This window comes from Escherichia sp. WS547 (assembly GCF_046486065.1).
Classification (GTDB): Bacteria; Pseudomonadota; Gammaproteobacteria; order Enterobacterales; family Enterobacteriaceae; genus Escherichia; species Escherichia coli.
On sequence record NZ_JBJQMA010000008.1, the window covers coordinates 1 to 114854 of the forward strand.

The 114854-nt window shown below is 50.6% G+C and carries 116 protein-coding genes and 1 tRNA gene (1 of these 117 running past the window's edge); 70 read left to right on the forward strand and 47 right to left on the reverse strand.

Annotated elements, in window-relative coordinates:
• Positions 1-151, forward strand: a 151-nt coding sequence (locus tag ACJHWK_RS09040; protein WP_032198582.1) for an IS3 family transposase, incomplete at its 5' end; no start/stop codon positions are given.
• A 97-nt stretch (positions 152-248) separates the two neighbouring features.
• Here ACJHWK_RS09040 and cbpM read toward each other — a convergent pair.
• Positions 249-554, reverse strand: a complete 306-nt coding sequence (gene cbpM / locus ACJHWK_RS09045; RefSeq protein ID WP_000024560.1) for a chaperone modulator CbpM — start codon at positions 552-554, stop codon at positions 249-251.
• Positions 554-1474 (reverse strand): curved DNA-binding protein, encoded by a 921-nt coding sequence (gene cbpA / locus ACJHWK_RS09050; protein ID WP_000420641.1) that lies wholly within the window; start codon positions 1472-1474, stop codon positions 554-556. The genes cbpM and cbpA overlap by 1 nt, the downstream gene beginning before the upstream one ends.
• 259 nt (positions 1475-1733) lie before the next feature.
• Between cbpA and ACJHWK_RS09055 the strand changes: the two genes are divergently transcribed.
• Positions 1734-2990 carry a YccE family protein gene (locus ACJHWK_RS09055; protein ID WP_001522824.1) on the forward strand — a complete coding sequence of 419 codons (1257 nt, stop codon included), beginning with the start codon at positions 1734-1736 and terminating at the stop codon, positions 2988-2990.
• Between the two features lie 292 nt (positions 2991-3282).
• The gene (agp, locus tag ACJHWK_RS09060; protein WP_001522825.1) at positions 3283-4524 is read left to right on the forward strand and encodes a bifunctional glucose-1-phosphatase/inositol phosphatase; all 1242 of its coding nucleotides are present in this window, start codon (positions 3283-3285) and stop codon (positions 4522-4524) included.
• Between the two features lie 37 nt (positions 4525-4561).
• On the opposite strand, the gene ACJHWK_RS09065 is transcribed toward agp, so the two are convergent.
• Positions 4562-4789, reverse strand: a complete 228-nt coding sequence (locus tag ACJHWK_RS09065; protein WP_001143120.1) for a YccJ family protein — start codon at positions 4787-4789, stop codon at positions 4562-4564.
• 20 nt (positions 4790-4809) lie between these two features.
• Complete coding sequence (gene wrbA / locus ACJHWK_RS09070; RefSeq protein ID WP_410234823.1) at positions 4810-5406, reverse strand: NAD(P)H:quinone oxidoreductase; 597 nt, start codon at positions 5404-5406, stop codon at positions 4810-4812.
• 372 nt (positions 5407-5778) lie between these two features.
• Between wrbA and ACJHWK_RS09075 the strand changes: the two genes are divergently transcribed.
• Entirely contained in the window at positions 5779-5952 is a 174-nt protein-coding gene (locus tag ACJHWK_RS09075; protein ID WP_001273658.1) for a general stress protein, read from the forward strand.
• Positions 5953-6034: 82 nt separating this feature from the next.
• Here ACJHWK_RS09075 and rutG read toward each other — a convergent pair whose 3' ends face one another.
• Genes rutG through rutA form a run of 7 tightly spaced genes read right to left on the reverse strand, consistent with a single transcriptional unit; the run spans position 6035 to position 11477 of the window.
• Positions 6035-7363, reverse strand: coding sequence for a pyrimidine utilization transport protein G (gene rutG, locus ACJHWK_RS09080; RefSeq protein WP_021523061.1), 1329 nt, complete (start codon positions 7361-7363; stop codon positions 6035-6037).
• 20 nt (positions 7364-7383) lie between these two features.
• The gene (gene rutF, locus ACJHWK_RS09085; protein ID WP_001028095.1) at positions 7384-7878 is read right to left on the reverse strand and encodes an NADH-dependent FMN reductase RutF; all 495 of its coding nucleotides are present in this window, start codon (positions 7876-7878) and stop codon (positions 7384-7386) included.
• 10 nt (positions 7879-7888) lie between these two features.
• Complete coding sequence (locus ACJHWK_RS09090; protein ID WP_001001172.1) at positions 7889-8479, reverse strand: malonic semialdehyde reductase; 591 nt, start codon at positions 8477-8479, stop codon at positions 7889-7891.
• Positions 8476-9288, reverse strand: a complete 813-nt coding sequence (gene rutD / locus ACJHWK_RS09095; protein WP_001522827.1) for a pyrimidine utilization protein D — start codon at positions 9286-9288, stop codon at positions 8476-8478. The genes ACJHWK_RS09090 and rutD overlap by 4 nt, the downstream gene beginning before the upstream one ends.
• Before the next feature lie 7 nt (positions 9289-9295).
• A complete protein-coding gene (gene rutC / locus ACJHWK_RS09100) occupies positions 9296-9682 on the reverse strand; it encodes a 3-aminoacrylate deaminase (RefSeq protein ID WP_001126780.1) in 387 nt (128 codons plus the stop codon).
• Between the two features lie 11 nt (positions 9683-9693).
• Positions 9694-10386, reverse strand: a complete 693-nt coding sequence (gene rutB / locus ACJHWK_RS09105; protein WP_001445752.1) for a peroxyureidoacrylate/ureidoacrylate amidohydrolase RutB — start codon at positions 10384-10386, stop codon at positions 9694-9696.
• A complete protein-coding gene (rutA, locus tag ACJHWK_RS09110; protein WP_001522828.1) occupies positions 10386-11477 on the reverse strand; it encodes a pyrimidine utilization protein A in 1092 nt (363 codons plus the stop codon). Before rutA ends, rutB begins: the two co-directional genes overlap by 1 nt.
• 287 nt (positions 11478-11764) lie before the next feature.
• Between rutA and rutR the strand changes: the two genes are divergently transcribed.
• Complete coding sequence (rutR, locus tag ACJHWK_RS09115) at positions 11765-12403, forward strand: HTH-type transcriptional regulator RutR (protein ID WP_410234824.1); 639 nt, start codon at positions 11765-11767, stop codon at positions 12401-12403.
• Positions 12404-12442: 39 nt separating this feature from the next.
• Here the strand turns inward: rutR and putA are convergent, their stop codons facing one another.
• On the reverse strand, positions 12443-16405 hold the full coding sequence (putA, locus tag ACJHWK_RS09120; protein ID WP_001522830.1) for a trifunctional transcriptional regulator/proline dehydrogenase/L-glutamate gamma-semialdehyde dehydrogenase: 3963 nt from the start codon (positions 16403-16405) through the stop codon (positions 12443-12445).
• A 54-nt stretch (positions 16406-16459) separates the two neighbouring features.
• Here putA and ACJHWK_RS09125 point away from each other — a divergent pair, with 54 nt between their 5' ends.
• The 6 genes from ACJHWK_RS09125 to phoH all read left to right on the forward strand — a co-directional run bounded on the left by ACJHWK_RS09125 (position 16460) and on the right by phoH (position 23690).
• The gene (locus tag ACJHWK_RS09125; protein WP_000979516.1) at positions 16460-16669 is read left to right on the forward strand and encodes a hypothetical protein; all 210 of its coding nucleotides are present in this window, start codon (positions 16460-16462) and stop codon (positions 16667-16669) included.
• Between the two features lie 158 nt (positions 16670-16827).
• Positions 16828-18336: a sodium/proline symporter PutP gene (gene putP / locus ACJHWK_RS09130; RefSeq protein WP_001522832.1), complete on the forward strand. Its 1509-nt coding sequence runs from the start codon at positions 16828-16830 to the stop codon at positions 18334-18336.
• A gap of 653 nt (positions 18337-18989) precedes the next feature.
• Positions 18990-19820: an iron uptake transporter permease EfeU gene (efeU, locus tag ACJHWK_RS09135; protein ID WP_000497942.1), complete on the forward strand. Its 831-nt coding sequence runs from the start codon at positions 18990-18992 to the stop codon at positions 19818-19820.
• A 57-nt stretch (positions 19821-19877) separates the two neighbouring features.
• A complete protein-coding gene (efeO, locus tag ACJHWK_RS09140; RefSeq protein WP_000154395.1) occupies positions 19878-21005 on the forward strand; it encodes an iron uptake system protein EfeO in 1128 nt (375 codons plus the stop codon).
• Positions 21006-21010: 5 nt separating this feature from the next.
• Complete coding sequence (gene efeB / locus ACJHWK_RS09145) at positions 21011-22282, forward strand: iron uptake transporter deferrochelatase/peroxidase subunit (RefSeq protein WP_170886297.1); 1272 nt, start codon at positions 21011-21013, stop codon at positions 22280-22282.
• Positions 22283-22901: 619 nt separating this feature from the next.
• On the forward strand, positions 22902-23690 hold the full coding sequence (gene phoH, locus ACJHWK_RS09150; protein WP_170886296.1) for a phosphate starvation-inducible protein PhoH: 789 nt from the start codon (positions 22902-22904) through the stop codon (positions 23688-23690).
• A 49-nt stretch (positions 23691-23739) separates the two neighbouring features.
• Here phoH and pgaD read toward each other — a convergent pair whose 3' ends face one another.
• Genes pgaD through pgaA form a run of 4 tightly spaced genes read right to left on the reverse strand, consistent with a single transcriptional unit; the run spans position 23740 to position 29923 of the window.
• The gene (gene pgaD / locus ACJHWK_RS09155) at positions 23740-24153 is read right to left on the reverse strand and encodes a poly-beta-1,6-N-acetyl-D-glucosamine biosynthesis protein PgaD (RefSeq protein ID WP_001061098.1); all 414 of its coding nucleotides are present in this window, start codon (positions 24151-24153) and stop codon (positions 23740-23742) included.
• Position 24154: 1 nt separating this feature from the next.
• A complete protein-coding gene (pgaC, locus tag ACJHWK_RS09160; protein ID WP_000610446.1) occupies positions 24155-25480 on the reverse strand; it encodes a poly-beta-1,6-N-acetyl-D-glucosamine synthase in 1326 nt (441 codons plus the stop codon).
• Positions 25473-27491 (reverse strand): poly-beta-1,6-N-acetyl-D-glucosamine N-deacetylase PgaB, encoded by a 2019-nt coding sequence (pgaB, locus tag ACJHWK_RS09165; protein ID WP_001522835.1) that lies wholly within the window; start codon positions 27489-27491, stop codon positions 25473-25475. The genes pgaC and pgaB overlap by 8 nt, the downstream gene beginning before the upstream one ends.
• 8 nt (positions 27492-27499) lie before the next feature.
• Positions 27500-29923, reverse strand: a complete 2424-nt coding sequence (gene pgaA, locus ACJHWK_RS09170) for a poly-beta-1,6 N-acetyl-D-glucosamine export porin PgaA (RefSeq protein WP_001522836.1) — start codon at positions 29921-29923, stop codon at positions 27500-27502.
• A gap of 591 nt (positions 29924-30514) precedes the next feature.
• On the opposite strand from pgaA, the gene ACJHWK_RS09175 reads away from it, so the two are divergent.
• Positions 30515-31882: a GGDEF domain-containing protein gene (locus ACJHWK_RS09175; protein ID WP_410234825.1), complete on the forward strand. Its 1368-nt coding sequence runs from the start codon at positions 30515-30517 to the stop codon at positions 31880-31882.
• Positions 31883-31986: 104 nt separating this feature from the next.
• Here the strand turns inward: ACJHWK_RS09175 and ACJHWK_RS09180 are convergent.
• Positions 31987-32074 (reverse strand) — tRNA-Ser (locus ACJHWK_RS09180).
• A 233-nt stretch (positions 32075-32307) separates the two neighbouring features.
• Here ACJHWK_RS09180 and ghrA point away from each other — a divergent pair.
• The 4 genes from ghrA to ACJHWK_RS09200 all read left to right on the forward strand — a co-directional run bounded on the left by ghrA (position 32308) and on the right by ACJHWK_RS09200 (position 35209).
• Positions 32308-33246: a glyoxylate/hydroxypyruvate reductase GhrA gene (gene ghrA, locus ACJHWK_RS09185; protein ID WP_001522839.1), complete on the forward strand. Its 939-nt coding sequence runs from the start codon at positions 32308-32310 to the stop codon at positions 33244-33246.
• Positions 33247-33300: 54 nt separating this feature from the next.
• Positions 33301-34038: a zinc-binding phosphatase gene (gene ycdX / locus ACJHWK_RS09190; RefSeq protein WP_000283664.1), complete on the forward strand. Its 738-nt coding sequence runs from the start codon at positions 33301-33303 to the stop codon at positions 34036-34038.
• A 23-nt stretch (positions 34039-34061) separates the two neighbouring features.
• Entirely contained in the window at positions 34062-34616 is a 555-nt protein-coding gene (ycdY, locus tag ACJHWK_RS09195; protein WP_001001921.1) for a molecular chaperone YcdY, read from the forward strand.
• 101 nt (positions 34617-34717) lie between these two features.
• On the forward strand, positions 34718-35209 hold the full coding sequence (locus ACJHWK_RS09200) for a DUF1097 domain-containing protein (protein WP_001308552.1): 492 nt from the start codon (positions 34718-34720) through the stop codon (positions 35207-35209).
• A 63-nt stretch (positions 35210-35272) separates the two neighbouring features.
• Here the strand turns inward: ACJHWK_RS09200 and csgG are convergent, their stop codons facing one another.
• From csgG to csgD, 4 genes are read right to left on the reverse strand one after another with little or no spacing between them, the layout of a single operon-like run.
• Complete coding sequence (gene csgG / locus ACJHWK_RS09205) at positions 35273-36106, reverse strand: curli production assembly/transport protein CsgG (protein WP_001189321.1); 834 nt, start codon at positions 36104-36106, stop codon at positions 35273-35275.
• Between the two features lie 26 nt (positions 36107-36132).
• A complete protein-coding gene (gene csgF, locus ACJHWK_RS09210; RefSeq protein WP_001264096.1) occupies positions 36133-36549 on the reverse strand; it encodes a curli production assembly/transport protein CsgF in 417 nt (138 codons plus the stop codon).
• 24 nt (positions 36550-36573) lie between these two features.
• Entirely contained in the window at positions 36574-36963 is a 390-nt protein-coding gene (gene csgE / locus ACJHWK_RS09215; protein ID WP_000833288.1) for a curli production assembly/transport protein CsgE, read from the reverse strand.
• A gap of 4 nt (positions 36964-36967) precedes the next feature.
• Positions 36968-37618, reverse strand: coding sequence for a biofilm master transcriptional regulator CsgD (csgD, locus tag ACJHWK_RS09220; RefSeq protein WP_000481500.1), 651 nt, complete (start codon positions 37616-37618; stop codon positions 36968-36970).
• 753 nt (positions 37619-38371) lie between these two features.
• Here csgD and csgB point away from each other — a divergent pair.
• The 6 genes from csgB to clsC all read left to right on the forward strand — a co-directional run bounded on the left by csgB (position 38372) and on the right by clsC (position 42197).
• A complete protein-coding gene (csgB, locus tag ACJHWK_RS09225) occupies positions 38372-38827 on the forward strand; it encodes a curli minor subunit CsgB (RefSeq protein ID WP_001360656.1) in 456 nt (151 codons plus the stop codon).
• Positions 38828-38867: 40 nt separating this feature from the next.
• Positions 38868-39323 carry a curli major subunit CsgA gene (gene csgA, locus ACJHWK_RS09230; protein WP_000771435.1) on the forward strand — a complete coding sequence of 152 codons (456 nt, stop codon included), beginning with the start codon at positions 38868-38870 and terminating at the stop codon, positions 39321-39323.
• A 58-nt stretch (positions 39324-39381) separates the two neighbouring features.
• Positions 39382-39714 carry a curli assembly chaperone CsgC gene (gene csgC, locus ACJHWK_RS09235; protein WP_000992818.1) on the forward strand — a complete coding sequence of 111 codons (333 nt, stop codon included), beginning with the start codon at positions 39382-39384 and terminating at the stop codon, positions 39712-39714.
• A gap of 120 nt (positions 39715-39834) precedes the next feature.
• Positions 39835-40146 (forward strand): type 1 fimbrial protein, encoded by a 312-nt coding sequence (locus ACJHWK_RS09240; protein WP_000489569.1) that lies wholly within the window; start codon positions 39835-39837, stop codon positions 40144-40146.
• A 94-nt stretch (positions 40147-40240) separates the two neighbouring features.
• A complete protein-coding gene (ymdB, locus tag ACJHWK_RS09245; protein WP_000857405.1) occupies positions 40241-40774 on the forward strand; it encodes an O-acetyl-ADP-ribose deacetylase in 534 nt (177 codons plus the stop codon).
• Positions 40716-42197 carry a cardiolipin synthase ClsC gene (clsC, locus tag ACJHWK_RS09250; RefSeq protein WP_001590029.1) on the forward strand — a complete coding sequence of 494 codons (1482 nt, stop codon included), beginning with the start codon at positions 40716-40718 and terminating at the stop codon, positions 42195-42197. The genes ymdB and clsC overlap by 59 nt, the downstream gene beginning before the upstream one ends.
• A gap of 7 nt (positions 42198-42204) precedes the next feature.
• On the opposite strand, the gene mdoC is transcribed toward clsC, so the two are convergent.
• A complete protein-coding gene (mdoC, locus tag ACJHWK_RS09255) occupies positions 42205-43362 on the reverse strand; it encodes a glucans biosynthesis protein MdoC (RefSeq protein ID WP_001522842.1) in 1158 nt (385 codons plus the stop codon).
• A 393-nt stretch (positions 43363-43755) separates the two neighbouring features.
• Between mdoC and mdoG the strand changes: the two genes are divergently transcribed.
• The 3 genes from mdoG to ACJHWK_RS09270 all read left to right on the forward strand — a co-directional run bounded on the left by mdoG (position 43756) and on the right by ACJHWK_RS09270 (position 48227).
• Positions 43756-45291, forward strand: a complete 1536-nt coding sequence (mdoG, locus tag ACJHWK_RS09260) for a glucans biosynthesis protein MdoG (protein WP_001300662.1) — start codon at positions 43756-43758, stop codon at positions 45289-45291.
• Positions 45284-47827 carry a glucans biosynthesis glucosyltransferase MdoH gene (gene mdoH, locus ACJHWK_RS09265; protein ID WP_001309403.1) on the forward strand — a complete coding sequence of 848 codons (2544 nt, stop codon included), beginning with the start codon at positions 45284-45286 and terminating at the stop codon, positions 47825-47827. Before mdoG ends, mdoH begins: the two co-directional genes overlap by 8 nt.
• Before the next feature lie 172 nt (positions 47828-47999).
• A complete protein-coding gene (locus ACJHWK_RS09270) occupies positions 48000-48227 on the forward strand; it encodes a YceK/YidQ family lipoprotein (protein ID WP_001237205.1) in 228 nt (75 codons plus the stop codon).
• On the opposite strand, the gene ACJHWK_RS09275 is transcribed toward ACJHWK_RS09270, so the two are convergent.
• The 3 genes from ACJHWK_RS09275 to lpxL all read right to left on the reverse strand — a co-directional run bounded on the left by ACJHWK_RS09275 (position 48228) and on the right by lpxL (position 51003).
• A complete protein-coding gene (locus ACJHWK_RS09275) occupies positions 48228-48602 on the reverse strand; it encodes a MysB family protein (protein ID WP_000180063.1) in 375 nt (124 codons plus the stop codon). It abuts the gene before it with no gap.
• 82 nt (positions 48603-48684) lie between these two features.
• Positions 48685-49911, reverse strand: a complete 1227-nt coding sequence (gene mdtG, locus ACJHWK_RS09280) for a multidrug efflux MFS transporter MdtG (RefSeq protein WP_000074172.1) — start codon at positions 49909-49911, stop codon at positions 48685-48687.
• Positions 49912-50082: 171 nt separating this feature from the next.
• Positions 50083-51003: a kdo(2)-lipid IV(A) lauroyltransferase gene (gene lpxL / locus ACJHWK_RS09285; RefSeq protein ID WP_000183364.1), complete on the reverse strand. Its 921-nt coding sequence runs from the start codon at positions 51001-51003 to the stop codon at positions 50083-50085.
• A gap of 224 nt (positions 51004-51227) precedes the next feature.
• Between lpxL and ACJHWK_RS09290 the strand changes: the two genes are divergently transcribed.
• Positions 51228-52280 (forward strand): rhodanese-related sulfurtransferase, encoded by a 1053-nt coding sequence (locus ACJHWK_RS09290; RefSeq protein WP_021523063.1) that lies wholly within the window; start codon positions 51228-51230, stop codon positions 52278-52280.
• 41 nt (positions 52281-52321) lie between these two features.
• Here the strand turns inward: ACJHWK_RS09290 and ACJHWK_RS09295 are convergent, their stop codons facing one another.
• The 10 genes from ACJHWK_RS09295 to mdtH all read right to left on the reverse strand — a co-directional run bounded on the left by ACJHWK_RS09295 (position 52322) and on the right by mdtH (position 59750).
• The gene (locus tag ACJHWK_RS09295; protein WP_000749258.1) at positions 52322-52897 is read right to left on the reverse strand and encodes a YceI family protein; all 576 of its coding nucleotides are present in this window, start codon (positions 52895-52897) and stop codon (positions 52322-52324) included.
• Between the two features lie 3 nt (positions 52898-52900).
• The gene (locus ACJHWK_RS09300; protein ID WP_000011118.1) at positions 52901-53467 is read right to left on the reverse strand and encodes a cytochrome b; all 567 of its coding nucleotides are present in this window, start codon (positions 53465-53467) and stop codon (positions 52901-52903) included.
• Between the two features lie 260 nt (positions 53468-53727).
• Positions 53728-53841: a YceO family protein gene (locus tag ACJHWK_RS09305; protein WP_001253418.1), complete on the reverse strand. Its 114-nt coding sequence runs from the start codon at positions 53839-53841 to the stop codon at positions 53728-53730.
• A 47-nt stretch (positions 53842-53888) separates the two neighbouring features.
• Positions 53889-55007, reverse strand: a complete 1119-nt coding sequence (solA, locus tag ACJHWK_RS09310; RefSeq protein ID WP_410234826.1) for an N-methyl-L-tryptophan oxidase — start codon at positions 55005-55007, stop codon at positions 53889-53891.
• 114 nt (positions 55008-55121) lie between these two features.
• Positions 55122-55376: a biofilm formation regulator BssS gene (bssS, locus tag ACJHWK_RS09315; RefSeq protein WP_000414437.1), complete on the reverse strand. Its 255-nt coding sequence runs from the start codon at positions 55374-55376 to the stop codon at positions 55122-55124.
• 289 nt (positions 55377-55665) lie between these two features.
• Positions 55666-55911, reverse strand: a complete 246-nt coding sequence (gene dinI / locus ACJHWK_RS09320; protein WP_001217754.1) for a DNA damage-inducible protein I — start codon at positions 55909-55911, stop codon at positions 55666-55668.
• A gap of 73 nt (positions 55912-55984) precedes the next feature.
• Positions 55985-57031: a dihydroorotase gene (gene pyrC / locus ACJHWK_RS09325; protein WP_001522849.1), complete on the reverse strand. Its 1047-nt coding sequence runs from the start codon at positions 57029-57031 to the stop codon at positions 55985-55987.
• Positions 57032-57136: 105 nt separating this feature from the next.
• Complete coding sequence (locus tag ACJHWK_RS09330) at positions 57137-57697, reverse strand: lipoprotein (protein ID WP_001295443.1); 561 nt, start codon at positions 57695-57697, stop codon at positions 57137-57139.
• A 133-nt stretch (positions 57698-57830) separates the two neighbouring features.
• Positions 57831-58478 carry a glutaredoxin 2 gene (gene grxB / locus ACJHWK_RS09335; protein WP_000780912.1) on the reverse strand — a complete coding sequence of 216 codons (648 nt, stop codon included), beginning with the start codon at positions 58476-58478 and terminating at the stop codon, positions 57831-57833.
• Positions 58479-58541: 63 nt separating this feature from the next.
• A complete protein-coding gene (mdtH, locus tag ACJHWK_RS09340; protein ID WP_000092206.1) occupies positions 58542-59750 on the reverse strand; it encodes a multidrug efflux MFS transporter MdtH in 1209 nt (402 codons plus the stop codon).
• 235 nt (positions 59751-59985) lie between these two features.
• Between mdtH and rimJ the strand changes: the two genes are divergently transcribed.
• From rimJ to murJ, 4 genes are all read left to right on the forward strand, one after another.
• A complete protein-coding gene (gene rimJ, locus ACJHWK_RS09345) occupies positions 59986-60570 on the forward strand; it encodes a ribosomal protein S5-alanine N-acetyltransferase (RefSeq protein ID WP_000468186.1) in 585 nt (194 codons plus the stop codon).
• 10 nt (positions 60571-60580) lie between these two features.
• A complete protein-coding gene (locus ACJHWK_RS09350) occupies positions 60581-61228 on the forward strand; it encodes a YceH family protein (RefSeq protein WP_000877119.1) in 648 nt (215 codons plus the stop codon).
• A gap of 1 nt (position 61229) precedes the next feature.
• Complete coding sequence (locus tag ACJHWK_RS09355) at positions 61230-62153, forward strand: Gfo/Idh/MocA family protein (protein ID WP_020233634.1); 924 nt, start codon at positions 61230-61232, stop codon at positions 62151-62153.
• A 109-nt stretch (positions 62154-62262) separates the two neighbouring features.
• Complete coding sequence (gene murJ / locus ACJHWK_RS09360) at positions 62263-63798, forward strand: murein biosynthesis integral membrane protein MurJ (protein ID WP_001050683.1); 1536 nt, start codon at positions 62263-62265, stop codon at positions 63796-63798.
• A gap of 39 nt (positions 63799-63837) precedes the next feature.
• On the opposite strand, the gene flgN is transcribed toward murJ, so the two are convergent.
• The 3 genes from flgN to flgA form a co-directional block, all read right to left on the reverse strand.
• Positions 63838-64254: a flagella biosynthesis chaperone FlgN gene (gene flgN, locus ACJHWK_RS09365; RefSeq protein WP_000197344.1), complete on the reverse strand. Its 417-nt coding sequence runs from the start codon at positions 64252-64254 to the stop codon at positions 63838-63840.
• Positions 64255-64258: 4 nt separating this feature from the next.
• Positions 64259-64552, reverse strand: coding sequence for a flagellar biosynthesis anti-sigma factor FlgM (gene flgM, locus ACJHWK_RS09370; RefSeq protein WP_000020884.1), 294 nt, complete (start codon positions 64550-64552; stop codon positions 64259-64261).
• Between the two features lie 75 nt (positions 64553-64627).
• Positions 64628-65287: a flagellar basal body P-ring formation chaperone FlgA gene (gene flgA / locus ACJHWK_RS09375; protein ID WP_000879689.1), complete on the reverse strand. Its 660-nt coding sequence runs from the start codon at positions 65285-65287 to the stop codon at positions 64628-64630.
• 154 nt (positions 65288-65441) lie between these two features.
• Here flgA and flgB point away from each other — a divergent pair, with 154 nt between their 5' ends.
• The 11 genes from flgB to flgL all read left to right on the forward strand — a co-directional run bounded on the left by flgB (position 65442) and on the right by flgL (position 75372).
• A complete protein-coding gene (gene flgB / locus ACJHWK_RS09380) occupies positions 65442-65858 on the forward strand; it encodes a flagellar basal body rod protein FlgB (protein ID WP_000884702.1) in 417 nt (138 codons plus the stop codon).
• A gap of 3 nt (positions 65859-65861) precedes the next feature.
• Entirely contained in the window at positions 65862-66266 is a 405-nt protein-coding gene (gene flgC / locus ACJHWK_RS09385; protein ID WP_001196460.1) for a flagellar basal body rod protein FlgC, read from the forward strand.
• 11 nt (positions 66267-66277) lie between these two features.
• Positions 66278-66973 (forward strand): flagellar hook assembly protein FlgD, encoded by a 696-nt coding sequence (gene flgD, locus ACJHWK_RS09390; RefSeq protein WP_000020484.1) that lies wholly within the window; start codon positions 66278-66280, stop codon positions 66971-66973.
• Positions 66974-66997: 24 nt separating this feature from the next.
• The gene (flgE, locus tag ACJHWK_RS09395; protein ID WP_001522858.1) at positions 66998-68203 is read left to right on the forward strand and encodes a flagellar hook protein FlgE; all 1206 of its coding nucleotides are present in this window, start codon (positions 66998-67000) and stop codon (positions 68201-68203) included.
• Positions 68204-68222: 19 nt separating this feature from the next.
• On the forward strand, positions 68223-68978 hold the full coding sequence (gene flgF / locus ACJHWK_RS09400; RefSeq protein ID WP_001558959.1) for a flagellar basal-body rod protein FlgF: 756 nt from the start codon (positions 68223-68225) through the stop codon (positions 68976-68978).
• Between the two features lie 136 nt (positions 68979-69114).
• Complete coding sequence (flgG, locus tag ACJHWK_RS09405; protein ID WP_170886413.1) at positions 69115-69897, forward strand: flagellar basal-body rod protein FlgG; 783 nt, start codon at positions 69115-69117, stop codon at positions 69895-69897.
• Between the two features lie 52 nt (positions 69898-69949).
• On the forward strand, positions 69950-70648 hold the full coding sequence (flgH, locus tag ACJHWK_RS09410; RefSeq protein ID WP_001295442.1) for a flagellar basal body L-ring protein FlgH: 699 nt from the start codon (positions 69950-69952) through the stop codon (positions 70646-70648).
• Positions 70649-70659: 11 nt separating this feature from the next.
• Positions 70660-71757: a flagellar basal body P-ring protein FlgI gene (gene flgI, locus ACJHWK_RS09415; protein ID WP_000589326.1), complete on the forward strand. Its 1098-nt coding sequence runs from the start codon at positions 70660-70662 to the stop codon at positions 71755-71757.
• Complete coding sequence (gene flgJ / locus ACJHWK_RS09420) at positions 71757-72698, forward strand: flagellar assembly peptidoglycan hydrolase FlgJ (protein ID WP_001522863.1); 942 nt, start codon at positions 71757-71759, stop codon at positions 72696-72698. Before flgI ends, flgJ begins: the two co-directional genes overlap by 1 nt.
• Before the next feature lie 65 nt (positions 72699-72763).
• The gene (gene flgK / locus ACJHWK_RS09425) at positions 72764-74407 is read left to right on the forward strand and encodes a flagellar hook-associated protein FlgK (RefSeq protein WP_170886414.1); all 1644 of its coding nucleotides are present in this window, start codon (positions 72764-72766) and stop codon (positions 74405-74407) included.
• 11 nt (positions 74408-74418) lie between these two features.
• Entirely contained in the window at positions 74419-75372 is a 954-nt protein-coding gene (gene flgL, locus ACJHWK_RS09430; protein ID WP_001212768.1) for a flagellar hook-associated protein FlgL, read from the forward strand.
• A gap of 94 nt (positions 75373-75466) precedes the next feature.
• Here flgL and ACJHWK_RS09435 read toward each other — a convergent pair whose 3' ends face one another.
• The 3 genes from ACJHWK_RS09435 to rne all read right to left on the reverse strand — a co-directional run bounded on the left by ACJHWK_RS09435 (position 75467) and on the right by rne (position 79569).
• Complete coding sequence (locus ACJHWK_RS09435; protein ID WP_000613626.1) at positions 75467-75961, reverse strand: GNAT family N-acetyltransferase; 495 nt, start codon at positions 75959-75961, stop codon at positions 75467-75469.
• Complete coding sequence (locus ACJHWK_RS09440; protein WP_001110447.1) at positions 75958-76251, reverse strand: DUF1778 domain-containing protein; 294 nt, start codon at positions 76249-76251, stop codon at positions 75958-75960. Before ACJHWK_RS09440 ends, ACJHWK_RS09435 begins: the two co-directional genes overlap by 4 nt.
• Positions 76252-76383: 132 nt before the next feature.
• The gene (rne, locus tag ACJHWK_RS09445) at positions 76384-79569 is read right to left on the reverse strand and encodes a ribonuclease E (RefSeq protein WP_001522867.1); all 3186 of its coding nucleotides are present in this window, start codon (positions 79567-79569) and stop codon (positions 76384-76386) included.
• Positions 79570-80141: 572 nt separating this feature from the next.
• Here rne and rluC point away from each other — a divergent pair.
• Positions 80142-81101, forward strand: a complete 960-nt coding sequence (gene rluC / locus ACJHWK_RS09450) for a 23S rRNA pseudouridine(955/2504/2580) synthase RluC (RefSeq protein ID WP_000846343.1) — start codon at positions 80142-80144, stop codon at positions 81099-81101.
• 111 nt (positions 81102-81212) lie between these two features.
• Here the strand turns inward: rluC and yceF are convergent, their stop codons facing one another.
• A complete protein-coding gene (gene yceF / locus ACJHWK_RS09455; protein WP_001125202.1) occupies positions 81213-81797 on the reverse strand; it encodes a 7-methyl-GTP pyrophosphatase in 585 nt (194 codons plus the stop codon).
• 198 nt (positions 81798-81995) lie between these two features.
• Between yceF and yceD the strand changes: the two genes are divergently transcribed.
• The 14 genes from yceD to ptsG all read left to right on the forward strand — a co-directional run bounded on the left by yceD (position 81996) and on the right by ptsG (position 94504).
• A complete protein-coding gene (gene yceD / locus ACJHWK_RS09460) occupies positions 81996-82517 on the forward strand; it encodes a 23S rRNA accumulation protein YceD (RefSeq protein WP_001174481.1) in 522 nt (173 codons plus the stop codon).
• A 51-nt stretch (positions 82518-82568) separates the two neighbouring features.
• Positions 82569-82742, forward strand: a complete 174-nt coding sequence (rpmF, locus tag ACJHWK_RS09465) for a 50S ribosomal protein L32 (protein ID WP_000290727.1) — start codon at positions 82569-82571, stop codon at positions 82740-82742.
• An 80-nt stretch (positions 82743-82822) separates the two neighbouring features.
• Entirely contained in the window at positions 82823-83893 is a 1071-nt protein-coding gene (gene plsX / locus ACJHWK_RS09470; protein WP_000197578.1) for a phosphate acyltransferase PlsX, read from the forward strand.
• A gap of 67 nt (positions 83894-83960) precedes the next feature.
• Positions 83961-84914, forward strand: a complete 954-nt coding sequence (fabH, locus tag ACJHWK_RS09475) for a beta-ketoacyl-ACP synthase III (protein ID WP_000288138.1) — start codon at positions 83961-83963, stop codon at positions 84912-84914.
• A gap of 15 nt (positions 84915-84929) precedes the next feature.
• Positions 84930-85859, forward strand: coding sequence for an ACP S-malonyltransferase (gene fabD, locus ACJHWK_RS09480; protein WP_000191358.1), 930 nt, complete (start codon positions 84930-84932; stop codon positions 85857-85859).
• 12 nt (positions 85860-85871) lie between these two features.
• A complete protein-coding gene (gene fabG / locus ACJHWK_RS09485) occupies positions 85872-86606 on the forward strand; it encodes a 3-oxoacyl-ACP reductase FabG (RefSeq protein ID WP_000007233.1) in 735 nt (244 codons plus the stop codon).
• 210 nt (positions 86607-86816) lie between these two features.
• Entirely contained in the window at positions 86817-87053 is a 237-nt protein-coding gene (acpP, locus tag ACJHWK_RS09490) for an acyl carrier protein (RefSeq protein WP_000103754.1), read from the forward strand.
• Between the two features lie 87 nt (positions 87054-87140).
• Positions 87141-88382: a beta-ketoacyl-ACP synthase II gene (gene fabF, locus ACJHWK_RS09495; RefSeq protein WP_000044679.1), complete on the forward strand. Its 1242-nt coding sequence runs from the start codon at positions 87141-87143 to the stop codon at positions 88380-88382.
• Between the two features lie 119 nt (positions 88383-88501).
• Positions 88502-89311, forward strand: a complete 810-nt coding sequence (pabC, locus tag ACJHWK_RS09500; protein WP_000478678.1) for an aminodeoxychorismate lyase — start codon at positions 88502-88504, stop codon at positions 89309-89311.
• A 2-nt stretch (positions 89312-89313) separates the two neighbouring features.
• Complete coding sequence (gene yceG, locus ACJHWK_RS09505; RefSeq protein WP_000756838.1) at positions 89314-90336, forward strand: cell division protein YceG; 1023 nt, start codon at positions 89314-89316, stop codon at positions 90334-90336.
• Positions 90326-90967, forward strand: coding sequence for a dTMP kinase (gene tmk, locus ACJHWK_RS09510; RefSeq protein ID WP_001257007.1), 642 nt, complete (start codon positions 90326-90328; stop codon positions 90965-90967). Before yceG ends, tmk begins: the two co-directional genes overlap by 11 nt.
• Positions 90964-91968 carry a DNA polymerase III subunit delta' gene (gene holB / locus ACJHWK_RS09515; RefSeq protein WP_001267945.1) on the forward strand — a complete coding sequence of 335 codons (1005 nt, stop codon included), beginning with the start codon at positions 90964-90966 and terminating at the stop codon, positions 91966-91968. Before tmk ends, holB begins: the two co-directional genes overlap by 4 nt.
• Positions 91969-91978: 10 nt before the next feature.
• Positions 91979-92776 (forward strand): metal-dependent hydrolase, encoded by a 798-nt coding sequence (locus ACJHWK_RS09520; RefSeq protein WP_000480245.1) that lies wholly within the window; start codon positions 91979-91981, stop codon positions 92774-92776.
• A 294-nt stretch (positions 92777-93070) separates the two neighbouring features.
• A complete protein-coding gene (ptsG, locus tag ACJHWK_RS09525) occupies positions 93071-94504 on the forward strand; it encodes a PTS glucose transporter subunit IIBC (RefSeq protein ID WP_000475719.1) in 1434 nt (477 codons plus the stop codon).
• Between the two features lie 59 nt (positions 94505-94563).
• On the opposite strand, the gene fhuE is transcribed toward ptsG, so the two are convergent.
• Positions 94564-96753, reverse strand: a complete 2190-nt coding sequence (gene fhuE / locus ACJHWK_RS09530; protein WP_115202130.1) for a ferric-rhodotorulic acid/ferric-coprogen receptor FhuE — start codon at positions 96751-96753, stop codon at positions 94564-94566.
• 333 nt (positions 96754-97086) lie between these two features.
• Here fhuE and hinT point away from each other — a divergent pair, with 333 nt between their 5' ends.
• The 8 genes from hinT (at position 97087) to ACJHWK_RS09570 (ending at position 103357) form a co-directional block, all read left to right on the forward strand.
• On the forward strand, positions 97087-97446 hold the full coding sequence (gene hinT / locus ACJHWK_RS09535) for a purine nucleoside phosphoramidase (protein WP_000807125.1): 360 nt from the start codon (positions 97087-97089) through the stop codon (positions 97444-97446).
• Positions 97447-97448: 2 nt separating this feature from the next.
• Positions 97449-97826 carry a YcfL family protein gene (locus ACJHWK_RS09540; protein ID WP_001225291.1) on the forward strand — a complete coding sequence of 126 codons (378 nt, stop codon included), beginning with the start codon at positions 97449-97451 and terminating at the stop codon, positions 97824-97826.
• Positions 97827-97839: 13 nt separating this feature from the next.
• Entirely contained in the window at positions 97840-98481 is a 642-nt protein-coding gene (gene lpoB, locus ACJHWK_RS09545; protein WP_000164439.1) for a penicillin-binding protein activator LpoB, read from the forward strand.
• A complete protein-coding gene (thiK, locus tag ACJHWK_RS09550; protein WP_001116587.1) occupies positions 98462-99286 on the forward strand; it encodes a thiamine kinase in 825 nt (274 codons plus the stop codon). Before lpoB ends, thiK begins: the two co-directional genes overlap by 20 nt.
• Positions 99287-99296: 10 nt before the next feature.
• The gene (nagZ, locus tag ACJHWK_RS09555) at positions 99297-100322 is read left to right on the forward strand and encodes a beta-N-acetylhexosaminidase (RefSeq protein WP_000529285.1); all 1026 of its coding nucleotides are present in this window, start codon (positions 99297-99299) and stop codon (positions 100320-100322) included.
• Positions 100323-100344: 22 nt separating this feature from the next.
• Entirely contained in the window at positions 100345-100887 is a 543-nt protein-coding gene (gene ycfP / locus ACJHWK_RS09560; RefSeq protein ID WP_000587933.1) for an alpha/beta hydrolase YcfP, read from the forward strand.
• A 399-nt stretch (positions 100888-101286) separates the two neighbouring features.
• Positions 101287-102591 carry an NADH-quinone dehydrogenase gene (gene ndh, locus ACJHWK_RS09565; RefSeq protein ID WP_000211045.1) on the forward strand — a complete coding sequence of 435 codons (1305 nt, stop codon included), beginning with the start codon at positions 101287-101289 and terminating at the stop codon, positions 102589-102591.
• Between the two features lie 226 nt (positions 102592-102817).
• Complete coding sequence (locus tag ACJHWK_RS09570; protein ID WP_001469340.1) at positions 102818-103357, forward strand: glycine zipper 2TM domain-containing protein; 540 nt, start codon at positions 102818-102820, stop codon at positions 103355-103357.
• Positions 103358-103418: 61 nt separating this feature from the next.
• On the opposite strand, the gene comR is transcribed toward ACJHWK_RS09570, so the two are convergent.
• Positions 103419-104051, reverse strand: a complete 633-nt coding sequence (comR, locus tag ACJHWK_RS09575; RefSeq protein WP_001522873.1) for a TetR family copper-responsive transcriptional repressor ComR — start codon at positions 104049-104051, stop codon at positions 103419-103421.
• Positions 104052-104291: 240 nt separating this feature from the next.
• Between comR and bhsA the strand changes: the two genes are divergently transcribed.
• Complete coding sequence (gene bhsA / locus ACJHWK_RS09580) at positions 104292-104549, forward strand: multiple stress resistance protein BhsA (RefSeq protein WP_000800153.1); 258 nt, start codon at positions 104292-104294, stop codon at positions 104547-104549.
• A gap of 82 nt (positions 104550-104631) precedes the next feature.
• On the opposite strand, the gene ldtC is transcribed toward bhsA, so the two are convergent.
• From ldtC to ACJHWK_RS09595, 3 genes are all read right to left on the reverse strand, one after another.
• Positions 104632-105594, reverse strand: a complete 963-nt coding sequence (ldtC, locus tag ACJHWK_RS09585; protein ID WP_167772755.1) for a L,D-transpeptidase LdtC — start codon at positions 105592-105594, stop codon at positions 104632-104634.
• A gap of 143 nt (positions 105595-105737) precedes the next feature.
• Entirely contained in the window at positions 105738-109184 is a 3447-nt protein-coding gene (gene mfd / locus ACJHWK_RS09590) for a transcription-repair coupling factor (protein ID WP_024166502.1), read from the reverse strand.
• Between the two features lie 127 nt (positions 109185-109311).
• Entirely contained in the window at positions 109312-110385 is a 1074-nt protein-coding gene (locus ACJHWK_RS09595) for an acyltransferase family protein (RefSeq protein ID WP_001522877.1), read from the reverse strand.
• A 260-nt stretch (positions 110386-110645) separates the two neighbouring features.
• On the opposite strand from ACJHWK_RS09595, the gene lolC reads away from it, so the two are divergent.
• The 5 genes in view from lolC to cobB are tightly spaced (at most 28 nt apart) and all read left to right on the forward strand, a layout consistent with a single transcriptional unit that may run on beyond the window.
• Positions 110646-111845: a lipoprotein-releasing ABC transporter permease subunit LolC gene (lolC, locus tag ACJHWK_RS09600; RefSeq protein WP_000284714.1), complete on the forward strand. Its 1200-nt coding sequence runs from the start codon at positions 110646-110648 to the stop codon at positions 111843-111845.
• Positions 111838-112539, forward strand: a complete 702-nt coding sequence (gene lolD, locus ACJHWK_RS09605; RefSeq protein ID WP_001033689.1) for a lipoprotein-releasing ABC transporter ATP-binding protein LolD — start codon at positions 111838-111840, stop codon at positions 112537-112539. Before lolC ends, lolD begins: the two co-directional genes overlap by 8 nt.
• The gene (gene lolE, locus ACJHWK_RS09610; RefSeq protein ID WP_001251363.1) at positions 112539-113783 is read left to right on the forward strand and encodes a lipoprotein-releasing ABC transporter permease subunit LolE; all 1245 of its coding nucleotides are present in this window, start codon (positions 112539-112541) and stop codon (positions 113781-113783) included. The genes lolD and lolE overlap by 1 nt, the downstream gene beginning before the upstream one ends.
• A gap of 28 nt (positions 113784-113811) precedes the next feature.
• Entirely contained in the window at positions 113812-114723 is a 912-nt protein-coding gene (gene nagK, locus ACJHWK_RS09615) for an N-acetylglucosamine kinase (RefSeq protein WP_000291248.1), read from the forward strand.
• A 15-nt stretch (positions 114724-114738) separates the two neighbouring features.
• Positions 114739-114854: the 5' portion of a Sir2 family NAD+-dependent deacetylase gene (gene cobB, locus ACJHWK_RS09620; RefSeq protein ID WP_000952736.1), read on the forward strand. 706 nt of this gene lie beyond the right edge of the window; only the first 116 of its 822 coding nucleotides appear in the window; its start codon is at positions 114739-114741; its stop codon lies beyond the right edge, outside the window.

Here is a 114854-nt window from a genome sequence, read left to right on the forward strand (position 1 = left end):
AATGTACTATCGCCGGGACTACAGAAGTGTAGAAGAGCTGGAAAATGCCGTTAACGAATACATAACTTACTGGAATCAAAAAAGAATAAAACTCAGTCTTGGGGGACTCAGCCCGGTAGAATACCGGACTGAGTATCAAAAAGCCGGTTAACTGAAACTGTCCAGGTTTTGGGGTTCAGTTCATTTAGCGTCGCATCAGGCATCAGGGCGCAGTTGCCGGATGCGTCATCACATCCGGCAAACACACATCACGGATGAGCTACAAACCGGGAAAGCCGCTGGCGTAGCAGGCGGTTTTCCTGCTTCAGGTGCGCAATATCATCCATTAACGTCAGCGCCACCGCGATCCCCGGCCAGTCCAGAGCCAGTTCATGACGCAGGCGTACTGCGCGTTGCACCACAATGGCGGCATGGTCGTCAAATACCCAGGTTGTTTCCTGGATCTCACGCGGTTCAACCACTCCCAAACCGACAATTTCATTCAACTCCTCTTCAGAGATGCCGGTATGCAGGCAAAATTCGGTAATAGTAAAAGTCACCGTAACATTAGCCATCATGCTTTCCCCCAATCTTTACGTGGATCAAAAGACGACTGGGCGTCTGCCAGTTGTTGCCACAGCGCGGCAGTGTTTTCATCCGGTTTCGGCGGCATCACGATTTTCAGTACCGCATACAGATCGCCGGTCTGTTTTTTGCTCACCAGACCTTTGCCTTTAACGCGCAATCGTTGCCCGGCCTGACTGCCAGGTGGGATAGTCAGCAAAATGCTTTCTTTCAGTGTTGGAACGGTGACTTTAGCACCCAGCGCCGCTTCCCACGGGCTAACCGGCACCACAATTTCCAGATCCTGGCCGACAATATCGAACAGCGGATGTGGCGCAATATGAATCACCAGCCACAAATCGCCATTTGGACCGCCGTTTTCGCCCGGCGTCCCCTGGCCTTTCAGGCGGATGCGTTGACCATTGCCGACGCCCGCCGGGATCTTCACATTCAGCGTTTTCGGGATTTCCTGTTCGATCATGCCAAAGGCGTTATAAACCGGCAGGTTATAGCTGATGGTACGCTTATGCTCAGTAAGCGTTTCTTCGAGGAATACCGCCACTTCGATTTCAATATCGTGGCCGCGTGTGGCGGGGCGTTGACGGCTCTGGCGGGCATGCTGACCGAAAATTGACGAGAAGATATCGTCAAAATCTTCGGCGTTAAAACTCTGACCGTCTCCATGCTGGAACTGACGGCTAAATTGCGGATCGTTGCGATGTTGCCACATCTGATCATACTCAGCGCGACGTTGTTCATCACTTAACACTTCCCAGGCTTCAGCGACCTCTTTGAAGCGGGCTTCGGCATCCGGTTCTTTGCTGACATCAGGATGGTATTTGCGGGCCAGTCGACGATAGGCGGTCTTGATTGTCTTGAGATCGTCCGTCGGTTTTACGCCCATGATGGCGTAATAATCCTTTAATTCCATAGCGTTATCTCGCGTAAATCAACACAAATTGAAGGAACCCCTGTAAGGTAACTCCTATAAGTGTAGGGTAATCCTCAAAATTTCATATGCCAACACAGAATATGTTATTGAAATCATCGCGGAGAGGAGGTCGCCTCAAGGTGGGGTGCTGAACATATTTTAAACAGGTGAAAAAGGGTGAGCGATTTTTGATAGTTGAACCAGGCACTTTAAGTTTTACTAGTGCGTCATTATTTATTAAATTTTATAGGCGCTATATATGGGTAGTAATATACATGGAATTAGTTGCACTGCAAATAATTATTTGAAACAAGCCTGGCACAATATAAAAAAAGAGCACGAAAAAAATCAAACATATTCAATCACGCTTTTTGAAAACACACTGGTGTGTTTTATGCGGTTGTATAAAGAAATCAGACGTCAAAAAGCTGAAGACTACATTCCATGCCTGGAATGCGAATCACTAGAAAAAGAATTTGAGGAAATGCAGAATGATAATGATTTATCATTATTTTTGAGAACATTGCGTACTAATGATACAAAAATTTATTCAGGGGTTTCAGGAGGTATGACATATACTATACAATATATTCAAGATATTGATGTTGTTAGAGTGTCCTTGCCGGGCAGAGCTTCAGAGTCTATCACAGATTTTAAAGGTTATTATTGGTATGGCTTTATGGAATATATTGAAAACATTAATGCGTGTGATGATGTTTTTTCTGAGTATTGTTTAGAAGATGAAAATATAAGTGTCCAGCCAGAACAGATAAATACGCCGGGAATATCTGATTTAGATACTGGTATTGATTTGTCTGGTATATCTTTTATTCAGAGTGAAATTAATAAAACTTATGAATTAAAATACGCTCCAGTAGATGGCGATGGATATTGTCTGTTAAGAGCCATACTGGTTTTAAAACAACATGATTATTCATGGGCGCTGGGCAGTCATAAGACGCAAAAGGAAGTATACGAAGAGTTTATTAAAATTGTTGATAAACCAACAATCGAGGCTCTTGTTGATGCTGCATTTTGTGATCTCAGGGAAGATGTTAAGACATTATTTGGCGTTGATCTGCAATCTGACAACAAAATTCAGGGTGTGGGTAGTCTTATGTCATGGAGCTTTCTGTTTTTTAAAAAAGAATTCATTGATAGTTGCTTGAATAACGAAAAATGTATCCTGCATTTACCCGAGTTTATATTTAATGATAACAAGAATTTGCTTGCTTTAGATACCGACACGTCGGATAGGATTAAAGCGGTGAAGAATTTTCTTGCTGTTCTTTCAGATAGCATTTGCTCATTATTTATTGTTAATAGTAATGTGGCATCAATCTCCTTGGGAAATGAATCCTTTTCAACAGATGAAGATCTTGAGTATGGTTATTTAATAAATACCGGCAATCATTATGACGTTTACCTCCCTCCTGAACTTTTTGCTCAGGCTTACAAGTTAAACAATAAGGAAATGAATGCGCAACTTGACTATTTAAATCGTTATGCAATTTAATGGCAAAGGCATATGCTAAAAACCATTGTTATTAGTCTCACACTTTTTTATTGTTAAATATTGTCTCTGTATTGGTAACGCCGCAGATATTCTGTTTAGCCACGGGTGCAATTATCAGCGGCGTACGCGAGGCAGGGGCTAATCAGGCATAGTTTGCGTCAAACCTTGCCTGTTTTTGAAGATGTATATAGAAAAACAGGTTTTCAACAAGCCATTTTGCGAACCTGTTCCCGGAAAAAAGTCATATTTCTGTCACACTCTTTAGTGATTGATAACAAAAGAGGTGCCAGGAATGAACAAAACGCTAATCGCCGCAGCTGTGGCAGGGATATTTTTACTCGCTTCAAATGCTCAGGCACAAACCGTACCGGAAGGCTATCAGCTGCAGCAAGTGCTCATGATGAGCCGCCATAACTTACGAGCGCCGCTGGCCAATAATGGCAGCGTGCTGGAGCAGTCAACGCCGAATAAATGGCCAGAATGGGACGTCCCCGGTGGGCAACTCACCACCAAAGGTGGCGTGCTCGAAGTGTATATGGGCCATTACATGCGTGAATGGCTGGCAGAACAGGGGATGGTGAAATCGGGGGAATGCCCGCCGCCGGACACCGTTTATGCCTATGCCAATAGTCTGCAACGTACCGTTGCGACTGCACAGTTCTTTATTACCGGCGCATTCCCCGGGTGTGATATTCCTGTGCATCACCAGGAAAAAATGGGCACTATGGACCCAACCTTTAACCCAGTGATCACCGATGATTCCGCCGCATTCAGTGAACAGGCGGTGGCGGCAATGGAGAAAGAGCTCAGCAAACTCCAGCTTACCGACAGCTACCAGCTACTGGAAAAAATCGTTAACTATAAAGATTCCCCTGCCTGTAAAGAGAAACAACAATGTTCGCTGGTGGATGGCAAAAATACCTTTAGCGCGAAGTATCAACAAGAACCAGGTGTTTCCGGGCCGCTGAAAGTCGGCAACTCGCTGGTAGATGCGTTTACTTTGCAATACTACGAAGGTTTTCCGATGGATCAGGTGGCCTGGGGAGAAATCAAATCTGACCAGCAGTGGAAGGTGTTGTCGAAGCTGAAAAACGGTTACCAGGACAGCCTGTTTACCTCACCGGAGGTGGCGCGCAATGTTGCGAAACCGCTGGTCAGTTATATCGATAAAGCCCTGGTCACCGATCGCACCAGCGCTCCAAAAATCACGGTGTTAGTTGGGCATGACTCCAACATTGCCTCTCTGTTAACGGCGCTGGATTTCAAACCGTATCAGTTGCATGACCAGAACGAACGCACGCCGATTGGCGGCAAAATCGTTTTCCAGCGTTGGCATGACAGCAAAGCCAATCGCGATTTGATGAAAATTGAATATGTTTATCAGAGTGCGGAACAGTTACGTAATGCCGATGCGTTAACCCTTCAGGCACCTGCGCAGCGCGTGACGCTGGAATTAAGCAGTTGCCCGATAGATGCCAACGGTTTCTGTCCGATGGATAAGTTTGATAGCGTGTTGAATGAAGCGGTGAAATAACAGAAAACTCCCCCGTTCGCTACGGGGGAGTCGCTGGTTAAACGTTTTTACGTTCGATGGTCTGTTCGCCCCAAAAAAGCGAATCTTTATCGGTCTTAGCAAAGGCTTTGACTAACACTTCATCGCTACCTTCTTCCCAAATCTTTTCTGCCATTTTTTCGTCGTACCCGGCGACTTCGAAAATGGCCTCGGCTATTTCCGGCGACGTATTGCGCAGAGATGCCCATTCACCGACGTGATGAGCTTTCGCTTCTTGAGTTGGCATGCGTATCCTCCTGTTGAAGATTAGCCGTTAAGTTTAACTACCAGACCTGCGACATATTCCCCTTGATAACGAGCAATAGACAGTTCTTCCTGGCTGGGCTGGCGTGAACCGTCACCGCCTGCGATGGTGGTTGCGCCGTACGGCGTACCGCCGCGAACCTGTGAAACGTCAAATAATTCCTGCGCTGCGTAGCCAATGGGGACAATCACCATGCCGTGATGCGCAAGGGTCGTCCAGGTTGAAGTAATAGTTTGTTCCTGACCGCCGCCAGTACCGGTGGAACTAAAGACGCTCGCCAGTTTTCCGTATAGTGCGCCGGAAGCCCACAGGCCGCCCGTCTGGTCGAGGAAGGTACGCATTTGACCGGACATGTTGCCAAAGCGGGTAGGTGTACCAAAAATAATGGCGTCGTAATCGGCCAGTTCTTGCGGGGTTGCAACCGGTGCAGTTTGCGTTTTACCGCCTGCTTTTTCAAATAATTGCGGCGGCATGGTTTCCGGTACACGCTTAACGACAACTTCTGCGCCATCCACTTTGCTTGCACCCTCAGCAACTGCGCGTGCCATCGTTTCAATATGTCCGTACATGGAATAATAAAGCACCAGAACTTTAGCCATTTCTAACCACTCCTCGTGTTATCTCTATTCCGTAGCGATTCGCTACCACTTATTTAAAGATAAGACGTCCTTTTCAGAGTGCAAATTTCACAACCACTTATTTGATTTATAACAACTTTCACAAGCACGTAATTTTGTCGCAAAATGACACATTTTTATCTCATTGCGTTTTTTTAATCATAAGAGCGGCTTATGGATAATTATTGGAAATGATATCTATTCTCGCTAAGAAGCTGTTGCAGGATATTACTAAATGCGGGTCTGCCCGCGTCAGTTCACTAAGCTTAGTCCCACGTAGCGAAAATATGGCAGCCGCCATACGCCGCGTTAATTCTATGCAATATGATGTCTATACCCAGACGGAGGTCAGTAATGGCAAACCATCGAGGCGGTTCCGGCAATTTTGCAGAAGACCGCGAAAGAGCATCAGAAGCAGGTAAAAAAGGTGGACAGCACAGCGGGGGTAATTTCAAAAATGACCCGCAGCGCGCATCTGAAGCAGGTAAAAAAGGTGGCAAGAGCAGTCACGGCAAAAGCGACAACTAGCCGGGCTAATCAATGACGCATGCATTTTTGTCTGAAGCTCGTCAAAAAGTCATCACCGCCGGTTACCCCGGCGGTTTTCTATTTATGGCTCCTGATGAACAACTTCTGGCGGTGGAACGTCAACCAACCTTCTGCTTAACAACGCATTGAGTAAAATCGCGCCAAAGGTTGCTGTACCGATCCCTCCCAACGTAAAACCGCCCAGCGTGAGAGCAAAATCACCCGCGCCCAGCACTAAGGTTACTGCGACCATAATCAAATTACCGTTCTGGCTTAAATCGACACGGTTTTGTACCCAGATCCTTGCGCCTGCGACGGCAATCAGCCCGAACACAACAATTGATGCACCACCAATCACCGGTGCTGGAATGGTATGAATCAGCGCGCCAAATTTCGGCGAAAAGCCCAACAGCATGGCGATGACGGCAGCAGCAACAAACACCAGCGTCGAGTAGACTTTTGTCACGTCCATCACACCGATATTTTCAGCATAGGTGGTCACGCCGCTACCGCCGACAGAGCCGGAAAGCATCGTTGCCAGCCCATCGCCCACGAATGCCCGCCCCATATATGGATCCATATTGCGTCCGGTCATCCCGGCGACCGCCTTGAGATGACCTAAGTTTTCTGCCACCAGAATCACCGCCACGGGCGCAATCAGCATCATTGCCTGACCATTAAAAGCAGGAGTGGAAAAATGTGGCAAACCGAACCAGGCAGCATGGCTGACGAGAGTAAAATCGACGGCTTTTCCCAGCCCTAAAACGTTGGTCATCACGCCATACAGCAGACAGGCGACAATTAATCCTACGAGAATCAATAATCGCTGGATCATGCCACGGGTAAACACCGCCACCAGCCCAATACACAGCACTGTCATTACCGCCATCCAGCTATCAAAGGCCGAAGCCGATACACTTTTCACTGCGATAGGCGCTAAGTTCAGGCCAATCGCCATCACCACCGCACCCGTCACCACTGGCGGCATCAGTCGTTCAATCCAGCGCGTACCGATTTTCATCACCACCAGGCCAATGACGGTATAAACCAGCCCACAGGCGATAATCCCGCCCAGCGCAATGCTGATATTCGGGTTAATGCCCTGACCGTTAAAGCCCGTCGCGGCGATCACCACGCCGACAAAAGCCGCGCTGGAGCCGAGATAACTGGGGACGCGCCCGCCGGTAATAAAGAAAAACAGTAACGTGCCGATCCCCGACATCAAAATGGAAAGATTGGGATCCAGCCCCATCAGAATAGGCATTAACACCGTCGCGCCAAACATCGCCACCGCGTGTTGAACGCCCATTACTGCCGTCTGAGCAAACGGCAATCGTTCATCCGGCGCGACCACGCCGCTCTCTGTAGAGGTCGATTTTAACTGCCAGTGAGAAAAACCGAACATTGCCATCAGCTGTCTCCTTAAGGAGGTTAACAAGCAGGACGCATCAACGCGTGATAACTGCGATCGAACCACACCAGCCCGTAGGGGGTGGCGTGACGATGAATCGCTTCTATGGCACAAAACAGAATGTCGTGGGTGCCGACGCTCACCACCTGGCTGATACGGCAGTCAAACGAAACCAGTGCCTCTTCCAGTTGCGGGCATCCGGTCACACCAGTCTGCCAGCGGGCGGCGGCAAAGCGGTGTTCCATGGGCGTTTTGCCGCCAAAAAGGTTTGAAAGCGGCTCCTGTCCGGCGCTAAGTGTATTTACACACAGCGTTCGATTTTCATTGAATACCGGCCAGACGGATGCCCCACGATTCAGACACACCAGTAATGTGGGCGGCGTGTCGGTCACGCTGCAGACGGCGCTGGCGGTGAACCCGGCGCGCCCGGCTGGACCGTCCGTGGTGATGATATTGACCGCCGCGCCCATGCAGGACATCGCATCGCGAAAAGTTTGTTGATCGACAATGTTCATAGTTTGCTCCTTACAACAGCCCGCAGGCTTCCTCAAAGGACAGACGTGGCAGGCGCGCATAAAGCTTGCTGCTATCGCCATAGCCGATATTAATCAGCAGATTGCTCTTCAGCGTGCTGCCCGTAAAAAAGGCGTCGTCCACGTGTTGACGGTCAAAGCCGGACATCGGGCCGGTATCCAGCCCCAGCGCCCGGCAGGCGACGATCAGATAGGCCGCCTGCATGGAACTGTTGCGAAACGCTGTTTCTTCGGCAAGTTGTGGGCTGGAGGTAAACCAACTGCGGGCATCGCCGTGAGGAAACAGCTGTGGTAACCGTTCATAAAATTCACTGTCCCAGGCGACGATCGCGGTGACGGGCGCGGTCAGGGTTTTTTGCAGATTGCCGCTGGAAAGCGCCGGGCGCAGACGTTCTTTTCCTTCTGCAGTGCGGATAAACACGATCCGTGCCGGAGAACAGTTAGCTGATGTCGGCCCCCATTTCATCAGAGCATAAATCTCCCGTAACGTCTCATCGCTGACGGGTGTCTCCCGCCAGCCGTTGTGAGTGCGGGCATCGGTGAATAGGGTGCTAAGCGCACCAGGGCTAACGGCTTCGTTCATAGCAATTCCTTACAGGCGGCTTCACGGTGATGTAACAGGCTGGCAAGCCCGTTGAGTAACAGAGCATTAAACGTTTCGGGATCGGTCACGTTGCAGGCGTGTCCGCCATAGCGCATCACCATTTTCTGGCTATCGGGCAGGGCGGCATGAAGTTCACTGGAACATGCTGATGGCACCAGCAGATCATCACTGGCGCAGATGATTTGCACCGGGCAGCGGATGCGATCCGCATGGCGACTAAAGTCAGCGCGTTTGAGGGCGTTAAGTCGACGCAGTAAATTATTTTTGCCCTGAAAATGCGCCAGTGCCAGCGCGTCTTCAGCTTCCAGGCGAGGTGCGCGGGCCGCCATCCAGTCGGCGGGATAGAGGAACAATGGCTGAGCTTCCACCCATGCCTGCGCGCCGCCGCTATGTAGTAACTTCTCGCGAACCTGAAAACAGCGGCGCGTATGGGCGTTTATTCGTAGCCAGCCGTTAACGCTGACCAGCATAGTTACCGACGCGGGATAATCCAGCGCCAGCTGCATTCCCACCAGCGCACCGAGCGCATGGCCGACCACCGCGTAACGCTCAATCCCTGCGGCTACCAGCGCCTGATGCAGTTCCGCTGCCATCTGGGCGATACTGTAATCTTCTGCCAGCGTGTCGGGATTATTGCCGGTGCCGCGCTGGTCGTAACAGACTATCTGATACTCCTGCTCCAGCACCGCCAGTTGCGGTAACCAGTAACTGCCGCTACCGCCAAGACCCGAAATCAACACCACTACGGGCGCATCAGCATAAGGGGGAGGTGAGAGTGAAAGTTTCATCGCGGCCTCACTTGGCGATATGCGCAATTGTGGCGATTTCCACCAGCGCATCAGGTTTTACCAGTCCGCACTGAATGCAGAATCGCGCCGGTTTGTCACCCGGGAAAAACTCGGCGTAGATTTCGTTAATCGCGGCGTAATTTTTCCAGTCGGTAATAAAGATGCTGTTGAAGGTCACATCCGCCATCGTGCCACCCGCCGTCTCGATCACCTTGCGGATGGTTTCCAGAACGTGGCGGGTTTGCGCCTTTGGGTCATCGGCAAACAGCACGTTATTATGTTGATCAAAAGCCAGCGTACCGGAGACATACACCACGCCATCAGCCAACGTGCCGGGAACGAAGGGGGCCAGCGGTGCGCTGCTGCCAGCGGGAATAATTACGGATTTTGGCATCGTTAAACTCCTTAAGCGATACGAGCAAAGGACGTGGGAGAAAGCGCGTCGCAGAACGTTTCGACGTCGCTGACCCAGCCAAAAAAGGTTTCGATATTGAATAACGCGGCTTTCTGTGCAAATTCCGGCCCCGCCTGGTGTGTTGCGTCTTCCAGCACCACGCCGAAATACTCCAGAAAAAAGCCATCGCGTAGCGTCGATTCGACGCAGACGTTGGTAGCGATACCGGTGAAAACCAGATGGCGTATTCCACGGCTGCGCAAAATGCTGTCCAGCGGCGTATTGAAGAAACCGCTGTAGCGCGGCTTCGGCAGCACAATATCGCCAGGCTGCGGCACCAGTTCATCCACCAGTTGATAATCCCAGGAGCCTTTCGCCAGCAATTTCCCTTGTAGCTGCGGCTGCTTACGCATGGTTTTCAGGGCGTTCGATTTATGAAAATTTGGTGAGCCGGGGCCGCCAGCCTCGACATACTGTGCATCCCAGCCATTTTGAAACCAGATAATCAACATCCCTGCCGCTCGCGCTGCGGTCACGGCGGTTTGAATGTTGGCAATGACCGGGCGAGTGGTTGAGACATCAAACCCGGCGAGATCTAAGTAGCCGCCTGGCGTGGCATAAGCGTTTTGCATATCCACCACGATCAGCGCACTTTGCTGCGGATCGAAGGTAATGGCTTCCGGTCGAGCGGTTAAGATTGTCATCATGCCACCTCCTGAGTCAGCGCAGGGAGATGGGCGCGGCACTGCATCAGTGGTTGAATGCGCTCGCCGAAGGTTTCGATTCCCGACAGAAAATCATCGAAGGTCAACAGCACGCCTTCGGCACTAGGCACGCTTGCGACTTCATCTAACATGCGCGCGACACTGGCGTAAGAACCGACTAACGTCCCCATGTTGATGTTTACCGCCGAAGTGGGATCGGCCATCTGACGGACGTTGGTGTCAGTACCGGAGCGGGTATCTTTCTGACTTTGTTCGGTTAGCCAGCTTAACGCCTCTTCATCCGCGCCCGCTTTGTAGTGTTCCCATTTGGTGCGAGCGGCATCGTCGGTTTCGTCGGCAATCACCATAAACAACACATAAGAGCCAACGTCGCGCCCGGTTTGCTCTGCGGCCTGTTTCATCCGCGCAGCGGTCGGGGCGAAAGCCGTGGGTGTATTTACGCCTTTGCCGAAACAGAAGTTGAAATCGGCATACTGAGCGGAGAACGCCATGCCAGCGTCGCTTTGCCCGGCGCAGATCACTTTCATGGGTACGCTCGGTTGCGGACTGACGCGACAATCATTCATGGTGAAAAAATCGCCTTTAAAATTGCTTTTGCCCGTGCCCCACAGGTCGCGCAGCACCTGAACATATTCGGTGAGATAGTCGTAACGACGGGAGAAATAGTCATCGCCAGGCCAGATACCCATCTGCTCATACTCAGGCTTTTGCCAGCCAGTCACGAGGTTGACGCCAAAACGCCCGCCAGAGATGGAGTCAATGGTTGCGGCCATACGGGCGACGATTGCCGGAGGTAACGTTAAGGTGGCGGCAGTGGCGTAAATCTGAATGCGCGAGGTGACGGCCGCCAGCCCCGCCATCAAGGTGAACGACTCAAGGTTGTGATCCCAGAACTCAGTTTTGCCGCCAAAGCCACGCAGTTTGATCATCGACAGGGCGAAGTCGAAATGGTAGTGCTCCGCTTTTTGCACAATGGCTTTATTCAGTTCAAAGGTCGGCATGTACTGCGGCGCGTGGGTCGAAATGAGCCAGCCGTTGTTGCCAATAGGTACGAATACGCCAATTTTCATCATCAACCTCTCTTCGTCTCGTAAAGTGAAAGTCAGACGGGGCGCTGCATCCTGCATATCCTTTTCAGCCGCGTAATGGTTTGTTTGCAAAGCGGATGCCAGTTTTTAAAAAGTGAATGTTATTAATATGTTAATGTTAAGTTGTCTAAAATATCTGGAAAAAAGTGGACTAAACGGTCAAAACAGTTGCACATAAAACATGCATCCGTGCGCGATGAAAGTGCAGAAGGTCGAGGCCGGGCAGGGGTTTTGCTATCCTGTTGCCAATCTACAAGAGGGGAGAGCGCATGACGCAAGGCGCAGTGAAAACAACGGGTAAACGTTCGCGCGCAGTGAGCGCGAAGAAAAAAGCGATTCTTAGCGCAGCACTGGACACTTTTTCACAATTCGGTTTTCACGGCACAAGGCTGGAGCAGATCGCAGAGTTGGCAGGCGTTTCAAAAACCAATTTGCTGTATTACTTCCCGTCAAAAGAGGCGCTGTATATAGCCGTACTGCGGCAGATTCTCGATATCTGGCTGGCACCGTTAAAAGCGTTTCGTGAAGATTTCGCCCCGCTGGCGGCGATCAAAGAGTACATCCGTCTGAAGCTGGAAGTCTCACGCGATTATCCGCAGGCTTCACGTCTGTTTTGTATGGAGATGCTGGCAGGCGCACCGCTGTTAATGGATGAACTGACGGGTGATTTGAAAGCATTAATTGATGAGAAATCGGCGCTGATTGCCGGTTGGGTCAAAAGCGGCAAACTCGCGCCGATTGATCCGCAGCATTTGATTTTTATGATTTGGGCTTCCACTCAACATTACGCCGATTTCGCCCCTCAGGTGGAGGCGGTGACAGGCGCGACGTTGCGCGATGAGGTATTTTTCAATCAAACGGTTGAAAACATGCAGCGGATTATTATTGAGGGGATTCGACCACGTTAAAGATGCCGGAGGAGGTTGTAACATCCTCCGGCTTCCTGCTTAACCGATCGTCATTAAACTGGCGTTACCGCCAGCGGCAGCGGTATTCACACTCAGCGAACGCTCGATATACAGCCGTTCCAGCAGGATATTGCTTTCGCCACGGGCAAAACCCTGCACCGAAACAATTGCGCCATCCCGCGCGGCAACTGCTTCACACAATGCGCGAAGCTGATCCGAATCACCGTGGAAGATCACCGCATCAAACGGTTGAGCGGTTATATTTTCCGCTTTCGCCAGTTGAATACGTTCGCTGACTGCCGATGGCAATGCCTTCACTAACTGACGATGCAGCGCGTCATCCGGCCACAGCACCTGGCTGCCCACCGCCAGCACGGCGGCGAGCTGAGTCAGCGCATCCTGCTCATCATCCGCAATACACAACACGCGCTCGCGCGGCAGCAGCGTCCAGGTGTTGCGTTCACCCGTCGGCCCTGGCAGCAATCGTTGTGTTCCTGCCTGCGCCAGCTCGCCATATTGCGTACATAACGCCTGCAATTCTGGACGGTTTGCCGCCCATTCCCGCAGTGCATTTAGCGGCTGAGTCAATGCGGCTTTCAACTGCACATCGACCGGATACTCTGCATCCTGACGCGCGAGCGTCACTGCCAGTGCACTTTCCGGGCGATTCGCCAGCAGACGGTAGAGATAGAGCGGACCGCCTGCTTTCGGCCCGGTACCGGACAACCCTTCGCCGCCGAATGGCTGCACACCCACCACTGCGCCCACCATATTACGGTTAACGTACAGGTTACCGACATGGGCCGAGCCAGTGACCTGGGCGATGGTTTCATCAATGCGCGTGTGGACGCCAAGCGTCAGACCATAACCGGAAGCGTTAATCTGCTCGATCAGCTCCGGCAGCTGGTTACGGTTATAACGCACCACATGCAGCACCGGACCAAAGACCTCTTTTTGCAATTCGGCAAAATCATCCAGTTCGATAAGCGTCGGCGCGACAAAGGTGCCGCTTTGCCATTCACGGGCATCTTCGCTGTTTTCCCGCACCGCCTGGAACACCGGACGGCCTTTGCTACGCATGGTCTGAATATGACGCTCGATATTGGCTTTCGCTTCGCTATCAATCACCGGACCGATATCGGTGGTCAGGCGACCCGGATTACCCATCCGGCATTCGGCCATTGCGCCGCGCAGCATTTTCAACGTGTGGTCGGCAATCTCATCTTGCAGGCACAGCACGCGCAGTGCCGAACAACGCTGACCCGCACTGTCGAACGCCGAGGCCAGCACATCTATTACGACTTGTTCGGTCAGTGCTGAAGAATCGACAATCATCGCGTTCATGCCGCCGGTTTCAGCGATGAGCGGAATAGGGCGACCCTGAGCGTCGAGGCGGCTGGCGATATTGCGTTGCAGTAACGTAGCGACTTCGGTTGAACCGGTAAACATCACCCCGCGCACGCGATCATCACCCGTCAGTTGCGCGCCCACGGTTTCACCCTGACCTGGCAGCAATTGCACCACGCCTGGCGGTACACCCGCTTCCAGCAAAATGGCGATCCCTTGCGCGGCAATCAGCGGCGTTTGTTCTGCCGGTTTTGCCAGTACGCTGTTACCTGCCGCCAGTGCGGCAGCGATCTGCCCGGTGAAAATAGCCAGCGGGAAGTTCCACGGACTGATACACACCACAGGCCCTAATGGACGGTGGGTTTCGTTAGCGAAATCATCCCGCACCTGTCCGGCGTAGTAGTGGAGAAAATCGACCGCTTCACGCACTTCGGCAATGGCGTTACTGAAGGTTTTTCCGGCTTCACGCACCAGAATACCAATCAGTTGCTGCATCTGGCTTTCCATCAGCACGGCAGCGCGATGCAAAATTGCCGCGCGTTCAGCCGGAGGCGTGGCAAACCAGATTGGTGCGTTATTAACCGCACTTTCCAGCGCCTGTTCTACTTCACTCGGCGTGGCTTCGCGCACATAGCCCACAATATCTTTCGGCTCTGCCGGGTTAATAACGGGCGACATCTCACCAGCCGCGACCGATTGTTCCAGCATTGGCAAGGCCTGCCATTTTTGCAGTGCACTATTGAGCAGGGCAGAAGAGAGCGATGCCAGACGGTGTTCGTTAGCGAGATCCAGCCCTGCCGAGTTGTCGCGCCCGTGACCGTAAAGATCGCGCGGCAGGGGAATTTTCGGATGTGGTAATCCAGTTTGCCCTTCCTGTTGCGCCAGTTTTTCTACAGCAGTGACCGGATCGGCAACCAGTTCATCCAGAGGCAAAGAGGTGTCAGCAATACGGTTAACAAACGAGGTGTTAGCACCGTTTTCCAGCAGGCGACGCACCAGATACGCCAGCAGCGTTTCATGGGTACCGACAGGAGCATAAATACGACACGGACGGTTAAGTTTGCCGTCGGCAACTTTCCCGGTGACCTGCTCATACAGTGGCTCGCCCATACCGTGCAGGCACTGGAACTCGTACTGACCCGGGTAGTAGTTCTGACCCGCCAGTTGATAAATTGCCGCCAGCGTATGGGCGTTATGCGTTGCGAACTGCGGGTAGATTAGATTCGGCACCGCCAGCAGCTTTTTCGCACAGGCGAGATATGAAACGTCGGTATACACCTTGCGGGTATAAACCGGATAACCTTCAAGGCCGTCCATCTGCGCGCGCTTGATTTCACTATCCCAGTACGCGCCTTTCACCAGGCGAATCATCAGACGGCGACGGCTGCGGGTGGCGAGATCAATCAGGTAATCAATCACCAGTGGGCAGCGTTTTTGATAAGCCTGAATAACAAAACCGATGCCGTTCCAGCCTGCCAGTTCCGGCTCGAAACAGAGTTTTTCCAGCAGATCGAGGGAGATCTCCAGACGATCGGCCTCTTCGGCATCGATGTTAATACCAATATCGTACTGACGCGCCAGCAGGGTGAGTGATTTCAGACGTGGGTAAAGCTCTTCCATTACCCGGTCATACTGGGCGCGGCTGTAACGCGGATGCAGCGCCGACAGCTTGATTGAAATGCCCGGACCTTCATAGATGCCACGACCATTGGACGCTTTACCAATGGCGTGAATCGCCTGCTGATAGGAAACCATATACGCCTGTGCATCTGCGGCGGTCAGCGCGGCTTCGCCCAGCATATCGTAAGAGTAACGGAAACCTTTCTCTTCCAGCTTGCGGGCATTGGCTAACGCTTCCGCGATGGTTTCGCCAGTGACGAACTGCTCGCCCATCAGGCGCATCGCCATATCCACACCTTTGCGGATCAGCGGTTCACCGCTCTTACCGATAATGCGGTTCAGCGAGCGTGAGAGGCTGGCTTCGTTATGGGTGGAAACCAGTTTGCCAGTAAAAAGCAGCCCCCAGGTCGCGGCATTAACAAACAGGGACGGGCTACGACCAATGTGTGACTGCCAGTTACCGTTGCTGATTTTGTCGCGAATTAACGCGTCGCGGGTGGCTTTGTCGGGAATACGCAACAACGCTTCTGCCAGACACATCAGCGCCACGCCTTCCTGCGATGACAGCGAAAACTCCTGCAATAACCCCTGGACCATACCTGCGCGACCACTGGCATTTTTTTGATTACGCAGTTTATCGGCCAGTTGATATGCCAGTTTATGCGCCTGTTCAGCAATCGGCTGCGGCAGGCGAGCTTGTTCCAGCAACATAGAAACCGCTTCGGTTTCCGGGCGGCGATAGGCAGCGGTGATCGCGGCGCGGGAAACCGACTGGGGCAAAATTTGCTCGGCAAAGTCGAGGAAAGGCTGGTGTGGTTCCTCTGCCGGAGTCGGTGCTTCATCGCTCTCATTGGCAGCGCCAGAGAGCAGCGCAGGTAGCTCCGGAAGAGTATCGCTGTTTTCCAGTTGTTCAAGATAAGAAAAAATCGCCTGCTTAATTAACCAGTGTGGCGTGCGATCGATACGTGTCGCGGCAGACTTAATACGCTCACGCGTCGCGTCGTCCAGCTTAACCCCCATGGTGGTGGTTCCCATGCCATTACTCCTGTTGTTCTGAAAGGTGCAACTTAACGTTATCGTGAAATATCCATGATGTTGCAACTTTGTGCAACCATGTTAAATGTGACCTGCGTAGCAAGCTTAAAAATGAATGAAATGTTAATAAAAGAAATCGATATGACAGGGATTAAAAAAATAACTCAGACTTTTTCTCTGCGGCAGTTAACATTTTTGAAAGGTGCAACCGCAAAAAATGTGAGAGAGTGCAACCTGATGAAAAATAGTGTCGCTGAGCACTAAAATTTAATGTAAATGGTGTGTTAAATCGATTGTGAATAACCAGCGCTTCCGGCAGGATACGGTCGCCCTGGTAAAACATAAACTCTGCTACCCCGTTCCGGTGGCAGATATAACGGCAAGTTTCGACATTGCCGATAATAATTTTTTGGAGACTTTAGATGGCTATTAGCACACCGATGTTGGTGACATTTTGTGTCTATATCTTTGGCATGATATTGATTGGGTTTATCGCCTGGCGATCAACGAAAAACTTTGACGACTATATTCTGGGCGGACGTAGCCTTGGGCCATTCGTGACGGCATTATCGGCGGGTGCATCGGATATGAGCGGCTGGCTGTTAATGGGGTTGCCGGGCGCGGTTTTTCTTTCCGGGATTTCCGAAAGCTGGATCGCCATTGGCCTGACATTAGGCGCGTGGATTAACTGGAAGCTGGTGGCCGGGCGGTTGCGTGTGCATACCGAATACAACAATAACGCCTTAACATTGCCGGATTATTTTACCGGGCGCTTTGAAGATAAAAGCCGTATTTTGCGCATTATCTCCGCGCTGGTGATTTTGCTGTTCTTCACCATTTATTGCGCTTCGGGCATCGTGGCAGGCGCGCGTCTGTTTGAAAGTACCTTTGGCATGAGCTACGAAACGGCTCTGTGGGCGGGCGCTGCGGCGACGATCCTTTACACCTTTATTGGTGGCTTCCTTGCAGTGAGCTGGACTGACACTGTACAGGCCAGCCTGATGATTTTTGCCCTGATCCTGACGCCGGTTATCGTAATCATTAGCGTTGGTGGGTTTGGCGACTCGCTGGAAGTGATCAAACAAAAGAGCATCGAAAACGTCGATATGCTCAAAGGACTGAACTTTGTTGCCATTATCTCGCTGATGGGCTGGGGGCTGGGTTACTTCGGGCAGCCGCACATCCTGGCGCGTTTTATGGCGGCGGATTCTCACCACAGCATTGTCCATGCGCGTCGTATCAGTATGACCTGGATGATCCTCTGCCTGGCAGGGGCGGTGGCTGTCGGCTTCTTTGGTATTGCTTACTTTAATGAGCACCCGTCGGTAGCAGGTGCGGTAAACCAGAATGCTGAACGTGTGTTTATCGAACTGGCGCAAATTCTGTTTAACCCGTGGATTGCCGGGATTCTGCTGTCGGCGATTCTGGCGGCGGTAATGTCAACCTTAAGTTGCCAGCTGCTGGTGTGCTCCAGTGCGATTACCGAAGATTTATACAAAGCGTTTCTGCGTAAACAGGCCAGCCAGAAAGAGCTGGTGTGGGTAGGGCGTGTGATGGTGCTGGTGGTGGCGCTGGTGGCCATTGCGCTGGCGGCAAACCCGGAAAACCGCGTGCTGGGCTTAGTGAGCTACGCGTGGGCAGGCTTTGGCGCGGCGTTTGGTCCGGTGGTGCTGTTCTCGGTGATGTGGTCACGCATGACGCGCAACGGTGCGCTGGCGGGGATGATCATCGGTGCGCTGACGGTTATCGTCTGGAAACAGTTCGGCTGGCTGGGTCTGTACGAAATTATTCCGGGCTTTATCTTTGGTAGTATCGGGATTGTAGTGTTTAGTTTGCTGGGTAAAGCGCCGTCAGCGGCGATGCAAAAACGCTTTGCCGAGGCCGATGCGCACTATCATTCGGCTCCGCCGTCACGGTTGCAGGAAAGCTAAGGGACTTAGCCTGCGGCGGTTTTGTTTGGCTTCAGCAGCGGGTTGCGCTCCCTTAATGTGCATCGCCATATAAATTGAATGGTGCAGGGGGCGGCCAATCGCCGCCACCCCCTGCACCCCGGGCTCTGGCGAACAAAATCGCCGCTGCGCGGTACCTTCAGCTTATCCCCTTCGGCTACCGGGTCGGGCGCGAGGTAATGTCCTGTAAGACGCGCCCTCAGCCCACATCCATGTGGGCTGCCCCGGCCTTCGGGGAACGCTTCAGCGACTTTGACGCCACCAACACCCGAGCTGTTATTATGTTCCGGGCAAAAAGTTAGATTTGATAATCGCGGATGGACGAAATTGCTTGATACACCCGCTTATCAGTTTTACATGGAAGCTCTGATGCATTGAGTCTGGACAGTTTTGTCGGCTGGATAAGGCGTTTACGCGGCATCTGGCAAGAACACATGGCTCGTTGTAAACAATCCCATCTTTGTACCTGGAATAATCGTTTATATTCCCTGGCATTACCTCTCTTTGTTTACATTCCAACATCATTTTATAAACATTCCGCTTGTATTTTTCTTTGCCGTAATGATAATCGCTATCACTGCGATTTACTTTTCTTTGCATAGATTGACTCAGAAAAACGTTTAAGGGTGGGTGGCATGTTTGTTCCATTTCTCATTATGTTGCGCGAAGGACTTGAAGCCGCGCTGATTGTCAGTTTGATCGCCAGCTATCTTAAGCGTACCCAGCGAGGCCGATGGATTGGTGTGATGTGGATTGGCGTGTTGCTTGCCGCTGCGTTGTGCCTGGGCTTGGGTATCTTCATTAACGAAACCACCGGCGAATTTCCGCAAAAAGAACAGGAACTGTTTGAAGGTATCGTGGCGGTGATCGCCGTGGTGATCCTTACCTGGATGGTTTTCTGGATGCGCAAAGTGTCGCGCAACGTCAAAGTACAACTGGAGCAGGCAGTCGATAGCGCATTGCAGCGTGGAAATCATCATGGCTGGGCGCTGGTGATGATGGTCTTTTTTGCCGTTGCAAGGGAGGGGCTGGAGTCGGTCTTTTTCCTGCTGGCGGCGTTTCAACAAGATGTCGGGATCTGGCCGCCGCTGGGTGCAATGCTCGGTCTTGCTACAGCCGTGGTGCTCGGCTTCCTGCTCTACTGGGGCGGTATTCGCCTCAATCTTGGTGCATTTTTTAAATGGACCAGCCTGTTTATTCTCTTCGTCGCCGCAGGGCTGGCGGCTGGTGCCATTCGCGCATTTCATGAAGCCGGATTGTGGAACCACTTTCAGGAAATCGCCTTCGATATGAGTGCGGTGCTCTCAACTCACTCGCTGTTTGGCACGCTGATGGAAGGGATTTTTGGCTATCAGGAAGCGCCAAGTGTCAGCGAAGTCGCCGTCTGGTTTATTTATCTCATCCCGGCGCTGGTGGCATTTGCTCTGCCACCACGCGCAGGGGCGACAGCGTCTCGCTCTGCGTAGCAAATATGACGCAAACTCTTGCTTAGTTACAACATACTTTAAAGGGATAGTCTCGTCATGACCATTAACTTCCGCCGTAACGCATTGCAGTTGAGCGTGGCTGCGCTGTTTTCTTCTGCTTTTATGGCTAACGCCGCTGATGTGCCGCAGGTCAAAGTGACCGTGACGGATAAGCAGTGCGAACCGATGACCATTACGGTTAACGCCGGGAAAACACAGTTCATTATTCAGAACCACAGCCAGAAGGCGCTGGAGTGGGAGATCCTCAAAGGCGTGATGGTGGTGGAAGAGCGGGAAAATATCGCCCCTGGTTTTAGCCAGAAAATGACGGCGAATTTACAGCCTGGCGAATACGATATGACCTGCGGTCTGCTGACTAACCCGAAAGGGAAGTTGATCGTCAAAGGTGAGGCAACGGCGGATGCGGCGCAAAGTGATGCGCTGTTAAGTCTTGGTGGTGCAATTACTGCATATAAAGCGTATGTCATGGCGGAAACCACGCAGCTGGTGACCGACACCAAAGCCTTTACCGACGCTATTAAAGCAGGCGATATCGAAAAAGCAAAAGCACTGTATGCGCCGACGCGCCAGCACTATGAGCGCATTGAACCGATTGCTGAACTGTTCTCCGATCTGGATGGTAGCATTGACGCCCGTGAAGATGATTACGAGCAAAAAGCCGCCGATCCAAAATTCACCGGTTTCCACCGTCTGGAAAAAGCATTGTTTGGCGATAACACCACTAAAGGGATGGATAAGTATGCCGACCAGCTTTATACCGATGTGGTCGATTTGCAAAAACGCATCAGTGAACTGGCTTTCCCACCTTCAAAAGTGGTCGGCGGTGCAGCCGGACTGATTGAGGAAGTGGCAGCCAGCAAAATCAGCGGTGAAGAAGATCGCTACAGCCACACCGATCTGTGGGATTTCCAGGCTAACGTTGAAGGCTCGCAGAAAATTGTCGATCTGCTGCGTCCACAACTGCAAAAGGCCAACCCGGAACTGCTGGCAAAAGTCGATGCCAATTTCAAAAAGGTCGATACCATTCTGGCGAAATACCGTACTAAAGACGGTTTTGAAACCTACGACAAATTGACCGATGCTGACCGTAATGCGCTGAAAGGGCCGATTACTGCGCTGGCGGAAGATCTGGCGCAACTTCGCGGTGTGCTGGGGCTGGATTAAACGTTATGCAGTATGAAGATGAAAACGGCGTGAATGAACCGTCACGCCGACGTTTACTGAAAGGGATTGGTGCGCTGGCGCTGGCGGGAAGTTGTCCGGTCGCTCATGCACAAAAAACGCAAAGTGCACCGGGCACGCTTTCACCGGATGCACGCAATGAGAAACAGCCGTTTTATGGTGAGCATCAGGCAGGGATCCTGACGCCACAACAGGCCGCAATGATGCTGGTGGCGTTTGATGTGCTTGCCAGCGATAAAGCCGATCTTGAAAGGTTGTTTCGCTTGTTGACTCAGCGTTTTGCTTTTCTGACTCAGGGCGGAGCGGCACCAGAAACGCCAAATCCGCGCCTGCCTCCACTCGATTCCGGCATTCTTGGCGGCTACATTGCGTCCGATAATCTCACCATAACGTTATCGGTGGGCCACTCATTGTTTGATGAGCGGTTTGGCCTTACACCGCAGATGCCGAAAAAGTTGCAGAAAATGACGCGTTTCCCCAACGACTCGCTGGATGCGGCGTTATGTCATGGTGATGTGTTGCTACAAATTTGCGCCAACACCCAGGACACGGTGATCCATGCGCTGCGCGATATCATCAAACACACGCCGGATTTGCTCAGCGTGCGCTGGAAGCGGGAAGGGTTTATTTCCGATCATGCAGCGCGTAGTAAAGGCAAAGAGACGCCGATTAATTTGCTGGGTTTCAAAGACGGCACTGCCAATCCCGATAGCCAGAATGATAAGTTGATGCAACAAGTGGTGTGGGTGACGGCAGATCAGCAGGAGCCTGCGTGGACAATCGGCGGCAGCTACCAGGCGGTGCGGTTGATTCAGTTTCGGGTGGAGTTTTGGGACAGAACGCCACTGAAAGAACAGCAGACGATTTTTGGTCGCGACAAACAAACCGGTGCGCCGCTGGGAATGCAGCATGAGCATGATCTTCCCGATTACGCCAGCGATCCGGAGGGGAAGGTGATTGCGCTGGACAGCCATATCCGGCTGGCGAATCCCCGCACGCCAGAGAGTGAGTCCAGCCTGATGCTGCGTCGTGGCTACAGTTATTCGTTGGGCGTCACCAACTCCGGACAACTGGATATGGGGCTACTGTTTGTCTGCTATCAACACGATCTGGAAAAAGGCTTCCTGACAGTACAAAAAAGGCTCAATGGCGAAGCGCTGGAGGAATACGTTAAACCTATCGGCGGCGGTTATTTTTTTTCGCTGCCGGGAGTGAAGGACGCGAACGATTATCTCGGAAGCGCGTTATTGCGGGTTTAATGTGTTTAGGCGGATAAGGCGTTCGTGCGCAGATGCCTGATGCGACGCTTGCGCGTCTTATCATGCCTACAATCGGTGCGGGTTTGGTAGGCTGGATCAGGCGTTCACGCCGCATCCGGCGTTCGTGCGCTGATGCCTGATGCGAATCCTGCTGAAAGCACACAGCTTTTTTCATCACTGTCATCACTCTGTCATCTTTCCAGTAGAAACTAATGTCACTGAAATGGTGTTTTGTAGTTAAATATAAGTGAATATATTGTTGCAATGAATGCGAGATCTGTTGTACTTATTAAGTAGCAGCGGAAGTTCCCGGCAGTGATAGTCAGTCACTATGGAGATCGCGGATGGTAACGTCCTGTTCTGGACAATGTTTTGTTAAGCAAGGCTCCACCACTCGCGGAGATTTCTCCTCCGGTAGCAACTTCGTCACTCTGTATTTTTCTCACTTCCTCTCTTTACTCGTGTTACCGACGCCGCAAACGGTGTGCGTAGCCGTTTTTCGGCATTTTATCCAAAAGCAAACTATGGCTTACAAGGAAGCCAACCCTCTGATGTTCGTGCGCATAATCGCGCTGCCAACGGCGCGTGTGATGAATACAAACAACTCAAGGTGCTCTCCATGGGAAGACAAAAAGCAGTGATCAAAGCTCGTCGCGAGGCAAAACGTGTGCTGAGACGGGATTCGCGCAGCCATAAGCAGCGTGAAGAAGAATCGGTCACCTCGCTTGTGCAGATGAGCGGCGTAGAAGCCATTGGTATGGCCCGCGACAGTCGCGATACCTCGCCCATCCTCGCGCGAAATGAAGCGCAATTGCACTATCTGAAGGCTATTGAGAGTAAGCAGCTGATATTCGCCACGGGCGAAGCCGGGTGCGGAAAAACCTGGATCAGCGCAGCAAAAGCGGCAGAGGCCCTGATACATAAGGATGTCGACAGGATTATCGTCACCCGTCCAGTTCTGCAAGCCGATGAAGATCTTGGCTTCTTACCTGGAGATATCGCAGAAAAGTTTGCTCCCTATTTTCGTCCGGTCTACGACGTGCTGGTCCGGCGCTTAGGGGCTTCCTTTATGCAGTACTGCCTGCGACCGGAAATAGGGAAGGTGGAAATTGCGCCGTTCGCCTATATGCGTGGACGTACCTTTGAAAATGCAGTCGTCATTCTTGACGAGGCGCAGAATGTGACTGCCGCGCAAATGAAAATGTTTTTAACCCGCCTCGGGGAGAACGTGACGGTTATCGTCAACGGTGATATCACGCAATGCGATTTGCCTCGCGGCGTGCGCCCCGGATTAAGTGACGCGCTGGAACGTTTCGAAGAAGATGAAATGGTCGGGATCGTCCGATTCGGTAAAGAGGATTGCGTACGTTCGGCACTTTGCCAACGTACGCTACATGCATACAGTTAAGTGTATTATCGGCGCAGAGCCCGGGCGAACCGGGCTTTGTTTTGGGTGTTTACGCCCGGACTAGCGCTTTTTCTGAAACCACCATTTTTATTTGCCCCTGCCTGGTGAAGTGTACGCTCATCCTGTGGCTTTTTTGTAGTTGCTGATAGAGCTCATCAGGTATTGCTAAGCTCTCAGCATATTCTTGCGGCGTATATTGGTAGGCTGCATGATGCTGCTGTTTTTGAAAACGTAGCTTATTGTACAGCGCCCAGACAATTAACACGACGGCATTCGCCACTGCCAGCAAAAAATAGAACTGAAGTCGGCTTCTGGCCTCGCTTTGCCAGTAATAACCCGTCAGCAGATCCATGGCGAATAAGAATATGAACAAAGCAAATAATGTCCATAAGATGGTTGTGGCAACATAATCAACCATTAAACGTACTGGCGATTGTCGGGTCGTAATAATTAAATTGTTCATATTAACCTCTCAGAATCCCGCGATCGGGACTTACCCAACGGGCGCGTTGCTTTTTAGGCATCAACATGACTCGTGTAAATGATACCAATGTCGTTGCCAGACTCAGCATCCAGAAAATAACCGGGAACCAAATAATCCAGAAAAGCGATGAAGTCAGATTATGCTCATAGCGATTCTCGATCATCAGGCTGACAATAAATTGCAGTAAACATAACGTACACAATAATATTCCGGCAGTATGTGTCGCAGCGATATGTGTCAATTCAATATTTAACGGTACACCGGCAAGTTGGACTGCGTAAATAATGAAACCGACCAGGCAAGTGAAGGCCCATATTGTCGTCAGGCAGTATTCAAAAAACAGCGGCCACATTCGAAAGTTTTCTTTGCGCCACAACCTTGTCATATTTTTGAGGAATACTTCTGCACCGCCCTGAGCCCAGCGCAGGCGCTGTTTCCACAGCCCTTTTAACGTTTCAGGCATTAATATCCAGCACAGCGCCCGTGGCTCGTAAAAAATCGCCCACTGATTCAACTGCAGCTTCCAGCTAATATCAATATCTTCGGTGATCATATCGTCACTCCAGTAACCCACTTCTGCCAGGGCGCTGCGACGAAATGCGGCAATAACACCGGAAACGGTAAATACGTTTCCATAGATACGCTGGGTTCGCTTGATCAAACCAATAATTGAGGAATACTCGCCAACCTGAATTTTACCCACCAGGGTAGAACGTGTTCGAATACGAGGATTACCGGTTACGGCACCCACACGCGGGTTGTACAACATCGGTTCCACAATATATGCCGCCGCATCGCGGTCTAATAACGCATCGCCATCAATGCACACCAGATATTCACTTTTCGCCGCGGCAGCTCCGGTTTTAAGCGCAATGGCTTTCCCCTGGTTTTGCGCCAGATGAATGACCCGCAGGTGGGGAATTTGTGCAGCCATGCGATCCAGGATGGCACGGGTTTTGTCTGTTGAACCGTCATTTACGGCAATAACTTCAATGTTCTCATAACGCTGTGCTAAAGCGGCGTGTATGGTTTCCTCAACGTTTTTCTCCTCATTAAAACAGGGAATGATAATGGAGATAGACGGATTATCTTTCAACTGGGGAGCTGGTGCGTTTTCTCCCCACGGCCAGTGGCGTTCACGATAGACCCAGAAATAGACGCCGCCAACAATCCACATGATGGACATAAAAAACGGCCAGAAGAAAACGAACCTCATCATCAGTTCACCAGAGTGAAAGTACGCTACGCATAGGGGTATGCATAACACCAGACATAATATAAAAAACGATACGATGCGATTAATCATTTTTCGGATACCAGGCTGTTGAAAACTCAGGACGAATAACGTCTATTTCAGGTTGGTTATGCAGAAAATTGTCGGGATAATAACCATAGTTTTTCACTCCATTCAGTTGTAATAGGCTCATCCAGTGAGCGAGTTGTTGCGAAGAAATAGCCTGATGCTGACCATTTTTCTGCCAGTTTTGTGCCTGTAATTCTAAAATAGATTTGTCTTTAGCCTGAGGGATGTTTTTAATTTGATTGGTCAATTGTATTAACCATTGGTCAGCCGATTTTTCTGCGACACCTTCCATATAAGGCATAGCCATAATAGCGGTCCAGTCATAGCTTTTTAGGAAATCAGCATAATTCTGTGCAAACCAGGCTTCACTTTCAGGTTGTATTACCGGAAGTGCAAAAATATTTCGTGCAGTTTTAACATGTGGACCGCGAATGGCTTTTACGCGCGCACTAAGTTCTAAAGTGAAGTCAGTTAACGCACGACTTTTAAAGCGGGTCCACTGTTTAAATTGCTCCGGGTTTTGTCGAATTTCGCTCAGACTCCCGCTAAAGCCTGCTTGCTGATAAGCCGTGATAGCCGGTGCACTGGCATCTTCATAATCTGAAAGCAAAGCATCATCGTGGAACAATATGCCATCAAAAGCAGCATGTCCGGCAAGATCTTCATATAACATGCCAACTTGTGCTCTGACTCTGTCATCGAAAGGAGAGAGACGGCGATATTGTTCAGGATGAATTTGTGCTTTTTTCTCCCCAGTCGGTAAGTATTTTACTCGCGTTAATGTGGGATCTAAATCCCAGCTTAATACCGGCATCCACGCATAGATGTTTACACCTGAGCGGGTACGTAATTGCCAGGCAACCCGACTAAAAATATCTGCTTTCATTGGTAGCAAACGATTTGGAAACCAGACCTCTTTGACCAGCCCATCACCATCGGGATCAGCAAATGCCTGCAAATACACGGTTGATATTTGCATATCTTTCACCCGCTGAATTAGCACATCAATATTGCGATCCATTTGCTGGCGGTTTTCGTCATAAACGTAATCAAGATCGATATGCATTATCCGTTGTGGTGATTTTTCCTGTACGGTAATAATTTGCTGGGCAAACTCTTTTAATGAGGGATTATTGGCGATTAATACTCGCGGAATGGAATCCAATTGTGACGCATTTGCCAAACCTGATTCAAGGGTGAAGAACATGTCATAACCGAGTTTTTTTAATTCCTCTATCGCTATGCCATTCGCTTCGCCATAAGGCCAAACAAAAACGTGTGGATTTACCTTAGCCTTTGTACGCAGGTATTCCGTCATTTTTACAGCATCCAGACGAATTCTTTCCCGGTATTCTGCTGCGGTTTCATACCGTGCGTGGTCAGTAAAATATGCACGATTTACATATACAGGCAATAAGCTGCCGGTGGCATTAGCCTGAATACCGTAGTGAGAATTCCATGTATGAGAAGCGACCTCAACGAGCCGGGAACGCGCAACTTCTCGCACTTGTTGCCACGTGGCAAAATATTCTCGATCGACCATCTCATCGCCAAATTTTACTTGTTCATCCGCTGGCGTATCGACCCAACTGCCGACGGGGGCCCATACAGCAGGCCACTGGAAGGCCTGAAGAATTGGGAAGACGCGGGTATAAAAACTCTGGTAGCCGTCATCAAAAGTTAGCACTACTGCTTTTTCCGGTAGCGGCTTTCCTCCTTGATGTGCTTCACGAATTTGAGCAATACTGACCGGTTGATAACCGTTCTCGCGCAGCCAGGCAAATTGTTCACGCAGTGCTGATGTCCGCACTGACATAAAACGCTGGTCGGCAGCTTCGTCTTCAACGTTATGCCATGAAATCGCCACAAAACCATTATGCGGCCACGGTTGCTCGGCGAGTAAAGATTCGCGATCCTGTGGCGGTATAAATGATGTTCTTGACTGGCTAATGCACGCAGTGAGCATAATTATACTCACCAGCATCAGGAGATATTTATTTCCATTACGTAACATATTTATCCTTAAAATCTGAATGTCATATCGAATTCAACGTATAAGTTGTGTTCTCTGTCACCGTCATAAGGTCGTTTTTCCCAGCGTAGCGTTGCGCCAGCATCAATCACGTCATTCCAGCTAATGCGTTGCCCGTAGCCGAGTTGGGTGACGACATCCGTGCCATAATGTTTTTGCCAGGAGGCACCAACACCTGCGCTGAAGATTTGCTCCCAGCTATTTTCATAGCTACGCCATAACAAATGACTTGCCTCAAATGCCGGAACAATATCGAACGTTTTTATAGGGTTGTAGTATGGAGTGTCGTGTTCTGTATTTTGTTCGTAATACAGATTGGGTAGGAAATCGACAATCAAATATGGTGAAGACCAGATGCGTTCCTGACCCTCAAGTGAGACTTCATGACGCTGATTACTGTCAGAAAAATCAGTGAAAGCCCAGGAGACACCGTACTTACGCCGCTCATTTTGATACCAGCGAACATAAGCCTGTGCACTGTTGCCTGTAACACCATTTTTCATTGCCCGTAATGGAACGCGGTGAGAGAGGCGTTCCAGTTGCGAACCAATACGCCAGTTATCATTAAAATCATACCAGCCAGACAGGCGCGCGCCGGGTTTATGCTCATGATTGAAAAAGCGTTCGGTGTACTCCGCCTCAAGCCAGATATTACGTGACCGCCACTCAACACCCGCAAGCCAGTCGCGAATAATCCCTTTTCCTTCGCTAAATTGTCCATCGGCATAACCGAATCCAGCAAAACCGCGCCAGTTATCATTCAGCGGTGGTGAATAAACGATGGTGGTTAAGTCGACATCATGTTTGCCACTATCCGGACCTTCGGCATCAATTCCTGTTGAGCCAGCGATACGAAGCTCTGCAAGATTATGTACATCAACCGCACGTTTTAAACGTACAACGCCGGGATCTTGCGGTTCACGTTCGACAACATCGTGCGTTAAGACCGCTGCCTGCTGCCATTCTTGTAACGTTAATGCTGTCCAGGCTTGTTCAACCTCCAGATTAATATTACGTGGCTCGATCACTTCTGCTTTTTTTAATTCATTTTCTGCCGCACGAGGCCAACCGCGGGCTTGTAACACACTCGCGTAATCAATGCGCAGTCCCTGATTTCCTGGTGCGTTATAAGCAAGCTCTCTGGCTGTCATTTCAGCCTGAGGAAGATCATTACTATATTTTGCTACGGTTGAGAGAAACGAATGCCCCTGTAACCAGGTATCATTCGGGATGCTCGTAGGCGTGCCCATTAACCGAAGGAAAGGCGGCGAAGTATTAATGGTATGTTGGGTGACAGTTAGCGCGCCGGGATAATTTTCACTCTCCAGGTGGCTGTAAAAGAGATCCGCAAGTTCTTCATCGGATAAATCCGGGGCAATGGTCTCCTTGTGATAAAAGAGCTCTGTCATTATTGACTGTGCTTTTTTTGGCTGATGTTCTTTGAGATAAGCCGACGCAACCCAATATTGCGCCCAGGGCGGAATAATTTGCCCCGTCTTTTTTAAACGCTGATAGTGAGAAATAACGTCTTTATAACGATCGCGAGTTAATAACGCGCCAAGATGATCAACCTGAATACGCTGGTACTGGGCAGTGCGGTCAGGGTTATCATGCCACAGAATTTCTAATGCAGCGTATTGGGCGAGGGCCCGATCGGCAATGGCATAACGTTCACTTTCACTGCGCGTAGGCATAAATGACAGTCTGACCAGTTCGGCATGAATATCAGCGCGAATATCTGGCGTTAAATTGGCATCGTCAATCGCGGCAGCAAGTTGATTATTCCGTAATGCCTGCACGTATTCTGTGGGATATTGTTGCGTTAAGGCATTTTCAGGTAATGACCCTGTCATCGCCCGTAATTCATCCTCATGCCGCCCCGCCAGTTTATAGATATAGGCTTCTGCGAGTAAATTAGCTTTGTCCGGTGCTCCAGAGTTAAGCTGCTTAAGTTTAACCAGCGCAGAATCATAGTGACCCGCATCTGCCAGGGTTAAAATTTGTCCCCGTTGATAATCCTTATTTTGCGACTCCAGAGAGAGTGCCTTTTGCCACAGTGTAAGCGAGTTTTGCCATTGTTGCAGGTTACGATAAGCGACGGCGACAGCTGCATAACCACGCGCTGGTAATTGCTGATGACGGTAGCGGTTGTAAACGGTAATAACCTGTTTATCTTGCCCGGCCCATAAGGCAATCTGTAACCAGTCAGCAATTTGGTTATTACTGAGTGCTGATTTTTGTGCAAACCATAACAAAGCTGGCTGAGTATTTCCCTTGCGAGCTTCGATAATCAATGCATCATAGGCATTATTAGCAGCACTCTTCGCCGCGGGACTCGCTGCTAAAAATGCGGCAGTAAGAATTTTCAAAGCCCATTTGGTTTTCGGGCACCTTTTTCTGCTACTTGAATACATCCTGTATTACTCCATGTATTGCTAAAATCTCTCTCTGTATCTAATTACAGGTAACTGAAACGAAAGATATTTTTTTTTGCACATCATAATCCGTTATTAAACGCGGAAGAGAGACGTGAATTGTTGATGATGAGAAGAAGAAATGATGAGTAGAGTATCCATATAAAATCCTTTTCTCGCCCGAAAATCCATTCCAATGATGAGGAACTTCAGGAATACGGCATAAATCCCAATGCCTTTTTCAAAATAAATTAGGATTAAAATAATTAAATCAGTAAATTCCGATGCATGATATCGGATTTTTCGAAAGTCCTGATGAAATGCAGCGTTACTGTACTCACGGATTCAATTGTTATTCCTAATATATCTATGAATTAATGTTTTATAAGGATTTCCTTATAACCATTTATATGTATTTGCAAGCCTGTCTTGTCGCGAAGAATGTATAAAGCACTAAGGTAATAATAATTGCAGTCTGCAACTATCATCATCGGTATTGTTTGTGGGCGGAATTTCATATTGACAACAGTACGGTTCTTATATCTATTAATAATAGAAAGGGATCTACAACCTACAGATTGGTGTAGCTTTATGGAAAAAGACTATTTGAGAATTAGTAGTACTGTATTAGTGAGCTTATTGTTTGGGCTTGCTTTGGTTTTGGTGAATAGTTTGTTTAATCAGCCAGGCGTTGAGGAAGTTGTTCCACGATCAACCTATCTGATGGTAATGATTGCTTTATTTTTTATCGATACTGTTGCATTTATTTTTATGCAGTTGTATTTCATTTATGACCGTAGGCAATTTTCAAACTGTATACTTAGTTTGGCTTTTCTGAGTTGTTTGATTTACTTTGTTAAAACCGTCATTATCATTCAGCAAATTATTGAGGGGCGTTTGACAAGCAGTGTTGTTCAAAATGACATTGCAATCTATTATTTGTTTCGTCAGATGAGTTTGTGCATATTAATATTTCTGGCATTGGTGAATAAAGTTAGTGAAAACACAAAACAGCGCAATTTATTTTCCAAAAAAATGACTTTGTGCATAAGTTTGTTTTTTGTTGTTGGGGGGCCGATAGTTGCTCACATACTTTCTAGTCATTATGAGAGCTACAATTTACACATTGCCGAGTTAACCAATGAAAATGATCAGGTGGTTTGGAAAACATCATATGTTACCATAATGATTTTCATGTGGTTAACCTTGCTTTCAGTTAATCTATACTTTAATGGTTTACGCTGTGATATCTGGAATGGAGTGACGGTGATTGCTTTTTGTGCCGTACTGTACAATGTCTCTCTTTTATTTATGAGCAGGTATAGCGTGTCCATTTGGTATATTAGTCGCACTATTGAAGTAGTCAGTAAGTTAACCGTTATGGTAATATTTATGTGCCATATATTCAGTGCGCTACGAGTAACAAAGGACATTGCACATCGCGATTCCTTAACCAATATATTTAACAGAAATTATTTTTTTAATGAACTGACAGTTCAATCAGCATCGGCCAAAAAAACGCCTTATTGCGTCATGATTATGGATATCGACCACTTCAAAAAAGTCAACGACACCTGGGGGCATCCGGTTGGCGATCAGGTGATAAAAACAGTGGTGAGTATCATTGGGAAAAGCATACGGCCAGATGACCTTTTTGCGCGCGTCGGCGGCGAAGAGTTTGGCGTCTTGCTGACGGACATCGATACTGAACGTGCGAAAGCTTTAGCGGAAAGGATTCGGGAAAATGTTGAGCGTTTAACTGGTGATAATCCTGAATACGCCATACCACAAAAAGTGACGATTAGTATTGGCGCTGTTGTGACTCAGGAAAATGCGTTAAACCCGAATGAGATCTATCGACTGGCTGATAACGCACTATACGAGGCGAAAGAGACCGGGCGTAATAAGGTGGTAGTAAAAGAGGCAGAAATTCTTATCAACCGCAAGGATGATGAATGAGTCTGTCGCTAGTTGTCGGCCTCCGCCTGGGGCTTCTCATCCCCCCGGTCTATGCAATATACGAAAAAAAAGCTCGTACTTTCGTACGAGCTCTTCTTTAAATATGGCGGTGAGGGGGGGATTCGAACCCCCGATACGTTGCCGTATACACACTTTCCAGGCGTGCTCCTTCAGCCACTCGGACACCTCACCAAATTGTCGTTCCTGTCTTGCTGGAACGGGCGCTAATTTAGGGAAATCATGACCTGAGGTCAACAAACTTTTTTAAAAAATCGCTCGATTATTCAAACTTCAATCAATATGCAGTTTTAATAAGCGAAATTTGCTTTTTTTGCCACCGACCACGGATTTGTTATGCTGGTGGTCTTTGTAGATCATAACGATAAGTGCGAATAAATTTCGCACAACGCTTTTCGGGAGTCAGTATGGATATCATCTTTTATCACCCAACGTTCGATACCCAATGGTGGATTGAGGCACTGCGCAAAGCTATTCCTCAGGCAAGAGTCAGAGCATGGAAAAGCGGAGATAATGACTCTGCTGATTATGCTTTAGTCTGGCATCCTCCTGTTGAAATGCTGGCAGGGCGCGATCTTAAAGCGGTGTTCGCACTCGGGGCCGGTGTTGATTCTATTTTGAGCAAGCTACAGGCACACCCTGAAATGCTGAACCCTTCTGTTCCACTTTTTCGCCTGGAAGATACCGGTATGGGCGAGCAAATGCAGGAATATGCTGTCAGTCAGGTGCTGCATTGGTTTCGACGTTTTGACGATTATCGCATCCAGCAAAATAGTTCGCATTGGCAACCGCTGCCTGAATATTATCGGGAAGATTTTACCATTGGCATTTTGGGCGCAGGCGTACTGGGCAGTAAAGTTGCTCAGAGTCTGCAAACCTGGCGCTTTCCGCTGCGTTGCTGGAGTCGAACCCGTAAATCGTGGCCTGGCGTGCAAAGCTTTGCTGGACGGGAAGAACTGTCTGCATTTCTGAGCCAATGTCGGGTATTGATTAATTTGTTACCGAATACCCCTGAAACCGTCGGCATTATTAATCAACAATTACTCGAAAAATTACCGGATGGCGCGTATCTCCTCAACCTGGCGCGTGGTGTTCATGTTGTGGAAGATGACCTGCTCGCGGCGCTGGATAGCGGGAAAGTTAAAGGCGCAATGCTGGATGTTTTTAATCGTGAACCCTTACCGCCTGAAAGTCCGCTCTGGCAACATCCACGCGTGACGATAACACCACATGTCGCCGCGATTACCCGTCCCGCTGAAGCTGTGGAGTACATTTCTCGCACTATTGCCCAGCTCGAAAAAGGGGAGAGGGTCTGCGGGCAAGTCGACCGCGCACGCGGCTACTAATAAAGCATCAGGATTCCTGCTATCCTTGGCGGGAATTGAATACAGGAGAGAGTTATGTATCCCGTCGACCTTCATATGCATACCGTTGCCAGCACACATGCATATAGCACATTGAGTGATTACATTGCCCAGGCCAAACAAAAGGGCATTAAACTTTTTGCGATCACCGATCATGGCCCGGATATGGAAGATGCGCCACATCACTGGCACTTCATTAACATGCGTATCTGGCCGCGAGTGGTTGATGGGGTAGGGATCCTGCGCGGCATCGAAGCTAACATTAAAAATGTTGATGGTGAAATTGATTGCAGCGGCAAAATGTTTGATTCGCTGGATCTGATTATTGCCGGTTTTCATGAGCCGGTTTTTGCGCCACATGATAAAGCGACCAATACACAAGCGATGATCGCCACTATCGCCAGCGGCAATGTGCATATAATAAGCCATCCCGGAAATCCGAAATATGAAATAGATGTTAAAGCCGTTGCTGAAGCAGCTGCGAAACATCAGGTGGCGCTGGAAATCAATAATTCCTCATTTTTACACTCACGTAAGGGCAGTGAAGACAACTGTCGTGCGGTAGCTGCAGCGGTACGTGACGCTGGAGGTTGGGTGGCATTAGGCTCGGATTCTCACACCGCGTTTACCATGGGGGAATTTGAAGAGTGTCTTAAAATCCTCGACGCGGTAGATTTTCCGCCAGAGCGCATTTTGAATGTTTCTCCGCGCCGCTTACTGAACTTCCTTGAATCTCGCGGTATGGCACCGATTGCGGAATTTGCAGACCTTTAATTACTAGTAATGGAAATATATTAATGAACGAGTTTTCTATCCTCTGTCGTGTGCTGGGTTCGCTCTATTACCGCCAACCGCAAGATCCTTTACTGGTACCGCTGTTTACCCTGATTCGTGAGGGGAAACTGGCTGCGAACTGGCCACTGGAGCAGGATGAGTTACTGACGCGTTTACAGAAAAGCTGTGATATGACGCAAGTCTCTGCCGATTACAATGCGTTGTTTATCGGCGATGAATGTGCTGTGCCGCCATATCGTAGCGCATGGGTTGAGGGCGCGACGGAAGCGGAAGTGCGCGCTTTTCTTTCCGAACGAGGGATGCCATTAGCGGATACGCCAGCCGATCACATCGGTACATTGCTGCTCGCGGCTTCCTGGCTGGAAGATCAGTCAACGGAAGATGAGAGCGAAGCACTGGAAACACTGTTCAGTGAGTATCTGTTACCCTGGTGTGGTGCGTTCCTCGGCAAAGTGGAGGCTCATGCAACCACGCCTTTCTGGCGCACCATGGCACCGCTAACCCGCGATGCCATTAGTGCAATGTGGGACGAGCTGGAAGAAGATTCTGAAGAGTAAATGTGATCTGCATCACTCATAACTGCAACAGATAATTTGCCGTTGCATAAAATGTGTGCTCGATCTCATTCATGGCCGCGTTTTCTGCTATCATGCGCGGCATGAACATACTTCTCTCTATTGCAATCACAACAGGCATTCTCTCCGGTATCTGGGGATGGGTGGCTGTTTCCCTGGGCTTACTAAGCTGGGCGGGCTTCCTGGGCTGTACGGCCTACTTTGCCTGCCCGCAAGGTGGGCTGAAAGGGCTGGCGATCTCCGCTGCAACCCTGCTTAGTGGCGTGGTGTGGGCGATGGTCATTATTTACGGTAGTGCACTGGCACCACATCTGGAAATTCTCGGTTATGTCATAACCGGTATTGTCGCGTTTCTGATGTGTATTCAGGCCAAACAGCTGCTGCTTTCATTTGTTCCGGGAACGTTTATAGGCGCATGCGCGACGTTTGCCGGGCAGGGTGACTGGAAACTGGTGTTACCTTCGCTGGCGCTCGGGTTGATATTTGGTTACGCAATGAAAAACAGCGGCTTGTGGCTGGCGGCGCGTAGTACGAAGACCGCTCACCGTGAGCAGCAAATCAAAAATAAAGCGTGAGGGGCACTCACGCTTTCGCTTAAACAGTAAAATGCCGGATGATAATTCCGGCATTTTTATCTATCAGGATTCCGGTGGAACCGACATATGGCGGTATTTCACCAGAATGTCATTCTGCCGTTCTGCTTTGTTCTGCAAATCCCAAAGACCGCGGTCGATACCATCATTAATCAGGAAAATGACGCCTGTTTCGATAGCCGACATCAGGCACAGCATAACGGGTTCGTTCGAGGTGTAACCCACTTCCCCTTCCAGCAAGCGCTGGTAGTCAATAAAGCGGAAGACCCCCGCCTGAACTTCATAGGAAAGTATCGTCTTACTGGTGTTCACCGAGGAGAGGATCTCACCGGTACTCACATTGACGACACGCAGGTTCACGGCAATCTGATCAAGCTGGTATTGCGTGTCGGCACCGATCCCAAAATATCTTGCCCCAACACCGCCCGATTTAACGTTGCTTTCATAACCGATAATCGAACCTTCAACCATGATATTTGCCGCCGTTAAAGATTGCAGCGGGATTCGGTTATTAATGGCAACCGTGCCGTTTTCTTGTGCCGCACGAATAATCTTGCGCTCGTTAAGCAGGTTTTGTAAGCCCTGGCGCTCCAGCGGTATAAACCAGCGAGAATCTTTCAATGCCGTGACCAGCATTGCCGTGGCGCTTTGCGGAACAGCAGTGGAGAAGTTACTTGCCGGGTAAGGTTTAAATTGCCCGGTTTCGTCCTGAATGTTGTATACCGAAACAAAGATCTTACCCGTCGGCGCTGGCAGATGGGTCAAATCTTTGTAGCTCTGAGCACGAGGCATTAATGTCGGTCTGGCGGCTTCTTTAGGCGGGGCGGTTAAGCATCCGCTCAGTAACATGACGGCAACCAAAAGAAATAAGCGCTGCATGATTATTTTCCTTATGAAGCTGGGGCTTAAAAATCGGTTGAGTTATTTTGTAAACCCGAAACCTGGATGGTCGAGGTTTGTCCGGTTTTACGATCTGTCACGTTCAACTGCAATTGACCATCGCGGTTAGCAATATCAACAATATAATCGTTGGTCACCATGCGGCCCGGTTTACCGGTATTAATATTCGACAGTAGCCCACCTAAAATTTGTGACTGGATGGCCTGAGTAAAGTTATCTAACGCTGAGGGTGTTTCAATACCATAGTCATCGTTATAGCTCGGATCTTTATACGAGTTTTGTGCCTGGGCGCTATTTAATAAAAAAGCGCCATTATTTGGGTTACCACCAAAGTTTGGATTACGGAACTGAAAAGTCATTGTTCCAGCCCAACTTAATGGCGAAATAAGCATGAGTAGAACTACTGCATGTTTGACACGCATTGCAGCCTCCGAACAATTTTTTATTTAGAATTCATCATGCGCCAAATCGCCCGTACTTAATAACGCCTGATTTATCTGGCGACGATTTAGTGCTTCTTCAGTTTGAATCAGTGCAAAGACAACAGTTTTTTCGAAGTCTCTTTTCAACGGGAATAAAAAAGTCTGGAAAATAACGTCCTGATTGACCGTTATAGTGATCCAGCTTCCCCATCGTGCACTGGGCCTTTCATTAATCGTTAAGTTACCCGTATAGTCACTTTCCCATTTATCACTAAAGGCTCGGTAAAAATCATGGCCAATAGATGAAACAGTATGGTCAGTTAACAATCCCGGGACTTCTACCTCAACGGCGTGAAGATTCCCTGCGGCGAACAGAAATTCTGCCGCCACAATCCAGCGTAAATAACGTTTCATGGCTTTATCGCCTGAGGTTATCGTTTGCCCAGGAAACCGCTTGTGTCCGGTTTTTTACGGCTATCTTCTTGAAAAGATTATAAAGATGCGTTTTAACCGTATTTTCGCTGATGAACAACGAACGAGCGATCTCGTTATTAGACGCGCCGATACGCAGCTTATTCAGGATCTCTTTTTCCCGATGAGTAAGGAGGGCTGATTCCGTGCTGTTATAACGATAGTTACCTGAATGCGTAATCAGGTAACTGGCAAGCTTTTGCGTAAAGTAGCATTCGCCGCGCAGGACGCCTTGCAACCCATTGACAACACGTTCTTGATCCTCCATGGCATAAAAAACGCCGTTGATATGAGGCCAGTTTTCAATGTCGCGGTACGGGTAATCTTCAGGCGTATTTAGCAACAATATTTTGATATTGTTGTTTTTCCTGCTCAAAGTATCCTGCCAATAATGGATAAGCTTTTTATCCGCTTCCATCATATCCAGAAGAATAATAGAGCCTGAAGATATATCGTCCAGAGAACGTTGAATATTATGTAATTTTCCTGTAATTGCCAGCGATTGTTTAAGGTGCTGCAAGAGAGCTGTCGCCTGCAAAGAAGGTTTAGTGATCAACAATAATGTATGACCATGAATACTATGGACTTCATTAAACATGATGAAACCCCGCTTTTTTTATTGATCGCACACCTGACAGCTGCCTCTAAAATAGAAGCACCAGAAGTACTGACAGATGTTGCACTGCTGTGTGTAGTAATAGATCAGCCCTAAATGGGTAAAATATAAAACTAATGGATTACATCTGATTTCAATCTAGCCATTACAAATCTTAAATCAAGTGTTAAACATGTAACTAAATGTAACTCGTTATATTGAAATGTTAATCTTAAGGTTTTATTAAGTTTAGAAATGATAGAAAAGTTGTACATTTGGTTTTTATTGCACAATTTTAAAAAATCATACAAATGGTGCTAACTTACTAATAATGCATATAAAAAATATTTCGGTGTAGTCCTTTCGTCATGTAAAACGTTCTTGTTTTTTCTTCACACCTCCGTGGACAATTTTTTACTGCAAAAAGACGAGGTTTGTCACGGCTTGTGCGCAAGACATATCGCAGCAATCAGCGACGGGTAAGAAGAATGGCTGTCTGGTGATTTTTGATTGCGGAAAACGGAGATTTAAAAGAAAACAAAATATTTTTTGCGTAGATAACAGCGTATTTACGTGGGTTTTAATACTTTGGTATGAACAAAAAAAGAAAAATACAACGCGCGGGTGAGTTATTAAAAATATTTCCGCAGACATACTTTCCATCGTAACGCAGCGTTAACAAAATACAGGTTGCGTTAACAACCAAGTTGAAATGATTTAATTTCTTAAATGTACGACCAGGTCCAGGGTGACAACATGAAAAACAAATTGTTATTTATGATGTTAACAATACTGGGTGCGCCTGGGATTGCAGCCGCAGCAGGTTATGATTTAGCTAATTCAGAATATAACTTCGCGGTAAATGAATTGAGTAAGTCTTCATTTAATCAGGCAGCCATAATTGGTCAAGCTGGGACTAATAATAGTGCTCAGTTACGGCAGGGAGGCTCAAAACTTTTGGCGGTTGTTGCGCAAGAAGGTAGTAGCAACCGGGCAAAGATTGACCAGACAGGAGATTATAACCTTGCATATATTGATCAGGCGGGCAATGCCAACGATGCCAGTATTTCGCAAGGTGCTTATGGTAATACTGCGATGATTATCCAGAAAGGTTCTGGTAATAAAGCAAATATTACACAGTATGGTACTCAAAAAACGGCAATTGTAGTGCAGAGACAGTCGCAAATGGCTATTCGCGTGACACAACGTTAATTTCCATTCGACTTTTAAATCAATCCGATGGGGGTTTTACATGAAACTTTTAAAAGTAGCAGCAATTGCAGCAATCGTATTCTCTGGTAGCGCTCTGGCAGGTGTTGTTCCTCAGTACGGCGGCGGCGGTAACCACGGTGGTGGCGGTAATAATAGCGGCCCAAATTCAGAGCTGAACATTTACCAGTACGGTGGCGGTAACTCTGCTCTTGCTCTGCAAGCTGACGCCCGTAACTCTGATCTGACCATTACCCAGCACGGCGGCGGTAACGGCGCAGATGTTGGCCAAGGTTCTGATGACAGCTCAATCGATCTGACTCAGCGTGGTTTCGGCAACAGCGCTACTCTTGATCAGTGGAATGGTAAAGATTCTACTATGACTGTTAAACAGTTCGGTGGCGGTAACGGTGCTGCTGTTGACCAGACTGCATCTAACTCCAGCGTTAACGTCACTCAGGTTGGCTTTGGTAACAACGCGACCGCTCATCAGTACTAATACATCCTCTGTATTAAAGAAACAGGGCGCAAGCCCTGTTTTTTTTCGGGAGAAGAATATGAATGCGTTATTACTCCTTGCGGCACTTTCCAGTCAGATAACCTTTAATACGACCCAGCAAGGGGATATGTACACCATTATTCCTGAAGTCACTCTTACTCAATCTTGTCTGTGCAGAGTACAAATATTGTCCCTGCGCGAAGGCAGTTCAGGGCAAAGTCAGACGAAGCAAGAAAAGACCCTCTCATTGCCTGCTAATCAACCCATTGCTTTGACGAAGTTGAGTTTAAATATTTCCCCGGACGATCGGGTGAAAATAGTTGTTACTGTTTCTGATGGACAGTCACTTCATTTATCACAACAATGGCCGCCCTCTTCAGAAAAGTCTTAATTTGTTGAAATATCGAGCATAAGATGAATCTGGAGAGAATGGTCTGCTGCGGATCAGCCAACCTGAAAGTATGGATAACACAACCCTCAAGGATGACTAATCATTGAGGAAATAGAATAAATGTTCAGACCTTTTTTAGACTCTCTAATGCTCGGCAGTATGTTTTTTCCTTTTATTGCCATCGCAGGAAGCACCGCGCAAGGGGGCGTGATCCACTTTTATGGCCAAATTGTGGAACCGGCATGTGACGTCAGCACCCAGTCAACACCCGTAGAAATGAACTGCCCGCAGAATGGCTCTGTTCCGGGCAGAACCTATTCCAGCAAAGCGTTAATGACCGGCAATGTCAAAAACGCGCAAATAGCCTCAGTAAAAGTGCAGTATCTTGATAAACAGAAAAAGCTGGCTGTAATGAACATCGAATATAACTAAGTTTCTGAACAACTCACGTTGCTGAGCAGAAAAATGCGATTTAACCAAAAAGCCTGCTGTACACTTAAGAAACAAGAAGGTGTAAGGAGGCGTTATGAAAACGCGTATTCATGTTGTGCAGGGTGATATTACCAAACTGGCCGTTGATGTGATTGTGAATGCGGCTAATCCGTCATTAATGGGAGGCGGCGGCGTCGATGGGGCCATTCATCGCGCAGCGGGTCCGGCCCTGCTGGATGCCTGTTTAAAAGTCAGGCAGCAGCAGGGCGATTGCCCTACGGGGCATGCCGTTATTACGCTTGCAGGCGATCTTCCCGCGAAAGCCGTAGTGCACACCGTCGGGCCAGTCTGGCGTGGTGGTGAACAAAACGAAGACCAGCTTTTGCAGGATGCCTATCTCAATAGCCTACGACTGGTGGCGGCAAACAGCTATACGTCAGTGGCTTTTCCTGCAATTAGTACTGGGGTTTATGGTTACCCTCGTGCGGCAGCGGCTGAAATCGCAGTAAAAACCGTTTCAGAATTTATTACCCGTCACGCTTTACCCGAACAGGTATACTTTGTCTGTTATGATGAAGAAAACGCCCACCTCTACGAAAGACTCCTTACTCAACAAGGAGATGAATGATTTGCCCCGGCTGGCGAGCGCGGTGCTGCCACTGTGTTCGCAACATCCCGGTCAGTGTGGCCTTTTTCCTCTGGAGAAAAGTCTGGATGCGTTTGCCGCCCGGTATCGTCTGGCCGAAATGGCAGAGCATACGCTGGATGTTCAGTATTACATCTGGCAGGACGATATGTCGGGTCGGTTACTGTTTTCCGCCCTGTTAGCCGCAGCAAAGCGTGGCGTTCGCGTCCGTTTGTTGCTGGACGACAACAATACACCCGGACTTGACGACATTTTACGCTTGCTTGACAGTCATCCCCGCATTGAAGTCCGGCTTTTTAATCCTTTCTCGTTTCGCTTGCTACGTCCGCTTGGTTATATCACCGACTTTTCCCGTCTCAATCGCCGTATGCACAATAAAAGTTTCACTGTTGATGGCGTGGTTACCCTGGTGGGAGGACGAAATATTGGTGATGCCTATTTTGGGGCAGGGGAAGAGCCACTTTTTTCGGATTTAGATGTCATGGCAATAGGACCAGTTGTAGAGGACGTTGCCGATGATTTCGCCCGCTACTGGTATTGCAAATCGGTTTCACCCTTACAGCAGGTGCTGGATGTCCCGGAAGGTGAAATGGCGGATCGCATCGAGTTACCAGCATCCTGGCACAACGATGCCATGACGCATCGTTATTTACGCAAAATGGAATCCAGCCCGTTTATAAATCATCTGGTTGATGGAACGTTGCCGCTTATCTGGGCGAAAACACGTTTATTAAGTGATGATCCGGCGAAAGGGGAGGGCAAGGCAAAACGGCATTCACTGTTACCGCAGCGCCTGTTCGATATCATGGGCTCACCCAGTGAACGCATCGATATTATCTCTTCCTATTTTGTACCGACACGCGCAGGTGTGGCGCAACTCTTACGGATGGTGAGAAAAGGGGTAAAGATTGCGATCCTAACCAATTCTCTTGCCGCTAACGATGTTGCTGTCGTCCATGCCGGATACGCGCGCTGGCGCAAAAAATTGCTCCGCTACGGCGTGGAATTATATGAACTCAAGCCGACGCGTGAACAAAGTAGTACGTTACACGATCGCGGCATAACCGGTAATTCCGGTGCCAGCCTGCATGCTAAAACCTTTAGCATCGATGGTAAAACGGTGTTTATCGGCTCTTTCAATTTCGATCCGCGTTCGACATTGCTCAATACTGAAATGGGGTTCGTGATAGAGAGCGAAACGCTGGCACAGTTAATTGATAAACGCTTTATTCAGAGCCAGTATGATGCGGCCTGGCAGCTCCGTCTGGACAGGTGGGGACGGATCAACTGGGTTGATCGTCATGCAAAGAAAGAAATTGTTCTCAAAAAAGAACCCGCCACCAGTTTCTGGAAGCGGGTTATGGTCAGACTGGCATCGATATTGCCCGTGGAATGGTTATTATAAACGCGGCTTAACGGGTTGGTGCTTTATCGTTCTCACGCTTAACAACCGGTTTACCAGAGAACAAAAACTTCAGTAACGGGATGCGTAAATGAATTTCATACAGAATTATCGCAATCCCTACTACGAATATCAGGCCACAGAGAAAACCAAGCCAGTTGGAGGTGATGTGCGGTGTAATGTACGCGCCGAAAAACAGAGTTAACGGGTGGTGAACCAGATAGATAAACAGCGATGCATTAACAAAGTAAGTCACCCGCGCTGACTGGAAGTTAAGCAAACGGTGGCCGAAGGAGAAGACCACATTCACCATCCACAGACCGAGGACCATGGTGATCACCGACTCGGTTTCGTACATCCAGGCATCGCCACTGCCATAGCGCTGGTTGAGTAAGTAAGCGACAAATGCCAATGCTGCTGCAAGGGTACAGCCACGAGACGGCGTGGTAAACAAGGTTTTAAGATGAGGGAAAATGAAAGCCAGTGCGCCGAGGATAAAGAACGGCAAATAAAATAGCGTTTGCATGACAATAAAATTGAACATGCCGTTACTCAGAATGGGCGGATACACAATAAAAATCGTTCTTCTTATTACCGCATAGCCGATGCCGAGGCACAAAAAAATCACCGATAGTTTTACCATCGAGAATTTTTTATTCGTTTTATCAGAATTTTCTAAATTATTTCTGATGCGTTTAAATATCCATACGCACAGCGTCGTCATGACTACTAACACCAGTAAAAACCACAGGTGTGATATTAATTCCCAGGCCAACGTATTATATTTGTCATACAATGACAGGCCAGGCCAACTTTCCGCTTTCCCTTTGACGTATTGCAGCATAATAAATTGCGGTAATGTCAGTAGGGGGATGGCTGTTAACATCGGGATACCTACACGTTCGACACGTACTTTCCACCATTTTTTCAAGGGATAGCGTAAAAAAAGCATGTAGGAAAAGTACCCGGATATAACGAAAAATACCTGCATGCGGAACGAGTGGATGAAGTCATTAAAAAGGGTCAGCCACAATGACGGTTCGGCGCTATTCACATGCCATGTATGGCTCGAATAGATTAAAGAAATATGAAAAGGGATCCCTAACAACATCAGCCAGGCGCGGATGGAGTCGAGGAAATATTCACGTTGCGCGGGTACTGGATTCATATATGGTTAACTAATCTCGGATTTTTCGTCTTATCCCTGTCGGGTTATGCCTTTAGGCTTGTTGCCATAGCGACACCGACCTGACCGCGCCAGGCGCAGGCTTCAAGGTTTTTATGCATAGCATCATCGCTACCACTAACCAGAATGGAAGCGTCTGTAAGACGGTTGATAAATAAATTTGCTGGCAAACCCTACACGAAGTCGATGCTTCTGTCTTTAGGAGAAGCACGGAAAGTGAAAACGGTTGCAATCAGGTGCTTAATCCATGAGCCAGCGTGCTGAACGATACCGGGATTCTGTTGTCGGAATGGCTGGTTATCCATTAAAATAGATCGGATCGATATAAGCACACAAAGGGGGAAGTGCTTACTAATTATGAAACATAAATTACAAATGATGAAAATGCGTTGGTTGAGTGCTGCAGTAATGTTAACCCTGTATACATCTTCAAGCTGGGCTTTCAGTATTGATGATGTCGCAAAGCAAGCTCAATCCTTAGCCGGGAAAGGCTATGAGGCGCCCAAAAGCAACTTGCCCTCCGTTTTCCGCGACATGAAATACGCGGACTATCAGCAGATCCAGTTTAATCATGACAAAGCGTACTGGAACAATCTGAAGACCCCATTCAAACTCGAGTTCTACCATCAGGGTATGTACTTCGATACCCCGGTCAAAATAAATGAAGTGACTGCCACCGCAGTCAAACGAATCAAATACAGCCCGGATTATTTCACTTTCGGCGATGTTCAGCATGACAAAGACACGGTAAAAGACCTTGGTTTTGCCGGTTTTAAAGTGCTTTACCCGATCAACAGCAAAGATAAAAACGATGAAATCGTCAGCATGCTCGGGGCCAGCTATTTCCGCGTGATTGGTGCAGGTCAGGTTTATGGCCTTTCTGCACGCGGCCTGGCAATTGATACCGCCTTGCCATCGGGTGAAGAATTTCCACGCTTCAAAGAGTTCTGGATCGAGCGTCCAAAACCGACTGATAAACGTTTAACCATTTATGCATTGCTTGACTCGCCGCGCGCGACAGGTGCTTACAAATTCGTAGTTATGCCAGGGCGTGACACGGTTGTGGATGTGCAGTCGAAAATCTATCTGCGCGATAAAGTCGGCAAACTGGGGGTTGCACCGTTAACCAGTATGTTCCTGTTTGGGCCGAACCAACCTTCGCCTGCAAATAACTATCGTCCGGAGTTGCACGACTCTAACGGTCTCTCTATCCATGCTGGTAATGGCGAATGGATCTGGCGTCCGTTGAATAACCCGAAACATTTAGCGGTCAGCAGCTTCTCAATGGAAAACCCGCAAGGCTTCGGTCTGTTGCAGCGCGGTCGTGATTTCTCCCGCTTTGAAGATCTCGATGATCGTTACGATCTTCGTCCAAGCGCATGGGTGACTCCGAAAGGGGAGTGGGGCAAAGGCAGCGTTGAGCTGGTGGAAATTCCAACCAACGATGAAACCAACGATAACATCGTCGCTTACTGGACGCCGGATCAGCTGCCGGAGCCGGGTAAAGAGATGAACTTTAAATACACCATCACCTTCAGCCGTGATGAAGACAAACTGCATGCGCCAGATAACGCATGGGTGCAACAAACGCGTCGTTCAACGGGGGATGTGAAGCAGTCGAACCTGATTCGCCAACCTGACGGTACTATCGCCTTTGTGGTCGATTTTACCGGCGCAGAGATGAAAAAACTGCCAGAGGATACCCCGGTCACAGCGCAAACCAGCATTGGTGATAATGGTGAGATAGTTGAAAGCACGGTGCGCTATAACCCGGTTACCAAAGGCTGGCGTCTGGTGATGCGTGTGAAAGTGAAAGATGCCAAGAAAACCACTGAAATGCGTGCTGCGCTGGTGAATGCCGATCAGACGTTGAGTGAAACCTGGAGCTACCAGTTACCTGCCAATGAATAAGACAACTGAGTACATTGACGCAATGCCCATCGCCGCAAGCGAGAAAGCGGCATTGCCGAAGACTGATATCCGCGCCGTTCATCAGGCGCTGGATGCCGACCACCGTACCTGGGCGCGGGAGGATGACTCCCCGCAAGGCTCGGTAAAGGCGCGTCTGGAACAAGCCTGGCCAGATTCACTTGCTGATGGACAGTTAATTAAAGACGACGAAGGACGCGATCAGCTTAAGGCTATGCCAGAAGCAAAACGCTCCTCGATGTTTCCCGACCCGTGGCGTACCAACCCGGTAGGCCGTTTCTGGGATCGTCTGCGTGGACGCGATGTCACGCCGCGCTATCTGGCTCGTTTGACCAAAGAAGAGCAGGAAAGCGAGCAAAAGTGGCGTACCGTCGGTACCATCCGCCGTTACATTTTGTTAATCCTTACGCTCGCGCAAACTGTTGTCGCGACCTGGTATATGAAGACCATTCTTCCTTATCAGGGGTGGGCGCTGATTAATCCTATGGATATGGTTGGTCAGGATGTGTGGGTTTCCTTTATGCAGCTTCTGCCTTATATGCTGCAAACCGGTATCCTGATCCTCTTTGCGGTGCTGTTCTGTTGGGTGTCCGCCGGATTCTGGACGGCGTTGATGGGCTTCCTGCAACTGCTTATTGGTCGCGATAAATACAGTATATCTGCGTCAACAGTTGGCGATGAACCATTAAACCCGGAGCATCGCACGGCGTTGATCATGCCTATCTGTAACGAAGACGTGAACCGTGTTTTTGCTGGCTTGCGTGCAACGTGGGAATCAGTAAAAGCCACCGGGAATGCCAAACACTTTGATGTCTACATTCTGAGTGACAGTTATAACCCGGATATCTGCGTCGCAGAGCAAAAAGCCTGGATGGAGCTTATCGCTGAAGTCGGTGGCGAAGGTCAGATTTTCTATCGCCGCCGCCGTCGCCGCGTGAAGCGTAAAAGCGGTAATATCGATGACTTCTGCCGTCGCTGGGGCAGCCAGTACAGCTACATGGTGGTGCTGGATGCTGACTCGGTAATGACCGGTGATTGTTTATGCGGCCTGGTGCGTTTGATGGAAGCCAACCCGAACGCCGGGATCATTCAGTCGTCGCCGAAAGCGTCCGGTATGGATACGCTGTATGCACGCTGTCAGCAGTTCGCGACTCGCGTGTATGGGCCACTGTTTACAGCCGGTTTGCACTTCTGGCAACTTGGCGAGTCGCACTACTGGGGACATAACGCGATTATCCGCGTGAAACCGTTTATCGAGCACTGCGCACTGGCTCCGCTGCCGGGCGAAGGTTCCTTTGCCGGTTCAATCCTGTCACATGACTTCGTGGAAGCTGCGTTGATGCGCCGTGCAGGTTGGGGAGTCTGGATTGCTTACGATCTCCCGGGTTCTTATGAAGAATTACCGCCTAACTTGCTTGATGAGCTAAAACGTGACCGCCGCTGGTGCCACGGTAACCTGATGAACTTCCGTCTGTTCCTGGTGAAGGGTATGCACCCGGTTCACCGTGCGGTATTTCTGACGGGCGTGATGTCTTATCTCTCCGCTCCGCTGTGGTTTATGTTCCTCGCGCTCTCTACTGCATTGCAGGTAGTGCATGCGTTGACCGAACCGCAATACTTCCTGCAACCACGGCAGTTGTTCCCGGTGTGGCCGCAGTGGCGTCCTGAGCTGGCGATTGCACTTTTTGCTTCGACCATGGTGCTGTTGTTCCTGCCAAAGCTATTGAGCATTTTGCTTATTTGGTGCAAAGGAACGAAAGAATATGGCGGCTTCTGGCGCGTTACATTATCGTTGCTGCTGGAAGTGCTGTTTTCCGTGCTGCTGGCTCCGGTACGCATGCTGTTCCATACGGTCTTCGTCGTCAGCGCGTTCCTTGGCTGGGAAGTGGTGTGGAATTCACCGCAGCGTGATGATGACTCCACTTCCTGGGGTGAAGCGTTCAAACGCCACGGCTCACAGCTGCTGTTAGGGTTAGTGTGGGCTGTTGGGATGGCGTGGCTGGATCTGCGTTTCCTGTTCTGGCTGGCTCCGATTGTCTTCTCGTTGATCCTGTCACCGTTTGTTTCGGTGATTTCCAGCCGTGCCACCGTTGGTCTGCGCACCAAACGCTGGAAACTGTTCCTGATCCCGGAAGAGTATTCACCGCCGCAGGTGCTGGTTGATACCGATCGGTTCCTTGAGATGAACCGTCAACGCTCCCTTGACGATGGCTTTATGCACGCAGTGTTTAACCCGTCATTTAACGCTCTGGCAACCGCAATGGCGACCGCGCGTCACCGGGCCAGTAAGGTGCTGGAAATCGCCCGTGACCGCCACGTTGAACAGGCGCTGAACGAGACGCCAGAGAAGCTGAATCGCGATCGTCGCCTGGTGCTGCTAAGCGATCCGGTGACGATGGCCCGTCTGCATTTCCGCGTCTGGAATTCCCCTGAGAGATATTCTTCATGGGTGAGTTATTACGAAGGGATAAAGCTCAATCCACTGGCATTGCGTAAACCGGATGCGGCTTCGCAATAAAAACGTAGTTGCCTGATGCGCTACGCTTATCAGGCCTACATCGCTCCTGCAATGTGTTGATTTTGCAAGATTTTGTAGGTCGGATAAGGCGTTCACGCCACATCTGGCAAAAACAACGAGCCAATAAAAATACCGGCGTTATGCCGGTATTTTTTTACGGAAGAGGTATCAAATGCGTTTAATTGTGGTGAGCATCATGGTGACCTTGCTGAGTGGCTGTGGCAGCATTATTAGTCGCACTATACCGGGGCAGGGGCATGGCAACCAATATTATCCCGGTGTGCAATGGGATGTGCGTGACTCCGCCTGGCGTTATGTCACGATCCTTGATCTGCCATTCTCCCTGGTTTTTGATACTTTACTGCTGCCGATCGACATTCATCATGGCCCGTATGAGTGATTAACGTTCATCCCACTCATCAGCTGCTGCGCGTCCTTCCTCGGTATCCAGCGGTGGCTCAAGCTGAAATTCCCCCTCGTCCCATTCATGTAATGTATTCTCTTCCTGCCACTCCTGGCGGATCTCTATCTCATCATAGTCGCCATCAAAAACACTTTGCGCGGCTTCACCGCTAAGCATAGGTAAACATTCACCTTCTTCCCCTTCGTCGGCAAAAAACTCAACTTGCCACATGATGTCGCCGTCCTGCAAAACGTATTTTTGGGCATTGAACTGTTGCACATTCGCATTTTCGGCGTCGATGCCGGGGTTGTCTGCAAGAAATTCTTCGCGTGCAGCGTCAATGGCTTCTTCAAGCGTTGCGTACATGGTCATCACGATTCTCCCTTTGAGTTGATGAGGTTTCAGGGAAAAGGATAGCTGATTCTCCGCTTTTGCAAGTATGAAAGGCGAAAAATCAGTTCGATACCTGGGGTATTCGACGACGACGTAGACTGTTCCATGAATAGACTGCGTTGAATAACACTACGCCAGCAGTGACGAGAAATACCGCTCTGAAACCGTAGTTCGCTGAAATCGCTGCTCCCATCAATGGTCCGGTAACATTGCCAATATCACGAAACGATTGGTTATAGCTGAAGATACGCCCGGCGATTTGGTTGCTCGAGTTGTAAACCAACAGTGTTTGTACGGCGGGGAGTAGTGCACCATCGGCGGCACCGAGCAAAAAACGTAAAATCCCAAGTTGTAATGGCGTCTGAACGTAAGACATTGGGATCAATAGCAGTACAGAAAAGATCAGCGCCGTAATCAGGATCTTTTCGGGTCCGATTCGATCGCCAAGTTTGCCGAGTCGTGGTGCACTCAGCAGAGCCGCCACGCCTGGCACCGAGGCGATCATGCCACTGATAAAGGCGACGTTACTGACGTTACCCGCCAGTTCGCGGACATACAGCGTCAGAATGGGGGCAATTGAGCCCGTCGCCACCTGGATGATTAACGTAGTGACAAACAGGCTGAGTACCAGTTTCGGGTTTTTAAGTGATGTCACCACTTCCCGCATGTGCAGCATCTCTTTTTTGCTGACCGGCTGGAATTTTTCTCTGATGCAAAACAGGGTGACGAAAAAGCAGAGTATGAGCACACTGGCGGTAATAAAGAATACCGGACGTAAGCCGTAGCTATCAGCGAGCAGGCCGCCAGCCATTGGGCCAAGCAACGCACCGCTAACGCCGCCTGTGGAGAGCGTCCCCAGCGCCCAGCCGCTTTTATTACGTGGTACTTGTGTGGCGATAAGAGCATTAGCGTTGGGGACAAATCCGCCAAGTAAACCAAGAAGCGCCCGCAGGATCAAAAACTGCCAGATATTTTGTGCCAGCCCCATCAACACCATCACGATGCCCATGCCGAGGGCAGAGCGTAATAGCATGAGTTTTCGGCCTTTACGGTCGGCGAGTCCACCCCAAAACGGTGAGGCGATGGCCGAAAATAAAAATGTAATGCTGAAGACAATACCGGACCACATATTCAGGGCGGAGTGACCGGTAACGCCAAGCTGCTCAACGTAGAGGGGTAAGAAGGGCATTACCAGACTGAAGGCGGCACCGGTAAGAAAACAGCCTAGCCAGGCGACGATCAGGTTTCGTTTCCAGTTTATAGGGGTGTCATTTTCACAGGGTGACATAGCAATCCGCTGTTGGTGCGCCAGGCGCGGTGAACATAAGAAGAAAAGATAAGCACACTAATTATGCGCCCGACTTCCAGGGGGCGCAATCCAGAGAGCTTTTATCGCTAAATCAGGGGGATTTGCTGTGGTAATGCCGGATACCCTTCTGAAGCATCCGGCATGGGAGATTTAATAGCGTGAAGGAACGCCTTCCGGGCGTGTTTTAAAGCGACGGTGTAACCACATATACTGCTCTGGTGCCATCATGATGCATTTTTCGACCACTTTGTTCATCCACGCGGCGGTGGTTTCGGCATCATCCAGCGGCGGAGAACACTCTGGCGGCAGCATAATCAACTGATACCCTTTGCCATCTGGCTTACGGCGTGGAACGAAGGGCACCAGACATGCGCCGGACATCCGTGCCAGCATCCAGGTTCCGGTCGTGGTCGCAGCCTGCTCAACGGCAAACAACGGGACGAAAACGCTTGAGCGCGGGCCGTAATCATGATCCGGTGCGTACCAGACCACTTCGCCTTTTTTCAGGGCTTTAATCATGCCTTTTAAATCTTTGCGGTCGAGCATCGATTTATTTGAGCGCAAACGGCCCCAGGTTTGTAGCCAGTCAATCAGTGGATTATCGTTCGGGCGGTAAACGCCAATCCCCGGTTCCTGCATACCAAACTGCCGCGCACCCAGCTCCAGTGTCAGAAAATGGATGCCAACTAACAGGATGCCGCGTTTTTGCGCCTGCACGTCACGAATGTGTTCCATGCCGATCACTTCCGTCCAGCGGGCGATTCTGCGGTCCGGCCAGAACCACGCCATGCCAGTTTCCATCAGTCCCATGCCAACGGATTCGAAATTCTTCACCACCATTTTACGGCGTTCTTGTTCGCTCATTTCCGGGAAGCACAGTTCCAGGTTGCGATGCACAATTTTTGCGCGTCGTTTCATAAAACGTAACGCCAGTTTTCCTAATCCACAACCGAGGCGGTAGATAACCGGGTAGGGCAATTGCACGACTAACCAAAGTACGCCAATACCCAACCAGGTTAACCAATAACGCGGATGAAGCAGTGCGGTGGAGAACTTGGGTAGATTCGTCATATCAATCCTGTTTTTCAACCTATTCGGGCAATTGTATGTATTGTCGCATTTTTTCGCCCGCAACCAAAATTTGTGGCTGAAGACTGGGCGAAATTGCCGCGCTTGTAAATAATAAATAATTTTTAATGCGCAAATGTAGCGTAAAATGTGTGGATGTTAATTATCGATAGTTGCTATATCATGCCGCGGATTTTTACTTTCCCATCTCGCAGGAACCGTACACCATGCCAGTGTTACACAACCGCATTTCCAACGACGCGTTAAAAGCCAAAATGTTGGCTGATAGCGAACCGCGAACCACCATTTCGTTTTACAAGTATTTCCACATCGCCGATCCTAAGGCGACCCGTGAAGCTTTATATCAGCTGTTTACCGCGCTGGATGTTTTTGGGCGAGTGTATCTGGCGCATGAGGGCATTAACGCGCAAATCAGCGTACCTGCGAGCAATGTTGAAACATTTCGCGCGCAGCTTTATGCCTTCGACCCGGCTTTAGAGGGCTTACGCCTGAATATCGCGTTGGATGATGACGGGAAATCCTTCTGGGTACTGCGCATGAAGGTCCGCGATCGTATCGTTGCCGACGGTATTGACGATCCTCACTTTGATGCCAGCAATGTGGGTGAGTATCTGCAAGCGGCGGAAGTGAACGCTATGCTTGACGATCCCGATGCATTGTTTATCGACATGCGTAACCACTATGAGTATGAAGTGGGGCACTTTGAAAACGCGCTGGAAATTCCGGCAGATACCTTCCGTGAGCAGCTGCCAAAAGCAGTCGAGATGATGCAGGCACATAAAGATAAAAAAATCGTTATGTACTGCACCGGCGGCATTCGTTGTGAAAAGGCCAGTGCCTGGATGAAACATAACGGATTCAATAAAGTCTGGCATATCGAGGGCGGAATTATTGAATACGCCCGCAAGGCGCGCGAGCAGGGTTTACCGGTACGTTTTATTGGCAAAAATTTTGTTTTTGACGAGCGGATGGGCGAACGTATATCTGATGAGATTATCGCGCATTGCCACCAGTGCGGTGCGCCGTGCGACAGCCATACCAACTGTAAAAATGATGGCTGCCACCTGCTTTTTATTCAGTGTCCAGTATGTGCGGAAAAATACAAAGGTTGTTGTAGTGAGATTTGCTGCGAAGAAAGCGCGTTACCGCCTGAAGAACAGCGACGCCGTCGGGCAGGACGTGAAAATGGCAATAAGATCTTTAATAAGTCTCGTGGACGTCTGAATACAACACTGGGCATTCCTGATCCAACGGAATAAATATCATTGCCGGATGCGTGCCATCCGGCAACATTTCACTCTTACTTCTGCTGTACGCCTTCCACTGAAATAATCAGATCCACTTCCTGAGAAGCTGGACCTAAATCTGTCTTGATATTGAAGTCCTTGAGCTTAATTTTGCCTTCGGCCTCGAAGCCTGCACGTTTACCACCCCATGGGTCGTCGCCCTGACCAATTAATTTCGCTTCCAGTGTGACGGGCTTGGTTACGCCATTCAGCGTCAGATCGCCGGTAATATCCAGGTCGTCACCGTCTTTCTTCACGCTGGTGGAGGTGAATGTTGCCTGTGGATATTTTGCGGTATTGAGAAAATCCGCACTGCGAAGATGTTTATCGCGTTCGGCGTGGTTAGTATCGACGCTGGTGGTGTTAATTGTCACATTCACTTTATCGGCAGCTGGATTTTTTTCATCAAAGGTAAAAGTACCGTCGAAATCTTTAAAGGTGCCGTATAACCAGCTATAGCCAAGGTGCTGTATGCGGAAGTTAACAAAGGCGTGCTGACCTTCTTTGTCAATTTTGTAATCGGCGGCAACCGCTGAACCGGCAGAGAACATCAGGGAAGCGAAGGTTAAACCAAGCAGGCTTTTTTTCATTTTTTATACTCCATAGTCAGATGACGACTTTCCCAGCATGCGCTTCAGAGTGTCGTCTTTATCGATGAAATGATGCTTCAGGGCCATAAATCCGTGCATAACGGACAGTACTACGACGCTCCACGCGAGCCAAAAATGCAGGGCACCGGCAAAGTCAGCCTGTGCGCCAGCGTCGGCGAGGGTCGCGGGGACGTCAAACCAGCCAAAAACGCTGATCGGTTTACCATCGGCAGTTGAGATCAGATAGCCGCTGATGCCGATGGCGAACAGCAATAAGTACAATGCGAGATGTCCAGCCTTTGCGCCAAGACGAGTCATGGGCGAATAACTCTGCAGCGGACCCGGCGGTGGAGATATGACGCGCCACAGAACGCGAATAACCAGCCCCATCATTAACAAAATACCGATGCTTTTATGCAGTTCGGGTGCTTTGTGATACCAGCCATCGTAATAACTGAGCGTGACCATCCACAGACCTAAAGCAAACATGCCGTAGACAATAATTGCGCTTAGCCAATGGAAGGCCGCAGATATAACACCATAGCGTTCAGGGGTATTTGTGAATGACATAAGTGCATCCAAAACGAATTTGCGAGAGAAAGAAAATGGCGTGTCGGAGAATGAATTGCAACACAAAAATAACAAATTGAATGATATTTATTTTTATTTCAATAATTTTGAATTAATAATGAAAGAATCTTCATAAGTTTAGTGGGTTCAGCATCAGAGATGTCTGGTGAGTGCTGTAGAAGCAGGAATAATCTCATTCAATTTTTCACGCTAAATGAAAGGGAGATTAAATATTTGTCAGTTTATGTCAGTGCGGAAAACTAAAAATAAAACACATAGATCAGATCCATAATTGCCAACAATCCCCAGAGAAAAAGATAAAGCATCAGATGCTCGCGAATATTATTGATGAGATAGTGCAACAGCCGACGCATTAAATACTCCTGTAAAAACGGCCTCATTCTGGAGGCCGTAATGATGATTATTGGAAGCGGGAAAGCCTGAATGGCGTCAAATCAAAATCGCTTTTTTTTTCTTGCGCAAAATCGGCAGCTATTTCCCCTAAAACTGACGCAAATTTAAAACCGTGCCCACTCAGGCCGGTAATGAGCAGTGTATTATCGTGGCCGGGTAGGGTATCGATAATAAAATCTTCGTCAGGCGAATTATCATAGGTGCAGGCAGCGCCGTACAGGCAGCAACCGATACCCGGCAATACATTGCGCAAGAACGGGAAGGCTTCCGAACCATCGCTGACCACTTCCGCAAACGGAACACGTTCATCCGCTGAATGGATAACCTGGCCTCCGTTATGTTTGCCAATCTTCAACGCGTCGTTTTCTGCCGGAAAACCATAATATTGATCGCCATTGGGCAGTTCACCGGTAAACGCCGGGAATTTATTCTTCACGCTATAGCGACCATCGGCCTGATACCAGGCAAATACTTTGCGTACGGGCTGGACAGGCAGCTCCGGGAGCTGGTCTTTTACCCATGTTCCCGCGCAGACAATCGCTTTTTTCGCCTGATAATCACCGTCAGCCGTTTCAATAGTTACGCCATCATCGTCATGACGAATTGCGGTGACCGGGCAGTTGAACAGCTGCGCACAGCCCGCTTCCTTCGCCAGTTGGATCCAGGATTTAATCGCCAGTTCGCTGCGCAAAAAACCGGAATCAGTCTCAAATAAGCCGATGTAGTTGTCCGGGACGCGTATTTCCGGCCAGCGGGCCATAATCCCTTGCGCATCGAGCTTTTCAACGTTGAGTTGCCATTGTTCGGCGCTGTGGGCGACGTTGGCGAGAAATGTGGAATCAGCCGGGCCAAGGTTAATGACGCCAGAGCGTACAAAAATGGGATCTTCTTCGTTGTGGCGGGAGAGTTCATCCCACAGCGTTTGCGCGCGAAGAACCAGCGGGACATACTTTTCGCCTTCACCATAAGCATGGCGAATTAATCGCGTATCGCCGTGGTGGCTGCCGTGTTGATGTGGTGGCATATGGGCGTCGGTCATAAGCACGTTTAAACCGGCGTGGGTTGCATAATACCCGGCGGCAGCGCCTACGGAACCGCTGCCAATAATGATGAGATCGTATTTCATTTTTTTCTCTCTGCTCTCATGGTTTAAGCAGAGTAATTAACTGAATGCAGATATACAACCCAGAAATGGTAAAGGCACCGGTGAGGTGCCTTTTGGGTGGATGGTCATGTCATGTTAATGACGCCGATACTCGTTTACCGGGAAATCACCGGATTCAATTTTGGCGATTCCTGCTTCTAATATCGAAATAAATTGTCTGGCAACATCAGTGGTTAACCAGAGCGTCTGACCAACTTCAGTCCCTTCCTGCTCGGACTTATTTGGGGTCTGGTAGTGCAAACGCAACATCAGCGCATCATAGCTATCAACGGTGCTGATGTCCCACCCTACGAGCGGATGAGTCTGAATGACTTCATTATTTTTTTCCATCATGGCCCCCTAATTCGTGTTACTAGACAACGTTATTCGAGGTTCAATGCGTTTTTATCTGAAGCAACTTCAGTATACCAATAAGTAAGGGTATTCACCGAATTTTTAAAGGGGGGAACAGATAAATTTTTGCTTTTAAGATTTATATGAACAATAAAACAGCATGTCATTCATATTTTTTTAGCATATTGTGCAATTATTTTGAGGAAGTGTAGAAATTTTGTACTCGAAATTTGTAAGTAAAATAAAAAAGCCGGGGCGACCCGGCAAAAACAAAAATCACTGCATATTATTCGCTGACAAACCAGTCATCGGCGCTTTCCCACGTTTCCTGGAGAATTTCGCTAATGCGCTGTTTATCTTCTTTTGTCGCGCCAATAACCGATAAATTATTCGCTGCGGCATAACGTACCGATACGTGGCCTTCATTATCAGGAAACGCATACTGAATACGGCGGGAAAGTTCGCCAGCCAGGGCGTCAATAGCCCCAGCTGGCAATGGAGAAGTTTTCGCTATGGTGACTTCAATTCGCATAATAGCCCCCTGTTGAATATACTGGTTATTTATACAGGTAAAATAACCTAATGACAACAGGAAGCTACGATTTTTATTGTTTAACGGACCAGCGTACCGTTTCCCCGGCGAGGAATGGCACCAGTGTGTCATCAGTCAGTGCGATGCTTGCAGCAACCTGTTGTTCTTCGCGGACCAGTTCGATGAATGTGTCGTTGACAGGCAAGCCATAGAACTGCGGGCCGTTTACAGAACAGAATGCTTCAAAGTGCTGCAGAGCATTCATCTCTTCAAAGACGGTAGCGTAACTGCCCAGCGCGGTTGGGGCATTGAAGCAGCCCGCGCAGCCGCAGCTACTCTCTTTGCGATGACGTGCATGCGGCGCAGAATCCGTACCGAGGAATACGCGATTAAAACCGCTGGCGACCAGTTCACGCAATGCCTGTTGGTGAATATTGCGTTTGAGGATGGGTAGACAATACAGATGTGGACGCACGCCACCAACCAGCATATGGTTGCGGTTAAACATCAGATGCTGCGGAGTGATGGTGGCAGCCAGCCGTTCATTTCCGTTACGGACATAGTCGGCAGCATCTTTGGTGGTGATGTGCTCAAAAACGACTTTCAGCGCAGTCAGGCGCTGGCGCAGCGGTTCCATCACGCTTTCAATAAAGCGCGCTTCACGATCAAAAATGTCGATATCTGCATGTGTCACTTCACCATGCACCAGTAACGGCATACCGATTTTTTCCATGCGCTCAAGTACCGGCATGATTGCGTCAACTGACGTCACGCCGTGACTGGAGTTAGTGGTTGCGTTTGCCGGGTAAAGTTTGGCAGCGGTGAACACGCCTTCGTTAAATCCACGCTCAAGCTCATTAGGATCTAGTGAATCTGTCAAATAACAGGTCATCAGCGGGGTGAAATCGTGCCCGGCAGGTACGGCGTCAAGAATACGCTGGCGATACGCCACGGCAGCCTCAACGGTGGTCACGGGCGGAGCCAGATTGGGCATTACGATAGCCCGTCCATAAATTTCGCTGGTATACGGCACGACAGTTTTTAACATGTCGCCATCGCGGAGGTGAAGGTGCCAGTCGTCTGGGCGGCGGATCTTTAATACCTGGGATGGTGCAGTCATTAATCTCTATGCTCCGGCTGAAGGGATGTTTTTGCCGGACACAAAGGATAAGCGGAAACGTTTTCCTTTGCACGAAAAATAAAGGGCGCGAATGCGCCCTCGTGATTAATCAGTAAACGGAATGACAATTTCGCCTGGCTTCACTTCAATGCCTTTCGCCAGTTTCTTCGCCATTGCTTCGCCCTGGCTGCCATCTTCGCGCAGGACGTAAGCAGGTTGCTGGTTAAAGTAATTGCGTAATGCCTGGTTCAAATAGGGAAGCAACGTTTGCATCACCGTTTGCATTTTTTCCGGTTGTACCGTCGCATCGACCACTTCCATCTCTTTCAGGAAGATCGCGCCTTTTTCTTTATCAAACACGGGCAGCGCTTTCAGCTTCAGTTTCATGGTCGCTTTCTGGCTACCGAACAGGGAGTTCATGTCCAGATTGGCGTCTCCGGTTAGGGTAACCTTATTCGGCTCTTCGCGACCAATTTGGCTGGTCAGGTTTGTCAGAACAATATGGGCGTCAGCCACGCCGGGTAAACCGATATCTTTTGAGAAATTATTATGTTTCGCAAGCGACTGGTTAATTTCTTGTTCGGTGATGGTGTATTGGGTGAGTTGATTACAGCCAACGAGCAGGCCACTGACGATCAATGCAGCGGCAAATAAAAACTTGTTCATGGTAGTCCTCGACATGAAATCTGCGTCAATATCCTGACACAACGCAGCATGTGTCACCAGCGATAAACGCGCCAGCAGAAAAAACTGAAAACGGCGGCAACCCGCGAATACAGGCTGCCGCGGCGGGTCAGGATTAAATCGCCATTGATGATAACAAATTGATTTGTGTCTGTTTCGCCATATTATCGCGGTAATCAGCAACGCGGCTTGGCCAGTTGATTCCGGCTACTAGCGTCAGATTACGCAGGAGCGGAAATAGCTGAATATCATCTTCCGAAAGTTCGCCATTCACGGCGTTCGGTTTGACGATCAGTTTGTCCAGCGCACGTAAATCATCGCTGATATTCTTAATCAGACCGTCAGAGTGGGCCAGCAGGTCGGCAAAATTACCCGCGCTGGCCTCTTTTTTGTCGACGAAATATTTGCGCGCGGCAGGAGTAGAAAACTCATCAAATGCCGATTTGGCAAAACGCGGCAACAGCAGTTTGTTGGCGTAGCCATTGACCTTGCGCAGCCACTCTTCAATGGCAGGGGAACGTTTGCCGGTCAGTAACGGTTTGCCGTCGAGTTTATCGACATAGTGAACGATGTCCATGCTTTCTGGCATATAGCGGCTGTCATCTTTTTGCAGAATGGGAACCTGTTTTTGACCGACCATCCGGGTGGGTGTTTCTGCGTCGTCGTTGAGCAGAACATGTAATTCGACGGGGATATTTTTCAGGCCGAAAATCATGCGGGCTTTGAGGCAGTAAGGGCAGTGATCGTAAATGTATAGCTTCACGTGACTCCTCCATTTGGCTGTCAGTTCACTTTCAGTATGGAGGAGTCAGGGGGGAGTATCAAATCAGGCGTCGCGTTCAAGCAAACGACGCGCGGCGCGTTTCTGGCTAAACTGCCAACCCAGCGCAAGGAAAGTGAAGATGCCAATAATGCCCAGCATCATCCATGGAAGCTCTGGCTGGTGCGCCGATTTGCCCAGGTCAAACAGCCAGCCGCCACCGATATAACCAATAGCGCCGCCAATCGCCAGACCCAGACGGCTAAACCCCATATAGCTGCCGCGAGCTCTTGCGTCTGCCAGCGAAGCACTTAAGGTTTCACGCGCAGGCTCGGCAATGATTGACCCGATATAAAACAGACAAATCAGGGTGAAAAGTTGTTGCAGACCGCTGACCATGCCCACCGGCATCATGCTTAATGACATTATCAACAGCCCAGCCATCAACCGGTGTTCCAGACGAAAATGCTTTTCACTCCAGCGGGCGATAGGATAGAGCAACGTTAACGACAGACACGCTTCAATGGCATACATCCATTTAACGGCAGAGGGCGCGCCAGCCACGTCGTTGACCATAATTGGCAGCATCAGCATCACTTGTACAGCCAGCATGTAGTAACCCGCCAGCGTCAGGACATAGGTGACAAAACGCTTGTCGCGCATCACGCGGGTCATGCCTTCGCGAACGGGCGTGCGTACAGTGGAGAGCTTCCATGCCGGTAACAACCACGCATTGAACGCTGCACACAGCACAAACAAAACTGCCCCTGTGGCGCAGACCAGGCGAAAGTCGTATTGCAACAGCCAGCTCCCCAACAATGCGCCAATGACCGCACCGGCACTGTCCTGCATCATCAACAGCGAGAAAAAACGACCACGCTGCTGTGGACGGATTAATTTCACCACCAGCGCCGAACGCGGCGGATCAAACAACGTGCCGCCGAGTCCCGAAAGCAGGCATGAAAACCACAGTAGCCACGGTTCGTGGGCGATACCCATTGTGGCGAATCCGGCGGCACGCATCAGCATACCGGTAACAATCATCGGTTTGGCACCAAAGCGGTCGGCAATTGCTCCGCCGAAAATACCCAGACCTTGCTGAATAAACTGGCGTAGGCCGAGGGCAATACCGACCATTACGGCGGCCCAGCCCATTTGATCAACGAAGCGGATAGAGATCAGCGGGAAGACAACAAAGAACCCCAGCACGACCAGCATATTATCGATGAGCAGGAAATATTTACCCAGGTTCCTGGCCTGCGACACGCGGGACATTTCCCCTCCCGGGAAATAAAAGATGAGCACTTTCTATTCTGCATTGCCGCTAAGACTTTTCCCATCACTTCGGGGACAATATTTTTTTATCAAAACGTCGCTTTGATAGAGAGTTTTTATCAAATATGTGAATAATGCAGAAAATGGCATTCTGGACTTTTCACAGGGTCTGGTTGCGCAGGTATAGTAATACTTACAGCGTATTAAAGACGTTACGGGAAGGAGTAGGTATAGAATGTTTGGCTATCGCAGTAACGTGCCAAAAGTGCGCTTAACCACAGACCGACTGGTCGTGCGTCTGGTGCATGATCGTGATGCCTGGCGTCTGGCGGATTATTACGCAGAGAATCGCCATTTCCTCAAGCCCTGGGAGCCAGTGCGCGACGAAAGCCACTGTTATCCATCAGGCTGGCAGGCCAGGCTAGGGATGATTAACGAATTTCATAAACAAGGTTCAGCTTTCTACTTTGGCTTATTCGACCCGGACGAAAAAGAGATTATTGGCGTTGCCAATTTTTCCAATGTTGTTCGTGGCTCTTTTCATGCCTGCTATCTCGGTTATTCGATTGGGCAAAAATGGCAGGGCAAAGGACTCATGTTTGAAGCCCTGACCGCAGCCATTCGTTATATGCAGCGCACCCAACATATTCATCGCATTATGGCTAATTATATGCCGCACAATAAACGCAGCGGTGATTTACTGGCGCGACTGGGTTTTGAAAAAGAAGGCTATGCGAAAGACTATCTGTTGATTGATGGACAATGGCGCGATCACGTACTGACGGCATTAACTACCCCAGACTGGACGCCCGGCCGCTAAGGAGAATCTCATGAAATATCAACTTACTGCCCTTGAAGCTCGCGTGATTGGTTGCTTGCTGGAAAAGCAGGTGACCACGCCGGAGCAATACCCGCTCTCAGTCAATGGTGTAGTCACGGCCTGTAATCAGAAAACGAACCGTGAACCGGTCATGAATCTGAGTGAATCCGAAGTGCAGGAACAGCTGGATAATCTGGTCAAACGTCATTATCTACGCACAGTGAGCGGTTTTGGTAATCGGGTCACCAAATATGAGCAACGTTTTTGTAATTCAGAATTTGGCGATCTGAAACTGAGCGCCGCAGAAGTGGCGTTAATCACCACGTTGTTATTGCGTGGTGCCCAGACGCCGGGTGAACTGCGCAGCCGCGCAGCGCGAATGTATGAATTCAGCGATATGGCGGAAGTGGAGTCGACGCTGGAACAACTGGCGAATCGCGAAGATGGTCCTTTTGTGGTGCGTCTGGCCCGCGAACCGGGTAAACGCGAAAGCCGCTACATGCATCTTTTCAGTGGTGAGGTTGAAGATCAGCCGGCGGTAACGGATACGTCGAACGCGGTTGACGGTGATTTACAGGCCCGCGTCGAAGCTCTGGAAATCGAAGTGGCAGAACTGAAACAGCGTCTTGATTCGTTGCTGGCCCATCTGGGAGATTAAAGTGAAAAAATTACGTATCGGCGTAGTGGGGTTAGGCGGCATCGCGCAAAAGGCGTGGTTACCGGTGCTGGCGGCAGCGTCTGACTGGATGTTACAAGGAGCCTGGTCGCCTACGCGCGCGAAAGCCCTGCCAATTTGTGAAAGCTGGCGCATTCCTTATGCCGATTCGTTATCCAGCCTTGCCGCCAGTTGCGATGCGGTTTTTGTGCATTCCAGCACCGCCAGCCACTTTGACGTGGTCAGTACGTTACTCAATGCGGGGGTACATGTCTGTGTCGATAAACCGCTGGCAGAAAATCTGCGCGATGCTGAACGGCTGGTGGAACTTGCGGCGCGGAAAAAACTGACGTTGATGGTCGGTTTTAACCGTCGTTTCGCACCACTCTACGGTGAGTTAAAAACGCAACTCGCCACCGCAGCCTCGCTAAGAATGGATAAACATCGTAGCAATAGCGTCGGGCCACACGATCTTTATTTCACGTTGCTGGATGATTATCTGCATGTGGTGGATACCGCGCTGTGGTTGTCGGGCGGTAAAGCCTCTCTGGATGGCGGTACGCTACTGACTAATGACGCTGGCGAAATGCTGTTTGCCGAGCACCATTTTTCGGCCGGTCCTTTGCAGATCACCACCTGTATGCATCGCCGTGCCGGAAGCCAGCGTGAAACCGTGCAGGCCGTGACTGACGGTGCGCTCATCGACATTACGGATATGCGCGAATGGCGTGAGGAGCGTGGGCAGGGTGTAGTGAATAAACCGATTCCTGGTTGGCAGAGTACGCTTGAGCAACGTGGATTTGTCGGCTGTGCGCGGCACTTCATTGAATGCGTGCAAAATCAGACAGTTCCGCAAACCGCCGGCGAACAGGCAGTGCTGGCGCAACGTATCGTTGACAAGATCTGGCGCGATGCGATGAGTGAATAAACCCTGTAACATCTGGCGGTAGCAATTCACCATAATCCAGGTAGACTATTCGCCTCTTTCAGCGCCTGCCTTGCAGGCGTTTTGCCCGTGGGTCTGGATTAGAACACCGATGAATTTATTAAAATCGCTGGCCGCCGTCAGCTCGATGACCATGTTTTCGCGTGTGCTTGGCTTCGCACGAGACGCAATTGTCGCCAGAATCTTTGGCGCAGGGATGGCAACCGACGCCTTTTTCGTCGCTTTTAAACTTCCTAACTTGTTACGCCGTATCTTTGCCGAAGGGGCATTTTCCCAGGCATTTGTACCGATTCTGGCGGAATATAAAAGTAAGCAGGGTGAAGACGCCACGCGGGTCTTTGTCTCTTATGTTTCTGGCCTGCTGACACTTGCGCTGGCGGTTGTGACGGTCGCTGGCATGCTCGCCGCACCGTGGGTGATCATGGTGACCGCGCCAGGCTTCGCTGACACAGCTGACAAATTTGCCCTGACCAGCCAGCTACTAAAGATTACCTTTCCCTATATCTTGCTGATCTCCCTGGCGTCGCTGGTGGGAGCGATTCTGAATACGTGGAACCGCTTCTCGATTCCGGCGTTTGCCCCGACATTGCTCAATATCAGCATGATTGGTTTCGCGCTGTTTGCCGCACCGTACTTTAACCCACCGGTGCTGGCGCTGGCGTGGGCTGTTACGGTCGGCGGCGTCCTGCAGCTGGTGTATCAGCTACCGCACCTGAAGAAGATCGGCATGCTGGTCCTGCCGCGCATTAACTTCCACGATGCCGGAGCAATGCGCGTGGTGAAACAGATGGGACCGGCGATCCTTGGCGTCTCTGTGAGTCAGATCTCCTTAATCATCAACACCATTTTTGCCTCGTTTCTTGCTTCCGGTTCGGTGTCTTGGATGTATTACGCCGACCGCTTAATGGAGTTTCCGTCCGGTGTACTGGGCGTGGCGCTTGGCACCATTTTGCTGCCGTCGCTGTCGAAAAGTTTTGCCAGTGGCAATCATGATGAATACAACCGTTTGATGGACTGGGGGCTGCGTCTTTGTTTCCTGTTGGCGCTGCCGAGTGCGGTTGCGTTGGGCATTCTTTCAGGTCCGTTAACCGTTTCGCTGTTCCAGTACGGTAAATTTACCGCCTTTGATGCGCTGATGACCCAGCGGGCGTTAATTGCCTACTCGGTGGGTTTGATTGGCCTGATTGTAGTGAAAGTGTTGGCTCCTGGCTTTTATTCCCGCCAGGACATTAAAACGCCAGTGAAAATTGCCATCGTTACGCTGATTTTAACGCAATTGATGAACCTTGCGTTTATCGGTCCGTTGAAACATGCCGGGCTGTCACTTTCTATTGGTCTGGCGGCGTGTCTGAATGCTTCGCTGCTTTACTGGCAGTTGCGTAAGCAGAAAATCTTTACCCCGCAACCTGGCTGGATGGCGTTTCTGTTGCGTCTGGTGGTGGCGGTACTGGTGATGTCGGGCGTGCTTTTAGGTATGTTACATATCATGCCGGAGTGGTCATTGGGTACCATGCCCTGGCGCTTACTGCGTTTAATGGCGGTCGTGCTGGCGGGGATTGCTGCGTACTTTGCTGCACTGGCGGTACTGGGCTTCAAAGTTAAAGAGTTTGCCCGCCGGACGGTGTAACAATGCATTCCGGCCTGCAGTGCAGGCCGGAGATAATCTTCAGATCGAAATCTTTTTACCGCCGCGATGGGTTGTTGAGGTCTGACCGTTCGCTCCATATAGCGTCGGTTCCTGATGCGGTTTCAACATTTCCAGCGCCTGTTGATTGCGCTCAATCTGTCCTTCCAGTAACCAGCCGTTATGTTGATTCATTTGGCGTAGTTGCTGCGTTTTCACAGTAATTTCCTGCCAGCGTTGACTAATATCAACGCTATTTGCTGCATTGGGTTCTTTCCTGCGTAACTGTTCGAGGTAATCCAGCGTCGCCAGCAGAGAGCTTTTTTGTTCTGTAATCCATTGCAACTGACTGCCGTTGATCTGCCCCATAGAGAGATGTTGCTGCTCTTGATCCATTACCGTTTTGAGATCGTTAAGCACAGCGGACATCTGGTCGAGGATCTCTGCAAGACGCGTCATACGATCAGTTACTCTGCAAGTCTTGCTGCGCTTCGTTGATCAGCGCATCGGCAATTTTGCCGGTGTCCATTTTTAGTTCACCGTTACGAATCGCCAGTTTTAACGCTTCGACACGTTCAAGATTGATATCACTGCTGCCGGGTTGCATCAGTTTTGCTTGCGCGTCGCTTAACGTCACACTGGTGCTGGTGGAGGCGGTTGTTTTTGCCGCCCGGGTGTTCGTTACCGGCGCGTCAGTGGTTTCGCGCGGTTGAACGGTGCTTACGGGCTTCAGAGGCGAAGTGCGATCAATACTCATTGTTTATTCCTCATTGAGGGCGCTTTTATCATGTGTTGCTTATTTATCGGCAAGGGACGGGTAATCTTTAACAGCTTACAGGTTTATAAGAATATTCCCATCTGCATCAACAACGCCGCTGACCACCTGTCCCGATACCATGCGCACCCGCGCATTCTGTGCGACGGCAGCATTGTTCAGCGCCTGACCTTCTGCGTTGGCGCTAAACCCATCACCGCTGGCGATCACGTTGACGCGTTGTCCCGCTTTTACCCGCCATGCCTGGCGAAACTGGGTTAACTGGATAGGTTGATCGGGTGATAGATCGCGCAGGCTAACGGCATCAACAAGTTGATTGATATCCAGCACCGTACGCGGTGGCAAGGTGTCCAGCCGTCCGCGTTTCAGTTTGACATTGCCAGCTTCCAGCTTTCCTCCCCGCACAATGGGCATTGCGGCAACCACATAATTTCCTGTGGCCTGCACATTAACCTGTAAATATCGTTTGTCGTTACCGCAGCGTGCCAACACATTCACATTGCCCCACAGGCGGGAATTATTGCTCATCGAAAGCAATGGCTGCTCGCACGGCGGTAGTAGATTGGGCGCTGTACGAATAGAAACACGAACCTCATCACTTACCCCCGCGAGCTGGGCGCTAAAAAAGGTGTGCAATTGCGATGTGAGATTGCTCGCCGCACTTAACGGACTGAACAGTATCGCGATGATTGCCACGCTACGTTTTATTGCCAGCATTTTCGCCCCCTGCCATTTCTACAACGTGAATTGTACCTGTCCGCAATGACCATCAACGGCATAAATAGCGACCCATTTTGCGTTTATTCCGCCGATAACGCGCGCGTAAAGGCATTTAAGCTGATGGCAGAATTTTGATACCTGCGGAGGAGATATGCTCGATAAGCTCGACGCCGCCTTACGTTTTCAACAAGAGGCGCTCAATCTGCGCGCCCAGCGTCAGGAAGTGCTGGCAGCAAACATCGCCAATGCCGATACCCCTGGTTATCAGGCGCGCGATATCGATTTTGCCAGTGAACTTAAAAAAGTCATGCAACGTGGACGGGATGCAACAAGCGTGGTTGCACTGACGATGACCTCAACGCAACACATTCCGGCGCAGGCGCTGACGCCTCCTACCGCAGAACTGCAATACCGTATTCCGGACCAGCCTTCGCTTGACGGTAATACCGTCGATATGGATCGCGAACGTACCCAGTTTGCCGATAACAGCCTGCAATACCAGATGAGCCTTAGCGCGTTGAGCGGGCAAATCAAAGGCATGATGAACGTTTTACAGAGCGGAAATTAACGGATGGCACTGCTGAATATTTTTGATATCGCCGGGTCGGCGTTAACTGCCCAGTCCCAGCGCCTGAACGTGGCGGCCAGTAATCTGGCGAATGCTGATAGCGTGACCGGTCCCGATGGACAGCCATATCGGGCAAAACAGGTGGTATTTCAGGTTAACGCTGCACCAGGTGCTGCGACAGGCGGCGTAAAGGTTGCCGATGTTATAGAAAGTCAGGCCCCGGACAAACTGGTTTATGAACCGGGTAATCCGCTGGCGGATGCAAAGGGCTACGTGAAAATGCCAAACGTTGATGTCGTCGGGGAGATGGTTAACACCATGTCGGCGTCACGCAGCTATCAGGCCAATGTTGAAGTGCTCAACACGGTGAAAAGCATGATGCTGAAAACCCTTACGCTCGGTCAATAAAGGAGAAAGCTATGTCCATTGCGGTAACCACCACCGATCCGACAAATACCGGCGTCAGCACCACCAGTAGTAGTTCGCTCACGGGCAGCAACGCCGCAGATTTACAAAGCAGTTTTCTGACTTTGTTGGTGGCGCAGCTGAAAAACCAGGACCCGACCAATCCAATGGAAAACAACGAGCTGACGTCGCAATTGGCTCAAATCAGCACGGTCAGCGGGATTGAAAAACTCAATACCACGCTCGGATCTATTTCCGGACAGATTGATAACAGCCAGTCGTTACAGGCCAGTAACCTGATCGGTCACGGCGTGATGATCCCCGGCACCACTGTTCTTGCGGGAACCGGTAGTGAAGAAGGGGCTGTGACCACGACCACGCCGTTTGGTGTTGAGCTGCAACAGGCGGCAGACAAAGTTACGGCCACCATCACCGATAAAAACGGTGCGGTTGTCCGTACCATTGATATCGGTGAACTGACTGCCGGAGTCCACAGTTTCACCTGGGACGGTACGTTGACTGACGGCAGCACTGCGCCGAACGGTTCTTACAATGTAGCGATTAGCGCCAGTAACGGTGGTACACAACTGGTTGCCCAGCCGCTGCAGTTTGCTCTGGTGCAGGGTGTGATCCGCGGCAACAACGGTAATACGCTGGATCTCGGCACTTACGGCACCACCACCCTCGACGAAGTACGGCAGATAATTTAAGCCTTCACATTTCAGGAGTCAGTCATGGCCTTTTCTCAAGCGGTTAGCGGATTAAACGCTGCCGCCACCAACCTCGATGTTATTGGCAACAATATCGCCAACTCCGCCACCTACGGCTTTAAATCAGGCACGGCCTCTTTTGCCGATATGTTTGCCGGTTCGAAAGTGGGACTGGGGGTAAAAGTTGCCGGTATCACCCAGGACTTTACCGATGGCACGACCACCAACACCGGGCGTGGTCTGGACGTTGCTATCAGCCAGAACGGTTTTTTCCGTCTGGTGGACAGCAACGGTTCGGTGTTCTACAGCCGTAACGGACAATTTAAGCTGGATGAAAACCGTAACCTGGTGAATATGCAAGGTTTACAGTTGACGGGTTACCCGGCAACCGGTACGCCGCCGACTATTCAGCAAGGGGCGAATCCGACCAATATTTCGATTCCGAATACCCTGATGGCAGCGAAAACTACCACCACGGCGTCGATGCAGATCAACCTGAATTCCAGTGATCCGCTTCCCTCTGTTAACGCATTTGATGCCAGCAATGCGGATAGCTATAACAAAAAAGGTTCGGTGACTGTTTTCGATAGTCAGGGTAATGCTCATGACATGAGCGTCTACTTTGTGAAGACCGGGGATAATAACTGGCAGGTCTACACCCAGGATAGTAGTGATCCAAACAGCATTGCGAAGACAGCGACAACACTGGTGTTTAATGCCAATGGCGTTCTGACCTCAGATCCAACAGCGAATATTTCCACTGGCGCAATTAACGGCGCAGTTCCCGCCACGTTTAGCCTGAGCTTCCTCAACTCCATGCAGCAAAATACCGGCGCTAACAACATTGTGGCAACCACCCAGAACGGCTACAAACCGGGCGATCTGGTGAGCTATCAAATCAATGATGACGGTACGGTTGTCGGCAACTATTCCAACGAACAAACCCAACTGCTGGGGCAGATTGTACTGGCGAACTTTGCCAACAACGAAGGTCTGGCATCCGAAGGCGACAACGTCTGGTCTGCGACGCAATCTTCTGGCGTGGCGCTGTTGGGGACAGCCGGGACGGGCAACTTTGGCACCCTGACCAACGGTGCGCTGGAAGCGTCCAACGTCGATCTCAGTAAAGAACTGGTCAATATGATCGTTGCCCAGCGTAACTATCAGTCTAACGCCCAGACCATCAAAACCCAGGACCAGATCCTCAACACGCTGGTTAACTTACGCTAATCGCTGACGGGATAGCTCAATGGATCACGCAATTTATACCGCGATGGGAGCAGCCAGCCAGACGCTGAATCAACAGGCGGTAACTGCCAGTAATCTGGCCAATGCCTCAACGCCCGGTTTTCGCGCGCAGTTAAACGCCTTGCGCGCAGTGCCGGTGGAAGGGCTTTCACTGCCCACGCGCACGCTGGTAACGGCGTCAACGCCGGGTGCAGACATGACGCCCGGCAAGATGGATTACACCTCGCGCCCGCTGGACGTTGCGTTGCAGCAGGATGGCTGGCTGGCCGTGCAGACCGCTGACGGTAGCGAAGGGTATACGCGTAATGGCAGCATTCAGGTTGATCCCACCGGGCAACTGACAATTCAGGGACATCCGGTGATAGGCGAGGCTGGGCCAATTGCTGTGCCGGAAGGGGCGGAAATCACTATTGCTGCCGACGGCACAATCTCGGCGCTGAATCCGGGCGATCCGGCAAATACGGTTGCGCCAGTGGGGCGTCTGAAACTGGTGAAAGCCACGGGCAGCGAAGTCCAGCGCGGTGACGACGGCATTTTTCGTTTAAGCGCAGAAAGCCAGACCACGCGTGGGCCGGTACTGCAGGCAGATCCAACCTTGCGTGTGATGTCGGGGGTTCTGGAGGGCAGTAACGTCAATGCCGTTGCGGCAATGAGCGACATGATTGCCAGCGCGCGGCGTTTTGAAATGCAGATGAAGGTGATCAGCAGCGTCGATGATAACGCAGGCCGTGCCAACCAACTGCTGTCGATGAGTTAATTAAACGATTGATGACATTGCAATAAAAGCGCGCGGACTATTCTCTCGCCCATTTTGGGAGAGGTTAGGGTGAGGGGAAATGCGCACCGTCGCGTGCTTCTGCTCTGCTTGTCACTAATCCACTACAGGACATTTTATGATCAGTTCATTATGGATCGCCAAAACGGGCCTGGATGCCCAGCAAACCAATATGGACGTCATTGCCAACAACCTGGCAAACGTCAGTACCAACGGTTTTAAGCGTCAGCGCGCGGTGTTTGAAGATCTGCTGTATCAAACCATTCGCCAGCCGGGGGCACAGTCTTCCGAACAAACCACCTTACCCTCCGGGTTACAAATCGGCACGGGGGTGCGTCCGGTTGCTACTGAGCGCTTACACAGTCAGGGCAACCTGTCGCAAACCAATAACAGTAAAGATGTCGCGATTAAAGGGCAGGGCTTTTTCCAGGTGATGTTGCCAGATGGCTCATCAGCCTATACCCGTGACGGCTCTTTCCAGGTGGATCAGAACGGGCAGCTGGTGACGGCTGGTGGTTTTCAGGTGCAGCCAGCGATCACCATACCGGCGAATGCGCTAAGTATCACCATCGGTCGTGATGGCGTGGTCAGCGTAACACAACAAGGCCAGGCAGCTCCGGTTCAGGTTGGGCAGCTCAATCTCACCACCTTTATGAATGATACCGGACTGGAGAGTATTGGCGAAAACCTCTACACCGAAACGCAATCCTCCGGTGCACCGAACGAAAGCACGCCGGGTCTGAACGGTGCGGGACTGCTGTATCAAGGGTATGTTGAAACGTCTAACGTCAACGTGGCGGAAGAACTGGTCAATATGATTCAGGTGCAACACGCTTACGAAATCAACAGTAAAGCGGTATCCACCACCGATCAGATGCTGCAAAAACTGACGCAACTCTAAGGCATAACCGGTGGCAGATTCACCGGTTTACTGATTTTTGAAGATGATAGCCATGCAAAAAAACGCTGCGCATACTTATGCCATTTCCAGCTTGTTGGTGCTTTCACTAACCGGCTGCGCCTGGATACCCTCCACGCCGCTGGTACAGGGGGCGACCAGTGCACAACCGGTTCCCGGTCCGACGCCCGTCGCCAACGGTTCTATTTTCCAGTCTGCTCAGCCGATTAACTATGGCTATCAACCGTTGTTTGAAGATCGTCGACCACGCAATATTGGCGATACGCTGACCATCGTGTTGCAGGAGAACGTCAGCGCCAGCAAAAGCTCCTCTGCGAATGCCAGCCGTGACGGTAAAACTAATTTTGGCTTTGATACTGTGCCGCGCTATTTGCAGGGGCTGTTTGGTAACGCTCGTGCCGATGTCGAAGCCTCCGGTGGTAACACGTTCAACGGAAAGGGCGGGGCCAATGCCAGCAATACCTTTAGCGGCACGTTGACGGTGACGGTTGACCAGGTACTGGTCAACGGCAACCTGCATGTGGTGGGTGAAAAACAGATCGCCATTAATCAGGGTACCGAATTTATTCGCTTCTCTGGTGTAGTTAATCCTCGCACCATCAGCGGCAGCAATACCGTACCGTCTACTCAGGTGGCGGATGCGCGCATTGAATACGTAGGCAATGGCTACATTAACGAAGCGCAAAATATGGGCTGGTTGCAGCGTTTCTTCCTCAACCTGTCACCAATGTAAGTGAGGCTGTGGTGATTAAATTTCTCTCTGCATTAATTCTTTTACTGGTTACCACGGCGGCTCAGGCTGAGCGTATTCGCGATCTCACCAGTGTTCAGGGGGTAAGGCAAAACTCACTGATTGGCTATGGCCTGGTGGTGGGGCTTGATGGTACAGGTGACCAGACAACTCAGACGCCGTTTACCACACAAACGCTTAATAACATGCTCTCACAGCTGGGAATTACCGTTCCGACGGGCACTAATATGCAGCTAAAAAACGTCGCTGCGGTTATGGTGACAGCGTCACTTCCACCGTTTGGACGTCAGGGGCAAACCATTGACGTGGTGGTTTCTTCCATGGGAAATGCCAAAAGTCTGCGTGGCGGTACGTTATTGATGACACCGCTTAAGGGCGTTGACAGTCAGGTGTATGCGCTGGCGCAGGGCAATATTCTGGTTGGCGGCGCAGGGGCCTCCGCTGGCGGTAGCAGTGTTCAGGTGAACCAACTGAACGGTGGACGGATCACCAATGGTGCGGTTATTGAACGTGAATTGCCCAGCCAGTTTGGCGTCGGGAATACCCTTAATTTGCAACTTAACGACGAAGATTTCAGTATGGCGCAGCAAATCGCTGACACCATCAACCGTGTGCGTGGATATGGCAGCGCCACCGCGTTAGATGCGCGGACTATTCAGGTGCGCGTACCGAGTGGCAACAGTTCCCAGGTCCGTTTCCTTGCCGATATCCAGAATATGCAGGTTAATGTCACCCCGCAGGACGCTAAAGTAGTGATTAACTCGCGCACTGGTTCGGTGGTGATGAATCGCGAAGTGACCCTCGACAGCTGCGCGGTAGCGCAGGGGAATCTCTCAGTAACAGTTAATCGTCAGGCCAATGTCAGCCAGCCAGATACACCGTTTGGTGGTGGGCAGACTGTGGTTACTCCACAAACGCAGATCGATTTACGCCAGAGCGGCGGTTCGCTGCAAAGCGTACGTTCCAGCGCCAGCCTCAATAACGTGGTGCGTGCGCTCAATGCGCTGGGCGCTACGCCGATGGATCTGATGTCCATACTGCAATCAATGCAAAGTGCGGGATGTCTGCGGGCAAAACTGGAAATCATCTGATGATCAGCGACAGCAAACTACTGGCAAGTGCGGCCTGGGATGCACAATCGCTCAACGAACTTAAGGCGAAAACGGGCGAAGATCCGGCGGCAAATATCCGTCCGGTGGCCCTCCAGGTGGAAGGGATGTTCGTGCAGATGATGTTGAAAAGCATGCGCGACGCTTTACCAAAAGATGGCCTGTTCAGCAGCGAGCACACTCGCCTGTATACCAGTATGTATGACCAGCAGATTGCCCAACAGATGACGGCGGGCAAAGGTCTGGGGCTGGCAGAGATGATGGTTAAACAGATGACGCCAGAACAACCATTGCCAGAGGAGTCCACGCCAGCAGCACCGATGAAATTCCCGCTCGAAACCGTGGTGCGTTATCAAAATCAGACGCTTTCGCAGCTGGTGCAAAAGGCCGTACCACGTAACTACGATGATTCGCTGCCGGGTGACAGTAAAGCATTCCTCGCGCAACTCTCGCTGCCAGCCCAACTGGCAAGCCAGCAAAGTGGTGTGCCACATCATTTGATCCTCGCTCAGGCGGCGCTGGAATCTGGCTGGGGACAACGGCAAATCCGCCGTGAAAACGGCGAGCCGAGCTATAACCTGTTTGGCGTCAAAGCCTCTGGCAACTGGAAAGGGCCAGTCACTGAAATCACCACGACTGAATATGAAAATGGCGAAGCGAAGAAAGTAAAAGCGAAGTTTCGGGTCTACAGCTCGTATCTGGAAGCATTGTCGGATTACGTTGGGCTGTTAACGCGTAACCCGCGCTACGCCGCCGTGACGACCGCCGCGAGTGCGGAGCAGGGGGCGCAGGCCCTACAGGACGCGGGCTATGCCACCGATCCTCACTATGCCCGCAAACTCACCAACATGATTCAGCAGATGAAATCGATAAGCGACAAGGTGAGCAAAACCTACAGCATGAACATTGATAATCTGTTCTGAATAACTCAAGTCCGGCGGGTCGCTGCCGATAATACTCTGTAATTGAAGGCTTATAAGGAACCTCCATGTCCAGCTTGATCAATAACGCCATGAGCGGACTGAACGCGGCCCAGGCGGCGTTAAATACGGCAAGTAATAATATCTCCAGCTATAACGTTGCCGGATATACCCGCCAAACCACTATTATGGCGCAGGCCAATAGCACGTTGGGCGCTGGCGGCTGGGTTGGCAATGGCGTCTACGTTTCTGGTGTGCAGCGTGAGTATGATGCGTTTATTACCAACCAGTTACGTGCGGCGCAGACGCAAAGTAGCGGCCTGACTGCCCGCTATGAGCAGATGTCGAAAATCGACAATATGCTCTCCACCAGTACCTCTTCGCTGGCAACACAGATGCAGGATTTCTTCACCAGCCTGCAAACGCTGGTGAGTAACGCGGAAGATCCGGCAGCGCGCCAGGCGCTGATTGGGAAATCAGAAGGGTTGGTGAATCAGTTTAAAACCACCGTTCAATATCTGCGCGACCAGGACAAACAGGTCAATATCGCGATAGGTGCCAGTGTTGATCAGATCAACAATTACGCTAAACAAATCGCCAGCCTGAACGATCAAATCTCCCGCCTGACAGGCGTGGGGGCAGGGGCATCACCTAACAATCTGCTGGATCAACGCGATCAACTGGTGAGCGAATTAAACCAGATTGTTGGCGTAGAAGTCAGCGTTCAGGATGGTGGCACTTATAACATCACGATGGCCAATGGCTACTCACTGGTTCAGGGAAGTACGGCGCGGCAACTTGCGGCAGTTCCTTCCAGCGCCGACCCTTCTCGTACGACTGTCGCTTATGTTGATGGGACGACAGGCAATATTGAGATCCCGGAGAAATTACTGAATACCGGGTCGCTGGGCGGCATTCTGACATTCCGTTCTCAGGATCTTGACCAGACGCGTAATACGCTTGGACAACTGGCGCTGGCATTTGCCGAGGCTTTCAACACCCAACACAAAGCCGGATTTGATGCTAACGGCGATGCCGGTGAAGATTTCTTTGCTATCGGTAAGCCCGCGGTTCTGCAAAACACGAAAAACAAAGGTGACGTTGCGATCGGTGCCACGGTAACTGATGCCTCAGCGGTACTGGCGACAGATTACAAAATCTCGTTCGATAATAATCAGTGGCAGGTCACCCGCCTTGCCAGCAATACCACTTTTACGGTGACGCCGGATGCCAACGGTAAAGTGGCATTTGATGGTCTGGAGTTGACGTTTACAGGAACGCCTGCCGTTAACGACAGCTTCACGCTGAAACCGGTAAGTGACGCCATCGTCAACATGGATGTATTAATCACCGACGAAGCGAAAATCGCCATGGCGAGCGCAGAAGATGCGGGTGATAGCGACAACCGCAACGGTCAGGCCCTGCTCGATCTGCAAAGCAACAGTAAAACGGTGGGCGGTGCGAAATCCTTTAACGACGCTTATGCCTCGTTAGTGAGTGATATCGGTAATAAAACCGCGACGTTGAAAACCAGTAGCACCACTCAAGGTAATGTGGTGACGCAGCTTTCCAATCAGCAGCAGTCGATTTCCGGTGTCAATCTCGATGAGGAGTACGGAAATCTGCAACGTTTTCAGCAGTATTACCTCGCGAATGCGCAGGTTCTGCAGACGGCAAACGCGATTTTTGATGCGCTGATTAACATTCGCTAAGGGGAGATAAAATGCGTTTCAGTACCCAGATGATGTACCAGCAAAACATGCGCGGCATCACCAATTCTCAGGCAGAATGGATGAAGTACGGCGAACAGATGTCGACGGGTAAGCGAGTCGTTAACCCTTCAGATGATCCCATTGCTGCATCACAAGCTGTTGTTCTCTCCCAGGCACAGGCGCAAAACAGCCAGTACACGCTGGCGCGTACTTTCGCCACTCAAAAAGTGTCACTGGAAGAGAGTGTACTTAGCCAGGTCACCACCGCTATCCAGAATGCTCAGGAAAAAATTGTCTACGCCAGCAATGGCACCTTGAGTGACGATGACCGTGCCTCGCTGGCTACGGATATTCAGGGGCTTCGTGACCAGTTGCTGAATCTGGCGAACACCACTGACGGTAACGGGCGCTACATTTTTGCCGGTTATAAAACAGAAACTGCGCCGTTTAGTGAGGCGGATGGCAAATACGAAGGCGGAGCAGAAAGTATTAAACAACAGGTCGATGCTTCGCGTTCGATGGTGATAGGGCACACGGGTGACAAAATTTTCGACAGTATTACCAGCAACGCGGTAGCGGAACCAGACGGTAGCGCTTCTGAAACCAATCTTTTTGCCATGCTGGATAGCGCCATCGCAGCCCTAAAAACGCCGGTCGCGGATAGCGAAGCGGATAAAGAAACCGCCGCTGCGGCACTGGATAAAACCAACCGCGGACTGAAAAACTCGCTGAACAATGTGCTGACTGTTCGCGCGGAATTAGGCACGCAGCTGAACGAACTGGAGTCGCTGGATTCATTAGGTAGCGATCGCGCTTTAGGGCAAACGCAGCAGATGAGCGATCTGGTTGATGTGGACTGGAATGCAACTATTTCATCTTACATCATGCAGCAAACGGCATTGCAGGCATCGTATAAAGCATTTACCGATATGCAGGGATTGTCGCTGTTCCAGCTCAACAAATAAGCTCGCTTTAAAACATATCATGAAACTGGGTATGTTTTCTCTGCCTGCTCTGGGATCGCCGGGGCGGGCATTTTTTTGCATGAGACATAACGAACTATTTAAGACATTCCTGCAAATCAGCCAATGTTGCCATCAGTATCATAGAATCGACAGGCGATGGTTCAAACCCCACTCGCAGATAAAACTCACGGGCCTGGTCTGATAACGCATGGACCAACATTCCGCGAATACCAATGACTTCAGCCGCCTGTAGTACTCGTAGACCGGCATCTCTGACCATCGCACGACCGATGCCCTGACCCTGTAATGATTTATCTATTGCCAGACGACCAAGTACTACAACAGGGATCGGTTCTGGCATATTTCGGCGAAATCGTCCTGTCGCGACATACGTTTCAACGGCGCTGGAAGCAAGCGAATAATATGCCAAAACGTTGCTATACGTATCACAGCTAACAAATGTACGTGATGCGCCGGCAAGCTGATTTTTTAGGGCTCTCTGCTTTAGCCAGTTATCCATCGTTTCTACTCCCGAGCAAAAAGAGGTGAATTGATGCCTTGCCATGAGTGGCTCGGGGGCCTGAATCATTTTTTTTGCTCCCACGGCGCGGGTGTTTGCATGGTTTTGCGTAATGCAGCATTGGGCGCGGGGGGCTGATCCAGACGATTCAAAAATAGCTGGTAATCATCAGAATCGATCCTGAAAATTCTCTGCTCAATGAGCGCCTCTTCAGCTGCGGCTCTGGCGGCCTCAAGGACAAATTCGGTGCGATTTTTTCCTCGGGCTTTAGCGGCCCGGTCAATAAGATCGCGTTCTGCGGGTTTTATGCGCAAATTTAAAGATTCGCGCCTGGTTGGAATGTTATTGGCTGCTGGCATAAATATATCCTTCGGCTTTGCATGGATGATAATTATACAGCGCATGTAACGCTAATGTCATTACAACAAAGATGCTACCCTGAAATAAAAAAGCCCTGGCAGTTACCAGGGCTTGATTACTTGAGCTAATTATTACTCAACAGGTTGCGGACGCGCAGGAGCGGCAGAGGCATGATGCGTTGCCGTATGACCACCTGCAGCACCTTTACCTTCGAAGGCAAAAGTAGGGCGCTGCCAGTCACTGTGACGCGGTGCCTCCGGAACATATTCCGGTGCCGGAGCGCGCGTCATTGGCGCGGTAGCGTGGTTATGCTCAACGGTGACCTCAGGTTTAACCGCGGCTACCGTTTCAACTTCTGCTGCGACTTCGGCGACGACTGGCGCGGCAGGTTGAGCAACAACTTCAGGTTCAGCAACCACAACCTCAGCAGTTTCGGCAACTTCTTCAATATCAGCCGTCTCTTCCTGCGGTTCAACCACCGGTTCTGCGTGTTCTGCAACTTCCTGGGCTATGGCAACATCAGACTCGGTAATCACCTGCGGCTGTTCAGTTACCGCGGCGGCAATCACTTCAGGATGCGTCGTTTCAACCACTTCCGGTTGCGGTTCGGCAACCTGAACGGGGGCTTCTACAACTTCAGCCACTTCTTCAACAACCGGTGCGCTAACAACAGGTTCGACAGCGGCGGCGACAGGGACCTCAGTCACCATCGGCTGCACTTGTACTTCTTCCTGTTCGCGCTGCTCTTCAACCTGTACATCTTGCGGACGTACAATTGGATAGCGGATCCAGACTTTGCCAGAGGCCAGTTCCGGAGATGCGCACGCTACGGTCAACGGCATTGGCGATTGGGTTGGATAACGCTCGTCACGATAGCGACGACGACGCTGACCACTCACGCGCAGGTGACGAGGCGAGCGGCGAGAACGACGCGGCATGCCACCGTTGTCACGGTTATCGGCATTGTTCTCTTCTTGCTGTTCTGGTGCAGCTTGCGCTACGACTGGCAGCGGGACTTTCACCAGTTCTGTGCGTGGAGCTGGCGCTTCCTGAACAATTGGTTCGGCAGCGACAGTTTCTTCAACCACCGGTGCGACTACCGCTTCTTCGGCTACGCTTTGCTCGTAACGCACTTTCTGATTGAGCTGACGCTGTTTACGACGCGGCTGAACCGGACGTACACGTTCTTCCTGTTCGGTTTCCTGAACAGATTGCTCTTCAACATTCAGCGCCTTCGCTTCTTGTTGCGCCTGACGTTTATCATCGTTACGGCGGCGGCTACGTTCACGACGCGGCGCTTGCTGCTCGTCGGTGGTACGTGCTTTTTCCGTTACCTCAGCCTGCTGACGGCTCTCACGCGTCTCGGCAGTCTGCTGCTGTGCCTGGCGACGATTACGACGGTTTTCTTCGCGATTATCGCTGCCTTCAGTACGTTCACTACGGGTGTCGCGGCGCTCATTACGGTCACGGCGGTTGTTCTGACGAGGCTTGCGACGATCCTGTTGACGTTCCGGTTTCGCTTCTGCTTTCGGTGCTGGTTGCTCGGCCGGTTTGGTTTCTTCACCACCGCTGAATAGCGCTTTCAGTGCGCCGAAGAAGCGGCTCAACAACCCTGGTTGTGCAGGAGATGCTGGTGTTGCCGTTGCAGCTTTAGGTGCTGGGGCTACAACAGGGGCGGCAGGTTCAGCTGGGGTTGGAGCTGGCGGCACATCCGGCATGGCAAAGGTTGCCAGCGCAGGTTGTTCAGGACGCTTACGTTCAGCGAACTCTTCTTCAGACGGCAGCGCCATCGCTTCTTCATGCAGCTTCGGCAGCATGTAGCTTAAGGTTGGAGTTTCTTCCCCTTTACGCACGCGCAGCACATGGTAGTGCGGGGTTTCCATCTGATCGTTTGGCACAATCACACAGCGCACGCCGTCCTGACGAGTTTCAATCGCATTCACTGCAGAACGTTTTTCATTCAGCAGGTAAGACGCGATTGGCACAGGAACAATGGCGTGAACTTCCTGAGTGTTCTCTTTCAGCGCTTCTTCTTCGATCAGACGCAGAATAGAGAGCGACAACGATTCGTTGTCACGCACGGTACCGGTACCGGAGCAGCGCGGGCAGACGTGATGGCTGGATTCACCCAGTGATGGGCTCAGACGCTGACGGGACATTTCCAGCAGGCCAAAGCGAGAAATATGGCTGATTTGAATACGCGCCCGGTCCTGACGCACCGCTTCACGCAGACGGTTTTCTACCGCACGCTGGTGGCGTACTGGCGTCATGTCGATGAAGTCGATAACAATCAGGCCGCCGAGGTCACGCAGGCGCAGCTGACGAGCAATCTCATCGGCAGCTTCGAGGTTGGTGTTAAACGCGGTTTCTTCGATATCGCCGCCGCGGGTCGCGCGTGCGGAGTTGATGTCGATGGCGGTTAACGCTTCGGTGCTGTCGATAACAATGGAACCACCGGATGGCAGACGAACTTCACGCTGGAAGGCGGACTCAATCTGTGACTCGATCTGGTAGTGGCTGAACAGCGGGATCTCGCCGGTGTACAGTTTGATTTTGCTGCTGAAATCCGGGCGACCTAATGCAGCGATATGCTGGCGTGCCAGTTCGAGCACTTTCGGGTTATCGATAAGGATTTCGCCGATGTCCTGACGTAAGTAATCGCGGAATGCGCGAACGATTACGTTGCTCTCCTGATGAATCAGGAACGGAGCTGGGCGGCTTTCAGCGGCTTTTTTGATGGCTTCCCAGTGTTTCAGACGGAAGCTTAAATCCCATTGCAGCGCCTCAGCAGATTTGCCGACGCCAGCGGTGCGCACGATAAGCCCCATGCCTTCCGGCAGTTCAAGGCTTGCCAGTGCTTCTTTTAATTCGGTACGGTCGTCGCCTTCGATACGACGAGAAATGCCACCCGCGCGCGGGTTGTTCGGCATCAGAACCAGATAGCTACCCGCCAGACTGATAAAGGTGGTTAATGCCGCGCCTTTGTTGCCGCGCTCTTCTTTATCGATCTGAACAATGACTTCCTGACCTTCACGCAACACATCTTTAATGTTGGGACGACCATGAGCACTGTAGTTAGCAGGGAAATATTCGCGGGCAATTTCTTTTAGTGGGAGGAAACCGTGACGTTCAGCGCCGTAATCAACAAAAGCAGCTTCCAGACTCGGTTCAATGCGGGTGATTTTACCTTTGTAGATGTTTGCCTTTTTCTGCTCGTGCCCTGGACTTTCGATATCCAGGTCATACAGACGCTGCCCATCTACAAGGGCAACGCGCAACTCTTCCTGCTGAGTTGCGTTGATTAACATTCTTTTCATCGTAACTTACTCATTATTCTTACATTGACGACTAAGCTGCGGGCAAAGTAACGCCTTTCCGGGTGTGAACCGATGGCCTCGTGTCTAGTCGCGTCGCCAACCTCACGGTTATCGTCAGCTCAAAGAGGCGCAGAGTGTCGGTTGCCCGTTTTTCATGCGGAAAAACAGCGCAATTATCAAAGAAACAGACTGGGTATTACTCTCCAGAAATATTTCCATCTACCGGTAAGGACTGCAACCCGCAGCCCGCTAACTGCCTGAAAGATCAATACGTCTTACGCCATTGCTGCGTGGATGATCGGTCGGGCAAAATGGGTTATTCCGTAAAATTTCTTGTTTTAACAAGGATGGACACGGAAACGGCCTCATTATTCCACTGCAAGCCTTGTTATAGCAAGATGACTTTTACCATTTATCACCCGCTTACTCACAGTTTTTTCACTTCTTGCTGGTGATTGGTTTAATAACCATCAATAAAGTGATCACGTAGTGAAGTAATAAGGTGCAAAACTAAATATAAGCATAGAAAAATGAGTGGCGCGAATCCTGTTGGCTAATTAGAATCGCCCACCATGAAAACAGAGACTCCATCCGTAAAAATTGTTGCTATCACCGCTGACGAAGCGGGGCAACGTATCGATAACTTTTTGCGTACCCAATTGAAAGGCGTACCAAAAAGTATGATTTACCGTATTTTGCGTAAAGGCGAAGTGCGGGTGAACAAAAAACGTATTAAGCCTGAATATAAACTCGAAGCGGGTGATGAGGTGCGTATCCCACCGGTTCGCGTTGCTGAACGGGAAGAAGAGGCGGTTTCGCCACATCTGCAAAAGGTGGCGGCGCTGGCGGACGTCATCTTATATGAAGATGACCATATCCTGGTGCTGAATAAACCTTCCGGTACGGCGGTACATGGCGGTAGTGGTTTAAGCTTCGGCGTTATCGAAGGTTTGCGGGCGTTGCGCCCGGAAGCGCGGTTCCTTGAACTGGTTCATCGTCTCGACCGGGACACTTCAGGTGTGTTGCTGGTAGCGAAAAAACGCTCGGCGTTGCGTTCTCTGCATGAGCAATTACGTGAAAAAGGGATGCAAAAAGATTACCTGGCGCTGGTGCGCGGTCAGTGGCAGTCGCATGTGAAGAGCGTTCAAGCGCCGTTATTGAAAAATATTCTGCAAAGCGGCGAACGTATCGTGCGTGTGAGTCAGGAAGGCAAACCGTCGGAAACACGCTTTAAAGTGGAAGAACGCTATGCTTTTGCCACCCTGGTGCGTTGTAGCCCGGTAACAGGGCGTACTCATCAGATCCGTGTTCATACACAGTATGCGGGTCATCCGATTGCCTTTGACGATCGCTACGGTGACCGTGAATTTGACAGACAGCTCACTGAAGCAGGCACGGGATTAAATCGCCTGTTCCTGCACGCTGCAGCGTTGAAGTTTACTCATCCGGGGACCGGTGAGGTGATGCGTATCGAAGCGCCGATGGATGAAGGTTTGAAGCGTTGTTTGCAAAAGCTGCGTAACGCGCGCTAATACAAGCATATAAACCTGATAATGGGCGGTTGGCCTGATAAGGCGTTTACGCCGCATCAGGCCGCCAGCACCGATTGCCGGATGCGAAGTAACCGCATCCGGCGCAAACAACTATCCCATCAGCGGGTTTTTCCCTTCCCGACGTAACATCTGACACAGCGCGATTAGCGGTAAACCAACCAGCGTGTTAGGATCACGCCCCTCTAAACGCTCAAACAGCGTAATGCCAAATCCTTCACTCTTAAAGCTACCCGCGCAGTGCAGGGGATGCTCTTTACGCACGTAATTATCAATCTCCGCCTCGCTCAGGTGACGGAAATGGACGTCAAAAGGCTCCACTTCTGTTTGTAGATGCCCATTCGCCGAATTAAACAACGCCAGTCCAGTATAGAAGGTGACGATATTGCCGCTGGCTTTGCGTAATTGCAGACGGGCATTTTCTTCCGTTAACGGTTTACCGGTGATTTCGCCATCAAGAACACATACCTGGTCTGAACCAATAATTAAATGATCCGGATAACGTGACGCCAGAGATTGCGCTTTTTCTTGTGCCAGTCGAAGCACCAACTGTCGCGGTGATTCGTCGCTGCGTGGGGTTTCGTCGACCTCTGGTGCTGCACATTCAAAAGAGATTTGCAGTTTTTCCAGAAGAGCGCGACGCCAGGGCGAGGTGGAGGCTAAAATAAGTTTAGGCATATTTTTTTCCATCAGATATAGCGTATTGATGATAGCCATTTTAAACTATGCGCTTCGTTTTGCAGGTTGATGTTCGTTATCAGCACTGAACGAAAATAAAGCAGTAACCCGCAATGTGTGCGAATTATTGGCAAAAGGCAACCACAGGCTGCCTTTTTCTTTGACTCTATGACGTTACAAAGTTAATATGCGCGCCCTATGCAAAAGGTAAAATTACCCCTGACTCTCGATCCGGTTCGTACGGCTCAAAAACGCCTTGATTACCAGGGTATCTATACTCCTGATCAGGTTGAGCGCGTCGCCGAATCCGTAGTCAGTGTGGACAGTGATGTGGAATGCTCCATGTCGTTCGCTATCGATAACCAACGTCTCGCAGTGTTAAACGGCGATGCGAAGGTGACGGTAACGCTCGAGTGTCAGCGTTGCGGGAAGCCGTTTACTCATCAGGTCTACACAACGTATTGTTTTAGTCCTGTGCGTTCAGACGAACAGGCTGAAGCACTGCCGGAAGCGTATGAACCGATTGAGGTTAACGAATTCGGTGAAATCGATCTGCTTGCAATGGTTGAAGATGAAATCATCCTCGCCTTGCCGGTAGTTCCGGTGCATGATTCTGAACACTGTGAAGTGTCCGAAGCGGACATGGTCTTTGGTGAACTGCCTGAAGAAGCGCAAAAGCCAAACCCATTTGCCGTATTAGCCAGCTTAAAGCGTAAGTAATTGGTGCTCCCCGTTGGATCGGGGATAAACCGTAATTGAGGAGTAAGGTCCATGGCCGTACAACAGAATAAACCAACCCGTTCCAAACGTGGCATGCGTCGTTCCCATGACGCGCTGACCGCAGTCACCAGCCTGTCTGTAGACAAAACTTCTGGTGAAAAACACCTGCGTCACCACATCACTGCCGACGGTTACTACCGCGGCCGCAAGGTCATCGCTAAGTAATCACGCGTCTGCGTGATGAAGCTTAGTGAGGATTTTCCCCAGGCAACTGGGGAAAGACCAAACCGGGCGGCGACGATACCTTGACACGTCTAACCCTGGCGTTAGATGTCATGGGAGGGGATTTTGGCCCTTCCGTGACAGTGCCTGCAGCATTGCAGGCACTGAATTCTAATTCGCAACTCACTCTTCTTTTAGTCGGCAATCCCGACGCCATCACGCCATTGCTTGCTAAAGCTGACTTTGAACAACGTTCGCGTCTGCAGATTATTCCTGCGCAGTCAGTTATCGCCAGTGATGCCCGGCCTTCGCAAGCTATCCGCGCCAGTCGTGGGAGTTCAATGCGCGTGGCCCTGGAGCTGGTGAAAGAAGGTCGAGCGCAAGCCTGTGTCAGTGCCGGTAATACCGGGGCGCTGATGGGGCTGGCAAAATTATTACTCAAGCCCCTGGAGGGGATTGAGCGTCCGGCGCTGGTGACGGTATTACCGCATCAGCAAAAGGGCAAAACGGTGGTCCTCGATTTAGGGGCCAACGTCGATTGTGACAGCACAATGTTGGTGCAATTTGCCATTATGGGCTCAGTCCTGGCTGAAGAGGTGGTGGAAATTCCCAATCCTCGCGTGGCGTTGCTCAATATTGGTGAAGAAGAAGTAAAGGGTCTCGACAGTATTCGGGATGCCTCAGCGGTGCTTAAAACAATCCCTTCTATCAATTATATCGGCTATCTTGAAGCCAATGAGTTGTTAACTGGCAAGACAGATGTGCTGGTTTGTGACGGCTTTACAGGAAATGTCACATTAAAGACGATGGAAGGTGTTGTCAGGATGTTCCTTTCTCTGCTGAAATCTCAGGGTGAAGGGAAAAAACGGTCGTGGTGGCTACTGTTATTAAAGCGTTGGCTACAAAAGAGCCTGACGAGGCGATTCAGTCACCTCAACCCCGACCAGTATAACGGCGCCTGTCTGTTAGGATTGCGCGGCACGGTGATAAAAAGTCATGGTGCAGCCAATCAGCGAGCTTTTGCGGTCGCGATTGAACAGGCAGTGCAGGCGGTGCAGCGACAAGTTCCTCAGCGAATTGCCGCTCGCCTGGAATCTGTATACCCAGCTGGTTTTGAGCTGCTGGACGGTGGCAAAAGCGGAACTCTGCGGTAGCAGGACGCTGCCAGCGAACTCGCAGTTTGCAAGTGACGGTATATAACCGAAAAGTGACTGAGCGTACATGTATACGAAGATTATTGGTACTGGCAGCTATCTGCCCGAACAAGTGCGGACAAACGCCGATTTGGAAAAAATGGTGGACACCTCTGACGAGTGGATTGTCACTCGTACCGGTATCCGCGAACGCCACATTGCCGCGCCAAACGAAACCGTTTCAACCATGGGCTTTGAAGCGGCGACACGCGCAATTGAGATGGCGGGCATTGAGAAAGACCAGATTGGCCTGATCGTTGTGGCAACGACTTCTGCTACGCACGCTTTCCCGAGCGCAGCTTGTCAGATTCAAAGCATGCTGGGCATTAAAGGTTGCCCGGCATTTGACGTTGCAGCAGCCTGCGCAGGTTTCACCTATGCATTAAGCGTAGCCGATCAATACGTGAAATCTGGGGCGGTGAAGTATGCTCTGGTCGTCGGTTCCGATGTACTGGCGCGCACCTGCGATCCAACAGATCGTGGGACTATTATTATTTTTGGCGATGGCGCGGGCGCTGCGGTGCTGGCTGCCTCTGAAGAGCCGGGAATCATCTCCACCCATCTGCATGCCGACGGTAGCTATGGTGAGTTGCTGACGCTGCCTAATGCTGACCGTGTGAATCCAGAGAATTCAATTCATCTGACGATGGCGGGCAACGAAGTCTTCAAGGTTGCGGTAACAGAACTGGCGCACATCGTTGATGAGACGCTGACGGCGAATAATCTTGACCGTTCTCAACTGGACTGGCTGGTTCCGCATCAGGCTAACCTGCGTATTATCAGTGCAACGGCGAAAAAACTCGGCATGTCGATGGACAATGTCGTGGTGACGCTGGATCGCCACGGTAATACCTCTGCGGCCTCTGTCCCGTGCGCTCTGGATGAAGCTGTACGCGACGGGCGCATTAAGCCGGGGCAGTTGGTTCTGCTTGAAGCCTTTGGCGGTGGATTCACCTGGGGCTCCGCGCTGGTTCGTTTCTAGGATAAGGATTAAAACATGACGCAATTTGCATTTGTGTTCCCTGGACAGGGTTCTCAAACCGTTGGAATGCTGGCTGATATGGCGGCGAGCTATCCAATTGTCGAAGAAACGTTTGCTGAAGCTTCTGCGGCGCTGGGCTACGACCTGTGGGCGCTGACCCAGCAGGGGCCAGCTGAAGAACTGAATAAAACCTGGCAAACCCAGCCAGCGCTGTTGACTGCATCTGTTGCGCTGTACCGCGCATGGCAGCAGCAGGGCGGTAAAGCACCGGCATTGATGGCCGGTCACAGCCTGGGGGAATACTCCGCGCTGGTTTGCGCTGGTGTGATTGATTTCGCTGATGCGGTGCGTCTGGTTGAGATGCGCGGCAAGTTCATGCAAGAAGCCGTACCGGAAGGCACGGGCGCTATGGCGGCAATCATCGGTCTGGATGATGCGTCTATTGCGAAAGCGTGTGAAGAAGCTGCAGAAGGTCAGGTCGTTTCTCCGGTAAACTTTAACTCTCCGGGACAGGTGGTTATTGCCGGTCATAAAGAAGCAGTTGAGCGTGCTGGCGCTGCCTGTAAAGCTGCGGGCGCAAAACGCGCTCTGCCGTTACCAGTGAGCGTACCGTCTCACTGTGCGCTGATGAAACCAGCAGCCGACAAACTGGCAGTAGAATTAGCGAAAATCACCTTTAACGCACCAACAGTTCCTGTTGTGAATAACGTTGATGTGAAATGCGAAACCAATGGTGATGCCATCCGTGACGCACTGGTACGTCAGTTGTATAACCCGGTTCAGTGGACGAAGTCTGTTGAATACATGGCAGCGCAAGGCGTAGAACATCTCTATGAAGTCGGCCCGGGCAAAGTGCTTACTGGCCTGACGAAACGCATTGTCGACACCCTGACCGCCTCGGCGCTGAACGAACCTTCAGCGATGGCAGCGGCGCTCGAGCTTTAAAAGAGGAAAATCATGAGTTTTGAAGGAAAAATCGCACTGGTAACCGGTGCAAGCCGCGGAATTGGCCGCGCAATTGCTGAAACGCTCGCAGCCCGTGGCGCGAAAGTTATTGGCACTGCGACCAGTGAAAATGGCGCTCAGGCGATCAGTGATTATTTAGGTGCCAACGGCAAAGGTCTGATGTTGAATGTGACCGACCCGGCATCTATCGAATCTGTTCTGGAAAAAATTCGCGCAGAATTTGGTGAAGTGGATATCCTGGTCAATAATGCCGGTATCACTCGTGATAACCTGTTAATGCGAATGAAAGATGAAGAGTGGAACGATATTATCGAAACCAACCTTTCATCTGTTTTCCGTCTGTCAAAAGCGGTAATGCGCGCTATGATGAAAAAGCGTCATGGTCGTATTATCACTATCGGTTCTGTGGTTGGTACCATGGGAAATGGCGGTCAGGCCAACTACGCTGCGGCGAAAGCGGGCTTGATCGGCTTCAGTAAATCACTGGCGCGCGAAGTTGCGTCACGCGGTATTACTGTAAACGTTGTTGCTCCGGGCTTTATTGAAACGGACATGACACGTGCGCTGAGCGATGACCAGCGTGCGGGTATCCTGGCGCAGGTTCCTGCGGGTCGCCTCGGCGGCGCACAGGAAATCGCCAACGCGGTTGCATTCCTGGCATCCGACGAAGCAGCTTACATCACGGGTGAAACTTTGCATGTGAACGGCGGGATGTACATGGTCTGACCGCGATTTGCACAAAATGCTCATGTTGCGCGCAGTCTGCGTGGTTATGAGTAATAATTAGTGCAAAATGATTTGCGTTATTGGGGGGTAAGGCCTCAAAATAACGTAAAATCGTGGTAAGACCTGCCGGGATTTAGTTGCAAATTTTTCAACATTTTATACACTACGAAAACCATCGCGAAAGCGAGTTTTGATAGGAAATTTAAGAGTATGAGCACTATCGAAGAACGCGTTAAGAAAATTATCGGCGAACAGCTGGGCGTTAAGCAGGAAGAAGTTACCAACAATGCTTCTTTCGTTGAAGACCTGGGCGCGGATTCTCTTGACACCGTTGAGCTGGTAATGGCTCTGGAAGAAGAGTTTGATACTGAGATTCCGGACGAAGAAGCTGAGAAAATCACCACCGTTCAGGCTGCCATTGATTACATCAACGGCCACCAGGCGTAAGTGAACATCTCCAGGCGGTCGTTCGACCGCCTGAGTTTTATCTTTTTGTCCCACTAGAATCATTTTTTCCCTCCCTGGAGGACAAACGTGTCTAAGCGTCGTGTAGTTGTGACCGGACTGGGCATGTTGTCTCCTGTCGGCAATACCGTAGAGTCTACCTGGAAAGCTCTGCTTGCCGGTCAGAGTGGCATCAGCCTAATCGACCATTTCGATACTAGCGCCTATGCAACGAAATTTGCTGGCTTAGTAAAGGATTTTAACTGTGAGGACATTATCTCGCGCAAAGAACAGCGCAAGATGGATGCCTTCATTCAATATGGAATTGTCGCTGGCGTTCAGGCCATGCAGGATTCTGGCCTTGAAATAACGGAAGAGAACGCAACCCGCATTGGTGCCGCAATTGGCTCCGGGATTGGCGGCCTCGGACTGATCGAAGAAAACCACACATCTCTGATGAACGGTGGTCCACGTAAGATCAGCCCATTCTTCGTTCCGTCAACGATTGTGAACATGGTGGCAGGTCATCTGACTATCATGTATGGCCTGCGTGGCCCAAGCATCTCTATCGCGACCGCCTGTACTTCCGGCGTGCACAACATTGGCCATGCTGCGCGTATTATCGCGTATGGCGATGCTGACGTGATGGTTGCAGGTGGCGCAGAGAAAGCCAGTACGCCGCTGGGCGTTGGTGGTTTTGGCGCGGCACGTGCATTATCTACCCGCAATGATAACCCGCAAGCGGCGAGCCGCCCGTGGGATAAAGAGCGTGATGGTTTCGTACTGGGCGATGGTGCCGGTATGCTGGTACTTGAAGAGTACGAACACGCGAAAAAACGCGGTGCGAAAATTTACGCTGAACTCGTCGGCTTTGGTATGAGCAGCGATGCTTATCATATGACGTCACCGCCAGAAAATGGCGCAGGCGCAGCTCTGGCAATGGCAAATGCTTTGCGTGATGCAGGCATTGAAGCGAGTCAGATTGGCTACGTTAACGCACACGGTACTTCTACTCCGGCTGGCGATAAAGCTGAAGCGCAGGCGGTGAAAACCATCTTCGGTGAAGCTGCAAGCCGTGTGTTGGTAAGCTCCACGAAATCTATGACCGGTCACCTGTTAGGTGCGGCGGGTGCAGTAGAATCTATCTACTCCATCCTGGCGCTGCGCGATCAGGCTGTTCCGCCAACCATCAACCTGGATAACCCGGATGAAGGTTGCGATCTGGATTTCGTACCGCACGAAGCACGTCAGGTCAGCGGAATGGAATACACGCTGTGTAACTCCTTCGGCTTCGGTGGCACTAATGGTTCTTTGATCTTTAAAAAGATCTAAGTTGTCATTTCCCACCCTTATAAAAGGTCCGCTTGCGGGCCTTTTTTCTTAGCTTTTATTCTGACTTGTTCCGTAGTGAACATGCTGCCACACTAACAATTCTCTGATAAGGAGCCGGTATGTTCTTAATTAACGGTCATAAGCAGGAATCGCTGGCAGTAAGCGATCGGGCAACGCAGTTTGGTGATGGTTGTTTTACCACCGCCAGAGTTATCGACGGTAAAGTCAGTTTGTTATCGGCGCATATCCAGCGACTACAGGATGCTTGTCAGCGGTTGATGATTTCCTGTGACTTCTGGCCTCAGCTTGAACTAGAGATGAAAACGCTGGCAGCAGAACAGCAAAATGGTGTGCTGAAAGTGGTGATCAGTCGCGGTAGTGGCGGGCGAGGATACAGCACATTGAACAGCGGACCGGCAACGCGGATTCTCTCCGTTACGGTTTATCCCGCACATTACGACCGTTTGCGTAACGAGGGGATGACGTTGGCGCTAAGCCCGGTGCGGCTGGGGCGCAATCCTCATCTTGCAGGTATTAAACATCTTAATCGGCTTGAGCAAGTATTGATCCGCTCTCATCTTGAGCAGACAAACGCTGATGAGGCGCTGGTCCTTGACAGCGAAGGGTGGGTTACGGAATGCTGTGCGGCTAATTTGTTCTGGCGGAAGGGCAACGTAGTTTATACGCCGCGACTGGATCAGGCAGGTGTTAACGGCATTATGCGACAATTCTGTATCCGTTTACTGGCACAATCCTCTTATCAGCTTGTCGAAGTGCAAGCCTCGCTGGAGGAGGCGTTGCAGGCAGATGAGATGGTTATTTGTAATGCGTTAATGCCAGTGATACCCGTACGTGCCTGTGGCGATGTCTCCTTTTCGTCAGCAACGTTATATGAATATTTAGCCCCACTTTGTGAGCGCCCGAATTAGTCATGAAAAAAGTGTTATTGATTATCTTGTTATTGCTGGTGGTACTGGGTATCGCCGCTGGTGTGGGCGTCTGGAAGGTTCGCCATCTTGCCGACAGCAAATTGCTTATCAAAGAAGAGACGATATTTACCCTGAAGCCAGGGACCGGACGTCTGGCGCTCGGTGAACAGCTTTATGCCGATAAGATCATCAATCGCCCACGGGTTTTCCAATGGCTGCTGCGTATCGAACCGGATCTTTCTCACTTTAAAGCCGGGACTTACCGCTTTACACCGCAGATGACCGTGCGCGAGATGCTGAAATTGCTGGAAAGCGGTAAAGAAGCACAGTTCCCTCTGCGACTGGTAGAAGGGATGCGTCTGAGCGATTACCTCAAGCAATTGCGTGAGGCCCCGTATATCAAGCACACGCTGAGCGACGATAAGTACGCCACCGTAGCGCAGGCACTTGAACTGGAAAACCCGGAGTGGATTGAAGGTTGGTTCTGGCCAGACACCTGGATGTATACCGCCAATACCACCGATGTCGCGTTACTCAAGCGAGCGCACAAGAAAATGGTGAAAGCGGTCGATAGCGCCTGGGAAGGGCGTGCGGACGGTCTGCCCTATAAAGATAAAAACCAGCTGGTGACGATGGCATCAATTATCGAAAAAGAAACCGCCGTTGCCAGTGAACGCGATCAGGTTGCCTCGGTATTTATCAACCGGTTACGCATTGGTATGCGCCTGCAGACCGACCCGACCGTGATTTACGGGATGGGAGAGCGTTATAATGGCAAACTTTCTCGTGCAGACCTGGAAACGCCGACAGCGTATAACACCTATACCATTACCGGTTTGCCGCCAGGTGCAATAGCTACGCCGGGGGCGGATTCGCTGAAGGCTGCTGCGCATCCGGCAAAAACGCCGTATCTCTATTTTGTGGCCGATGGTAAAGGTGGTCACACGTTTAATACCAATCTTGCCAGTCATAACAAGTCTGTGCAGGATTATCTGAAAGTGCTTAAGGAAAAAAATGCGCAGTAAGTATATCGTCATTGAGGGGCTGGAAGGCGCAGGCAAAACTACCGCGCGTAACGTGGTGGTTGAGACGCTCGAGCAACTGGGTATCCGCGACATGGTTTTCACTCGGGAACCTGGCGGTACGCAACTTGCCGAAAAGTTAAGAAGCCTGGTACTGGATATCAAATCGGTAGGCGATGAAGTCATTACCGATAAAGCCGAAGTTCTGATGTTTTATGCCGCGCGCGTTCAACTGGTAGAAACGGTCATCAAACCTGCGCTGGCTAACGGCACCTGGGTGATTGGCGATCGCCACGATCTCTCCACTCAGGCGTATCAGGGCGGCGGACGTGGTATTGACCAACATATGCTGGCAACACTGCGTGATGCTGTTCTCGGGGATTTTCGCCCCGACTTAACGCTCTATCTCGATGTTACCCCGGAAGTTGGCTTAAAACGCGCGCGTGCGCGCGGCGAGCTGGATCGTATTGAGCAAGAGTCTTTCGATTTCTTTAATCGCACCCGCGCCCGCTATCTGGAACTGGCAGCACAAGATAAAAGCATTCATACCATTGATGCCACCCAGCCGCTGGAGTCCGTGATGGATGCAATCCGCACTACCGTGACCAATTGGGTGAAGGAGTTGGACGCATGAGATGGTATCCATGGTTACGACCTGATTTCGAAAAACTGGTAGCCAGCTATCAGGCCGGAAGAGGTCACCATGCGCTGCTCATTCAGGCGTTACCGGGCATGGGCGATGATGCTTTAATCTACGCCCTGAGCCGTTATTTACTCTGCCAACAACCGCAGGGCCACAAAAGTTGCGGTCACTGTCGTGGATGTCAGTTGATGCAGGCTGGCACGCATCCCGATTATTACACCCTGGCTCCCGAAAAAGGGAAAAATACGCTGGGCATTGATGCGGTACGTGAGGTCACTGAAAAACTGAATGAGCACGCCCGCTTAGGTGGTGCGAAAGTTGTCTGGGTAACCGATGCTGCCTTACTGACCGACGCCGCGGCTAACGCATTGCTGAAAACGCTTGAAGAGCCACCAGCAGAAACCTGGTTTTTCCTGGCTACCCGCGAGCCTGAACGTTTACTGGCAACATTACGTAGTCGTTGTCGGTTACATTACCTTGCGCCGCCGCCGGAACAGTACGCCGTGACCTGGCTTTCACGCGAAGTGACAATGTCACAGGATGCATTACTTGCCGCATTGCGCTTAAGCGCCGGTTCGCCTGGCGCGGCACTGGCGTTGTTTCAGGGAGATAACTGGCAGGCTCGTGAAACATTGTGTCAGGCGTTGGCATATAGCGTGCCATCGGGCGACTGGTATTCGCTGCTAGCGGCCCTTAATCATGAACAAGCTCCGGCGCGTTTACACTGGCTGGCAACGTTGCTGATGGATGCGCTAAAACGCCATCATGGCGCTGCGCAGGTGACCAATGTTGATGTGCCGGGACTGGTCGTCGAACTGGCAAACCATCTTTCTCCCTCGCGCCTGCAGGCTATACTGGGGGATGTTTGCCACATTCGTGAACAGTTAATGTCTGTCACAGGCATCAACCGCGAGCTTCTCATCACCGATCTTTTACTGCGTATTGAGCATTACCTGCAACCGGGCGTTGTGCTACCGGTTCCTCATCTTTAAGAGAGACATCATGTTTTTAGTCGACTCACACTGCCATCTCGATGGTCTGGATTATGAATCTTTGCATAAGGACGTGGATGACGTTCTGGCGAAAGCCGCCGCACGCGATGTGAAATTTTGTCTGGCAGTCGCCACAACATTACCAGGTTATTTACATATGCGGGATCTGGTAGGCGAACGTGACAACGTCGTATTTTCTTGTGGCGTGCATCCACTCAACCAGAATGATCCCTACGATGTAGAAGATTTACGCCGTCTGGCGGCAGAAGAGGGTGTTGTAGCGCTGGGTGAAACCGGTCTGGATTATTATTACACACCGGAAACTAAAGTACGTCAGCAAGAGTCCTTCATTCATCATATCCAGATTGGTCGTGAACTGAACAAGCCGGTTATCGTCCATACCCGTGACGCCCGCGCCGATACGCTGGCAATTCTGCGCGAAGAAAAAGTGACGGATTGCGGTGGCGTACTACACTGTTTTACAGAGGACAGAGAAACGGCGGGTAAATTACTGGATCTCGGATTTTACATCTCCTTTTCCGGCATTGTGACCTTCCGTAATGCGGAGCAACTGCGCGATGCTGCGCGTTATGTCCCCCTGGATCGGTTACTGGTAGAAACTGACTCACCTTACCTTGCACCGGTTCCGCATCGAGGAAAAGAGAATCAACCTGCGATGGTTCGTGACGTTGCAGAATACATGGCTGTGTTGAAAGGTGTTGCCGTTGAAGAACTGGCGCAGGTAACCACCGATAACTTCGCCCGTCTGTTTCACATCGACGCTTCCCGCCTTCAATCCATCCGTTGAATGAGTTTTTTTAAAGCTCGTAATTAATGGCTAAAACGAGTAAAGTTCACCGCCGAAAATTGGGCGGTGAATAACCACGTTTGAAATATTGTGACATATGTTTTGTCAAAATGTGCAACTTCTCCAATGATCTGAAGTTGAAACGTGATAGCCGTCAAACAAATTGGCACTGAATTATTTTACTCTGTGTAATAAATAAAGGGCGCTTAGATGCCCTGTACACGGCGAGGCTCTCCCCCCTTGCCACGCGTGAGAACGTAAAAAAAGCACCCATACTCAGGAGCACTCTCAATTATGTTTAAGAATGCATTTGCTAACCTGCAAAAGGTCGGTAAATCGCTGATGCTGCCGGTATCCGTACTGCCTATCGCAGGTATTCTGCTGGGCGTCGGTTCCGCGAATTTCAGCTGGCTGCCCGCCGTTGTATCGCATGTTATGGCAGAAGCAGGCGGTTCCGTCTTTGCAAACATGCCACTGATTTTTGCGATCGGTGTCGCCCTCGGCTTTACCAATAACGATGGCGTATCCGCGCTGGCCGCAGTTGTTGCCTATGGCATCATGGTTAAAACCATGGCCGTGGTTGCGCCACTGGTACTGCATTTACCTGCTGAAGAAATCGCCTCTAAACACCTGGCGGATACTGGCGTACTCGGAGGGATTATCTCCGGTGCGATTGCAGCGTATATGTTTAACCGTTTCTACCGTATTAAGCTGCCTGAGTATCTTGGCTTCTTTGCCGGTAAACGCTTTGTGCCGATCATTTCTGGCCTGGCTGCCATCTTTACTGGCGTTGTGCTGTCCTTCATTTGGCCGCCGATTGGTTCTGCAATCCAGACCTTCTCTCAGTGGGCTGCTTACCAGAACCCGGTAGTTGCGTTTGGCATTTACGGTTTCATCGAACGTTGCCTGGTACCGTTTGGTCTGCACCACATCTGGAACGTACCTTTCCAGATGCAAATTGGTGAATACACCAACGCAGCAGGTCAGGTTTTCCACGGCGACATTCCGCGTTATATGGCGGGTGACCCGACTGCGGGTAAACTGTCTGGTGGCTTCCTGTTCAAAATGTACGGTCTGCCAGCTGCCGCAATTGCTATCTGGCACTCTGCTAAACCAGAAAACCGCGCGAAAGTGGGCGGTATTATGATCTCCGCGGCGCTGACCTCGTTCCTGACCGGTATCACCGAGCCGATCGAGTTCTCCTTCATGTTCGTTGCGCCGATCCTGTACATCATCCACGCGATTCTGGCAGGCCTGGCATTCCCAATCTGTATTCTTCTGGGGATGCGTGACGGTACGTCGTTCTCGCACGGTCTGATCGACTTCATCGTTCTGTCTGGTAACAGCAGCAAACTGTGGCTGTTCCCGATCGTCGGTATCGGTTATGCGATTGTTTACTACACCATCTTCCGCGTGCTGATTAAAGCACTGGATCTGAAAACGCCGGGTCGTGAAGACGCGACTGAAGATGCAAAAGCGACAGGTACCAGCGAAATGGCACCGGCTCTGGTTGCTGCATTTGGTGGTAAAGAAAACATTACTAACCTCGACGCATGTATTACCCGTCTGCGCGTCAGCGTTGCTGATGTGTCTAAAGTGGATCAGGCTGGCCTGAAGAAACTGGGCGCAGCGGGCGTAGTGGTTGCTGGTTCTGGTGTTCAGGCGATTTTCGGTACTAAATCCGATAACCTGAAAACCGAGATGGATGAGTACATCCGTAACCACTAATCCGTAAGACGTTGGGGAGACTAAGGCAGCCGGATGGCTGCCTTTTTTACAGGTGTTATTCAGAATTGATACGTGCCGGTAATGCTGAAATTACGCGGTGCGCCGTAGACGATAGAACCTTCCACGTTGGTATCGTAGGTTTTGTCGAACAGGTTATTGACGTTCCCCTGTAACGAGAAGTTTTTCGTCACCTGGTAGCGGGTGAAGAGATCCACCAGCGCGTAGCTACCTTGCTCGGCGCGGAAGGTGCCATACGGTGTCACGGTGTCGGTATACACGCGATTTTGCCAGTTAACACCACCGCCGACCGTCAACTCTGGCATGACAGGCAACCGGTAGCTGGTGAACATTTTAACCGTGGTGCGTGGCAGATTAGGATTAACGGCGTTTCCTTCGTTATCCTCTGCAATATAGCGTGTTGCGCCAAACGTCAGCTGCCAGTTGTCGGTAATTGCGCCGTTGAGTTCAAATTCCACACCTTTACTGACTGTCCCATCCACCGCTTTATAGGCGGTTTCGCCGTTGCTGCCGGGGATAGGTGTACCGGTGGACTGAGCGACATTATCCTGCTCAATACGGAAGATGGCTAACGTGGTGATCAGACGGCTATTCATCCAGTCCGATTTCAGACCCAGCTCGTAGTTGTTACCGGTGATTGGAGCCAGATATTTGCCTGAACTGTCACGATCATTTTGCGGCTGGAAAATAGAGGTATAGCTGGCGTAGGTCGACCAGTTGTCATTGATGTCAAACACCAGACCAGCATAAGGCGTGGTGTGGTTTTTCTCCATGCTGTAAGTCAGCGTATCAACCCGCCAGTTGGTATATCGCGCGCCGAGGATCAGATGCAGCGGATCGGCAAGGGTGACACGAGTGGCAGCATATAACGATTTCATATGTGTGGTATCGTCCTGCGCCAGGCTCTGTGGTGACCAGTCGGTTTGTGGGAAATTGCCATTAAAGTTGTAGAAACTGCCAATTTCATCCGGGAAGATGTTTGCCCATGAACTGAAGTAACGATTGTTTTGTTTGCTGTAACTGCCACCAAACATTAGATTGTGCTGACGACCAAACAATTCATAACTACCGTCAGCAAACAAATCCAGCGCATCAACTTTACGTTTGCCGCTGTTCCAACCGGTGCCGCCGACATAATCAAAGCCAGGTCCATAATTACTGTATGGCCCAACCAGCATACCATCCGCTTTATTTACATAGGCATCGACATACATCATTTTACTGTCAAATTCGACTTCGGAGTGGGTGGCATTCAGTGTCGCTTGCCAGGTATCAGCAAACCGCTGCTTGAGGGTCATAAAGACCTTGTTGATCTCTTTATCGTTATACGCCCAGTCAGGTGCGGTACTGCGTGCGCGATCGTAACTGTTGCTGCTGCCATCAGTATTCCAGCGCGGTAAACCGCCCCAGGTTGGGTTATTAACATCAATGCGCTGATATTCGTAACCGGCTGAAAGCGTCGTAAGATCGCCTAAATCAGCATCGACAATGCCGGAGAAGAAGGTCTTTTCACTGTTGTAGCGGTCCAGCCATGAGTCGTTATTCTGGTAGCCACCGACAATTCGCGCGCGGATTTTACCATCTTCGGTGAGTGGGCTTTGTAAATCCGCCACATACCGTTCTTTGTTCCAGCTACCGTATTCCGCCGAGACATCGCCTTTAAATTCACGACTGGTCGCGTGTTTTCGAACCATATTAATTGCCGCAGATGGATTACCCGTCCCGGTCATGAGTCCTGTCGCGCCACGCACTACTTCTACGCGTTCAAACAGTGCCATATCAGAAAGTGCGTCGCCCAGATTCCAGCGCGATTCAAAATAGGTGGGGATACCATCAACCATATAGTTATCGATCTGGAATCCGCGGGAATAATAAAGAGCACGATCGGAATCCGCCTGACTTTTGCTGATCCCCAGCGTGTTTTCCATCACTTCGCCCAGCGTTTGCAACTGCTGATCTTCCATCCGCTGCTGGCTAACAATAGTGACCGACTGAGGAATATCACGTTGAGTCATCTGCATTTTGGTTCCTGCAGAAGTAGACGTTACGCTGTAATCATTTTCGCCATCATCTGGAGCTGTGGCTGAACCCTCAACAATCACCGTTTCTTCAGTGGCTGGTGCAGCAAAAGCGGCAGAAGGTAATAGTGCCAGTACAATGCAACCGGCAAGTAGTGACGGTTTGGTGATGGCTTGATATTGATTATCCCTGTTAAATTGTGTTGAAAGCATTTGAAATCTCTAGGTTTATGTTGTCGTCAGGCTCATGCCGGAGGAGGGTGATGAGCGGTTATATTTAGTGTGCGAATAATTTTGCATGTAAATGCAAATGAGAAATATACGCATTCATATTTGACGTGTAAACCAAACAGAGAATGTCTTTTCAGCGCATTCGCAGGCAGAAATGGGAATAATGGCGATATATACGGCAGCAAAACGATTTTTTGCTTAAGAAATCGTGAGTTAAGGTTGAAAGAGCAGGTTTAACTCGACCATACTCTATACTCGCAGTGTGGCGCGGCGTAGCATGGCGCAACGCATGGCTATTTGAAAAAGGAAAATGTCGTGGCAGAAGAAACTATATTCAGCAAAATTATTCGTCGTGAGATCCCCTCCGATATCGTCTACCAGGATGATCTGGTAACGGCGTTTCGCGATATTTCGCCGCAAGCGCCAACGCATATTCTGATCATTCCGAATATCCTCATTCCGACTGTGAACGACGTGTCTGCTGAGCATGAGCAGGCGCTGGGACGCATGATCACCGTAGCGGCAAAAATTGCTGAGCAAGAAGGTATTGCCGAAGATGGCTATCGTCTGATCATGAACACCAACCGCCACGGCGGACAAGAGGTTTACCACATCCATATGCACTTGTTGGGTGGCCGTCCGCTGGGACCAATGCTGGCGCATAAAGGTCTGTAACGATGAGAAAAGGATGCTTTGGGCTGGTGTCTCTGGCGTTGTTAGTGCTGGTGGGCTGTCGTTCACATCCGGAAATTCCGGTGAATGATGAGCAATCGCTGGTGATGGAGTCATCTTTATTGGCTGCGGGCATCAGTGCAGAAAAGCCCGTCCTTTCGACGTCTGATATTCAACCTTCAGCATCCTCAACGCTTTATAACGAAAGGCAAGAACCCGTTACCGTTCATTATCGTTTTTACTGGTATGACGCCAGAGGGCTGGAGATGCATCCTCTGGAAAGGCCACGCAGCGTTACCATTCCCGCACATTCGGCGGTAACGCTGTACGGCAGCGCCAATTTTCTGGGGGCGCACAAAGTCAGACTTTATCTATATTTGTAAGGGGTGAATCTTGATGACAAAAATGAGTCGCTACGCCTTGATTACCGCGCTGGCGATGTTTCTCGCCGGGTGTGTGGGGCAACGTGAACCTGCGCCGGTAGAAGAAGTGAAACCAGCGCCGGAACAACCAGCCGAGCCACAACAGCCTGTCCCCACAGTGCCATCGGTGCCGACAATACCGCAGCAGCCAGGCCCAATTGAGCACGAAGATCAAACTGCACCGCCTGCGCCGCATATTCGCCATTATGACTGGAATGGCGCAATGCAGCCGATGGTCAGTAAGATGCTTGGGGCTGACGGCGTGACTGCGGGTAGCGTCCTGCTGGTTGATAGCGTTAACAACCGTACTAACGGTTCGCTGAATGCCGCAGAAGCGACCGAAACGCTGCGAAATGCGCTGGCTAATAACGGTAAATTTACCCTGGTTTCCGCCCAGCAGCTGTCGATGGCTAAGCAACAGTTAGGTTTGTCGCCGCAGGACAGTTTAGGCACCCGTAGTAAAGCCATAGGCATTGCCCGCAATGTCGGCGCTCATTACGTGCTGTACTCCAGCGCCTCTGGCAACGTTAACGCTCCGACCCTACAAATGCAGCTGATGCTGGTGCAGACGGGCGAAATTATCTGGTCAGGTAAAGGTGCCGTTTCGCAGCAATAATCCCATCACGCGCGACGAATTGCTGTCGCGCTTTTTCCCGCAGTTTCATCCCGTCACGACGTTTAATAGTGGGCTTAGTGGCGGGAGTTTTCTCATTGAACATCAGGGCCAGCGTTTTGTTGTGCGTCAGCCGCACGATCCTGATGCGCCGCGGTTCGCGTTCTTGCGCCAGTATCGGGCTTTATCACAACTACCCGCATGCATTGCACCGAAGCCGCATTTATATCTCCGTGACTGGATGGTGGTCGACTATCTGCCCGGCGAGGTAAAAACGTATTTGCCGGATACCAACGAACTGGCAGGCTTGCTGTATTATCTACATCAACAACCGCGTTTTGGCTGGCGAATAACGCTGTTGCCGTTACTGGAACTGTACTGGCAGCAAAGCGATCCGGCTCGGCGGACAGTGGGTTGGCTGCGAAGGTTAAAACGTCTGCGCAAAGCGCGGGAACCACGGCCTTTACGCTTAAGTCCATTGCATATGGATGTCCACGCCGGAAATTTAGTGCATAGCGCGTCAGGGTTAAAACTCATCGACTGGGAGTATGCCGGAGATGGTGATATCGCGCTGGAACTGGCGGCGGTGTGGGTGGAAAATACTGACCAGCACCGGCAATTGGTCAATGACTATGCCACTCGCGCGAAGATTTATCCGGCGCAATTATGGCGTCAGGTCAGGCGATGGTTTCCCTGGCTGCTGATGCTCAAAGCAGGGTGGTTTGAGTACCGCTGGCGACAAACCGGCGATCAACAATTTATCAGGCTGGCCGATGACACCTGGCGGCAGCTATTAATAAAACAATAAGGAGAGCAGTGTGGGTCCAGTAATGTTGGATGTCGAAGGTTACGAACTGGACGCGGAAGAGCGTGAAATACTGGCGCATCCGCTGGTGGGAGGGCTGATTCTCTTTACGCGTAACTATCATGATCCTGCCCAGTTACGTGAACTGGTGCGCCAGATCCGCGCAGCTTCGCGCAATCATCTGGTGGTGGCGGTTGATCAGGAAGGTGGACGCGTGCAGCGTTTTCGTGAAGGTTTTACCCGCTTGCCAGCGGCACAATCATTTGCTGCGCTGTTGGGAATGGAAGAGGGTGGCAAACTGGCGCAGGAGGCAGGTTGGTTGATGGCCAGCGAAATGATTGCTATGGATATTGATATCAGCTTTGCGCCAGTGCTGGACGTCGGGCATATCAGCGCGGCGATTGGCGAGCGTTCTTATCATGCCGATCCCGAAAAAGCCCTGGCAATTGCCAGCCGGTTTATTGATGGTATGCATGAAGCCGGAATGAAAACTACCGGGAAACACTTCCCAGGACACGGTGCAGTAACGGCAGACTCACACAAAGAAACACCGTGTGACCCACGTCCGCAAGCGGAGATTCGCGCTAAAGATATGTCGGTCTTCAGTTCCTTAATCCGCGAAAATAAACTCGACGCCATTATGCCTGCGCATGTGATCTACAGTGATGTCGATCCGCGTCCGGCGAGCGGTTCTCCCTATTGGCTGAAAACCGTTTTGCGTCAGGAACTGGGTTTTGATGGCGTGATTTTCTCTGACGATTTATCGATGGAAGGAGCCGCGATTATGGGCAGTTATGCCGAACGCGGGCAGGCATCACTGGACGCAGGTTGCGATATGATCCTGGTCTGCAATAATCGTAAAGGGGCCGTCAGCGTGTTAGATAATCTGTCACCGATCAAGGCAGAACGTGTTACACGTTTGTATCATAAAGGTTCATTTTCGCGACAGGAACTGATGGACTCGGCTCGCTGGAAAGCGATCAGCACCCGTCTGAATCAGTTACATGAACGCTGGCAGGAAGAGAAAGCAGGTCACTAACCCTGGCTTATGTGAGGAAGCGATGATTATCTATTTACACGGTTTTGACTCTAACAGTCCGGGTAACCACGAGAAAGTCTTACAATTGCAGTTTATTGACCCGGATGTACGCTTGATAAGCTACAGTACGCGGCATCCGAAACATGATATGCAGCATCTGCTTAAAGAAGTGGACAAAATGTTGCAACTGAACGTTGACGAGCGTCCGCTAATTTGCGGCGTTGGTCTGGGCGGATACTGGGCAGAACGGATTGGTTTTCTTTGCGACATCCGCCAGGTGATCTTCAACCCTAATTTGTTCCCTTATGAGAACATGGAAGGCAAGATTGATCGCCCGGAAGAGTATGCCGATATTGCCACTAAGTGTGTGACCAACTTCCGCGAAAAGAATCGCGATCGTTGCCTGGTGATTTTGTCGCGTAATGATGAAGCGCTTAACAGCCAGCGGACATCTGAAGAGTTGCATCATTATTACGAGATTGTCTGGGACGAAGAGCAGACGCACAAATTTAAGAATATCTCCCCGCATTTGCAGCGCATTAAAGCGTTCAAAACCCTCGGGTAAATGCCCTCGTCGCATCAGGTAACCTTGCCGGTACCTGATGCGCTCCGAATTCTGTAAGTCGGATAAGGCGTTCACGCCGCATCCGACAGTCGAGCATCAATGCCTGATGCGCTTCTTATCAGGCCTACCGAACGCCCTCCATACACACCTCACTCTATATCACTCTCACAAATTCGCTCAAATAATAAACAACAAACTCTGTTTTTTGATCTCACCCGGTAAAGTCGCCTATCTTTTCAGCAACAAAACTTGATTAACATCAATTTTGGTATGACCAATGCACCATTCATGTTATTCTCATTAGCGAAGAACATTTTCATTGCTGTAACCTGTTGTTAATTAAGAGCTATGTTAATAACTATTAATTAACAATTGGTTAATAAATTTAAGGGGGTCACGTTGACTACGCCATTGAAAAAAATTGTGATTGTCGGCGGCGGTGCTGGTGGGCTGGAAATGGCAACACAGCTGGGGCATAAGCTGGGACGCAAGAAAAAAGCCAAAATTACGCTGGTCGATCGTAACCACAGCCACCTGTGGAAACCGCTGCTGCACGAAGTAGCGACTGGCTCGCTTGATGAAGGCGTCGATGCGTTGAGCTATCTGGCCCATGCGCGCAATCATGGTTTCCAGTTCCAGCTGGGTTCCGTCATTGATATTGATCGTGAAGCGAAAACAATCACTATTGCAGAACTGCGCGACGAGAAAGGTGAACTGCTGGTTCCGGAACGTAAAATCGCCTATGACACTCTGGTAATGGCGCTGGGTAGCACCTCTAACGATTTCAATACACCAGGTGTCAAAGAGAACTGCATTTTCCTCGATAACCCGCACCAGGCGCGTCGCTTCCACCAGGAGATGCTGAATCTGTTCCTGAAATACTCCGCCAACCTGGGCGCGAATGGCAAAGTGAACATTGCGATTGTCGGTGGCGGCGCGACGGGTGTAGAACTCTCCGCTGAATTGCACAACGCGGTCAAGCAACTGCACAGCTACGGCTATAAAGGTCTGACCAACGAAGCCCTGAACGTAACGCTGGTAGAAGCGGGCGAACGTATTTTGCCTGCATTACCGCCACGTATCTCTGCTGCGGCCCATAATGAGTTAACGAAACTTGGCGTTCGCGTGCTGACGCAAACCATGGTCACCAGTGCTGATGAAGGCGGCCTGCATACTAAAGATGGCGAATATATTGAGGCTGATCTGATGGTGTGGGCAGCCGGGATCAAAGCGCCAGACTTCCTGAAAGATATCGGTGGTCTTGAAACCAACCGTATCAACCAGCTGGTGGTGGAACCGACGCTGCAAACCACTCGCGATCCAGACATTTACGCTATTGGCGATTGCGCGTCATGCCCGCGTCCGGAAGGGGGCTTTGTTCCGCCGCGCGCTCAGGCTGCACACCAGATGGCAACTTGCGCAATGAACAACATTCTGGCGCAGATGAATGGTAAGCCGCTGAAAAATTATCAGTATAAAGATCACGGTTCTCTGGTATCGCTGTCGAACTTCTCCACCGTCGGTAGCCTGATGGGTAACCTGACGCGCGGCTCAATGATGATTGAAGGACGAATTGCGCGCTTTGTATACATCTCGCTATACAGAATGCATCAGATTGCGCTGCATGGTTACTTTAAAACCGGATTAATGATGCTGGTGGGGAGTATTAACCGCGTTATCCGTCCACGTTTGAAGTTGCATTAATCGGCTTGTACTGGCGGATGCGGCGTAAACGCCTTATCCGCCCTGGACAAATGTTACGAGCGGTAGGCCTGATAAGACGCGTTAAGCGTCGCATCAGGCATTCCTTCAGACTCCTCCGAATCCCTAAGTATTTCCAGCCATTCCCGCGCTTTTCATCTTCTGTCTGATAGCTGCTTTTCTCCTTCGCTTGCATGATTGGCATAACAGCAAAGAAGGAGGTGTTCCCGTGAATAAATCAATGTTGGCGGGTATGGGGATTGGTGTCGCAGCTGCGTTGGGCGTAGCGGCAGTGGCCAGTCTGAACGTGTTTGAACGTGGCCCGCAATACGCTCAGGTTGTTTCTGCAACCCCAATCAAGGAAACGGTTAAAACACCGCGTCAGGAGTGTCGCAACGTCACAGTGACCCATCGTCGACCGGTGCAGGATGAAAATCGCATTACCGGGTCGGTGCTCGGCGCTGTTGCTGGCGGCGTGATAGGGCATCAGTTTGGCGGTGGTCGCGGTAAAGATGTCGCCACTGTTGTGGGGGCGCTGGGAGGTGGCTATGCCGGTAACCAGATCCAGGGCTCTCTCCAGGAAAGCGATACTTACACGACTACGCAACAGCGTTGTAAAACGGTGTATGACAAGTCAGAAAAAATGCTCGGTTATGATGTGACCTATAAGATTGGCGATCAGCAGGGCAAAATCCGCATGGATCGCGATCCGGGTACGCAGATCCCGCTAGATAGTAACGGGCAACTGATTTTGAATAACAAAGTATAACAAGGCTGTACTCTGCAATTTGGCCCCTCATTCGCTCAGGCTGAGGGGCTTTTTTTGCGACTTATTTCACCAGTTCGGGCCATAAACGCAAAGTCGTTCCGGCAATCTGCATCAGTTTTTCCAGCGATGCACCTTCGCGTGCGCTGATCGACATCCCCTGAATAATACAATTAAGGAATTCAGCCAGATGCGTCACGTCACAGTGGGTCGGGATTTCCCCGCGCGCTTGTCGTTGACATAAAAACTGCTGCAAAGTGCGCTCTTGCATCGCATGGCGTGATTTCAGCGTATTGGCGATATCTCCGGAATCCGGGGAGAGGGTGGTGCAGTTGTTGATCATAAAGCAGCCAGCCGGGGTGTCTTTGCTGGTAAAGCAGTTGGCGACGGCAGCAAAATAGTCAGCCAGCGCAGACTCCACGCTTTTCTCTTCACAAAACAGCTGTGCTTCATGCTTAGCGGCAAAACGATCGATATAGCGGTCGAGTACGGCGCGAAATAACCCCTCTTTGTTGGTAAATTCCGCGTATAGCGTGGGCGCTTTGGCTCCGGTCGCTTCGACGAGGTCCGCAAGAGAAGTCGCTTCATAACCGTGCTGCCAGAACAATTTCATGGCCTTATCAAGCGCGGCATCCCTGTCGAACACTTTTGGGCGGCCACGGCTTTTTTTTACACATTGTGTTGAGTCAGTTGCCATGATGCCGTTGTACCTGGTGACTGTGATTGAAAGGTTATTATAAAAATAATCACCTCCGTTCACCAGTCCACAAACCATAAAAATAATTGCTTTCTATTTAACTGAAATTTAAAGATTTTTAAATTAATTAATGATTGTTATAAAAAATATCTTGTATGTGATCCAGATCACATCTATCATTTAGTTATCGATCGTTAAGTAATTGTTTGCGACGTCATTCATCTGCATAAGGCCACTATTATGAAAAACGTAAAAACCCTCATCGCTGCGGCGATTTTAAGCTCCATGTCATTTGCCAGCTTTGCGGCTGTCGAAGTTCAGTCAACGCCAGAAGGCCAACAAAAAGTCGGTACTATCAGTGCTAACGCGGGGACAAATCTGGGATCGCTGGAAGAGCAGCTGGCGCAAAAAGCGGATGAGATGGGCGCAAAATCATTCCGTATTACTTCTGTAACCGGTCCAAATACCCTCCATGGAACAGCAGTAATTTATAAATAAGCATTAACCCTCATTAATGCCTGCTACTGCTGATTTTTTCCCCGCGACATGCCGTGTCGCGGGGATTTTTTTTATCCAGGATTTACAGAGTTTGTGGGCTCACTTGATGACGGCGGACATCCACCGGCATCCCGGAACGGACATCCATCACATGTTGCATCACTTCAGCGTCAGTTTGTGCTGCATCTTTAAATGATTGCATTGCGCTATTCAGCGTAATTGGCAGCAGCTGCGGATCGTCATCAATCTTCTCTGACAGCGGCTGATGTACTTCAACCAGACGCGCACCGTTTGGTTCGGCAGAGACTTTTATCGGAGTGTTGATGATATTCACTTTGGTGCCTGGGGTGACCTGGCTAAAGAGTGTTTTGATATCGTCATCCCGCAGACGAATACAGCCAGAACTTACCCGCATGCCAATGCCGAAATCGGCGTTCGTACCATGAAGCAAATAAACGCCGCCATAGGCCGTCAGACGAATCGCATGATGGCCCATTGGGTTATCCGGTCCAGCCGGCACTACCGCAGGCAACTCAATTCCCTGTGCTTTATAACGGGCGCGGATGTTTGCCGTTGGCGTCCAGGTTGGGTTTGCTCGTTTGTCTGAAACGGTGGTCACCATTGTCGGTGTCAGCGTGTCACCACCCAACTGACCAATACCTATTGGATACACGGTTACCGAATTTTTACCCGGCGGGTAGTAATAGAGACGCAGCTCCGCAATATTGATCACAATGCCTTCGCGCGGCGCATCTGGAAGTAGGGTTTGCAACGGGATCGTTAACACGCTGCCCGCGCGCGGTACGTAAGGATCAACGCCGGGGTTAGCCTGTAACAGAGCGAGAAAGCCGACGTTATATTTTTTGGCGATGGCTTCCAGAGAACCACCGTCATTTTCCACCACATGAAATTTGTTTTCGCCAACCAGACGACTGCCCGCTGGCGGCAGCGGCCAGGTGTTGGCTTTTGCCGGTAGCGCCAGCGCCACGGCAGCGGCGAACGTAAAAAACGTTAGCCAGCGAGAAAAACGCGTTTTGATCATCACCAAAAATCCATAATAAATATAAGGTTATTGTAATAAACAGATAAGCCTGAATTATGGATGGTGACAGTGTCGGATAGTGCAGGGAAGTGCAAAGAATTTGTAAATGTTGCAGATGGGGGCGCAGAAACGCCCCCGATTTACCATTAAGCGATGGCGTTCTCTTCCAGTTCACGCATAAACTGGCGTACCCATTCGATACGCGTTTTCCGCTCACTCAAATCCTGAATAAACTTCAGGCGCGTCGGACCATCAAGGCGGTAATGCTGCGGCTGTTTTTGCAGCAAACCAATCAACCAGGCCGGATCAACGTGATTCTTCTCGGCAAATTCGATCACGCCGCCTTTCTCATTACCTTCCAGCTTCCTGATCCCCAGTTTCTGCGCTTGCTGGCGCAGACGGGCAATATCCAGCAGGGTACGCGCCGGATCCGGCAGCAGGCCGAAGCGATCGATAAGCTCAACTTTGATCTCTTCCAGTTCGTTTTCCGTTTTGGCGCTGGCAATACGTTTATAGAACGACAAACGCGTATTCACGTCAGGAATGAAATCATCTGGCAATAGCGACGGCATCCGCAGCTCGACTTCTGTTTGCTGGCTGGTGAGATCTTCCAGCGACGGCTCGCGTCCGGCTTTCAGTGCATCGACGGCGTTTTCCAGCAACTCCATATACAGCGAGAAACCGATGGTTTCCATTGAGCCGCTTTGTTCTTCGCCAAGCAGTTCACCCGCGCCCCGAATCTCCAGATCGTGCGTTGCCAGCGCAAAACCTGCCCCGAGATCTTCCAGCGAGGCAATCGCTTCAAGACGTTTTTGTGCATCGGTAGTCATCGCTTTTGGATGCGGCGTCAGCAGCCATGCATATGCCTGATGATGCGAACGTCCGACGCGACCGCGTAACTGGTGCAGCTGCGCCAGACCGAAGTGATCCGCGCGTTCAATGATAATGGTGTTGGCTGTCGGGATGTCGATCCCGGTTTCGATAATGGTTGTACAAACCAGCACGTTGAAACGTTGATGATGGAAATCATTCATCACCCGTTCCAGTTCGCGCTCGCGCATCTGCCCGTGACCGATGGCGATCCGCGCTTCTGGCACCAGTTCTGCCAGCCGTTCGGCGGCTTTCTGGATGTTTTCCACATCATTGTAGAGATAATAAACCTGTCCTCCGCGCAAAATTTCACGCAGGATCGCCTCCCGGACCACCAGACTGTCATACTCGCGGACAAACGTTTTGACCGCCAGACGACGGGCGGGCGGCGTGGCAATAATCGACAGATCGCGCATTCCGCTCATCGCCATATTCAGCGTACGTGGGATCGGCGTAGCGGTAAGCGTCAGAATATCCACGTTCGCACGCATCGCTTTAATGCGCTCTTTATGACGCACCCCGAAGCGGTGTTCTTCATCGACAATCAGCAGGCCTAAATCTTTAAACTTGACGTCACTTTGCAGCAGTTTGTGCGTACCGATCAGAATATCGATTTTCCCTTCCGCCACTTCCGCAAGGATTTGCGTCTGCTCTTTGGCGCTGCGGAAACGGGAGATCATTTCGATACGTACCGGCCAGTTGGCGAAACGGTCGCGGAAGTTGTCGTAATGCTGCTGCGCGAGAAGGGTGGTAGGCACCAGCACCGCCACCTGCTTGTGGTTATCTACTGCCAGGAAAGCGGCGCGCATCGCCACTTCTGTTTTACCAAAGCCAACATCGCCGCACACCAGACGATCCATTGCCAGCGGCTGACACATGTCGCTAAGTACCGCATTAATGGCCTGTGCCTGATCCGGCGTGGTTTCAAACGGGAAGCTGTCGCAGAACAACTGATACTGCTCGCGATCGTGTTTAAACGCGAAGCCCTCTTTGGCGGCGCGTTGCGCGTAAATATCCAGTAATTCTGCCGCCACATCACGCACTTTTTCCGCCGCTTTCTGCCGCGCGCGTGACCACGCATCGCCGCCAAGTTTATGCAGCGGGGCGTTTTCTTCCGCGCCACCTGCGTAACGGCTAATCAGATGCAGTGACGACACCGGAACATACAGTTTGGCGTCGTTGGCATAGGTGAGCATCAGGTACTCGCCAGTAATGCCGCCCGCTTCCAGCGTGGTCATTCCTGCATAACGACCGACACCGTGCTCCAGATGGACCACCGGCTGACCAATATGCAGCTCCGCGAGGTTACGGATCAGTGTATCGGGGTTGATGGCGCGGCGAGAATCCTGACGACGGCGGGCAACGCGTTCACCGAGCAGATCGCTTTCGCAGATCAGCGCCAGATTACGCACCGTATCGACAAAACCATGTTCGGCAGCGCCAATCATCAGATAACGCCCACGGTCGCTGGCTTCATCAAGACGCATAATGCGTTGAGGAGCAATTTTAATTCGCGCGAGCAGTTCACCCAGTGCTTCACGGCGACCTTCACTTTCTACCGAGAACACCACCGGACCGTCGAAAGACTCGAGGAACTTACGCAGCGCATCCAGCGGCGCTTTTTGTTGTGCCTGAACGGCCAGGTCTGGCAGTTTCTGGAAACCTAAATTGGCATTCGCTGCTTTTGTCGGTAAATGTTCAGTTTTTAGCTGCACACGCGGCCAGTTTTTCAGCTCTGAAAAGAGCTCGTCTACCCGCAGCCAGAGCGATTGTGGTGGCAACAGTGGACGCATCGGATCGACGCCGCGATTTTCAAAACGCGCCAGCGTGTCAGCCTGGAAACGTTCGGCACTGTTTTCCAGATCGCCAGTATTCACCAACAGCGTATTGGCAGGGAAATAACTGAACAGTGGCGGCAGCGGTTCGCTGAAGAATAGCGGCTGCCAGTACTCGATCCCGGCAGGTAATGTGCCTTTACTCACTTGCTGATAAATATGTTCCGGATCGCGCTTCACTTCGAAGGTATCACGCCACTGGCTGCGGAACAGTTCAATTGCCGCTTTATCGGTCGGAAATTCGTGCGCGGGAAGCAGATTGATCTCTTCTACTTCCTCCAGCGTACGCTGGCTGTCGACGTCAAACACCCGCAGGCTGTCGATTTCATCATCAAAGAAATCAAGACGATAAGGCAGCTCACTCCCCATCGGGAAGAGATCCAGCAACGCGCCGCGCGTGGCGTATTCGCCGTGCTCCATCACCTGGTCAACATGGCGATAACCGGCGCTGTCCAGTTGGGTTCGTAATGCATCTCGTGACAGGCGCTGACCTTTTTTCATCACCAGCGCATGGCCGTGGAGAAAACTGTGCGGGCAAACGCGCTGCATAAGCGTATTCACCGGAACAATCAGTACGCCACGCTGCATCGTCGGTAGCTGGTAAAGGGTGGAAAGGCGCGAGGAGATAATGTCCTGATGAGGCGAAAAACTGTCGTAGGGAAGAGTTTCCCAGTCCGCCAGATTCATCACCATCTGGTCGGTAAACTGGCTAATTTCATCATGCAAACGCAGGGCATTTTGCATATCTGGTGCAATGAGTACCACCGGACCGGCGTGACGTTCGGCAATTTCCGCCACCAGCGTCGCGCAGGCAGCGCCAGTTAACTCGCCCAGCAGACGCTGCTCACCCGCTTTGACGGGCAGCGTATAACGATATTGTTCAGGCATAACGGTTGTCAGATTCTCGTTAGGATATGCCTCAACATATGGGGGCATATCTCTGATAAGCAATGCTGTTCATTATCCGTAATCGACATGGTTTAGCAAATTGAATCGCCCCGGCTGGGGCGATGGCTTAGCGGGAGTAACTGACGGCAGCGGGCAGTGAAGGCGGGGAGAACAACAGATCGCTGAATGCGCGCTGTGAAAGTTTTCTTACCAGCAAGCCCGCAACAGTACAGATGAACAAACTGACAAAGGGGTAAACCATCAGGAGTGTCAGTTCGACTTGCGGCGACCAGCGTGCCGCGTTCATTGGCGCAAGCAGAGTTAAGCTGAATATCTCTACCAGAATGCGATGGGTGGTGTAGATAGCAATGGTGTTGGTGCCAATCACATTCAGCAGGCTGGTGGAGCGCATACCGAAACGTTGCTCGTATTGATAAAACAGCTTCATGATCACCACAATCGATACCAGCGACAACAGCAGCGAGATAGTAAACAACCAGGCACCGACCGCCAGAACGGTCAGCAAAGAAGCCATCAGCAGATGGCGGCGCAACGGCACCTCTTTAACGTAGGTCATTAATGTTGCGCCAAACCATGCGCCAAGGCTGTAATAAGGCAAATTGCGGATCACACTGTTCATGCCCCACCACGGCGTGGGAACGAAATTAACCGCCACACTCATCAGTACAAACAAGGCGAATAGTGGCAGCGCCAGACGGCTAAAAATTTTACATACCACGAAATAAACAATTAACGCATACAGATACCACAAACTGGTGCTGGCGGTGATCATCCCGTGCAGGAACTCACCGGTGGAATCGGCATACGCGGCATTGGAGGCATTGCTTAAATCGCGCTCAGGTGCCAGCCACTGGTTCAGCGCACTTAACGCCAGCCACTGCACCACGCCCCAAAGCGCCAGCACCCAGAAGATGTTCCAGATCCGTTTATCGAGACAATTTCCCCACGGTACGCTGTCGATATAGCGGCGAATCAAATAGCCGGATATAAAGAAAAAAACCGGCATACGAAAGGGTGCAAGGTAAAGATTGTAATAGATCCAGCATTTGCTCAGGACTTCCGATAACGGATGCTGAAAAGTGCTCAGATGCGGATAAAAGGTAATCACCGAGTGATAAATCACTACCAGACAAATACATAATCCTTTGATCTGGTTAATCCATAGCTCTTTTTGTTTCATCAGGACAACACGCTCTTTTTATTTAACATGCTGTTGATCCTGAGGGGCCAGTCGCGTGGTGTAATGCGTATCTGTCTGTATTTGGTTATTTTTCAGATAAAGATCAGGCCACAAGGCCAATGAGAAAATGAGGCCCTTTAGTCGATTGATTTGCTGCTACTTTTCAGATTAGCCCTGACGATCACTTACAGTTCAGACGTTTACCCATCCCGCTTTCGCTTATATACTCGTGTCTTTGCTACAGCAACCAGACGGATTTCATGTACCAACCTGTCGCTCTATTTATTGGCCTGCGTTACATGCGTGGGCGTGCAGCGGATCGCTTCGGTCGTTTCGTCTCCTGGCTTTCTACCATCGGCATTACCCTCGGGGTGATGGCGCTGGTCACAGTATTGTCAGTGATGAACGGTTTTGAGCGCGAGCTGCAAAACAACATCCTTGGCCTGATGCCACAGGCAATTCTCTCTTCTGAGCATGGCTCTCTTAACCCGCAGCAACTCCCGGAAACGGCAGTCAAACTGGACGGCGTTAATCGCGTCGCACCTATTACTACCGGTGATGTGGTACTGCAAAGCGCGCGCAGCGTGGCGGTCGGGGTGATGCTGGGTATCGATCCGGCGCAAAAAGATCCACTAACGCCGTATCTGGTCAATGTGAAACAAACTGACCTCGAGCCGGGGAAATATAATGTCATCCTCGGTGAACAGCTTGCCTCACAGTTGGGCGTCAATCGCGGTGATCAAATCCGCGTGATGGTGCCATCTGCCAGCCAGTTCACGCCGATGGGGCGTATTCCAAGCCAGCGTCTGTTCAATGTGATTGGCACTTTCGCTGCCAACAGTGAAGTCGATGGCTATGAAATGCTGGTGAATATTGAGGATGCCTCGCGTCTGATGCGTTATCCGGCAGGCAATATTACCGGCTGGCGATTGTGGCTGGATGAGCCGCTGAAAGTCGACTCATTAAGTCAACAAAAACTGCCTGAAGGCAGCAAATGGCAGGACTGGCGTGACCGTAAAGGCGAGCTGTTCCAGGCCGTACGCATGGAAAAAAATATGATGGGCTTGCTGCTGAGCCTGATTGTCGCCGTTGCGGCGTTTAACATTATTACCTCGCTGGGGTTAATGGTGATGGAGAAGCAGGGCGAAGTGGCCATTCTTCAGACTCAGGGGCTGACTCCGCGGCAAATCATGATGGTCTTTATGGTGCAAGGGGCCAGCGCCGGGATTATCGGTGCAATCCTCGGAGCGGCGCTTGGCGCACTGCTTGCCAGCCAGTTAAATAATCTGATGCCGATAATCGGCGTCCTGCTTGATGGCGCGGCGCTGCCGGTCGCTATCGAACCTTTACAGGTCATTGTTATTGCGCTGGTGGCGATGGCTATCGCGCTGCTGTCTACGCTTTACCCTTCATGGCGCGCTGCCGCCACACAACCCGCTGAGGCTTTACGTTATGAATAAGATCCTGTTGCAATGCGACAACCTGTGCAAACGCTATCAGGAAGGCAGTGTGCAAACCGATGTACTGCACAATGTCAGTTTCAGCGTCGGCGAAGGTGAAATGATGGCGATCGTCGGTAGCTCTGGTTCCGGTAAAAGCACCTTGCTGCACCTGCTGGGCGGGCTGGATACGCCAACCTCCGGCGATGTGATCTTTAACGGTCAGCCGATGAGCAAACTGTCTTCGGCGGCGAAAGCAGAACTGCGCAACCAGAAGCTGGGCTTTATTTATCAGTTTCACCACCTGCTGCCGGATTTTTCTGCCCTGGAAAACGTGGCTATGCCACTGCTGATTGGCAAGAAAAAGCCCGCTGAAATCAACAGCCGTGCGCTGGAGATGTTAAAAGCGGTGGGGCTGGAGCATCGTGCGAATCACCGCCCATCTGAACTTTCTGGCGGCGAACGCCAGCGTGTAGCGATTGCCCGTGCGCTGGTCAATAATCCGCGTCTGGTACTGGCGGATGAGCCTACCGGTAACCTCGATGCGCGTAACGCCGACAGCATCTTCCAGTTGCTTGGGGAGTTGAATCGCTTGCAGGGCACCGCCTTCCTGGTGGTTACTCACGACCTGCAACTGGCGAAACGTATGAGCCGTCAACTGGAAATGCGTGATGGACGTCTGACGGCGGAACTGAGCCTGATGGGGGCGGAGTAATGGCGATGCCTTTATCGTTATTAATTGGCCTGCGTTTTAGTCGCGGACGGCGGCGCGGCGGCATGGTGTCGCTGATCTCCGTCATTTCTACCATTGGCATTGCCCTCGGCGTGGCGGTATTGATCGTCGGCTTAAGCGCGATGAACGGCTTTGAACGCGAACTGAATAACCGCATTCTGGCGGTGGTGCCGCATGGTGAAATTGAGGCGGTAGATCAGCCGTGGACTAACTGGCAGGAAGCCCTGGATAACGTGCAGAAAGTGCCGGGCATTGCCGCCGCTGCGCCGTATATCAATTTCACCGGGCTGGTGGAGAGCGGCGCGAATCTGCGCGCAATCCAGGTGAAGGGCGTTAACCCGCAACAGGAACAGCGTCTGAGCGCATTGCCCTCGTTTGTTCAGGGGGATGCCTGGCGCAATTTTAAAGCGGGCGAACAGCAAATTATCATCGGCAAAGGCGTGGCGGATGCGCTGAAAGTGAAGCAGGGCGATTGGGTGTCGATTATGATCCCCAACTCGAATCCCGAGCATAAACTGATGCAGCCAAAACGTGTGCGTTTGCACATTGCCGGTATTTTGCAGTTGAGTGGTCAACTCGATCACAGTTTTGCCATGATCCCGCTGGCAGATGCCCAACAATATCTTGATATGGGTTCCAGCGTGTCAGGTATTGCCCTTAAAATGACGGATGTTTTCAACGCCAATAAGCTGGTACGCGATGCGGGTGAAGTGACCAACAGCTATGTTTATATTAAAAGTTGGATTGGTACTTACGGCTATATGTATCGCGATATCCAGATGATCCGCGCCATTATGTATCTGGCGATGGTACTGGTGATTGGCGTGGCCTGTTTCAACATCGTCTCCACCTTAGTGATGGCGGTGAAAGACAAGAGTGGCGATATCGCAGTATTAAGAACGCTGGGGGCGAAAGATGGTTTAATTCGCGCCATCTTTGTCTGGTATGGATTGCTGGCAGGGCTATTCGGTAGCCTGTGTGGTGTGATTATCGGCGTAGTGGTTTCACTGCAACTTACCCCGATTATTGAGTGGATTGAAAAGTTGATCGGTCATCAGTTCCTCTCCAGCGATATCTATTTTATTGACTTCCTGCCATCGGAATTGCACTGGCTGGACGTCTTCTACGTACTGGTCACAGCATTGTTGCTGAGTCTTTTGGCAAGTTGGTATCCGGCGCGACGCGCCAGTAATATTGACCCTGCGCGAGTCCTTAGCGGCCAGTAAAGGCAGTACATTAAAACAAGGAGCGGCAATGTATTACGGGTTTGATATTGGTGGAACAAAAATTGCGCTTGGCGTGTTTGATAGCGGTCGGCAGTTGCAGTGGGAAAAGCGGGTGCCGACACCGCGTGACAGCTATGACGCATTTTTAGATGCAGTGTGCGAGCTGGTGGCTGAAGCCGATAAGCGTTTTGGCTGTAAAGGTTCTGTCGGCATCGGTATTCCGGGAATGCCGGAAACAGAAGATGGTACGCTGTATGCCGCCAATGTCCCCGCTGCCAGCGGTAAACCGCTGCGTGCCGACCTGAGCGCACGTCTTGATCGCGATGTCCGCCTTGATAACGATGCCAACTGTTTTGCCCTTTCAGAAGCCTGGGATGATGAATTTACTCAATATCCACTGGTGATGGGGTTGATTCTCGGCACCGGCGTTGGCGGCGGGCTGATTTTCAACGGTAAACCAATTACCGGTAAAAGCTATATTACCGGCGAGTTTGGCCATATGCGTCTGCCGGTTGATGCGTTAACCATGATGGGGCTGGATTTCCCGTTACGCCGCTGCGGCTGTGGTCAGCATGGCTGCATTGAAAATTATCTGTCTGGTCGCGGTTTTGCGTGGCTGTATCAACACTATTATCATCAACCGTTGCAGGCTCCCGAAATTATTGCGCTTTATGATCAAGGCGATGAGCAGGCAAGGGCGCACGTTGAGCGTTATCTGGATTTATTAGCGGTTTGTCTGGGAAATATCCTGACCATTGTTGACCCTGACCTGGTCGTCATTGGTGGTGGCTTATCGAATTTCCCGGCAATCACAACGCAACTGGCGGACAGGCTGCCTCGTCATCTCTTACCTGTAGCTCGTGTTCCGCGCATTGAACGCGCGCGCCACGGTGATGCGGGAGGAATGCGTGGTGCGGCCTTCCTACATCTAACCGATTAAACAACAGAGGTTGCTATGCTGTCGCGTCGGGGTCATCGGTTAAGTCGTTTTCGTAAAAATAAACGCCGTCTGCGCGAGCGTTTGCGTCAGCGTATTTTTTTCAGAGATAAAGTGGTGCCGGAAGCAATGGA

What these genes read in the sequence shown, in the direction of transcription:
- flgM (WP_000020884.1), bottom strand. Translation starts at nt 64,552, where the DNA reads ATGAGTATTGATCGCACTTCGCCTCTGAAGCCCGTAAGCACCGTTCAA.
- cbpA (WP_000420641.1), bottom strand. Translation starts at nt 1,474, where the DNA reads ATGGAATTAAAGGATTATTACGCCATCATGGGCGTAAAACCGACGGAC.
- flgF (WP_001558959.1), top strand. Translation starts at nt 68,223, where the DNA reads ATGGATCACGCAATTTATACCGCGATGGGAGCAGCCAGCCAGACGCTG.
- ghrA (WP_001522839.1), top strand. Translation starts at nt 32,308, where the DNA reads ATGGATATCATCTTTTATCACCCAACGTTCGATACCCAATGGTGGATT.
- flgN (WP_000197344.1), bottom strand. Translation starts at nt 64,254, where the DNA reads ATGACGCGTCTTGCAGAGATCCTCGACCAGATGTCCGCTGTGCTTAAC.
- ACJHWK_RS09275 (WP_000180063.1), bottom strand. Translation starts at nt 48,602, where the DNA reads ATGACCATGTACGCAACGCTTGAAGAAGCCATTGACGCTGCACGCGAA.
- fabG (WP_000007233.1), top strand. Translation starts at nt 85,872, where the DNA reads ATGAGTTTTGAAGGAAAAATCGCACTGGTAACCGGTGCAAGCCGCGGA.
- lolE (WP_001251363.1), top strand. Translation starts at nt 112,539, where the DNA reads ATGGCGATGCCTTTATCGTTATTAATTGGCCTGCGTTTTAGTCGCGGA.
- flgG (WP_170886413.1), top strand. Translation starts at nt 69,115, where the DNA reads ATGATCAGTTCATTATGGATCGCCAAAACGGGCCTGGATGCCCAGCAA.
- csgA (WP_000771435.1), top strand. Translation starts at nt 38,868, where the DNA reads ATGAAACTTTTAAAAGTAGCAGCAATTGCAGCAATCGTATTCTCTGGT.
- csgC (WP_000992818.1), top strand. Translation starts at nt 39,382, where the DNA reads ATGAATGCGTTATTACTCCTTGCGGCACTTTCCAGTCAGATAACCTTT.
- solA (WP_410234826.1), bottom strand. Translation starts at nt 55,007, where the DNA reads ATGAAATACGATCTCATCATTATTGGCAGCGGTTCCGTAGGCGCTGCC.
- pgaA (WP_001522836.1), bottom strand. Translation starts at nt 29,923, where the DNA reads ATGTATTCAAGTAGCAGAAAAAGGTGCCCGAAAACCAAATGGGCTTTG.
- csgG (WP_001189321.1), bottom strand. Translation starts at nt 36,106, where the DNA reads ATGCAGCGCTTATTTCTTTTGGTTGCCGTCATGTTACTGAGCGGATGC.
- flgE (WP_001522858.1), top strand. Translation starts at nt 66,998, where the DNA reads ATGGCCTTTTCTCAAGCGGTTAGCGGATTAAACGCTGCCGCCACCAAC.
- flgA (WP_000879689.1), bottom strand. Translation starts at nt 65,287, where the DNA reads ATGCTGGCAATAAAACGTAGCGTGGCAATCATCGCGATACTGTTCAGT.
- cbpM (WP_000024560.1), bottom strand. Translation starts at nt 554, where the DNA reads ATGGCTAATGTTACGGTGACTTTTACTATTACCGAATTTTGCCTGCAT.
- dinI (WP_001217754.1), bottom strand. Translation starts at nt 55,911, where the DNA reads ATGCGAATTGAAGTCACCATAGCGAAAACTTCTCCATTGCCAGCTGGG.
- ACJHWK_RS09090 (WP_001001172.1), bottom strand. Translation starts at nt 8,479, where the DNA reads ATGAACGAAGCCGTTAGCCCTGGTGCGCTTAGCACCCTATTCACCGAT.
- ycdX (WP_000283664.1), top strand. Translation starts at nt 33,301, where the DNA reads ATGTATCCCGTCGACCTTCATATGCATACCGTTGCCAGCACACATGCA.
- rutG (WP_021523061.1), bottom strand. Translation starts at nt 7,363, where the DNA reads ATGGCAATGTTCGGTTTTTCTCACTGGCAGTTAAAATCGACCTCTACA.
- flgH (WP_001295442.1), top strand. Translation starts at nt 69,950, where the DNA reads ATGCAAAAAAACGCTGCGCATACTTATGCCATTTCCAGCTTGTTGGTG.
- comR (WP_001522873.1), bottom strand. Translation starts at nt 104,051, where the DNA reads ATGGCAACTGACTCAACACAATGTGTAAAAAAAAGCCGTGGCCGCCCA.
- ACJHWK_RS09200 (WP_001308552.1), top strand. Translation starts at nt 34,718, where the DNA reads ATGAACATACTTCTCTCTATTGCAATCACAACAGGCATTCTCTCCGGT.
- wrbA (WP_410234823.1), bottom strand. Translation starts at nt 5,406, where the DNA reads ATGGCTAAAGTTCTGGTGCTTTATTATTCCATGTACGGACATATTGAA.
- efeB (WP_170886297.1), top strand. Translation starts at nt 21,011, where the DNA reads ATGCAGTATGAAGATGAAAACGGCGTGAATGAACCGTCACGCCGACGT.
- bhsA (WP_000800153.1), top strand. Translation starts at nt 104,292, where the DNA reads ATGAAAAACGTAAAAACCCTCATCGCTGCGGCGATTTTAAGCTCCATG.
- acpP (WP_000103754.1), top strand. Translation starts at nt 86,817, where the DNA reads ATGAGCACTATCGAAGAACGCGTTAAGAAAATTATCGGCGAACAGCTG.
- mdtH (WP_000092206.1), bottom strand. Translation starts at nt 59,750, where the DNA reads ATGTCCCGCGTGTCGCAGGCCAGGAACCTGGGTAAATATTTCCTGCTC.
- ACJHWK_RS09440 (WP_001110447.1), bottom strand. Translation starts at nt 76,251, where the DNA reads ATGCCAGCAGCCAATAACATTCCAACCAGGCGCGAATCTTTAAATTTG.
- ACJHWK_RS09270 (WP_001237205.1), top strand. Translation starts at nt 48,000, where the DNA reads ATGCGTTTAATTGTGGTGAGCATCATGGTGACCTTGCTGAGTGGCTGT.
- ACJHWK_RS09330 (WP_001295443.1), bottom strand. Translation starts at nt 57,697, where the DNA reads ATGAACAAGTTTTTATTTGCCGCTGCATTGATCGTCAGTGGCCTGCTC.
- yceG (WP_000756838.1), top strand. Translation starts at nt 89,314, where the DNA reads ATGAAAAAAGTGTTATTGATTATCTTGTTATTGCTGGTGGTACTGGGT.
- ACJHWK_RS09295 (WP_000749258.1), bottom strand. Translation starts at nt 52,897, where the DNA reads ATGAAAAAAAGCCTGCTTGGTTTAACCTTCGCTTCCCTGATGTTCTCT.
- csgF (WP_001264096.1), bottom strand. Translation starts at nt 36,549, where the DNA reads ATGCGTGTCAAACATGCAGTAGTTCTACTCATGCTTATTTCGCCATTA.
- ACJHWK_RS09125 (WP_000979516.1), top strand. Translation starts at nt 16,460, where the DNA reads ATGATGTTGCAACTTTGTGCAACCATGTTAAATGTGACCTGCGTAGCA.
- rutB (WP_001445752.1), bottom strand. Translation starts at nt 10,386, where the DNA reads ATGACAATCTTAACCGCTCGACCGGAAGCCATTACCTTCGATCCGCAG.
- efeU (WP_000497942.1), top strand. Translation starts at nt 18,990, where the DNA reads ATGTTTGTTCCATTTCTCATTATGTTGCGCGAAGGACTTGAAGCCGCG.
- pabC (WP_000478678.1), top strand. Translation starts at nt 88,502, where the DNA reads ATGTTCTTAATTAACGGTCATAAGCAGGAATCGCTGGCAGTAAGCGAT.
- lolC (WP_000284714.1), top strand. Translation starts at nt 110,646, where the DNA reads ATGTACCAACCTGTCGCTCTATTTATTGGCCTGCGTTACATGCGTGGG.
- pgaD (WP_001061098.1), bottom strand. Translation starts at nt 24,153, where the DNA reads ATGAACAATTTAATTATTACGACCCGACAATCGCCAGTACGTTTAATG.
- flgL (WP_001212768.1), top strand. Translation starts at nt 74,419, where the DNA reads ATGCGTTTCAGTACCCAGATGATGTACCAGCAAAACATGCGCGGCATC.
- flgJ (WP_001522863.1), top strand. Translation starts at nt 71,757, where the DNA reads ATGATCAGCGACAGCAAACTACTGGCAAGTGCGGCCTGGGATGCACAA.
- rutR (WP_410234824.1), top strand. Translation starts at nt 11,765, where the DNA reads ATGACGCAAGGCGCAGTGAAAACAACGGGTAAACGTTCGCGCGCAGTG.
- rutD (WP_001522827.1), bottom strand. Translation starts at nt 9,288, where the DNA reads ATGAAACTTTCACTCTCACCTCCCCCTTATGCTGATGCGCCCGTAGTG.
- rne (WP_001522867.1), bottom strand. Translation starts at nt 79,569, where the DNA reads ATGAAAAGAATGTTAATCAACGCAACTCAGCAGGAAGAGTTGCGCGTT.
- ACJHWK_RS09520 (WP_000480245.1), top strand. Translation starts at nt 91,979, where the DNA reads ATGTTTTTAGTCGACTCACACTGCCATCTCGATGGTCTGGATTATGAA.
- mfd (WP_024166502.1), bottom strand. Translation starts at nt 109,184, where the DNA reads ATGCCTGAACAATATCGTTATACGCTGCCCGTCAAAGCGGGTGAGCAG.
- nagK (WP_000291248.1), top strand. Translation starts at nt 113,812, where the DNA reads ATGTATTACGGGTTTGATATTGGTGGAACAAAAATTGCGCTTGGCGTG.
- yceD (WP_001174481.1), top strand. Translation starts at nt 81,996, where the DNA reads ATGCAAAAGGTAAAATTACCCCTGACTCTCGATCCGGTTCGTACGGCT.
- ACJHWK_RS09435 (WP_000613626.1), bottom strand. Translation starts at nt 75,961, where the DNA reads ATGATTCAGGCCCCCGAGCCACTCATGGCAAGGCATCAATTCACCTCT.
- murJ (WP_001050683.1), top strand. Translation starts at nt 62,263, where the DNA reads ATGAATTTATTAAAATCGCTGGCCGCCGTCAGCTCGATGACCATGTTT.
- lpoB (WP_000164439.1), top strand. Translation starts at nt 97,840, where the DNA reads ATGACAAAAATGAGTCGCTACGCCTTGATTACCGCGCTGGCGATGTTT.
- ACJHWK_RS09075 (WP_001273658.1), top strand. Translation starts at nt 5,779, where the DNA reads ATGGCAAACCATCGAGGCGGTTCCGGCAATTTTGCAGAAGACCGCGAA.
- putA (WP_001522830.1), bottom strand. Translation starts at nt 16,405, where the DNA reads ATGGGAACCACCACCATGGGGGTTAAGCTGGACGACGCGACGCGTGAG.
- fhuE (WP_115202130.1), bottom strand. Translation starts at nt 96,753, where the DNA reads ATGCTTTCAACACAATTTAACAGGGATAATCAATATCAAGCCATCACC.
- ACJHWK_RS09055 (WP_001522824.1), top strand. Translation starts at nt 1,734, where the DNA reads ATGGGTAGTAATATACATGGAATTAGTTGCACTGCAAATAATTATTTG.
- ACJHWK_RS09540 (WP_001225291.1), top strand. Translation starts at nt 97,449, where the DNA reads ATGAGAAAAGGATGCTTTGGGCTGGTGTCTCTGGCGTTGTTAGTGCTG.
- mdoH (WP_001309403.1), top strand. Translation starts at nt 45,284, where the DNA reads ATGAATAAGACAACTGAGTACATTGACGCAATGCCCATCGCCGCAAGC.
- flgK (WP_170886414.1), top strand. Translation starts at nt 72,764, where the DNA reads ATGTCCAGCTTGATCAATAACGCCATGAGCGGACTGAACGCGGCCCAG.
- flgC (WP_001196460.1), top strand. Translation starts at nt 65,862, where the DNA reads ATGGCACTGCTGAATATTTTTGATATCGCCGGGTCGGCGTTAACTGCC.
- ACJHWK_RS09240 (WP_000489569.1), top strand. Translation starts at nt 39,835, where the DNA reads ATGTTCAGACCTTTTTTAGACTCTCTAATGCTCGGCAGTATGTTTTTT.
- rpmF (WP_000290727.1), top strand. Translation starts at nt 82,569, where the DNA reads ATGGCCGTACAACAGAATAAACCAACCCGTTCCAAACGTGGCATGCGT.
- ACJHWK_RS09305 (WP_001253418.1), bottom strand. Translation starts at nt 53,841, where the DNA reads ATGCGTCGGCTGTTGCACTATCTCATCAATAATATTCGCGAGCATCTG.
- ptsG (WP_000475719.1), top strand. Translation starts at nt 93,071, where the DNA reads ATGTTTAAGAATGCATTTGCTAACCTGCAAAAGGTCGGTAAATCGCTG.
- pgaB (WP_001522835.1), bottom strand. Translation starts at nt 27,491, where the DNA reads ATGTTACGTAATGGAAATAAATATCTCCTGATGCTGGTGAGTATAATT.
- rutC (WP_001126780.1), bottom strand. Translation starts at nt 9,682, where the DNA reads ATGCCAAAATCCGTAATTATTCCCGCTGGCAGCAGCGCACCGCTGGCC.
- ACJHWK_RS09300 (WP_000011118.1), bottom strand. Translation starts at nt 53,467, where the DNA reads ATGTCATTCACAAATACCCCTGAACGCTATGGTGTTATATCTGCGGCC.
- pgaC (WP_000610446.1), bottom strand. Translation starts at nt 25,480, where the DNA reads ATGATTAATCGCATCGTATCGTTTTTTATATTATGTCTGGTGTTATGC.
- lpxL (WP_000183364.1), bottom strand. Translation starts at nt 51,003, where the DNA reads ATGACGAATCTACCCAAGTTCTCCACCGCACTGCTTCATCCGCGTTAT.
- rluC (WP_000846343.1), top strand. Translation starts at nt 80,142, where the DNA reads ATGAAAACAGAGACTCCATCCGTAAAAATTGTTGCTATCACCGCTGAC.
- lolD (WP_001033689.1), top strand. Translation starts at nt 111,838, where the DNA reads ATGAATAAGATCCTGTTGCAATGCGACAACCTGTGCAAACGCTATCAG.
- yceF (WP_001125202.1), bottom strand. Translation starts at nt 81,797, where the DNA reads ATGCCTAAACTTATTTTAGCCTCCACCTCGCCCTGGCGTCGCGCTCTT.
- ymdB (WP_000857405.1), top strand. Translation starts at nt 40,241, where the DNA reads ATGAAAACGCGTATTCATGTTGTGCAGGGTGATATTACCAAACTGGCC.
- ACJHWK_RS09595 (WP_001522877.1), bottom strand. Translation starts at nt 110,385, where the DNA reads ATGAAACAAAAAGAGCTATGGATTAACCAGATCAAAGGATTATGTATT.
- tmk (WP_001257007.1), top strand. Translation starts at nt 90,326, where the DNA reads ATGCGCAGTAAGTATATCGTCATTGAGGGGCTGGAAGGCGCAGGCAAA.
- ACJHWK_RS09065 (WP_001143120.1), bottom strand. Translation starts at nt 4,789, where the DNA reads ATGCCAACTCAAGAAGCGAAAGCTCATCACGTCGGTGAATGGGCATCT.
- csgD (WP_000481500.1), bottom strand. Translation starts at nt 37,618, where the DNA reads ATGTTTAATGAAGTCCATAGTATTCATGGTCATACATTATTGTTGATC.
- mdoG (WP_001300662.1), top strand. Translation starts at nt 43,756, where the DNA reads ATGATGAAAATGCGTTGGTTGAGTGCTGCAGTAATGTTAACCCTGTAT.
- phoH (WP_170886296.1), top strand. Translation starts at nt 22,902, where the DNA reads ATGGGAAGACAAAAAGCAGTGATCAAAGCTCGTCGCGAGGCAAAACGT.
- csgE (WP_000833288.1), bottom strand. Translation starts at nt 36,963, where the DNA reads ATGAAACGTTATTTACGCTGGATTGTGGCGGCAGAATTTCTGTTCGCC.
- flgD (WP_000020484.1), top strand. Translation starts at nt 66,278, where the DNA reads ATGTCCATTGCGGTAACCACCACCGATCCGACAAATACCGGCGTCAGC.
- clsC (WP_001590029.1), top strand. Translation starts at nt 40,716, where the DNA reads ATGATGAAGAAAACGCCCACCTCTACGAAAGACTCCTTACTCAACAAG.
- ACJHWK_RS09175 (WP_410234825.1), top strand. Translation starts at nt 30,515, where the DNA reads ATGGAAAAAGACTATTTGAGAATTAGTAGTACTGTATTAGTGAGCTTA.
- rutF (WP_001028095.1), bottom strand. Translation starts at nt 7,878, where the DNA reads ATGAACATTGTCGATCAACAAACTTTTCGCGATGCGATGTCCTGCATG.
- csgB (WP_001360656.1), top strand. Translation starts at nt 38,372, where the DNA reads ATGAAAAACAAATTGTTATTTATGATGTTAACAATACTGGGTGCGCCT.
- putP (WP_001522832.1), top strand. Translation starts at nt 16,828, where the DNA reads ATGGCTATTAGCACACCGATGTTGGTGACATTTTGTGTCTATATCTTT.
- flgB (WP_000884702.1), top strand. Translation starts at nt 65,442, where the DNA reads ATGCTCGATAAGCTCGACGCCGCCTTACGTTTTCAACAAGAGGCGCTC.
- mdoC (WP_001522842.1), bottom strand. Translation starts at nt 43,362, where the DNA reads ATGAATCCAGTACCCGCGCAACGTGAATATTTCCTCGACTCCATCCGC.
- ycfP (WP_000587933.1), top strand. Translation starts at nt 100,345, where the DNA reads ATGATTATCTATTTACACGGTTTTGACTCTAACAGTCCGGGTAACCAC.
- bssS (WP_000414437.1), bottom strand. Translation starts at nt 55,376, where the DNA reads ATGGAAAAAAATAATGAAGTCATTCAGACTCATCCGCTCGTAGGGTGG.
- ACJHWK_RS09290 (WP_021523063.1), top strand. Translation starts at nt 51,228, where the DNA reads ATGCCAGTGTTACACAACCGCATTTCCAACGACGCGTTAAAAGCCAAA.
- holB (WP_001267945.1), top strand. Translation starts at nt 90,964, where the DNA reads ATGAGATGGTATCCATGGTTACGACCTGATTTCGAAAAACTGGTAGCC.
- mdtG (WP_000074172.1), bottom strand. Translation starts at nt 49,911, where the DNA reads ATGTCACCCTGTGAAAATGACACCCCTATAAACTGGAAACGAAACCTG.
- fabD (WP_000191358.1), top strand. Translation starts at nt 84,930, where the DNA reads ATGACGCAATTTGCATTTGTGTTCCCTGGACAGGGTTCTCAAACCGTT.
- ycdY (WP_001001921.1), top strand. Translation starts at nt 34,062, where the DNA reads ATGAACGAGTTTTCTATCCTCTGTCGTGTGCTGGGTTCGCTCTATTAC.
- rutA (WP_001522828.1), bottom strand. Translation starts at nt 11,477, where the DNA reads ATGAAAATTGGCGTATTCGTACCTATTGGCAACAACGGCTGGCTCATT.
- rimJ (WP_000468186.1), top strand. Translation starts at nt 59,986, where the DNA reads ATGTTTGGCTATCGCAGTAACGTGCCAAAAGTGCGCTTAACCACAGAC.
- efeO (WP_000154395.1), top strand. Translation starts at nt 19,878, where the DNA reads ATGACCATTAACTTCCGCCGTAACGCATTGCAGTTGAGCGTGGCTGCG.
- fabH (WP_000288138.1), top strand. Translation starts at nt 83,961, where the DNA reads ATGTATACGAAGATTATTGGTACTGGCAGCTATCTGCCCGAACAAGTG.
- agp (WP_001522825.1), top strand. Translation starts at nt 3,283, where the DNA reads ATGAACAAAACGCTAATCGCCGCAGCTGTGGCAGGGATATTTTTACTC.
- ACJHWK_RS09350 (WP_000877119.1), top strand. Translation starts at nt 60,581, where the DNA reads ATGAAATATCAACTTACTGCCCTTGAAGCTCGCGTGATTGGTTGCTTG.
- pyrC (WP_001522849.1), bottom strand. Translation starts at nt 57,031, where the DNA reads ATGACTGCACCATCCCAGGTATTAAAGATCCGCCGCCCAGACGACTGG.